This is a genomic window from Fructobacillus tropaeoli, from assembly GCF_016860625.1.
Classification (GTDB): domain Bacteria; phylum Bacillota; class Bacilli; order Lactobacillales; family Lactobacillaceae; genus Fructobacillus; species Fructobacillus tropaeoli.
The window spans coordinates 57,672-173,014 of the sequence record NZ_BOJU01000005.1; the positions used below are offsets into that span (position 1 = coordinate 57,672).

Genomic DNA, 115,343 nt, shown 5'->3' on the forward strand with positions numbered 1-115,343 from the left:
TCTGTTAACGGAAGGCCGTCAAGCGGATTCGATTGAAAAGTTCGAACCATTTAACGATCAGGTTCGAGTAGCGAGCCAAAAGGGTCAGTTCTATTCCGGCCTGTTAAACCCCTTGATGCAGGGGTTCTCCTTGCTTAATTTAGCGATTGTGATTTTCTTTGGTTCTTGGTTAGTGTTGCATAATGGCATGGATAAGGCCTCAGGTTTGGCCTTAGTGGTTGTCTTTGTTAACTACTCACAGCAACTTTTTCAACCAATTACTTCACTGACGACCATCTACAACGCCTTGCAACTGGCCGTAACGGGTGCCAACCGGATTACGGAGGTTGAAAAGGAAGACGATGAGGTCAACACAGGGACAAAGATCGCTGGTCCGCTTAAGAACGAGATTGCCTTAAAGCATGTTGATTTTTCTTATAACCCAGACCGACAAATTTTGAAGGACGTTTCCATTACGGTTAAGAAGGGCCAGATGGTTGCTCTGGTGGGACCAACGGGTTCCGGTAAGACGACCGTGATGAACCTGTTAAATCGGTTTTATGACCTGTCGGGTGGCGAAATCACCTATGATGGGACAAAGCTACAAGACTTTGACCTTTATTCCTTGCGTGACCGCGTTGGGATTGTTTTGCAGGAATCAGTTGTCTTTTCAAAGTCAATCATGGATAATATCCGCTATGGTCGCCCGGATGCAAGCTTAGAAGAAGTCCAAGAGGCCGCCAAACAGGCACGCATCCACGACTTTATCATGTCCTTACCAGACCAATACGATACGCAAATTTCCCCTGAAAAAGATCTCTTCTCCAGTGGGCAAAAGCAGCTTCTTTCAATTGCTCGAACAATCTTGACGGATCCTGATTTGCTAATCTTAGATGAAGCAACGTCGAACGTCGATACGGTCACTGAAGCAAAGATTCAAGAAGCCATGGATAACGTCATGGCCAACCGTACTTCCTTTGTGATTGCTCACCGTCTTAAGACAATTTTATCCGCTGATCAAATTGTCGTTTTGAAGGATGGCCAAGTCATTGAACGTGGCTCTCACGAGGAATTGGTCAAAGAAAACGGCTTTTATGCCGAACTGTATACCAACCAAATGGTCTTTGAATAGAGATTTTAGCGGTCTTAAATCAAAACCGTTTTCGGGGGCAGAATTTGGAACGACCCCATCGAGATGGTATACTAAAAGTACTATGCCCAAGGGCAAAGCAACGAGCAATGGAGATTCCTATGAAAATTGGCTTATTTACGGATACTTATTTTCCACAGGTTTCCGGTGTCGCCACCTCAATTCAAACCTTAAAAAATGCTTTGGAGGCCCAGGGTCACCAAGTTTATATTTTTACGACCACTGACCCTAAGGTTGACAAGCATACACCAGAAGAAGGGATTTATCGTTTTTCATCGATGCCCTATTTTGGTTTCAAGGATCGTCGTTTGACTTTTCGTGGTTTGATTCAAGCCGTTGAAATTGCCCGAGACTTAGGTTTAGAAATTGTCCACACGCAAACGGAATTTTCACTGGGCTTAATTGGCAAGTATGTGGCCCGACGGTTAAAAATTCCTGTTATTCATACCTACCACACGCAATATGAAGATTACACACATTATGTTGCCAAAGGGATGTTAATCCGGCCTGGTGCGGTTGGCCATATCGTGAAGGCCTACCTGAAGGGAATGGAGGGCGTGATTGCCCCTTCTGAGAGGGTGAAAGAAAGCCTGCTTAGTTATGGTGTGACGATTCCAATTCCAGTGATTCCAACCGGTGTGGCGATTCCAAAGCGAGAAGCTCACCACGATATTCGTCAGCAGTATGGCTTGGCTGAAAATCAGCCGGTGATTCTGTCTTTGGGACGGTTAGCCTTTGAAAAAAATGTGGCTTTAACGATTTCCGCCTTTTCGGAGCTTTTGCAAACGATTCCGGATGCGAAGCTCATGATTGCCGGTGATGGCCCAGCCAAAAAATCTCTGGAAGAACAGGTTGAGGACATGGGCTTGCAGGATGCCATTATTTTTACGGGCATGATTAACCATGACCAAGTCGGTGATTACTATCGAATGGCCAACGTTTTCGTTTCCTCATCGGATAGTGAGACACAAGGGCTGACCTTTATTGAAGCCTTGGCTGCTGACCGGCCTTTTGTCGCTGTTCGTTCACCTTATTTGGAAGAGGTGGTGACCAACAAGGCGATTGGAACGTTGATTGACGATTACGATGAGTTTTTAGCCGCTACTTTATACTATTTACAACATTCTGATACAGCTGCCGATGATCGAATTCGGGCAGCAGCAGTAAAAAATGTTGATGCAACGACTTTTGCGGATCGAGTCTTAAACTTTTACGACCAGGTTTTGCAAGATTACCACCATGATGACGATGATGACGATTCAGACCAGTTAACGGATGAAGAAGTCGGTTATATCAAACGTCTCTTACGCAACCCCTTTAGGAGAAGCTAACTTGAAGGTTCTGTTATATTTTGAAAACCAAAAATTAATTGCCAAATCAGGCATTGGTCGGGCCATGCGCTTGCAACAAGAGGCACTGGCACCGATTGATGATGTCGAGGTGACGACTGACCCCAAGTGTACGGACTACGATATTTTGCATATCAACACTTATGGCGTGAAATCGATGTATATGGTCAAAAAGGCCCACAAAATGGGGAAAAAGGTGGTTTACCACGCCCATTCGACCTACGAAGACTTTCGTAATTCATTCTTTGCTTCAAACTTGATTGCTCCCTTGTATAAGAAGTACTTGGTGGCGCTTTATGGCCAAGCCGATGCTTTGATTACGCCAACGCCATATTCAAAATCGCTTTTGGAAAATTATGGCCTGACGCAACCAATTTACCCTGTTTCAAATGGGATTCGTTTGAGTAAATATGCAAATGACCCCAAAAAAATTCAGGCTTACAAGGATTACTTTAATATCCAGCCAGGCCAGAAAGTTGTGATGTCTGTCGGCCTGTTCTTTGAGCGCAAGGGGATTTTCGATTTTGTTGAATTAGCCAAGCGTCACCCAGAAATTACCTTTATTTGGTTTGGTCATACCAACCCCACCATCTTGCCACGTAAGATTCGCCGGGTTGTCTTTGGTGGTGAGCATCCAAACAACCTGATTTTCCCAGGTTACTTATCAGGGGACGTAATTTTAGGGGCCTTTGCTGGGGCTGATTTGTTCTTGTATCCATCCTACGAAGAAACAGAAGGAATCGTCGTCTTAGAAGCCCTGGCCTCTAAGCAACGTCTCTTGGTTCGTGATATTCCGGTTTATGATTCTTGGCTGAAAGACGGTGTTAATAGCTATAAGGCAGAAGACTTAGAAGACTTTGACCGCCAAATGGTTGCCATTTTAGCTGGTGAAAAATCAGATTTGACCCAGGCTGGCTTCCAAGTTGCACAAGAAAGAGATTTAAACCGAGTTGGAGAAATTCTTGCTGAGGTTTATCAAGCGGTTTTAGAGAATCGCGCCTTGTCATTTAACGCTGACCAGGACGGGGCGCTTGTGCCAGCTTGGTCGACGAATCGGTCCTAGGAGATTCTTGATGGACGTTTTAAAATCCAAAAAAAACCAATTATCGGCCTTACTAGTCCTTGTGTTAACAGGTCTAACCATCTATTACTTGACGCGGGAATTAAGTGGTCGCGAAAAGCAATTAGAGGCAGCTCTGAAAGTCTTGGACTGGCATTTTCTTGTTCTTGCATTGCTGACGATGATTCTTTCGTTGGTGCTTGAGGCATTGGCTACTAGATCTCTGCTTAGTTCTGTTGATCGAAAGAATACGAGTTGGGGCACTTTGATTCGTGTTCCGCTGCTTAATCAACTGGGGACAGGTCTAACGCCTTTTGCCTCCGGGGGACAGCCAGCGCAATTATATGCGTTAACGCGAGGAAAAATCGAAGGTAGTCGGGCTTTGTCCGTAACCTTAATGAAGTTTTTGGTTTATCAAATTGTAGTCGTTTTGTTCTTTATTGTCGGCTATGTAGCCGCCGATTCTTTTATCTACAAAAATGTTGATCCAACCTTTGCCACCTTCATTCCTTTTGCCATCGCCATCCATGCCGTTGTGATTATTGGCCTGCTCTTGGTGATGTTTTGGCCAAAGCTGTCTTTGAAGGTTGTTGAATGGTCTGGCCGTGCTGCACAAAAGTTTATGAGTGCTAGTCGGGTTAAAAAATTAGTTGACACGGCGGAAGATAAGGTCAATAATTTCCATCAGGAGTCAAAACGTGTTGCCCGCTCAGCTAAGTCGCTCCTTGTGGCAACGCTCTGGACAGCCCTGCAATTAATTGCCTTTTACCTGGTGCCATATTTTGTTATCCGGGCCTTTGGTTATGGCTCCGTTAACCCCTGGCTGATTTTAACAATGAACATTATGATTGTGATGGTCATTTCGTTGTTTCCAATTCCAGGCGGTGTTGGGGGAGCAGAGTTGTCCTTTCAACTTCTCTTTACGCCTTTCGTTAAGAACCCAGCAACTTTAGTCTTGGTTATCTTAATTTGGCGAATCATTACCTATTACTTCTGTCTCTTTGCTGGTATTTTAGCCTACGTAATTCCGAATAAGGAACAACGGTTGGCAAAGCAACAAAAGGGGTGACAAAGAATGGATGATTTAGCCAGTAAAAGTGTTTTAACAACGATATTAAACCGGCTCTTTGCCATGGAAAAATCAACGGACCAACGTTTTCAAGTTCGACGTTTTGACTCCTATGGCTTAGAGGTTTTAAAGGTAACCCTTGATCAAGAAGACAAGGTTTGGACAATCGAAGAACACCGGCGCAATAAGCAATATAAATTTGATGATGTTGATTTGGTCGCCATCGAGATTTATGACCTCCTCTTCGATATTCAACATACCTTTTAAGTTTTGTGAGGAAAACCGATATGTTAGCTCGTCTTAAAAATGCATTCAAGCCAAAAAAACTCTGGCAAAAGATGAAGAATACTCAGGACTTTTGGACTAGTATTAGTGGTTTTTTTGTTTTGAACCTTTTTTTTGTGTGGTTAAAGACCTATATTAATTACCACATCAATTTCTCTTTGGGCGTCCAAGGACCAATTCAAGATTTCTTACTTTTCTTGAATCCAATTCCAACGGCAATTATCTTGCTCGGGATTGCACTCTATTTCCGCGGGAAAGTGGCTTATATTTTAGCCTGGGTGATGAACTTAGTTCAGACCATTTGGCTCTTTGCCAATATTCTTTATTACCGTGAATTTTCTGATTTCCTATCCTTTGGGATTATGGGATCGGGCTCATCAACTGGCAATAACCTGGGAAAGTCGATTGCGGCCATTATTCGCCCAACTGATTTCTTAGTCTATGTCGACTTGATTGTGATGGCCGTTGTCTTACTCTTTAAGTTCTGGCCCATTGATAAGCAAGCAATTCAAAAGCGTTATGCGATTTTGACAACCATTTTAGGAATTGTCTTGATGTTGGTTGATTTTGGAGTCGCTTCGGTTGACCGCTCGGGCTTGTTGACGCGCTCATTTGATAACAACTATATTGTTAAGTACTTAGGCTTAAATGAATACGCTGCCTTTAATGCCTGGCAGACCAACAATCAAACGAAATCTCGTAAAGAAGCCAGTGCTGCTGATTTACAAAAGGTTCAAGATTTCTTGAAGCAAAACTCAGTGCCGGCTAATATTTCATATACCGGAACGGAAAAGGGTAAAAACGTCTTCGTTATTCACCTTGAGTCATTCCAGCAATTTTTGATTGATTACAAGGTTGATGGTCGCGAAGTTACGCCAAACTTAAACGCCTTCTACCACGATCAAAATACGCTTTCGTTTGATAATTTCTATAACCAGGTTGGTCAGGGAAAGACATCCGATGCTGAAATGATGCAGGAAAATTCCTTGTACGGACTTTCGACCGGATCAGCGATGACCAAGTATGGTTCAAGTAATACCTTTGAAGCGACACCTGCCATCCTAGGCCAGCAGGGTTATACTTCTGCCGCCTTCCACGGTGACGTGCCAACCTTCTGGAACCGAAACAATACTTATAAGTCCTTTGGTTATAATTACTTCTTCTCAAAGAACTTCTATAAGGATAGCGATAAGCCAAGTTATAACGTTGGCTATGGCATGAAGGATAAGATTTTCTTGAAGGATACTGCTCAGTATATCGAGCAGTTGCCACAGCCATTCTATGCCAAGTTAATTACGGTGACAAACCACTACCCATATGAACTTGACAAGGAAGATACTGATTTCCCAGCTACAAAGACTGGTGATACGACAGTTGATGGTTATGTTCAAACTGCTCATTACCTTGATCAGGCCTTCGGCGAATTGATGGCTTACCTCAAGCAGGCTGGGTTGTACGATAACTCTGTCTTTGTTTTGTACGGTGATCATTATGGTATTTCTGAAAACCACAAGCCTGCCATTGCGAAATTGCTTGGTAAGACTTCCGTGAGTGATTATGACTTGGCCCAATTCCAAAAGGTGCCATTCATGATGCATGCAACTGGTTTGCAGGGTGGTATCAACGATACCTACGGTGGCGAAATTGATATGATGCCAACCTTGATGAACCTTTTGGGGGTTTCTACGGAAGGGATGACCATGTTCGGTCACGATTTGTTGTCAACTCAGAATCCGCAAATTGTTGCTTTCCGTGATGGTGATTGGACGACGCCAACTTATACAAAGTATAAGAACCAATACTTCGATAGTAAGACTGGTCAGAAATTGTCGATTGATAATAATCCAGCGTTAAAGGCGACGGCCCAGCGGGTGCAGTCATACGTTGATGAGTCACTGTCAAATTCGGATAAGGTGATTACAGGTGACTTGCTTCGTTTTGATAAGAACCGTTGGAATTTCCACCAAATTGATAAAAAATCGTACGACTATACAAAGGCCAATACGTTGAAAGCGTTGAAGGCGAGTCAGTCGTCGAGCCCAACTTCGATTTTGGCCTTACGTAACGGACAATCAACCGTATCGGATTACAAAACTGATGCACCGGAGCTGAAATAAAAAACAAAACAAGAAAACGAACACGTTCAAGTAATAGAACATGTGTTCGTTTTTTGTTATATTTGTTATAATGTTCCTGAGTGATTTTTTTACCAGGCGAGGAGGATTTATCTTGATTACACCGCAAAAAGATCAAAGCTTTGAAGTTGTTTCAAAGTACCAACCGACTGGTGATCAGCCGAAAGCGATTGATAAACTCGTGAAGGGTTTAAAAGATGGCGTCAAGGAGCAGATTTTGCTCGGGGCAACCGGAACAGGGAAAACATTCACAATTTCCAATGTGATTGCCCAAAACAATAAGCCAACCTTGGTCTTGTCACACAACAAGACCCTGGCTGGTCAGCTTTATTCAGAATTAAAGGAATTCTTCCCACATAATGCGGTTGAATACTTTGTTTCTTATTATGATTATTATCAACCTGAGGCTTATGTGCCTTCTTCGGATACCTTTATTGAGAAGGATTCCGCGATTAATGATGAAATTGACCAGTTGCGGAATTCGGCAACGGCTTCGTTGTTTGAGCGCAATGATACGATTGTCGTTGCCTCAGTTTCATCAATCTTTGGTTTGGGTGATCCGCACCAATACCAAAACCATGTGATTTCTTTGCGGGTTGGTAACGAATATGGTCGTAATCAATTGATGCGCGATCTGATTGACATCCAATTTACCCGTAACGATATTGATTTTCAGCGTGGAACTTTCCGGGTGCGAGGCGATGTAATTGAAATTTTCCCGGCTTCTCAAGATGAATTGGCCATGCGGGTTGAATTTTTCGGTGACGAAATTGACCGCATTCGACAAATTTCAGCTTTGACGGGTCAGGTCGTTTCGGAACGTGACCATGTCGCCATTTTCCCAGCGAAGCACTTTATGACCGATGATGAGCGGATGAAGGAAGCTTTAGTTGGTATTCGCCAAGAAATGGAAGACCAGGTCAAAGAATTTGAAAAAGAGGGCAAGCTTCTTGAAGCTCAACGAATTAAGCAGCGAACCGAATATGACCTGGCTATGTTGAATGAAATGGGCTTTACATCTGGAATCGAGAATTATTCACGCTGGATGGACGGTCGCAAAGAGGGCGAACCACCATTTACCCTCTTAGATTTCTTCCCCGATGATTTTTTGATTGTTGTGGATGAAAGTCACGTGACGATGCCACAAGTTCGCGGGATGTACAATGGTGACCGCGCCCGGAAGCAGACGTTGGTTGATTATGGTTTCCGTTTGCCTTCAGCACTGGATAACCGCCCTTTGCAACTGCCAGAGTTTGAGAAGCACGTCAACCAAATTATTTATATGTCGGCTACACCAGGGGATTATGAGCTTTCTCGGGTACCAAAACGTGATATTGTTGAGCAAATCATTCGACCAACCGGCCTGTTGGATCCGGAAATTGAAGTTCGGCCAGTGATGGGGCAAATTGATGATTTAGTGGGTGAAATTAATCTGCGGGTTGAACGAAATGAGCGTGTCTTTATCACAACGCTGACGAAGCGAATGTCAGAGGATTTAACGGACTATTTGAAGGATGTTGGCATCAAAGTTGCCTACCTCCATTCCGATATTAAGACGCTTGAACGAACGGCCATTATCCGTGATTTGCGTTTGGGCAAGTACGATGTACTGGTCGGCATTAACTTGTTGCGTGAAGGAATCGATGTTCCTGAAACCTCTTTGGTGGCCATTTTGGATGCTGATAAGGAAGGTTTCTTGCGTAATCCGCGCTCGTTGATTCAAACAATTGGTCGTGCTGCTCGAAATGCGAACGGCCACGTGATTATGTATGCCGATAAGGTGACAAGGGCCATGCAGGAAGCCATGGATGAAACGGCTCGTCGTCGTGACATTCAGATGGCGTATAACAAGGAACACGGCATCACGCCACAAACAATTAAAAAGGAAATTCGCGACTTAATTAGTGCAAGCAAGGCTGCCGAAGAGGTTGAGGACGTTGACTTGACGCAAGTTGACTTTGCTGATTTGCCAAAATCAGACCAGACCGAAATTTTGGAAAACCTCACTAGCCAAATGAAGGCGGCAGCGAAGGGCTTAGACTTTGAGACGGCTGCTAAAATTCGCGATAACATTATGAAATTAAAGAAACGGGCCGGCCGCTAAAGGTTGGCCTCAGGTCACCGATGTGATAAAACAGGGGTGAACTTGCCAAGCGAGTGAGTGCTCGTTTGACCATGAAAGAGGATTTTATGGCGAAAGATAAAATTGAAATTCGCGGGGCTCGTGCCCATAACTTAAAAAATATTGATGTTGATATTCCAAAGGAATCCCTCACGGTTGTGACTGGCTTATCGGGTTCTGGAAAGTCGTCTTTGGCTTTCGATACTCTTTATGCTGAAGGGCAGCGGCGCTATGTTGAATCATTGTCCGCCTATGCCCGGCAATTTTTGGGGCAGATGGATAAGCCTGACGTCGACTCGATTGACGGTCTTTCACCAGCCATTTCCATTGATCAAAAAACAACTTCGAATAACCCCCGGTCGACTGTGGGAACGGTAACCGAGATTTCAGATTACTTCCGTTTGTTGTTTGCTCGAGTGGGGAAGCCTGATGATCCAAAGGATGGGACGAAAATTCTGCATTCGATTGATCAGATGGTCGAATATGCTCAAAAAGAGTTACCTGAGGGAACCCGTTTGCAGGTCTTTGCACCGATTATCCAGCACAAGAAGGGCACCCACGAAAAGGCCTTTGCTCAGATGCAAAAGCAGGGTTATTTACGGGCTCGCATTGATGGTGAGATTGTTGAACTTGATACGGTTGACGACCTCGCTTTGGAACGTAATCGTTTTCATGATATTGATGTTTTGGTGGATCGGATTGTTTTGCGTGCTGATGCCCGGTCTCGCCTTTTCGATTCGATTGAAGCAGCCACGAACCTAGCTGGCGGTTTAGTGGTTTTGGAGCCAGTTGGCCGTGGTGACGAGGAAGTTCCTGCGCCATTGCGGTTCTCAGACCACTATTTGGGCGACTTGAAAGATTTTAAGGTTGGCCGATTGGAGCCGCGCCTCTTTTCTTTCAATGCACCGATGGGCGCTTGTCCTGTTTGTCAGGGGCTTGGGGCAACCCAGGAGGTTGATTTGGACCTCGTTGTGCCAGATGATACTCTGACGTTGAAACAGGGCGCTCTGGCGCCTTGGAACCCAATTTCTTCTAATTACTATCCAGCACTGCTGGAACAGTTCTGTGAGCAATTTGGAATTGATCAAAATGTGCCCTTTATGGATTTGCCGAAGAAGGACCAGGACCTGATTTTGTATGGATCGGGTGAGAAGGAATTCCATTTCCACTTCCAAAATGATTTTGGTGGCGTTCGTGATGCTGACCAGGTTTTCGAAGGGGTAATGAACAACGTTTCCCGGCGCTATAAGGAAACCAACTCTGACTTTACTCGTGACCAGATGGCCCAATACATGACGCAATTAACCTGTCCAGCATGTCATGGATACCGACTAAATCCAGCTGCCTTGTCCATTAAGGTTGGTGGTCGCAATATCGGCGATGTCACTAATTTGCCGGTTGATGAAGAATTGGCCTATTTTGCCGGCTTGACTTTTGGTCCTCAAGACCAAGAAATTGCTCAGCCTATCTTAAAAGAAATTCAAGATCGGCTTGGCTTCTTGCGGTCAGTTGGGCTTGATTATCTGACGCTATCTCGATCAGCATCAACATTGTCTGGTGGGGAGTCTCAACGAATTCGTTTGGCAACACAAATCGGGTCAAATCTGTCTGGTGTTCTCTACGTTTTGGATGAACCATCGATTGGTTTGCACCAGCGCGATAATGACAAGCTCTTAGCATCGATGCAATCGATGCGTGATTTGGGTAATACGCTGGTTGTCGTTGAACACGATGAAGACACCATGGAAGCTGCCGACTATCTGATTGATGTTGGCCCTGGGGCTGGGTCACTTGGCGGCCAAATTATGGCCGCTGGCACACCGGCTGAAGTCATGAAGAATCCCAAATCTTTGACTGGCCAGTATCTCTCAGGAAAACGTTACATTCCAGTACCGAAATCTCGTCGAAAGGGTAATGGCGAAGAAATTGTTATTCGGGGAGCGAAGGAAAATAACCTGAAAAATATTACGGCGAAGTTCCCTTTGGGAAAGTTTGTGGCCGTAACCGGGGTTTCTGGATCGGGTAAGTCGACACTGGTCAATACCATTTTGAAGCGAGTTTTGAAGCAAAAGCTCAACAAAAATTCAAATAAGCCTGGTGCATACCGCTCGGTTGAGGGAATTGAAAATTTGGAGCAAGTGGTCGACATTGACCAATCACCAATCGGTCGAACACCGCGGTCGAATCCGGCAACCTATACGGGTGTCTTCGATGATATTCGCGAGTTGTTTGCCCAAACAAATGAGGCTAAACTTCGTGGCTACTCCAAGGGACGGTTTTCCTTCAATACGAAGGGTGGCCGTTGTGAAAACTGTCGCGGTGATGGGGTCATCAAGATTGAGATGAACTTCTTACCGGACGTTTACGTGGCCTGTGAGGTCTGTGGTGGGACCCGCTACAACTCAGAAACGTTGGAAGTCACTTACAAAGATAAGACGATTTCTCAGGTCTTGGACATGACCGCCAAGGAAGCCCTCGACTTCTTTGCACCAATTCCAAAGATTGCTCGTCGTTTGCAAACCATTAATGATGTTGGTTTGGGCTATGTAAAATTAGGCCAGTCCGCAACGACCCTATCAGGTGGTGAAGCACAGCGAATGAAGTTGGCTTCTGAATTACATCGCCGGACAAACGGGAAGACGATTTATATCCTCGATGAACCAACAACTGGTTTGCACACTGATGACATTGCTCGTTTGCTAACGGTTTTGAACCGCTTGGTTGATGCCGGCAATACGGTTGTCGTCATCGAACACAACCTGGACGTAATCAAGTCAGCCGACTGGTTGATTGATTTGGGTCCAGAGGGTGGTGCCGGCGGTGGTAAGATTCTGGTCACTGGGACACCGGAAAAGGTGGCGAAAAACACCGAATCTTATACGGCTAAGTATTTGAAAAAAATTATGGACCGGGATATTGCCCGTGAAAAGCGTGATGAAAAATCAGCGCAGTCCTAAAGAACAATAAAAACGGCAGTGACCATTTAGTTTTAGATGGTCACTGCCGTTTTGTTTTTTCATAATAATTGGAAGTGAATAGCCCGGCTTAAACCGCAACCGCACCGCGGATAGCTGGTTCTGATTCATAATTCAAAATTTTAATGTCATCCATGGCGTAATCAAAGATTGATTTGACCTCGGGGTTCAGCCAAAGCTTTGGCAATGGATGCATCGGCCGACTGATTTGTTCTTTGACTTGGTCGACATGGTTCTTATAGATGTGCGTGTCGCCGATAGTATGGACAAAGTCACCAACTTCCAGACCGGTTTGAGCGGCAATCATGTGAATCAACAGCGAGTAAGAAGCGATGTTGAAGGGAACACCTAAGAAGAAGTCGCCCGAACGTTGGTAAAGTTGTGCTGAAAGCTTACCCTCGCTGACATAGTACTGGGACAAAACGTGGCAAGAAGGCAATGGTGCCTGAGGAGTCGTTTCGGCATTCCAAGCAGACAAAATCAAACGTCGAGAGTTCGGATTGTTCTTGATTTGGTCGATTAAGTTGCTGATTTGGTCTGTAGTGCCACCATCGGGCAAAACAGATGCCCATGATCGCCAGAGCTTACCGTAAACCTCACCGATATAACCGTACTTTTCCATAAAGTCATCATCGTTTAAGATTTTGTCGACGAATATGTCCTTTTGCTCCTGGTAGAGGGCGTTGAATTCGGCATCGGTTTGTGAACGCAAGCCAAAATCAGTCATGTCCGGTCCACTATATTCGTTGGACTCAATCCAGTTTTTAAAGGCCCATTCATCCCAGATATGGTTATTGTTTTGCAACAAGAAGCGGATGTTGTTATCACCGCGCAAGAACCAGAGCAATTCTGATTTGATCAGCTTGAAGAAAACTTTTTTAGTGGTTAAAAGAGGGAAGCCTTCCTGGAGGTCAAAGCGCATTTGTGTCCCGAAGATTGAATAGGTTCCGGTCCCGGTCCGGTCGTCCTTGTAATGGCCTTCGTTCAAAATTTTAGCGGCCAGATCGAGGTATGTTTGTTCGTTTTGACTCATGAGTAGTCCCCTTTATTAAAAAATCGTCCTTTTCAGTATAGCAAAAAAGCAAGGAGGACTCCTTGCTTTTTCTTGGGTCTAGTCTTTAATAAATTGAGCGAGGTTGATTTGTTCAGCCGTTTGGGATTCGAAGGGAACTTGGACTAAGGCAACGTTTTTTTCTTTTAAGAGGGACTCAGCGAATTCATCATTGCGATAGTCGCGCATGAAGTTAATTTTGGTAATGCCGGCTTGCAGCAATAGTTTTGTACATTGTACGCAGGGAACGTCGGTTACATAGACCTCTGACCCCTCAACGGCAATCCCCATTGAGGCGGCTTGCATGAGGGCGTTTTGCTCGGCATGAACCGCTCTGATACAGTGGCCATCAACGATATAGTCGCCAACTTCCGTACAGTGAGGGGTTCCAGAAACGGCACCGTTGTAGCCAGAGGCGATAATGCGATGGTCCTTCACGAGGATGGCCCCAACGTGACGTCTAGTACAAGTTGACCGGGTCGAGAGGATGGCGGCTTGTGCGATAAAGTATTGATCCCAAGAAATACGGTTGTCAGACATAAAAAATTACCTTTCTGTAAACAAAAAACGGTTTTATTCTGATAAAATGGTCTTACAAAGATATTTTATAATAAAACGTTCGGAAAATCAGGAACAAGGAGAAACATAATGGCAACTATTTTAGACGGAAAGGCCCTCTCAAAGGACCTCAAAATCGCACTGGCGGACAAGGTCAAGGAATCGGGGTTGAGTCCAAAGCTAGCGGTTGTTTTTGATCCAAAAAATGATGGATCACGTCTCTATGTTGGCATGAAGCAACGCGCAGCAGCCAAGGTTGGCATTGCCACTGAGGATATTGCGGTTGCTGACGATGTAACAACAGAAGCCGTCTTAAAGATTGTAGCAGATTTGAACGCAGATCCAAGCGTGACTGGTATTTTGGTTCAGGCACCATTGCCAGAAGCTGTTAACGACCAGCAGGTCTTTTCAGCTATCGCTCCTGAAAAGGATGTTGATGGATTAGGTGCCTTTAACCAGGGAATGCTCTTTGGTGACCAACCTGGTGAATACGCTGTGGCAGCCACTCCTCAAGGAGTGATGACGATGTTGAAGCATTATGACATTGATCCATATGGTAAGAAGGCTGTTGTCGTTGGTCGTTCTCAACTCTTTGGTCGTCCAATGGCTGCTTTGTTGAATAATGCGAATGCAACGGTGACGTTGGCTCATCGTTACACACCACGCGAAATGCTTTTGGATTCCCTCAAGGATGCGGACATCGTTGTTGTTGGGGTTGGTATTGCCAACTTTATTACTGGCGACCAAATCAAGGATGGCGCCGTTTTGGTTGATGTTGGGATGAACGTTGTGGATGGCAAGACAACGGGTGATATTGAATTTGTCTCAGCTGAAAAGAAGGCTTCTTTCATTACGCCAGTTCCAGGTGGTGTTGGTCCGATGACCATTGCCACGCTGTTGGAAAATACTTTTGCAGCAGCTTTGAACCAAGAAAAAAATCAGTAAAAATTAATTATGCTTATTTAAAAGATCGAATTCATTGAATTCGGTCTTTTTTGTTTTTCAAAATCTTTTTTCGTCAAACCCAATAGTGTTGTATAGAGGGCAATGGAGCAAAAAATTAGTTAACCGAACGCTTTGAAGTTGAGCAATTTTTTGCTGAATTGGTCGTCTTACTCACTAGCAATGAAAGGAGGACACCATGATCAAGAAATTGGCCAATTGGCCCGAACATGAACGAGCAGACCCCGCTGATTGGATTCGAGCAGTCCTATCCTGGGGACAGACGAAAAAGGTAACGGACTTTTATTTTTTACCGGCAGAAGGTGGTAATTACCAGGTACGAGCGCAAATTTTGGGTCAAGTGAGAATCCTGGCAGTGATGGAAGCAGATTTTGGAAAACGAGCCTTAGCTGTTGTGAAGTACCGGGCGGGTTTAAATTTGGCCGAGAGCCGGCGGCCACAACTGGGACGCTTTGATTTTGGCCAGGGCTTTGTCCGCGTTTCAACCGTTGGTGACTTTTTGGGACAAGAAAGCGCGGTTTTACGGCTAATCTATCCTGATTTGTCGCAAAACCGCTGGTTTGAGCCAGCTATCTTTGCAGACTTAGTTGCCGAAAAAATTAGCGCTGGCCTCTATTTGGTAGCTGGCCCCACAGGGTCAGGTAAGACTAGTACACTTTATCGCTTGTTGGATGCCTGGTCACCAGGCAAAGTTGTTTTAACCGTTGAGGATCCGGTTGAAATCTATCAGCCAGCTTTTTTGCAACTGCAGGTCAACGAACAAGCAGGAATTGATTACCAATCCTTAATTAAGGTGGCCCTGCGTCACCGGCCAGATCTATTAGTGATTGGCGAAATTCGTGACGCTAAGACTGCTCAGGCCGCCCTTCAGGCCGCCCTAGCTGGCCATTTGGTGTTGAGCACTTTGCATGCCAATTCTGAACTGGCAGTTTTTGATCGTTTGCTCAACCTCGGCCTTGACCGTCAATTACTGAACCAAGCCTTAGTTAAGACAGTTTATCAGCGCTTGCTTCCAGACTTAGATGGTCAGCTGGCGGTTGTGTGCGGGGTGGCTAACTGGCAGGCGGGTGAAGTAACTCATCATCGTCCCTATGCAGAAAATTTAAAACGCTACCAACAAGGAAATCAGGAGGTTTAATTGATGCGTCCGCAACGAAAAATACGTTTTTCTGAAAGTGACCAGGTTCTTTTTTTGGCTGAGCTTGGTGAGTTAACGGCATCTGGTTATGCCTTATCATTGAGTCTCGATGTTTTAGCGAGTGCCCATCCAGGTTGGCAAGAAAGGCTACAGACAATCCGTGGCCAGTTGGAGCATGGCCAACCATTAGCTACAAGTTTGGGAAAGGTTTTAAGTCCTTCGGTTGGAATTTATCTTGATTTGGGTCAGTCACATGGTAATTTTGACCAAACGCTGACCGCTTTGGCGAGTAACTTTGACCAAGTGTTGCGCTACAAACAAAAGCTCCGCCAGATTCTAACTTATCCGGTGATTTTATTGGTTTTTTTATTATCCCTGGTTGTGGGGATGGAGACGTATCTTTATCCCGTTTTTCACGCTTTGTCGGCCGGACAAAAGGGAGGGCAAGGTCCAGGCAGCAATCCTGCTCTCTTTTATTTGCATGGCTTAGCTTTTCTCTTTGGCCTTGTCTTAGTCATGATTATTATTTCGATTTTCTTACTGAAGCGTTTAGCACCACTACAACGAATTCAAGTTGTCACTCGGGTCCCTTTTTTGGGCACGCTGATGCAGACGCTCTTAACTTATCTGCTAGCAGAACATCTGGGAATTTTGCTGTTAGCAGGCCACACGCTGCCCAATGTGATTGATCGTTTTGCGGCCTTATCCGCTAAGAAAAACGGACTGGTTGTGGCCATTGCTAAGCGAGCACAAGATGCCGTGCAAAGCGGTCAAACTTTGCAAAGTTGGATTGGCAATCAATCTTATTTGAAAAAGCCACTAGCGACTTATTTAGATAGGGGATTTACCGGGCCAGTACTTGGTACCTACTTGACTTACTATGCCAAAAGCGAATTTCAACGGTTTGACCGCCAAGTCAGCCGATTATTAGGCCTCGTTCAACCGCTCTTTTTTGCCCTGATTGGACTGACCATTGTTTTGTTATACCTCGCAATGCTATTACCGCTGTATAAAAATTTAGGAGGAATGTCGATATGACACACACATCTGACTTTGTTAAGCACACACAAAATGGAACGGGGGGACGGTCTCGATTGGCTGGGAGGCCCCGGGATTACTGTCACCATCAGTCCCATCCGATGAACCAGACGATGCAGATTGGTTTATTCAACCAGCGGTCCTTTTTTCAACCCCACAAACGTTTTTGGCTTAAACGTGAACATCGTAAAATTTGTCAATCAAAGGCTTGCTATGCAGTAGTCCGAGCAAAAAATCGGCGGATAGCAGCGAAGAAAAACGGTTTCACATTGATTGAAGCGACGGTAGTACTCTTCATTATTGGTCTTTTGATGTTACTGATTTTGCCGAATTTAACGCAACAACGAGATAAGGCGCAACAAACCCATGCAAAGGCAATGGTTGCCACTGTACAGACACAGGTTGATTTGTATGTTAATGACCACCCAGAAAAGAAACAGGTCACAATGGATGATTTAGCAAAGGAAAACTACTTGACCAAGGAACAGCTTGAAAAAGTTAAGGCACTGAAAATTGTGATTGCAGGTCATGAAGCTAAAATTTAAATCTTTTACCTTGATTGAATCCGTGATTGTCCTGAGTCTGGTGGCACTTTTGCTTGGGCTTGGATTAGCCTTACGGCCGAGGCAAAATCAGCAAAGTTTTGCAGATTTTCAACAGCAATTTGCTGCCCATTTTCAACGAGCCCGTCTATTGGCACAAGCAAAAGAGGTTGAAAGTATTCTCGATTTTCAATCAGACCAGTTGGTGATTGGTCAAGAAGTGCTTTCTTACCCAGTAAGAAGTAAAGTTAATCAGACAGCAAAAGTCGTGATTAAGCCGAGTGGCTATGTGGCCCCCGGTCATATTTCCTGGCACCAGGGCCAAGTAACCTGGCGTCTTATTTTCCAATTTGGAGGTGGTACTTATCGTTTCGAGAAAGTCTAGAAAATCGTCAGGATTTGCCCTCGTTGAGGGGGTGATGGCACTAACGCTGATTACTGGTGTGGTTGTTTTTGAACTAGAAACGTTGCGCAATTATCAGAAAAAGCAGCGAGAACTGATTTTGCAGAATAAGGCGGCCAACCAGGAAAAAAGAAAGGCGTTAGAGAGATGGCAGTCTTTTGTTGACCAAAATCAAAAGCAAAAGGAAGAAGCCAGCCATGACGGCAGTTCAAAGTAAAAGTAGCCGGAACGGCTTTACCATGGTGGAAGCAATCATGGCCCTCGTCGTGGCAGCGATGGTCTTTGAAGCGTTAATGGTCATTTTGCCACAAAGTAAAAAGGGGCAGACGCAAGATGTACAGACTGATTTTCAGGCAGCCTTAACACAGTTGGGTCGGCAAAACTATCAACTAGATCAAGTTCAATTGCATGAAATTCAGCTGAAGAAGACCATTGGCGATCCGGTTACGTTGAAAATTGCTAAGCATGATTTAGTTTTGGATGGGACTCATCATGGTCGTGTGCTCTTGCTACACGGGATTGATGATTTACGGATTGATAATTTTGGAACCTATCAGCTTTTGACTGTTTTTTCTCGGGGGCATGAGAAAGCGAGCGGCACACTTTTTTTGCCTAACATGAAACAGGCCATTGTAGAAGAGGGGTAAAAGATGTTTAATAATCAGCCACGCCAGCAGCGAAACCGTCAGCCAGCCTACTTACTGTTACCGACCATTTTGGCATTGACGCTCATTGGCTTGCTGTTCTTTTTACAGACAAAAATTTTTCACCAAAAGCTGCATAGCCAATTATTATTGTTGGAAACGACGACCATCGATACAAGGCAAATTGAAGCATCACGATTGTTTTACCAAGATAACCAACAATCTGGCCAAATTCAGGGTGATCCTTGGTTAATTGAATCGGGGGAAAAGCAGATTAAAATTACTAATAAACATCAGGATTACTGGCGACCACTTTTAGCCCCTTAGCCTTGTCTAGACTAGCAAAAAGGGCTAAAATAAGACCATGATAAATCGACAAATTCCTGCATATTTTGAAAAAATTGATCAAGCCGTCGTGACGGTGAAAAATCAAGAAAAAACGACCAATCGAGAAGCCCTCGTCATGGCTTTAAAGAGGCTGAATAAAAAAGAGATTCTTAGCTCCGACCATGACCAATTGGCTGATGATTCTAAAAAGGCATTACAGTCGTTAGAAGAAATTGATTGGACAACATTGTCTTTCAGCGACCAACGTAATATCTTACAACTTTTGGTTTTAAAAGCTGATCGAGAGGATAAAGTACCAGCAAACCTTCAGTTAACCCCAGATGGTATTGGTTATCTTTTGGGCGAGCTGATTTACCAGACAGCTAATCCTAGTGAACAAACGAGTATCGCTGACATGGTCATTGGCACTGGCAACCTCCTATGGACAATCGTTGAAAGCTTTAGTCGTCATGAACTTTCAATCCACGATTTAACTGGGATTGATAACGATGAAGGCCAGCTTGATTTGGCCAGTGAATTGGCAGCTGCACTTAAAGAAGACCCAACACTGTTTTTGGGGGATGTTGTTGGCTTGAAAAAAGAGGAAGTCGCGCCTGCTGATGTTGTGATTGGTGACTTACCAATCGGTTACTACCCGCAAGAAGCACCGGAAAACTTTGTCACAGCCTTTTCAGAACAAGATGGCCAATCTTATGCTCATTATTTAATGATTGAAAAATCATTAGATTTAGTGAAGAATGATGGTTGGATTTATCTCATCGTGCCAAATGATTTATTAACAGGGCCACGGCATGAGTCAATCCTGAAATTATTCTCACAAAAGGCTCAATTAAAGGCATTTTTGTCACTGCCAGCAGAGTATTTCCAAAATCAAGAACAGGCGAAAGCTTTCTTGGTTTTGCGGAAGAAAGATGCGCTGCCAAAGCAAGAAGTTTTGATGGGGCAGTATCCTTCCGTTAAGGACCAAAAGGCCTTGCAAGAATTTTTGCAAGATATCCAAGCCTGGGGTAAACTAAAGTAAGTTAGAAATGAATTAAAAAACAAAGATAGGTGGATTTTTTTCATGGCAAAGATTATGGCAGTGAATGCCGGTAGTTCTTCATTGAAGTTTCAGCTCTTAGAGATGCCACAAGAGCAAGTAATCGCCCAAGGGTTAATTGAACGAATCGGAATGGATGATGCCATTGTAACGATCAAGTTTGCGGCCAATGATCAAGCGGCCAAGAATGCTGACGTTGAGGTATCTGGTGACAAGGCTAAGTTTAAGACCGTTACCGCCATCAAGGACCACCAAGTTGCCATTAACTTGATGCTTGAAAAGTTGTCAGAATTGGATATTATCCAAGACTTTAGCGAAATCGTTGGTGTTGGTCATCGCGTTGTTGCTGGTGGTGAATACTTTGACAAGTCTGTTTTGGTGAACGATGATGTCTTAGCTAAGATTGATGAATTGGCTGATTATGCACCATTGCACAACCCAGCCAACGCATTGGGCATCCGTGCCTTCCAAAAGTTATTGCCAAACGCAACTTCTGTCGCCGTCTTTGATACTTCTTTCCATCAGACAATGCCAAAGGTGAACTACCTTTACTCATTGCCTTATGAATACTATGAAAAGTATGGTGCACGTAAGTATGGTGCTCACGGAACTTCACATCGCTATGTAGCCGGCCGTGCTGCTGACATTTTAGGCAAGGATTTGAAGGACTTGAAGTTGATTACCTTGCACCTCGGTGCCGGTGCTTCAATTACGGCTGTTAAGGGCGGTAAGTCATTTGATACATCAATGGGATTCACACCATTAGCAGGTGTGACGATGGCGACTCGTTCAGGGGATGTGGATGCTTCATTGGTAAACTTTATCCAAACCAAGGAAAACTTGTCAAATGAAGACATGTTGACAATCTTGAACAAGAAATCAGGATTGCAGGGAATTTCACAGGTCTCAAGTGATATGCGTGATCTTTTGGCTGCCCGTCAGGACAACGAACAGGCTGATTTGGCCATTAAGATTTTTGTTGACCGTGTTGTTCGTTACATTGGTCAGTACATTGCTGAAATGGGTGGTGCCGATGCTTTGGTCTTTACTGCCGGTATTGGTGAGAATGCTGATTGGGTTCGAGAAGAAGTCGTTGACCGCTTAGGCTACTTTGGCATCAAGATTGACCAGGATAAGAACACTGGTTGCCGCGAAGAGGCTGATGTTTCAGCTGCTGATGCCAAAATTAAAACTTTGGTTGTGCCAACTGATGAAGAATTGATGATTGCTCGTGATGTGCAAGAATTGATGGCTTAATTTTATAATTACTTAATCAAAAGAAAACATAATGAGTACAACGCTGCTTGCACTCGTTATGTTTTTTTAATTATATTTCTTTATAAAGGGTAGTATACTAGGAGTTGCTGGTTAAACTCCCGTACAAATCGAGTTGACCAGGCGAAATAAGATTGAAGATTGGAAACATTACTGATGGAATTTGAAAAACGTCGGCAATCGTCAAAGAAACGCAAAAAACATAGTTGGCGGTTCCGAATTATCATGATCCTATTCGTTTTGCTATTAGCAGCTGGTGGGGCCTTCTGGTTCAATCGCCAGGGATATCAGGCAAAGAATCCAAATGACACCGCGGTCACGATGGTTACAGTCAAGGACAAGGCGAGCGTCAAGGAAATCGGTGCCCAGTTGCAAAAAGAGGGGATTATCCGCAACAGTCGCTACTTTGTTAGTTATGCAAATAAGTATGGGGCTAAAGATATTGCGGGTGGCACTTATCCGTTGTCACAGGTTCAAGATATTGCTGAGATTTACCAAGAATTAACAGAGGGTTCTGGAGATGAACCGGTTTTGTCTTCTGGCTATACCTTTATTTCAAATACGAAGACAGCAGAGCAGACGGCACAAACAATTGCTGATGCTGCTGGTGTATCAAAGTCTGATTTATTGGCTGCCTATAGTGATAGCGATTTAATTGCTCAGGCTAAGAAGGAATACCCACAGTTATTCTTAAATGCCAAAAGTGACCAGACTTTGTATGATTTCGTCTATCCAGGAATCTATCGTTTCAAGAAAGAAAAGTCCGCCAAGGACTTGGTTATGACCATGTTGAAACAGACGAATAAGACCTTAAAGCCATATTATGCTCAATTGAAAGCCAATAAGATTCCGGCATCGACTGCCATTTTGCTGGCGGAAAACGGCGGTAAGAAAGAGTTTGACCGGCGTTTAGCCTTTATTAAGAAGATTGCGCCATATAGCCAGAGTCTTCAATCTCAGTATGGTATTCTGGCGTCAATTTCAATCGCTCAGGCTATCCATGAATCAAACTGGGACGATTCTGCGTTGTCATCAAAGTATAATAACTACTATGGTGTGAAGACGGATGACACAACAGCTGGTAAATCAGTCGTTTTGCAGACTCAAGAAGTTGAAAACGGTCAAACGGTGACGAAGAACGCTCGTTTTGCTGTTTACGACTCTTATCAAGATTCCATGAAGGCTCACGCTAAGACAATCGCCAACGGCAATACTTGGAATGCCAACCAGTTTGCCGACGTTTTGGCCGCTAAAAATTACAAGGATGCTGCTCAAGCATTGTCAACTGACGGCTATGCTACAGATCCTAGCTATCCAAAGCTGATTATCCAGATTATTGAAAACTGGAACTTAGCACAATACGATAAAAATTAACCTTTGAAAGCCTGCCTTGTCAGGCTTTTTATTATTTCGTGAAATTTTTTTGTAAAAAATGTTGTGTAACCGTTTACATTCGTGTAGAATATAGCTTGTAAGATAAGTGAAAGGAACTTAAACATTATGAACTTTGCAATTTTAATTGCCTTGCTCCCAGCTTTATTCTGGGGTTCAGTTGGGCTCGTATCAACAAAGATGGGCGGATCTGCCTCACAACAAACTTTCGGAATGTCAATCGGAGCATTGATTTTCGGAATGCTAACACTCTTTGGTTTCGTATTACCACATGGTTTCTACCTTGGTTCTGAAATCTGGGTTGTTGGTATTTTATCAGGATTGGTTTGGGCAATGGGAATGGTTTTCCAGTTCTTGCTCTTCAAGGAAATGGGTGTTTCATTGGGAATGCCTTTGTCAACAGCCGGCCAGATTATTATGAACGCCTTGTTGGCTGCCACTCTCTTGGGAGAATGGAAGAACGCCGCTATGTGGATTGTTGGGGTTGTCTCAATTGCCTTGGTCGTGACTGGTGCAACTTTCATCTCAAAGCCTGATAAGACGGCAGCAACGCCTTCAAAGATTGATGCTAAGGGAATCTTCTACTTAGTGATGTCAACTGCGGGCTTCATGCTCTACTTCGTTTTGCCTAACTTCTTGTCAAAGATTGGTTATATTTCAGACGACATCAAGTCTGCCGGTCACGGTTTGAACTACATGACGGCTATCGTTGGTCCTCAGGCCATCGGTCAGGTAATCGGTTCATTGATTATCGTGCTCTTCGTCTTCCGCGAAGGAAAGCAAATGTTCTCAAAGCCAACTTGGAAGAACTTGGTAACTGGGTTGGTTTGGGCCGTTGGAAACATCTTCATGTTCGTTTCATCTGCTAACCCAGCCGTTGGTCAAACGATTGCCACTGCTTTGTCACAGTTGAGTATCGTTGTTGGTACCTTTGGTGGTATCTACATCTTGCATGAAAAGAAGACTTCTACTCAAATGAAGTTTATCATTGCCGGAACGCTCTTAGTTTTGATTGGTGCCATCTTGATTGGTAACATTCACTCCTTCGCATAATTTATTAATTCATCATAATAAGCAACATAATATAATTCAGAAAGGCGGGCCCTTCCAAAAAAGGAAGGACCCGCCTTTTGCTTTGCTGATTTTATCTTAACATCAAAAAAACCACTCAAACTGAATTGAGTGGTTTTCTAACTTAGTCTTGCTTTGTCTTAACAGACAAGATTTCAACTTGAATTTCAACGTTGTTAGGCAATGGCACCTTAACGGTGTCGCCCTTATGCTTGCCAAGCAAGGCAGCAGCCATTGGTGATTCATTTGAAATCTTACCAGCCATTGGATCCGCTTCAACAGAACCAACAATGGTATAGGTTTCGGGATCTTCATCTGGAAGTTCCTTAAAGGTTACTTCCTTACCCAATGTCACTTCATCGCTGTCAGAGTTGTCAGCTGAAATGATTTCAGCGTTTTCAATCATCTTGCGAACGGTCACAATCCGTCCTTCAACAAAGGCTTGTTCGTCCTTTGCTGATTGGTATTCAGAGTTTTCAGACAAATCGCCGTATGAACGTGCGATTTGAATGCGGTTAGTAATTTCTGGACGTTGCTTGGTAATTAAGTCATCAAGCTCCGCTTGCAATTTGTCACGACCTGCGGCCGTCATTGGGAATTTCTTTTCTTCCGCCATGGTTCTCTTCCTTTCAGTGCCATGTAGCACAAAAAATACAGCACGTTGAATATATCACGGTCCTAGCCTCGGCGCAAGGCTTGTCGTCGATTCTTTTTAAAGGATGCATAGGCAGCGATTAAGAGTGCTGTTAGCATTGATAAAAAGAGACCGGGCACTAGCAGCGGTGGTGTATAGGTTAAGGTTACGTGGTGCTTACCAGGGGTTGTCGGAATGGCAATCAGCCCTTGGAGCACCGTCTTTGTTTTGACCACCTTGCCATCAACCTTGGCCTGCCAACCGGAGGCAGCTGGAATACTAGTCATAATTAAGGGTTGGTTGGCTGTTGTGACAATCGTACCACTAATTTTGCGAGAATTGGCATTTTTAATGGTTAGTGAGTGTTGTTTTAGTTTTGCTAGGTCTTGGTTAACGGCCTGTTGATCGAAGTAGTAGATGGCGAAGTCGTCGAGGTAACGTGAGTCAGCGCCGTCATTTAAGGTAATCGTTAAGATTTGAGGCTGGTCCTTCTTGTTGGTGTTGAGGTTTAGGGCCACCGTATGGTCATATGAACTTGACTGGGTCAAAAGTTCACCATTGAGTCGGAGGTCGACTGAATCAAGGTTGATTGCGCCGCCAATATTAAGGTAGTAAGAATCATTAGTTGTTGGTGTGTAAGCTAAGGTTAAGACAGCTTTCTTATGCTTATTGACCTTTTGAATTGTCCCACCAGTCAAATCAGCCGTCGTTGTTAGATTTTCAGTTTTGAGAATCTGGAAAGGTTCTCGGTAAAGTAATTGCTGGTCCGACTGACCGGCAAGGCTGGCAAGAAGGTTTGCCTGGTTGACCAGTGGGTAACGCACGGATAGTGGAGTGGTCAATGCCTGATTTGAAGCAGCATAGGCCAGGCTAAGAGCTGTTGGATTCTCTTTTAGTGCCCAATTTTTGCCACTAGCAACGGTCTTTTGCTGATCGTAGTCGGGACGATTGCTTTGCTTCAAATAGGCGGAACTAGTATTTAAGTGGCCGGTTGTTTGGATAAAGTATTTAAAGGCCAGCAGAGAATCGGTGATGGTAGTGCCATTATCATAGGCAATTTTTGAATCGCCTTCGATTTGGCCGATGTTTTGGTAGAACTGGGCGGTGGTAGCGGGGAGTAATGATGAAAAGTGGCTACCAGCCTTAAAGTTAGCCGAAAAGCCATCGTTATAGGTTCGACTGAGGCCCTGACTAATGCGATACCAAGAATTATCGTGCTTAGTAGCTGCTTTGGAAACTGCCGTGAGTCGGGTAACGCCAGCCTCATAGGTGGCCTTTGTTAGATAGGAAAGGTGGTTTAACGTCTTGCCAGCATTAAAAATCAGGTAGCCAGTGGTCACAATCAATAGAAGCAACATCTTCACTTGATTGCCGTCCATCACAATTAAAATCAGGATGGTTAAAAGGTAACCGAAGAGAAAGCCGAGAAGGGCATTTTTATCAAGGTAAGATACCTTTAGCAGTTGGCTAGATCCCCAGATTGTTAGTGCTAAAACAGCCACCAGGTAAAAAGTACGGGCGAACAGGCTGGGCTGCCAATTTGGCTGAAAGCCCTTGGCAGCAAGGACAATTAAAAAGAAGGAAATCAAAAAAGAGAACCGAGCTGGGTACCAAACGGGGTATTGCCCACCATGGAAAAGTAAAATCAATGGTGCAAAAGTCGTTGCTAAAATTAAAATCACTAAGATTAGGGCGGCCATCAATTTTTCACGAAGTAAAAATTTTTTGCTAGCAAAAAAGGCCCAGAGAGCGATTAAAATTAATGGCGCTACTAAAAAATTAGCCTGACCGGTTTGCATTTGATCGAAATCAAAGGAACCAGGCATTAACTTCAGGAATAATAACAATGGGTTATTATCAAATTTGAATAGCCAGGTGGAATTGTGAGTTGTTTTCCCCATCTTCAGTTGGGCGTAGGTCGGCAACCAAAGCCAAGCGGTTAAAAAAATGCTTAAGATTCCTGATTTTACCAATGTGAAAACAATTTTTAGCCGATTTTTGATTTGACCGTCAAGCAGGCGAAAGGGAACATAAAGAAATAAGAAGAGTCCCACCATCCAGGCGATGTAATAATTAGTGATAATTGTCGCCACCAGCATTGCCAAAAAGGCCCCGGAACCCTTGTGGGCCAGGAGTCGTTCTAATGACAGAATCAGCAAAGGGAAGATGGCGGCAGTGTCCAACCATAGCAGGTTTAAATCATTGGCGATAAACCAGGCTGAGAGTGGGTAATTAATGGCGAAAATCAGAATCCAATAGCCTGACAGCCAATTCATCTTCTTAATTAAAAGCGCCATCGAAAAGCCAGCCAAACCGATTTTTAAAACGGTCACGACTAAAATCCAAATGGGCATGGTTTTTGTTGAGGCGAGTAAGAAGAGTAGGTTAAATGGTGACATTAAATAATAAGACCATTCACCAACCATGTCGCCACCAATTCCTGATGAAAAGGAATAAAAAAAGGCAGACGGATCAGATAGAACCGTATGCTTAAACTGAATAAAGTAATCCAGGTATTGCTGGCCCAAATCAACCGTTAAAATGGTCGATGAACCAAAGGGCGTCATCCCACGACCAGCAAAATAGGCGGTCATTAACATAACAGGAATTAGAAAGGAAAGCGTGACTGGTGAAAAAAGGTATTTTTGGGCGATTTGTCTGTAATTATTCATGCCTCTAGAATAACAAAATTCGGTTGAAATTTAGCGATAAATTCGCTTTTTATGGTAAAGTAGAGAGAATCATAATGAACATAGATGGAAAGAATTCAAATGAAGCGCAATCCTTACCTTGAAGACCGTGATAAAAATGACGCCAGAGCAAACTTGCCATCCCGGCTAAAGTTACTTTTAGGCGTCGTCATTGCTTTAACAATGGCATTGATTATTCAATTGGCCTTTCTGACAATCAAACAGGGACCAGCCTTTGAAACAGAGGTTAGCAAGTCCGATGAAACCGTTGAATTAGGTAGCGCCCAGCGTGGCCTGATTTATGATAGTACCGGTAAAGTGATTACCGGTAATAAGCCCGAAGCGGCGGTAACTTATACTAGAGGAAAAACAACGACTTCGGCCCAGATTGCTAAAATTGCCAAGACGCTATCCAAGTATATTTCAATCGATACTAGTCGTTTAAGTGATCGGGCGAAGGCCGATTACTATCTCGTGACAAACTCAACGGAAGCAACAAAGATTCAAACGAAGTTGCAAAAGCAATATGGGAAGACTGCCGATGGTTGGTCGTCTACTCAATTGAGTACTTACCAAGCGCAGTATGTGATGAATCATAATCTGGATAAGGATATCGATGCCAACCAGGCGATGATTTTCCAAAAGATGTCAGGGGCCTATGCGCTATCAACAACCTATATCCAAGAGTCAGGTGTTTCCGATAAGGCACAGGCTGAAATTGGGGAACGGTTGTCTGACATGCCTGGTATCAAGATCGGTGAGTCTTTCTCACGTGATTATCCTGAAGGGAATGATTTCGAACCAATGGTTGGTACGGTCACCAATGAATCAACTGGTTTGCCGGAAGATCGATTGCACACACTGTTGGCACAGGGTTATTCACAAAATGAACCGGTTGGTAGCTTTGCTCTTGAAAAGCAGTATGAATCACTATTGAAGGGATCACCATCACAAACGGTGATTTCGACGATGAATGGTGTCAAGAGTTCTGATATTAAGTATGAGGGACAGGCTGGTGACTCTTTGAAGTTGACCATCAACTCTGCCTTCCAAAAGAAAGTGCAACAAATTTTGGAAGATAATTTGCCTGGTGGTGATGTGCAAGGAGCTTATGCGACTGTTATTAATCCCTATACTGGTGCAATTTATGCCATGGGTGGGGTTAGTCGTGATAGTAAGACTGGAACGAAGACGGCCAATCCGTTAGGAAACATTAATGCTGCCATCGTCATGGGATCTGTTGTTAAGCCAGCTATCCTGGCCACTGGTTTCCAAAAGGGCGTGGTCACCCCAACGAACAATACGATGTATGATCAGGCGATTAAGATTCAAGGAACACCAAACATTACTTCATACTGGAACCAGGGTGGTAGTCCGGTGGCCGTTGATGCCCCAACGGCCTTGGAGCGGTCTTCGAACACTTATTTCGTTCAATTGGGAATGAAAATCGGTGGTCAAACTTATTATTCGGGTGAACAGTTGAAGCTTCGTTCCGATGCTTTCCAAACGTTGCGTAATGGTTTGGCACAGTTTGGCTTAGGAACGAAGACGGGAATCGATATTGATGGCGAAACAGCGGGTTATCGTGGACCGACAGACGGTGCCAATATTGGAAAATATTTGTACGAATCCTTCGGACAGTATGATTCTTATACAACCATGCAGTTGGCTCGCTACGTTTCAGTAATTGCTAACGGTGGTTACCTAGTTCAGCCGCACTTGGTTGGTTCGGTTTTGCAGAGTGATGTTTCTGGTAAGAACCAAAAGACCGTTTGGACGGCACAACCACAACTTCAAGGTCAAGTTTCTTTGACCACGGACCAATGGAATGTCATTAAGAATGGAATGTACCGAGTGGCCAACGGTTCGGATCCACATAACACGGGATCTAGTTTGCATGGCTTGTCGCCACAGGTTTATGCCAAGACTGGTACTGCCGAAACAACAACCAATGGTCATTCGACTTATACTGAGTCAATGGTGGCTTATGTACCAGGTCAACCATTTGCCATGTCTTTGGCTATTCCAGGATTGAACTCCTATTTGGATGGAACAAATGGTCGTATCTCAAAGGAAATTATTAATGCCTTTTGGGATACTGTGATGAATAAGCCAAGTTAAAATCAGTTAAAAAGACAATAAGCATCAAAAAAACCAGTACTGAAATTTTTCAGTACTGGTTTTTTGTGTTGCAATTGTTAATTAGTCGTTCGCGTTTGGTTTGATGCCATACAAATCAATTCGATACTCGGTAATTTGCAAACCGGTTGCAGCCTGGGCAGCCTTAATCAGGGGCGCAGGGTCAAAGTTAGCTGCATCGATAATCTCGTTGGTCTGCGTATTAATGACGTGATAATGGGGATGAGAGGCGGCATCGTAGTGACGCTTACCATCTGAAATTCCCTCAATCACGACGACTAATTTAGCATTAACAAATTTTTCCAAAGTATTATAAACAGTTGCTAGAGAAATATCTGGCAAATCATTATGAATCATTTCCGCCGTAGGGTGGGTGTCATGACTCATCATGTACTCTAGCAAGGTCAACCGTTGATTAGTTGCCTTAAGTTTGTGTTCCTGTAAAACGGATTTCAGCTGATCAAGCATATTTTCCCCTCCTAATGTATCGAATACATTACGATTATAACATGTGATTAGAACAATTCAAAGACTTCTTGACAAATATTTTAGAATTTGTGGCTTTACACTGGGATTATTCTTAATTAATTATCTAAATAAGAATAGAGTGGACATTAATGACTTAGAAAAGATAGTTATCAGAACTACACATTTGCTTGACAAACGTAAAGGAAGCTGATAAACTATATTAGAACTATTCTTAATTGAGGAGGGTTATTGAGAATGAAAAAAAAGTCATTAATGGCCCAAAACAACTTGGTTCGTGCGGGCGTCATGGGCGGCAATGATGGGATTCTATCGGTTGCCGGTATTATTATTGGAGTGGCCGGTGCGGGCCAAAGCCTGACGGCAGTGATGTTGTCAGGCTTTGCAGGAACACTAGCCGGCATGGTCTCGATGGCTATGGGTGAGTATGTCTCGGTTGAATCATCAAGAGATGCTCAAGACCGCGCTCGAAAAGAAGAATCGAAGGTTTTAGAACAAGATTACGACAAAGAATTTAATTTTGTCAAAGACAAGTATCAAGCTGATGGTATTTCAGCTCAGATGGCTTTGCAGGCGACAAAAGAAATGATGGCAAAGGATCCTTTAGAGACAATGGTGCGCGAACGCTTTGGCTTTTCGTTAAATTCCAAGGTTTCTGCTGGTGGTGCCGCTATCGTCTCTTTTTTCGCCTTCCCAACCGGAGCAGCCTTTCCAATGACATTGATGGGCTTAGCAAAACCAGAGTGGCGCATTGCAGCGACTTTTTTAGCAGTCTTAGTGGCATTATTAATTACAGGTTATTTAGCTGCTGTGATTAATGGCGCTAACCGCATTCGAGGTGCTTTAAGGAACCTTGTTGCCGGAATTTTAACAATGGCTGTGACGCTGGCAATCGGTTCACTCTTTCGTTAATGGGGGAGAAAAAAGATGAAAAATGTTTTAAGTACAGTTAGTGACCGCCGTGAGGAAAAAAAGAGCGGTCAAACAATGGAAGAACGGCTAAATGCAATTCGAGCAGGAATCCTAGGTTCAAATGATGGTATCTTAACCGTTGTTGGGGTTGTTTTCTCAGTTGCGGCAGCGACAACGAATCGGCTTGTGATTGTCATTGCGGCGTTGTCAGACTTGTTGGCCTGTGCCTTATCAATGGGATCGGGTGAATTTGCAGCGGTTTCTTCACAGTCGGATAGTGAACGGGTGGCAGTCGATCGCGAGCGAGTGGCATTAAAGGAAAACTTTGATGAACAGCTGGCAACAGTTCAAGCCTATTATGAAGACAGGGGTGTGACCGCTGAAACAGCCAAGGCCATCGCGGTTGAGTTGTTAGCACAAAAGCCATTGGAAACGATTTTGTCCGTCAAATATGATATGACCCTTGGTCATTACGTTTCACCAATTGAGGCCTCATTTGCTTCAACGTTTTCGGCAGCGCTTGGTGGTGCTCTGCCACTTTTGGCACTTCTTTTATCACCGATGAAATACCAATATATTGCAGCGATTTTGGCAACGGTGGTGGCTGTTTCTTTGACTGGTCTCATTTCAGCTTTCTTATCAAAGGGAATGGTGAAACGAGCGGTTATCAGAAATATTTGGATTGGGCTCTTAACGATTGTGATTCACTTTAGCATTGGTAAGCTGTTTTAAGACAAAAAGGTTGAAAAATGGTCTAACTGAAATTTTTTAAAAAAGTCTTGGCTTAATGCTGAAAAAATTTTATAATGTATGTGAAGTTTTGTTATTGCAAATCGAAGTTATTTTAACGGAGGATGAAAATGAAAGTTGTTGTTGTTGGTGCCTCTCATGGTGGTCACGAAGCCGCACATGAAGCTTTAACTCGATACCCAGATGCACAAGTTACTGTTTATGAAGCAGGCGACTTTGTGTCCTTTATGTCTTGTGGAATGGAATTATTCTTAGAAGACAAGGTGACGGACCGCGATGATGTTCGTAACTTTAAGCCAGCCGACTTGGAAAAGTTTGGTGGTAAGGTTTTGACGCAACACGAAGTGACTGGCATTGATACGGATGCCAAGAAGGTGACCGTCAAGAACTGGGCGACCGGTGAAGTTTTGGAGGATTCATACGATAAGTTGATTTTGTCTTCTGGTGTTACGCCAGCGACAATTCCAGTTCCCGGTGCTGATTTGGATAACGTTTATCTGATGCGCGGTCGTGATTGGGCAACCAAGATTTATGACAAGTTGCATGACGATGCCGTTTCTTCCGTTGTCGTCGTTGGAACTGGCTACATTGGAATCGAAGCTGCTGAAGTCTTTGCGAAGGCAGGCAAGAAGGTGACGGTCATTGACTTGATTGACCGTCCATTGGGAAACTACCTTGACGCTGAATTGGCTGAAAAGGTTCGAGTAGAATTGGAAAAGAACGGAGTGAACTTACACCTCGGTCATACGGTTGCTGCCTTTGAAGGTGATGGTAAATTAGCCAAGGTCAAGGACGATGCCGGTCAAGTATTTGATGCTGATTTGGCCATTGTTGCGGCTGGTGTTAAGCCAAATACGAAGTACTTGCAGGGAACAATCGACTTAGACCAACGTGGTTGGATTAAGACGGACCCATACTTGCGAACTTCTGCCAAGGATGTTTACGCAATTGGGGATGCCATCTTGCCACTCTTTGCGCCAGCTGGTCAGCCAGCGCCAATTGCTTTGGCTTCAACTGCCCGTCGTGAAGCACGCTACGTGATTGAAACGATGACGATGGACAAGCCTGCTCGTTCATTTGCTGGTGTCAATGGTTCATCTGCTTTGCCAGTCTTCGATTACAACCTTGCCACAACTGGTGTGAACGCCAACAATGCTGCTAAGATGAACTTAGAAATTGCTTCTTCTCTGTATGAAGCAACAATCCGACCTGAATTCGTCAAGGAAGGAAACCCGGAAATCAGTGTGAAGTTGATTTTCAACCCCAAGACGCATGCAATTTTGGGTGGCCAGGTCTTGTCAAAGGGTGACGTCACTGCCCATGCCAATACGATTGCCTTGGCAATTAAGGGCAAGATGACCTTGGAAGATTTGGCCGAAGCTGATTTCTTCTTCCAACCTGGTTATGACCGTCAATGGTCTGTCTTGAACTTGGCAGCCCAGACTGCCTTGGGTCAAATTCCATCCGTTTAATTTTTAAAATTATTTTTTTTAACTTAAAAAGACCTCAAACTGTGAGGTCTTTTTGCTTGTAATTATGGCATAATAGGATTTATGAAAAAACGTTTAAAAAAAATCTGGGCTTATCTAGACCGCCGTTTCCGGGTCGATGCCCTGGTGACCTATTTTGCCCGTGCACAGCTAACGTTAGTTGGACCAACCTTTGCCTACTATGTGGTTCTGACACTAATTCCGCTGTTGATTATGTTTGTGTTGACAATTGCGGCGTTAAATTTAAAAACGGAACACGTGGTGACCGTTTTGGCACAGATGTTGCCTTCTTCGATTGCTAATTTTTTAACACCAATTGTCAATTCGGTTGCCCATACCAATACAAAATCATATCTTTCTTTTTCACTGATTTTTATTGTCTGGTCGCTATCACAGGTTTTGGCCGTTCTGCGCAGTACTTTTAATAAAATTGCCGATAAGGAAGAAGTTGGTTTGCCGATTCTTTCAAGATTATGGGCTTTTCTATGGCTAATAGTCATGCTGGTAACTGTTGCAGCCATCATTTTGATTGGAAATATTACGGCGTTGCTGATTAATCATTGGACTGGGATTGTGATTGCCTCACCAACTCGCTGGCTGGTCATTATCGGCTTGTGGATTTTTCTGATTTGGGTTAACTACCGCTTACCGGTGAAGGCTGCCCGGCCATCATTCTTAGCAGCAATAGTGGGAACTTTGATTGACCTATCATTATTAATGCTTTTAAATCGGGTGTTTGTTTGGTTTGCTAATATCCAGTTCCATCGATCCGGTGTTTATCAGTCTTTGGCGTCGATTGCTGTTTTCTTGATTTGGTTGGATCTTTTGGCAACGATTTTAGTCGTGGGCTTTGTCTTGATGACCTGGCTAACGGAATTCCCGTTCTTTAGCAAGGACGATAAGGAGAAGGAGGAAGAAAATGTTTAATCAACAGGATTTTCTTGTTTTTGATGATCCGACTTTGGATGGACGGATGGACAAAATTCGAGCAATCATTGATCCGAAGTTTGAGGCCTTTGCTGATTTGGCATTGCCGATTTTAAAAGAAGATGGTCAAGATTGGTATGCACACGTCGCCAAGCATAAGATGCGTAAGACTAATGCGCCAGATAATACTTGGGTGGCCTTTGCGCCGAATAAGCGAGGCTATAAGATGATGCCCCACTTCGAGTTGGGCTTGTGGGCGGATAACTTGTATTTTTACTTGGCTGTTGAGGAAAATATGAAACCCAAGGATTTGGCTGAGATTATGCCAAAGCTGCAGGCGGTGGCTGACCAGGTGGCTCAGTTGCCAAGCGAATATTGCCTGTCATTAAATCATATGGTCAATGAAAATCAGGAGTTGGCCAGTTATGCTAATGCGGTGGAGCGGTATGAAAAGGTTAAAGCCGCTGAAGTTTTGGTTGGCTTGAAGGTACCGGCTGAATCGTCCTTAATGGGCCATGAGAAGCTAACAGAGACGTTAATTCAAGCTTTGCAAACACTTCTACCAATTTATGAAAAGTTGCGCTAAGGGCTAACTAGGGCTGTTAAAAGATTAAAAAAACCAGGTACTTTGTTTTGTAGCAAAGTACCTGGTTTTTTATGTGAAATACTTAGTCCGAAGTAGCAGTCAGGTCCATCAATTGGAGGGTCTGTGCTTGGTTGATTTCATGGTAGAGTTGGTCACCCAGAGCAGGTGAAATGGCCTTTTTCTCTAATTCAGTGGTAACAAAACGGTACTCATGACCGAATGCCTGAATGTAGGCTTCGGCAGGAACCGTTACGTCAACGTGCTGGTAATCGTGGGATACTAAATCAAAGAAGCGATCTAAGATTCTTCTGACCTGGTCAATATTGGCAGTTTCTTGGCCAGCAATCATCTGCTTTGCCAAGTGCTTGGCTAGCAGTTGGTTGGCGTAACTTTGAGTGTCAGCGTTTAAGGCCCAAACAGCGTGGCGGTTATCGCGGAAGTTGGCGATAATTTGCTGCTGTTCTGGGTGCGTTTTGAGGTACTCTTGCTGGTAACGAGCACGTTGCTTATGGGTAAAGGTACGAGTCTTGGTGTGAAACTTGATTTCGCTTTGCAATCGCCGCAGTTTACGGAGCAGGTTCATTACTGGATGACGCTTGGTAGCCGGATTAATCAGGCCACGCTGGATAATCTTAGAATAGATGGCAATCGTGTTTTCATCGAAGTTTTGTTGGATATGGTCGGAATCCATATACTCGTTCAATTCATCGAAGACTTCATTAACCAATGGCAAGACGGCTGTTGTAAAATCAGCCTGAGCCAGCCGGCGACCATTGGTAAACTTTTGCGTTTGCAAGGTTTGGCTGAGAGCTTTTTTAACGGCATGCTTTGCTGATGACTGTTCGACGGCAATAATGGCCGTATCAATCATTTGCTTACGGACGCGATCAAGGTCTTCTGGACTAAAGTCCGCCGTTTCTTTCTTCAACAAGAGCGGTAGGGCCACGCTGGCAACGGCAAGAGAAATCAGGATCACGAGGGTGGCGACGATTTGAATTTCATCTAAGAAGGGCAAGGGACGACCATTAATCTTGGCTGGCAATGACATTGCCAAGGCTAAGGTGACGGCTCCGTGGACGCCTGAAAGTCCGAAGAGACGGGCGCGAACTCGGCGGTTCTTTGTACGTTTTTTACCGAAGAATTCAGTGAGGTTTTGATCGCTTTGGAGCGTCACCCAAAGAAAGCGGCCTAAAAACATGGCTAGGTAGATGGCGGCAGCCAGTGCAATTAAAATCAATGAGCCAATCCAGCCAAAGTGGGTCATCGTTTTAAAAATCGCTGGCAGTGCTAGACCTAAAATGACAAAGACAATCCCGTTCAAAACGGTGGTGGTGGTTTGCCAAATGGTAGCGGTCACGATTTGACTTTCGGTGGCAATTAACTGCAATTTAGAGTGTTCCCAGTTATGCACTAAGCCCGCTGCAACCACGGCCAAAATACCGGATGTGCCAAGGTGTTCGGCGACAATATAGATCACAAAGGGGGTTAAGAGGTTTAGGGGGATAGTTGTTGCTTTAGCAGAGGTTGCGTGGAAGTTTAAATACATCCGTAATGCCACGACTAAAAGAGAAAGTAATGCACCAACAACGAGTCCACCTAAGGATACGAATAAGAAATAAAAAATGCCGGAAACGGGTGACAGGGATCCCTTTTCGAAAAATGAAAGGGCCAAGTCTAGTAAAACAATTCCGGTTGCATCATTAAAAAGGGACTCTAGTTCCAGTGACTGATTTAACCCCTTGGGCATGGTTAGACCATTGGTCATCGACTTCACAGCCACGGCATCCGTTGGGACCACGATGGCTGCCAGGGCGATTGTTAAGGCCAGCGGCCACTTGGTAGGGAAGTTGGCGTTGACTAAGGCAACTAAGACCATGGTAAAAAGCGCCAATACGACTGACAGCTGGATAATGGTTTTGGCGTGTTTACGAATAGTATTGTAGGGGTGGCTTTGTCCCTCTTGAAACATGATGGGCGCAATAATCAAGAATAAAAAGAACTCGGAGTTGATTTGAAAGCCGTGAAAGATTGGTAGGATGGAAAAAAGGGCACCAATGACAATTAAAATCAGTGCTTCTGGAATACGCTTGACAAAGGGCTGAACAATGTTAGCCGCAACAACGGCACCCACGAGCAAGGCGATAATCAATAAAATCGACATGTACTTCTCTTTCTCATAAATGGATTGACCATAGAAAGGTCTTCTTCCTAATAATTATAGGGCTTTCCAGATTATGAGGCAAGCGTTCGCCTTTTCACATCAGCTTACTATCTTTTATCTCATTTTTTAGTTATAATAGCATTATTGTTAATTCTATATTAATAAATTTTTAATAAAAGGTAGGTGCCTCATGGCTGCAATTCCACGTCTTTATGAAACATTCCAACCCGATCATTACGATTTGTTTTTGGATATCTCACGCGAAAATAAGTTGATTGTTGGAAAAACGACGATTACGGGTCACGTGACGACGACTGATTTAGCATTACACCAACACGACTTAGTGGTGGAAACATTGAAGGTTAACGGCCAAGCGGTCGACTTTACAATGGACAATGACCAAGATCAAGTGACTTTTAAGGCTGATCAGGCTGGTGAAATTGAAGTCGAGGTCACTTACCACGCACCATTGACGGACAACATGAATGGGATTTACCCATCTTATTACAACGTCGATGGTCAAGCTAAGCAATTGGTTTCCACGCAATTTGAAACTTACTTTGCCCGTCAAGCTTTCCCAAGCATCGATGAACCAGAGGCAAAGGCAACGTTCTCTTTGGCCATTAAGTTTGATGAAAAGCCAGAGGAATCAGTCATCTCAAACATGCCAGAGCAAAAGGTCGAAGAGGGTGTGCATTACTTTGACAAGACGGTCAAGATGTCCACTTACCTCTTAGGCTTTGCCTTGGGTGACTTGCAAAGCAAGAAGACTAAGACGAACTCTGGGGTTGAAATTGGGGTTTTTGCTACAAAGGCGCACCCTGCCGATAACTTGGACTTCTCACTTGATATCGCCAAGCGGTCAATCGAATTCTTCGAAGACTTCTATCAAACACCATATCCATTGCCACATTCTTGGCAAGTGGCTTTGCCTGATTTTTCAGCCGGCGCCATGGAAAATTGGGGTGTTGTGACTTATCGTGAAGCTTGCCTGCTTGTTGATCCAAAGAACTCTTCAACGGCAACCAAGCAATACGTGGCTACCATCGTGGCCCACGAATTGGCTCACCAATGGTTTGGTGATTTAGTAACCATGAAGTGGTGGGACGAATTGTGGTTGAACGAATCCTTTGCCAACATGATGGAATACGTGGCTACGGACTTCTTGGAGCCCGACTGGCATATCTGGGAATCCTTCAACGCCGTCGAAGTTCAAAAGGCTTTGCAGCGTGATGCCATCTTAGGCGTTCAACCAGTTCACGTTGAAGTTAAGCACCCAGAAGAAATTGATGCGCTCTTTGATCCTGCCATTGTCTATGCCAAGGGTGGCCACTTGTTGGTCATGGTTCGTGCCTTGATTGGCGACGATGCCTTGCGCAATGGTTTGAAGGAATACTTTGCCAAGAAGAAGTACAGCAATGCAACCGGGGATGATCTTTGGTCTGCTTTGGGTGAAGCTTCAGGCAAGAATATTGGCGAAATCATGCATTCTTGGTTGGAACAACCTGGTTACCCAGTTGTTTCTGTCAAGGTGGAAGACGGCCGCGTTAAGGTTAGCCAAAAGCCATTCTCAATTGGTGGTGACAAATCAGCTGTGCCAAATGCCGACAGCCGGATTTGGCAAGTGCCATTGGCCGCTTCTGCTGCCTCAGCTCCTGATTTGTTGACGACTGAAAGCATGGACTTGGGTGACTACGAAACATTGAAGCGTGAAAGCAATGGCGCCTTTACCTTGAATGTTGGCAATACTGGTCACTACATCGTGCAATACGACGACACACTTTTGGCCGAACAGGTGGCCAACTTGGAAAAGGCAAACGCCATTTCACAAGCTCAATTCTTGCAAAATAACTTGCTGTTGGCCCAAGCTGGTCAAGGATCCTTTGCTGACTTGCTTTGGGTCTTGCCAAAGTTGGCAGACTCAACGTCTGAATTAGTTCAGTCATTGATCTATCAAGTCATTGGCCAAGTCAAGGCCTTTGCAACAGATGGTTCTGATTTGGAAAAGAACTTGAAGACCTTTGTTGGTGACCTTTCAAAGCAGCAGTTGGCCCGTCTCGGTTTCGACAAGCGTGCTGGCGAAAGTGTTGACGACGAAATGGTGCGAGCTGAAGTGTTGTCAGCAGCCCTCTTTGCTAAGAATGCCGACTTGGTTGCCCACGACCATGAAGTCTTTGAACAGGCTGGTGGGGATGTGACGAAGTTGCCTGCCAACGGTCGAGCAGTTGTGTTGAAGAACGAAATCCAAAACTTTAATACCCAAGAAAAGTTCAACCAGTTCTTGACGGACTACCAAAAGACGGCAGAAGCTGCTTTAAAGTCTGATTTGGAAGCTGCTTTGGTAACAAGCCAGGATGAAAATCAGTTGGAGACGCTAGTTGCCAACTACCAGAACGCCGATGTGATTAAGCCACAAGACCTTCGTGGTTGGTTCCAAGGTGTCTTGGGTAATGACAAGGGTCAAGCTTTGGCCTGGGACTGGGCAAAGAAAAACTGGGACTGGTTGGAAGACCGTCTTGGTGGTGACATGTCCTTCTCATCTTACGTGACGGTGATTTCACGCATCTTCAAGACGGCGGAAAACTTGGCCGAATTTAAGGCCTTCTTCACGCCTAAGTTGGACCAGCCAGGTTTGGCTCGCGAAATCGTGATTGACCAAGCGGTGATTGAAAACCGGGTGAAGACGATTGCTGACCAAACGGCTGACGTTGACCGTGCTTTGGCTTTGTTGGCACAAAAGTAAGCCTTTAAGTACAAGTAAAATTTGAATGAAATACAAAACCGCTTTGACTGCTAGTAGTCAAAGCGGTTTTTATCTGTTGGAACAGCGATGATGAGCACTGATTTTTAGTGTTCGCCCGGAATAAACGTATCGTTTTTAATTAGTGACCGGAAATTTTGGTGCACCTGGGAGAAGAGGTCGTCTGGACCGTTGTTCAGCATTTCCTTTGGGAAGAAGAAGCGTTGGTCCAAGGAAGCCCGGCCCTTAATGGAGGCGACGAGCGCCGATAGCTGCGATAACTCACGGTGGCTACCGTCACTCAAGACGAGCTCAATTTGGGTCCGTGGCTTCTTCTCGCTTGGCTTATAATCGTCGTAGGGGAGGTCGTAGGCGTCGTTTTGGGCCGTGTAATATTCTGGGTCAAAGCCAGCATCCTTGACGATTTGCTCGAGCTCAGCCAGATAGGGCGCCGATTGCTCGTTAATTTGGATAGACTTAAATGGGCGCCGGTTTAAGAACCGGGACGAGAGGTCCGCTAAGATTTGGTCAGGATAGTCCTGCCAACCGTTGATGGCCGTCATAAAGAGGTTGTCATCAAGGCGTAGGTACTCATCAATGGTCAAATCGTGGTCGGGTTGAAAGACGGGCGCCAGCAAGGGCCCAACCAAGTCACCGGTATTGTGTCCCTGTGAAAGGAGTTCCTTGACGCGACCCAAGAGGTGCTCCAAGATCACTTCCATCCCACGTGAAACCGGGTGGAAATAGACCTGAAGGTACATCTGATAGCGGGAAACAATGTAGTCTTCAACCGCATGCATACCAGCGATATCGTAGGCAATCCCGGTTTTGCAAGGTTTCATCGTTCGCATAATTCGATCGATATCGAATTCACCGTAAGTGGCGCCGGTATAAAAGGCATCGCGCAGAAGGTAATCCATCCGATCCACGTCTAATTGGCTGGAAATCAGTTGGACGACTTGATGGTTTTCATAAGTCTTGGCGATGACTGAGGCGACCTTGTTAGGAAAATCAGGACTGTAAGACTGCAAAACTCGGTTGATTTCGGTATCGCCAGTAATAATATCCTGGGTCATTTGTTCATGGTTGGTGTGGAAAAGGTGCTCGAAAGTGTGCGAAAAGGCACCATGGCCAACGTCATGTAATAGGGCAGCGACAACCGTCAACATCTGTTCCTCTGGGTCCCAAAGACCATCGCCAGGTGTTTTGGTGCGATAGTATTCGTTAAAGTAATCGGTAATACGCCGAGCTAACTCGTAGGCACCAACGGAATGGCCGAAGCGGTCATGAACGGCCCCGTGGAAAACAAAGGCGGTTACGCCAAGTTGTTCAACCCGACGGAGTCGTTGAAACTCGGGAGTATTAATCAGATCTAAGACTAATTGATCTTGGATATGAATGAATTTGTGAATTGGATCGCGGAGGACTTTTTCGTGCGCTAATTTTTCCGACATATTTGACCTTTCCCTTCGTGCTTTTTCTTATTATAATAGACTTTAGCTGTTTGTGAAAATATTAGGAGCAATTTTAACTAAATGAGCCAAAAAGAAGTACAAGTGAAAATCAGTCACCAGGTCTTTCAAGATGCCGGTGATGAACATTATGAGGTTGAAACGACCGGTTTATTGACCATCAAGGGTGATAGTGTTTATTTGGCCTACACCGAAAAAATTGATGATGAAGGTGAGACCAAGGTCATCTTTAAGCTCACCGAAAAGCAAATCAGCCTTAGTCGTCATAATGTGACGAAGACGCGAATGGTCTTTCAACTTGGATTGGTGGAACACCAACCCTACCAAACGGTAGCAGGCATGATGCTGCTTTCAACCAATACCAACCAGCTTGACTTTACCTTTGATGAAGGCAAGCAGGCGGGGGCGTTGGATTTGGCTTATGCCTTGTCAGCCAATGACCAGGTGGTTGGCCAATACCAGGTTGCCTTGCAATTTGGGCCAAAATCCAGTATACTCAACTAGTTAGAAGCGCGAAAGGACGAGAGCCATGTCAAATTTAGAAAACGGTCAACTCAAGGAAGAGATGTCCTTGGTGGAAATCGCTACGGCCATCTTAACAGAACAAAAGAAGGCCATGGCCTTTACTGATTTAGTAACGGCCATCCAAAACTTTTTGGAAATCGATGCGGATGCTTTCCAAAGTCGATTGTCACAATTTTATACGGACTTGAACACTGACGGTTCGTTTATTTCCTTGGGAAATAACGAATGGGCTCTGCGTTCATGGTATCCAGTCGATGCAATCGACGAATCAATTCACGAAATTGATGATGAAGAAGAAAAGCCAAAGAAGAAGAAGGCCTCAAAGAAGGTGAACGTCTTTGCCGATTCTGCATCAGCCGATGACGACGTGATTGACTATAACGATGATGATCCAGAAGACGATGACTTTGATGACCTTGAAGGTCACAATGCCGAGACTGGTGACGGCAATGATGCCGAAGATGACGACGATGCTGAAAAGGACGAAGCCATCGAAGATAACCTCACGGAATTAGCCGGCTCAGATGACCTAGATGACTTGTCTGATGGGGATGAAGAGCAATAAAAAAGTAAAAATATTTTTTAAAAAGTATTGCTTTTTTGCTCTTGCTTCGGTAATATATATAAATGTGCTAAGGCACAGGATTGCTTCCGTAACTCAGTTGGTTAGAGTAGGGGATTTTTAATCCCAAGGTCCTCGGTTCGAATCCGAGCGGGAGCACTGAGTTAATCAGGCGACCTTGGGAGATTCCAAAGATAAGCAGAACTTGAAAAAGTTCTGCTTTTTCTTTGTCCAAAAAAAGACAGTTAAAAAGGACTTCAGGTTCTACCGCAAGGTAAATCCTGAAGTCCTTTTTGTGTTCTTAATGATTAATAAAACCAAGTGTCATAAATCGTAATTGGTTCGTGTCTTTTTTGCTGGCTATTTAAGTAGAGTGATTCAATTTTTTCGGCGTCGCTAGTAGAAACCTGCTTGCCTTCCAAATAGTCGTCTATGGTCTTGTAAGAGACTCCTAGGGCCACTTCATCTGGCAGCTGTGGTCGATCATCTTCCAAATCAGCTGTTGGTGTCTTTTCATACAGGTGAGCGGGGGCTGACAAGGCTTCAAGCAACGCCCGTCCTTGGCGCTTGTTTAGTCGCCAGAGGGGGTTGATATCCGTGCCGCCGTCACCGTACTTGGTAAAGAACCCGGCGATGGCTTCGGCCGCATGGTCGGTACCAATCACCACTGCCTGGTGTTCTCTAGCCACCGCATACTGGGCAATCATGCGCATCTTGGGCTTAATCGAGCCTCGGCTTAAGTCATCAACGACCAAACCAGCCTCACGCAAAGAGCTAACCATGGCGTCGGTAGCTGATTTGATATTGGTTGTCACTGTTTGATCAGGGTTGATGAAGTCAAGCGCCGCTTGAGCATCGTCTTCATCTTGCTGTTGACCATAAGGCTGGCGGATGGCGATAAACTGATAGTCTTCTTGCGTTTCTTCTCTGAGCTCATTAATGGCCATCTGACCTAATTTACCGGCCAGTGTTGAATCCTGACCACCAGAAACGGCGATGACCAATCCCTGGTAGGCGCTATGGGTCAAGTACTGCTTTAAGAAGTCAACTGACCGCCGAATTTCGGCTTGGGGGTCAATAACGGGTTGCACGTGTAGTTCGGCGATAATTTTGGCTTGAAGGGCTCTCATGCTTTCATCTCCTTGATTTGTTGACGGATGGTTTGAATTAAGTCGTTTTTGGCATCGTAGAGGTCTTGTGCCAAATCAACGGGGTAGGTTTCTGGATTTAAGATGCGCTTGTATTCATCCCAGAGATTGTCTAGTGAGTTTTTGGCGTAGGCCTTAATTTCTTTGATGTCAGGCAGGTCGTAGACTAATTTTCCATCGACGAAAATGTCATGGAGAATTGGGGTTGCCTGAAAATCAGTAACTTCCTTGGAAAGAAGGGGGTGGTTCGGGTCAAACATGTGGAGAGTTTCCACTTGATTTGGATCCTGGCCAAAGAAGGTCAAATAGTCACCTTCTGATTTGCCATCCTTCTTATCGGTAATCCGCCAAATTTGCTTTTTGCCGGGCGTGGAAATTTTTTCGACGTTATTGGACAACTTAATGGTGTTTTGCCCATCGATGCTGACCATTTTGTAGACGGCGCCGAGGGCTGGCTGGTCGTAGGCGGTAATCAGCTTGGTACCAATGCCCCAAACGTCAATCTTAGCTCCCTGGCTTTTCAAATTCAAAATGGTATTTTCGTCCAGGTCATTGGAGGCGTAAATTTTTGCATTTGGGAAACCGGCTTCATCGAGCATTACCCGAACCTTCTTTGATAGGTAAGCCATATCGCCTGAATCAATCCGGACCCCTTGGAAGTTAATTTTGTCGCCGAACTCCTTGGCCACTTTGATGGCGTTGGGGACACCTGATTTTAAGGTGTCAAAGGTATCAACTAAGAAAACGACATCATGGTGGGTTTTGGCATAGGCCCGAAAACCTTCATAGTCGCTTTGGTAAGCCTGAATCAAGGCGTGGGCATGCGTTCCTGAGATTGGAATATGGAAAAGCTTGCCCGCTCGAACGTTTGAACTGGCATCAAAACCACCGATGTAGGCGGCTCGAGTTCCCCAAAGGGCGGCATCCAGTTCCTGGGCCCGTCTGGTTCCAAATTCAAGCAACGGCTGGCCATCGGTAACTGAAGCAATCCGAGCTGCCTTTGTTGAAATCAGTGTCTGGAAGTTGATGATGTTCAATAAGAGAGTCTCCAACAGTTGGGCATCAACCAAAGGACCATCGACTTGAATCAATGGTTCGTGGTTGAACATCACTTCGCCCTCTAAAGCGGACCGGATGGTCGCCGTTAACCGCCAGTTCTTCAAATAGAGCAGAAAGTCTTCTTCATAGAGGTCTAATGACCGTAAGTAGTCGATGTCGTCATCGCTAAAGTGAAGATTTGTTAGGGCCTTAACGAGTCGTTCCAGCCCTGTGAAAACAACGTAGCCGTTGTCAAAGGGCATCTTGCGGAAATAGGCTTCAAAGACCACTGGCTTTTGATCAATTTTGTCTTTCCAATAGGTATAAATCATATTGATTTGGTATGCATCAGTATGCAATACCAGTGAATCGTCTGTGTACATAGTTCCGTCCTTTTTTCTCCTATTATACGCAGAATTGGTTCATTGTTAAAAAGGTTTTGTGAAGAATTTCAATAACAAATAGTTATTTTTTTGTTGCTAATTTTTTCTGATTGTAAACAAATGGTAATTATCATTCTAAACTCCTTGTGCCCTAAGACTAAGAGCACTTAAAGGCGCTTTTTTCACAAACGAACATCTGTTCTAAAAAACAAAATCGTTGTAGTATTTGAGTTACCCCAAAAAAACAAAAAACAGGAGGAAGTAATTTAGAATGGTACAGGCAATCGAAAATAACCAATTGAAACAGCTAACCGTGATCAAGCAAAGTGGCGAAGCAATGGCCTTTTATGCTTATAAGATCGACTTTATCCTGGAACACCTGAATTTATCAACAGAAACCGCTCAAGCCATAATGGCAGAATTGACCGAAACTTTGGCGAAAGCCAAGAAGGTCACGACTTCAGAAATTCGGACGCTCTTGAATGCTTGTTTAGAAAAACATGGCGAAGAAGAAGCCATCAACCAGTACCAAACGTATTGGGAAAAAGACAAACAAAAGTTCGCCGATGCTTCCAATGTTCAGAAGCGAATTGAAAAACTATTCGATAAGGACGCATCCGTCGTCCATGAAAATGCGAATAAGGATAGTCGGGTCTTTAATACCCAACGCGATTTGGAGGCTGGTGCTGCTAGCCGCGCACTCGGGATGCAAATGCTACCAAAGATGGTGGCCAAGGGACACATGCGTGGCGACATTCACTGGCACGACTTGGATTATTCACCGGTGACACCCGCTACGAATTGTTGCTTGATTGATTTTGACAACCTTTTGAACAACGGTTACAAGATTGGTAATGCCTGGGTTGATTCACCAAATTCAATTCAAACGGCAACGGCTCAGATGTCACAAATCATTGCCAATGTTGCTTCCTCCCAATATGGTGGGTGTTCGGCCAACCGAATCGACCAATTGTTGGCTCCTTTCGCCAAGAAGAATTATGACAAGCACTTAGTCGATGCCAAGAACTGGGTCACAGAAGAAAAGCAAGAAGAATATGCCAAGGCCAAGACTAAAAAGGACATCTATGATGCCATGCAAGCCTTGGAATACGAAATTAATACTTTGTATTCTTCCCAAGGACAAACACCTTTTACAACGATTAACTTTGGTTTAGGAACCAACTGGATTGAACGCGAAATCCAAAAGGCTATCCTTCAAATCCGAATCAAGGGTCTTGGTAAGGAACGACGAACAGCCATCTTCCCCAAGCTGACCTTTACGGTTAAGCGTGGCTTGAACCTCAACCCAAACGATCCCAACTATGATATCAAGCAATTGGCACTCGAATGCTCAACGAAGCGGATGTATCCTGATTTGCTGATGTATGACAAGATTATCGACATCACTGGTTCCTTTAAGACGCCAATGGGCTGCCGGTCCTTCTTACAAGGTTGGGAAGACGAAAATGGTCAAGAAGTGAATTCTGGTCGGATGAACCTCGGGGTTGTCACGGTGAACCTTCCTCGAATTTCACTCTTTGCGAAGCAAAACAAGGAACTCTTCTGGCAAATCTTTGATGAAAAGATTGCCTTGACTCATCAGGCCTTGGCTTATCGAATTGAACGAACGAAGGAAGCCGTACCAGAAAATGCGCCACTCCTGTATATGTATGGTGCCTTTGGTAAGCGTTTGAAGAAGACGGATAGCGTTGATGAAGTCTTCAAGAATGGTCGGGCCACGGTTTCGTTAGGTTACATCGGTTTGTATGAAACAGTTGCTGCCTTCTATGGTTCAAACTGGGAAGGAAACCAAGAAGCGCACGACTTTGCCGAGGAAATCGTCAAGCGGATGCATGATTACTGTGTTGAATGGGAAAAGGAAAGTGGTTATCACTACAGCCTTTATTCCACTCCAGCTGAATCGTTGACGGATACTTTCTGCGAGGCCGATATTGAAAAATTTGGCAAGATTGAAGATATTACGGAAAAGGAATACTACACAAATAGTTTCCACTATGATGTCCGTAAGCATCCAACGCCCTTTGACAAAATCAGCTTCGAAGAAGCCTTTCCAAAGTACGCTGCCGGTGGCTTTATCCACTACTGTGAGTACCCAAACTTGCGTCAAAATCCACAAGCCCTAGAGGCTGTTTGGGATTGGGCCTACGACCACGTTGGCTACTTAGGAACTAATACGTCAATTGATAAGTGCTTCAAGTGTGGTTTCTCCGGCGACTTTAAGGCAACGGCCAAGGGCTTTGAATGTCCACAATGTGGTAACCACGACCCACAGATGTGTGATGTGGTTAAGCGGACTTGTGGTTACCTTGGGAACCCACAACAGCGTCCAATGGTCCATGGCCGTCACGTTGAAATTGCAGCACGAGCAAAGCATTTAACACAGGAGATGATTACAGATGTCGCAAGCTACCAGAAAACCAAACAATCCGATGCCCAAAGAATGGACCGCAGAAGAGCTTAGTCAAGGCTTTATTGCGGACTACAAAGCCTTTAACTTTGTTGATGGTGAGGGTGTCCGGTGTTCCTTATATGTTTCTGGCTGCAAGTTTATGTGTCCAGGCTGTTATAACGTGGTTGCGCAAAACTTCCATTATGGCCAGCCCTATTCAATGGAACTTGAAGACCAAATTATTGAAGACTTATCCAAGGATTATGTTCAGGGCTTGACGCTATTAGGCGGGGAACCCTTCTTGAATACTCAAGTCTGCATCCAATTGGCCAAGCGAATCCGCCAGGAATTTGGTCACACGAAGGATATCTGGTCTTGGACCGGTTATACCTGGGATGAGTTAATGAAAGAAACGGATGACAAGCTGGAATTATTGTCTTTGATCGATATCTTAGTGGATGGTCGGTTCTTGGAGGAAGAAAAGGACCTCACACTCCAATTCCGTGGTAGTGCCAACCAGCGGATTATCGATGTGCCAAAATCACTTGACTCGGGTGAAGTGGTTATCTGGGATAAATTAGTACACTGATTTTTTGGTCGGTAAATTTTTAGTCGACGGATAGAGAGTATTAGCGGCCCACTATCTTTGAAAAATAAGTGGCTCAAAAGTTTCTAACTTTTTGGAACAAAATACTGACAATTAGGGGCTGCAAGGCCCTGCCGATGGAAAACACCGACAGGGATTTGTGGCTCTTGTCATCTCTTCTTGAATTTTAATCCAAATAAGTTGATAATGATTAGAAAATAATGATATTTATGAGAATAGGATGATAAATGAAGACGTTAAAAATTGAAGACCTCCATGTTCAAATCGATGGCAAGGAAATTTTAAAGGGTGTCAACCTGACGGTTAATACGGGTGAAATTCACGCCATTATGGGACCCAATGGAACCGGAAAATCGACCTTATCGCAAACAATTATGGGCCACCCGGCCTATCAAATTACCCAGGGGACCATCAAGCTGGACGGTCAGGACTTAAGTGAAATGAGTGTCGATGAGCGCGCTCGAGCTGGCTTGTTTTTGGCCATGCAATATCCGGCCGAAATTCAAGGCATTACGAATTTTGAGTTTATGCGTTCAGCCGTGAATGCCAGGCGCGCTGACGATGACCAGGTTGATGTCATGACTTTCATGAAGGAACTGGAAGAAAAGCGGAACTTTTTGTCGATGAATGCCGAGATGGCCAGTCGGTATTTGAACGAAGGCTTTTCCGGTGGTGAAAAGAAGCGCAATGAAATTCTGCAGATGCTAATGATTAAGCCAGCAATTGCCATTCTAGATGAAATTGATTCCGGTTTGGATATTGATGCCTTAAAAGTCGTTTCAAAGGGTGTTAATAGCATGCGTTCGGCTGATTTTGCTACCTTGATGATTACCCACTATCAACGCTTGCTCGACTATATCGTGCCAGATTATGTGCACGTGATGATGGGCGGTAAAATCGTGAAGACTGGTGGTCCTGATTTGGCCGAGCGCTTGGAGGGTGAAGGTTATGCAGCCCTGCGCGACGAACTAGGACTCGATATTACGCTGACAGACGAAGATGTACCGGTGGTGTGAGATGGAAGAGGTCAAAAGACAAATAATTGAAGAATTGCCCCTACCAGATTTTCCTAAGGTCCGTTTCCAACATTGGGGTTTGACGGACTTAGTGCCTGGTCAAGGACAGGCAGACCAGCCGTTGATGGCGCAAGCCGGAGAGACCGGGATTGAGTTAGCGGGTCTGAGCCAAACGTATTATGATTTGCCGGAGGACTTGGTTGAGGCCGGCGTCTTACTATTGCCATTGAAGCAGGCCAAACAGGACTATCCGGACTTGGTTGAACAAGTTTATGACCGAGTGGCCGAAACAAAGGACCGCTTGACGGCAGAAAACTTGCAAAGTGCTAACACGGGTCTCTTTGTTTACTTACCAGCCGGGGTAACGGTTACCGAGAATTTGAACCTCTTTTTGGCTCACTTGGGTGCAGACGGTGACTTGGTTGGCCGGGTAGTAATTTATGCCGATCAGAATAGTCAGGCACGAATCGTCAGTCAATTAGAGACGGCAACTGCTGGCATCAGTAATGTTTCCTTGGTGGTTGAGGTGTTGGCGGCTACTGGTGCCAAACTGACGATGGTTAACTTCGACCACTTAGACCAAGAGACGATCGGCTTTATTAATCGTCAGGCCGTTGTTGGCAACCAGGCGGAAGTGAATTGGGTCAATGCTGCCTTTAACGACGGCAACGTGATTAGCCAATTGACGACCAAGCTGGTTGGGGAAGGTGCCAAATCAGAAACCGGAGTGGCTGCGTTTACTTCGGGCAAGCAGGTCCAAGGTTTTAACACCGAAATCCAAAATATTGGTCGACACACGGTTGGGCATATTTTCCAACGTGGGGTGATTTTGAATAGTTCAAGCCTGATTTTTAATGGGATGGGGCGGATTATCAAGGGTGCCAAGGGATCCGATGCCCAGCAAGAATCACGGGTCTTGATGCTATCCAAGCGCGCTCGTGGTGAGGCGAACCCGTTGCTCTTAATTGACGAAAGTGATGTTACGGCCGGGCATGCGGCTTCGGTTGGCCAGGTGGATGACCAGCAACTCTACTATTTGATGAGTCGCGGTTTGACGGAACAAGTCGCCAGAAGGCTGGTTGTTCGTGGCTTTGTGGGTGAAATCCTCGCGAAAATCCATGATCAGAAGGTCGAAAATCAGGTCGTTGCGGCCATTGAAAGAAAGTTAAACAATGAAAACGGTACGAGATGACTTTACAATTTTAAATCGGCAGGTCAACGGCCATCCGCTAACTTACCTCGATGGGGCGGCGACAAGCCAAAAACCAGCCCAGGTCTTAGACCGGATTCGGGCCTATTATGACCGAGAAAACGCTAATGTTCATCGTGGCGTTTATACGTTGTCGCAAGAAGCAACGACCAGCTATGAAGGGGCGCGGGCGAAGGTAGCGGCGATGATTGGTGCGGCTTCCGCCAAAAATGTCGTCTTTACCAGGTCGACGACCGAAAGTCTGAATTGGCTGGCTCAGGGCTATGGATTCAACCAGCTGGAGGCTGGGGATGAAATCTTGTTAACCCAGCTGGAACACCACTCCAACATTGTTCCTTGGCAAGTGCTGGCCAAGGCGACGGGGGCTCGGTTGCGGTACGTTTCCCTGACGGACGAAGGCGAAATTGATTTGGCTGATTTTAAGGATAAGCTCAGTCAGAAGACGAAAATCGTCTCCTTTGCCCACGTTTCCAACGTTCTTGGTAGCCTGGCACCCGTCAAGGAAATGACGGCACTGGTCCATGAGGTGGGGGCGACGGTCATTGTTGATGGGGCCCAGGCAGTCGGCCATTTTGCCATTGATGTTTCGGATTTAGATGTTGATTTCTATGCCTTTTCTGGTCACAAAATGCTCGGGCCGACCGGAATTGGGGTGCTGTATGGGAAAACTGATTTCTTAGAAGCCATGACACCGGTGCAATACGGTGGGGAAATGATTGAGCGGGTAACACTAGAGGAAGCGACCTTTCAAGAGGTGCCCTGGCGCTTTGAAGCCGGAACGCCCAATATTGCCGGCGCTATCGGTCTCGGGGCAGCTGTCGATTACTTGAACGAGGTAGGTTTAGAGACAATCGCAGACAAAGAGGAAGAGTTGATGGCAGCTGCTCTGTCCGCCTTGGCAGAAATCCCTGATTTAACCGTGTATGGGCCACAGGACGCCAAAAATCATCATGGTGTTTTGTCCTTTAACCTAGCGGGTGTTCATCCGCATGACGTCGCCACCGTTTTGGATATGGCTGGCGTTGAGGTTCGCGCGGGGCACCATTGCGCCCAGCCGTTAATGGATTATTTGGGCATTCAATCGGCCGTCCGTGCCACTTTTGCCTTTTACAATAACCAAGAAGACCTTGACCGCTTTGTTTCGGCTCTGCGGCAGGCCCGGGAGTACTTTGTATGAATCAAGCAGACTTAGGAATTTTATATCGGCAGGTCATCTTAGACCATGCTAAAAATCCGCATCATTTTCGGACGTTGCCAGCCTCGGTTGGCCAACAGGTTGAAAAGTTTAATCCAAGCTGTGGGGATGTTTTACAAGTGCGAATGGTTGTTTTGGAAAATCAGATTCAAGACATGTCCTTTGATGGCGCGGGTTGTGCCATTTCGATGGCTGCAGCTTCGATGCTGACGGAACAGTTGATTGGGCAGAGTTTACCAGCGGCTCGGGAAAAATTAGCGGCATTTTCTGAATTATTAATGGCTGATCAGGGCCAGGGTCAGAACCAGGATGGCCTGTTCACCGGTGAAGGCCAATCAGCTGAGGCAAAAGGTGGGCAAGGTGAGGATGTTGACCTTGGCGAATTGTCGGCTTTAGCCGGGGTTCGCCAGTTTCCAACCCGACTAAAGTGCGCCACTCTCGCCAGCCATGCGGCGACTGATTTAATAGCCAAGATTGAGGGGGAGTAAGAATGGAAATCGATCGACAAGAAGACCTGCAGCGAACGCGGGCAGCCATCGGGGCCGATGAAGAGTATGCTCATGGATTTCATGATGACTACCAGGCAGTCTATTCGACCGGGCAGGGACTAAATGAAGAGATTATTCGTAAAATTTCGGCTAAGAAAAATGAGCCCGATTGGATGCTTGATTTTCGCCTTCAGTCTTACCAGGCCTATTTGACGATGCCAATGCAGGACTGGGGTCCAGACCTCTCCGAGCTGAATTTTGACGAAATCTATTACTATAACAAGCCAACCAACGGGAAATATCGGGATTGGGACGATGTCCCCCAAGAATTAAAGGATACGTTTGAGCGGTTGGGTGTTCCAGAGGCCGAACGGAAATGGCTGGCCGGCTCGTCTGCCCAGTATGAGTCCGAAGTGGTTTACCACCGGATGAAAGAGGAGTTCGAGAAGACGGGGATTGTTTTCACGGACACTGACACGGCTGTGCAGGAATATCCGGAATTAGTTCGAGAATATTTGGGTTCATTAGTGAAGCCCACCAATAATAAATTAGCTGCTTTGAACTCAGCTGTGTGGTCCGGGGGAACCTTTATCTATGTACCGAAGGGCGTTCATGTCACGACACCCATCCAGTCTTATTTCCGAATTAACACGGAAAAGGAAGGACAGTTTGAACGCACGTTGATTATTGTCGATGAAGGTGCTCATGTTGACTATGTCGAGGGTTGCTCCGCACCAACTTATTCGGAAGATTCCCTGCATGCGGCTGTGGTGGAAGTGATTGTAAAAAAGGACGGCTATTGCCGCTACACAACCATTCAAAACTGGTCGAATAACGTTTATTCACTGGAAACGAAGCGGTCAGCGGCTGAGGAAAACGCCACAATGGAATGGGTCGATGGGAACTTTGGCTCAAAGACAACGATGAAATATCCTTCGGTTTATTTGAATGGCCAGGGGGCCAGAGGCACCATGCTCTCGATTGCTGTTGCCGGTGAGGGTGTGAACTTAGATTCTGGTGCCAAGATGATTCATAATGCACCCAATACGTCCTCTTCGATTGTGTCCAAATCCATTGCCCATGATGGTGGATCAACTGATTACCGGGGAACAGTGAAGTTCGGTCGCGATTCGGCCGGCTCTTTTGCTCACGTTGAATGTGACACCATCTTGGTTGATGACCAATCATCAGCGGATACCATTCCTTATAATACTGTTTTGAACGGGAATGTCTCGATGGAACATGAGGCAAAGGTTTCCAAGGTTTCTGAAGACCAACTTTATTATCTGATGAGCCGGGGAATTTCGGCCGAAAAGGCAACCGAAATGATTGTCATGGGCTTTGTGGAACCATTTACGAAAGAACTGCCGATGGAATATGCGGTTGAATTGAACCGCTTGATGAAATTTGAAATGAGTGGATCGGTAGGTTAAAAAATGGATGCAGGAAAAAAAGAAGAAATCATGTTGGCCTTGAGTCAGGTGATTGACCCGGACTTTCGTGTGGATGTCGTTAATTTGGGCTTTATTAATGAAATTGATTTAAATGACCAGGGGTTGTGCTTAGTCAATATGACCTTAACCGTGATTGGATGTCCAATTATGGGCACTCTAGAAGAAATGGTCGCCGATGCCTTGAAAATTATTGATGGTGTCGAGGAAGTTAAGATTGAATATCGTTGGGAACCGGCTTGGTCGGTTGAAAGGATGTCACCATATGCCAAGGCCATGTTAGGCCTAAGTTAGAAAATAATGATAAAAACTTAATATTTTAATTGACATCTCATGAGCAAGGTATTATCATGATTATAACGAATCTAAGGGAGGAGAAAAATCATGAAGAACCAAGGCGTAATGATTGTTAAGACCATGCACAGCGCAAACTTGCTTGGCTTGTTGGGCAACCCCTAACGAGCCAAGGTTTTTAGCTGGCTGTTAGGGGGAACATCCTAATGGCTAGCCAAGGCAATTCATCTTTTTCTCTTTGCGGACTAGTCATTTTGATTAGCCCGTTTTTTTATTCACAAAGTGAGGGAAGAGTATGAAAAACCAGATTAGATTCTATGACACAACATTACGTGATGGCGAACAAACAATTGGTGTTAATTTCTCCATCGACGAAAAGGTCGCTTTAGCTAAAAGCCTTGAAAATTTTGGCGTTGATGCGATTGAAGCCGGTTTTCCGGCAGCTTCCGCGGAAGATTTCGAAGCAGTTGAGGCCGTTAGTGAGGCGGTTCAAGAGGCAGAAGTGGTAGGCCTAGCTCGGATGGTGAAAAAGGATATTGACGCTGCGATTGCAGCCACCAACAAGGCCAAGCACCAAGTCATTCATGTCTTTATTGCGACTTCGCCAATTCATCGCGAAACCAAGTTGAAGATGACCAAGGCAGAAATTATTGAAAAGATCCAAGAGGACGTTGCCTACACCAAGAGTCGCGTCGACAAGGTTATCTTTTCACCAGAAGATGCCACTCGGACGGAACCGGATTATTTGGTTGCAAGCATTGACGCCGCCATTGCCGCTGGGGCCACGACCATCAATATCCCCGATACCGTTGGTTATGATTTGCCCGAAGAATATGGTGAATTATTTGACTACCTTCATGACCATATCCAAGCCTTTGACCAGGTGACTTGGTCAACCCATACGCACAACGATTTGGGCTTGGCCAATGCCAATGCCTTGGCAGGAGTCGCCCATGGCGCAACAGAAATTCAAGGAACCATCAATGGGATTGGTGAACGAGCCGGCAACGTTGACTTGATTGAAGCGGCCGTCACATTGCAGGTTCGCCGTGACCACTGCCAGCAAACTATTGCCTTGAACTTGCAGCAAGCCACTAAAATCGCCCACCAAGTTGAAAACTATTCGAAGGTCAAGATTGCGGCGAACAAGGCGATTGTTGGTCGAAATGCCTTTGCCCATGAATCGGGCATTCACCAGGATGGGTACTTGAAAAACCCAGCGACCTACGAAATCTTGTCACCAGCCATGGTTGGTGCCAGTGCTTCCATGCCATTGGGCAAGTTATCAGGATCGCATGCTGTTTCAGCCAAGTTGAAAGAGTTGGGTTATGAGATGCCGATTGAAAACATTGCCCATCTTTTCCCAGCTTTTAAGACGCTAGCGGAAAAAGTTAGCATTGTTTCCGATGACCAGTTGATTGCCTTAGCTGAACAGGAGTTAGCAGAAGGGGTGGTGGCAAAATGATGGATCGTCAAAAGATTGTTGTCTTCGAAGGCGATGGTATTGGGCCAGAAATTATGGCGGCCGGCTTGGATGTCTTGGCCGCTGTGACACAGGGAACTGATTTTACTTATGAAACAGAATTTTTGCCCTTTGGTGGTCAGGCAATTGATCAGGTCGGCGAACCATTGCCGAATAACACGATTAACCAAGCCAAGCGCGCCGATGCCATTTTGTTGAGTGCCATTGGTGGGCCAAGGTGGAACGCCTGTCCAAAAAGGCCGGAAGATGGCTTGTTGGCACTGCGGTCTGAATTAGGACTCTTTGCCAACGTCCGGCCAACGGTTGTTGCCGATTCACAAATTGACCAATCACCTTTGAAGGGTGAGATTGTGCGCGGAACAGATTTCGTGATTGTGCGCGAGTTAACCTCTGGTGCTTACTTTGGTGAACCACGGTCAAAAACATTTGATCAGGCAATTGACACGATGTACTATAGCCGTTCCGAAATTGAGCGCGTCATGGTTTACGGTTTTGACTTAGCGCAAAGCCGTCGTCAGCACGTGACGATTGTTGATAAGTCCAATGTGCTGGCCACCTCGAAGCTTTGGCGGGAAGTTGGCCAAGCGGTGGCGCAACGCTACCCCGAAGTGACGGTCGATTACCGCTATGTTGATGCCACTGCGATGGCCATTGTCGCGGATCCGACTCAGTTTGATGTATTGATTATCCCGAATTTGTTCGGTGATATTTTAAGTGATGAGGCTGCTCAAATTACTGGCACGATTGGTCAAATTCCATCGCTTTCTGCTGGTGCAACCGGTCCGAAAATGTACGAACCAATTCATGGTTCGGCTCCCGATATTGCTGGTCAGGGGATCGCCAACCCCATTTCGATGATTAAAACGGTTTCGTTGATGTTGTCCCAAAGTTTCCACCAGGACAAATTAGCCAAGCAAATCGATGAAGCGGTTGAGCTAACCATCCGACGGGGACAGGTAACACCTGATATGGGTGGGACACTGACTACCAAAGAGGTGACGGAACAGGTCATGAATGCGATGCAAGAGGGGGTCTTCTCATGAGTCAAACACTTTTTGATCAGATTTGGAACCAACACGTTATCGCTGGTGAACCAGGGCAGCCACAGTTGCTCTACGTCGATTTGCACCTCGTGCATGAGGTGACGTCACCGCAACCCTTTGACGGGCTTCGGACCAGTAACCGGCGCTTGCGTCGTCCTGATTTAACCTTTGCAACGATGGACCACAATGTGCCCACCAAGAACCTTGAGAGCGTACAAGACGAAATGTCACGGTTGCAGATGGCCACCCTGGAAAAGAACTGTCAGGACTTTGGGGTGGAGTTGGCTTCCGTTGGGGATGAAAATCAGGGGATTGTCCACGTTGTTGGCCCAGAATTGGGATTGACTCAACCTGGCAAGGTCATTGTTTGTGGTGATTCTCATACCGCGACCCATGGCGCTTTTGGTGCCATTGCCTTTGGCATTGGTACCTCGGAAGTCGAACATGTGATGGCTACTCAGACAATTTGGCAAGTCAAACCAAAAACAATGGGCATTAAGGTTACCGGGCACTTACCCGCCAATACCTATGCCAAGGATTTGATTATGGCTTTGATTGCCAAGTACGGGGTTTCCTTTGGGACTGGGTATGCAATCGAATTCTTTGGTGAAACAATTGAAAATTTGTCCATGCCAGAACGGATGACGATTTGTAATATGTGTATTGAGGCTGGTTCGAAGACCGGGATGGTCCAACCAGACCAAACCACCTTTGATTATGTGGCAGGCCGTAAGCGGGCGCCAAAGGACATGGAAAAGGCCAAGGAAGTTTGGTCACAACTGAAAACGGATGATGAAGCAGCCTTTGACCGTTTGATTGAATTTGACGTTAGTGATTTGAAACCAATGGTGACCTGGGGAACTAATCCAGGAATGGCCATGGCCGTTGACGAAAAGACGCCGGCTATTTCGAATTCAGATGACCAGGCGGCCTATGACTATATCGGCTTACATCCGGGGATGGCTGCCGAGGAAATTCCACTCGATTATATTTTCATTGGTTCTTGCACAAATTCGCGGTATGAAGATTTGGTGGAGGCTGCCAAGATCATGAAAGGCAAGCATCTGGCAGCAAACATCACGGCCTGGATTGTGCCAGGCAGCCGGGCAATTCGCAATCGGGCAATGAAAGATGGTCTGGCGCAAATCTTTTTGGATGCTGGCTGCCAGTGGCGCGAACCTGGCTGTTCAGCTTGCCTGGCAATGAATGAGGATAAAATTCCAGCCGGCAAGCATGCTGCTTCAACTTCGAATCGGAACTTTGTTGGTCGACAAGGGAAGGGTTCCAAGACGCACCTTGCTTCACCAGCAATGGTGGCAGCCGCAGGTATTGCCGGTCACTTTGTGGACATTACCAAGATTCATGATACAGCCGAAGCGGCAATGGGGGTCTAAGATGCAGTCATTCGTGAAAGAAGTGGGACGGGCAGCCGTTATTGATGCCAATAGTGTCAATACTGATTTGATTTTACCCAAGCAATTTTTGAAAAATATTTTAAAGACGGGCTTTGGCAAGTACCTTTTCTGGGATTGGCGGTACCTTGCTGATGGCCAAAAGAATCCGGACTTTGTTTTAAACCAAAAAGACCATCAGGGCGTTTCGATTTTAATTACCGGCGATAACTTTGGCAGTGGTTCCTCGCGAGAACACGCTGTCTGGGCCTTGACTGATTTTGGCTTCCGGGCCGTGATTGCTGGTAGTTTTTCCGATATTTTTTATATGAACGCAACGAAAAATGGCCTCTTGCCGATTGTGTTGCCAAAGGCAGACCGTGATATCTTGATGACGGTTGCTGCGGATGAAGCCATCACCATCGACCTTGTCAACCAAGATGTTGCCATGGCCGACCGTCACTTCCATTTTGATATCAATCCCCAGTGGAAGGAAAAGTTCTTGAAGGGTGAAGATGATATCGATTTGACCATGAAGTATGCCGACCAAATCCAGGCATACGAAGACCAGCGTCAGGCGCTGGTGTGAGGGGGCAGACATGGATCAAGTAAGCGTTAGTCAATTAGAAAGTCGAATGAACACTAGTAGCGCTAGCCCGTTGTTTTATAAGGTGTTTACTTTAGTCGCTGCTGGGATGATCTTGGATGCGGCTGATGTCTACCTAGTGAGTGCCGTTAACTCCGTTTTGTTGAAAAATCACTTTGCAACCCTGGCACAGGGTTCGATGTTTCTCTCCGCTGGTTTTATGGGCCTCTTCTTTGGTTCCCTGTTAGCTGGCTACATCGGTGACCACTTTGGACGCCGAATTGCTTATCAAAGTAACTTGCTACTCTTTGGGTCAATGACCCTCTTGGGTGCCTTGGCACCAAATATTTGGACCTTGATTGTCTTGCGTTTTCTGGCCGCCATTGGTTTGGGTGCTGAAATCGTAACGGGCTTTTCACTGGTCAACGAATTTGCACCGATTGCTAGTCGAGGAAAATGGTCCGGTTTGGTATCAGTGATTGCCAATTCAGCCGCTCCACTGACCCTGTTGTTGTCAGCTTACGTGATTCCACATTACAGCTGGCGGATGATGTTTGTCATCGTTGGTGGGTTATCTCTATTACTCTGGATTGTCCGTCGTGGTTTTCCAGAATCACCACGGTGGTTAATCTCTAAGCACCGCTATCAGGAAGCGGCGGTCATTATTGATCGGTTAAATCAGGACCGTGATGGCCTGACAGACCGCAGCGAACAAAGCACGGTAGAAGAACCGGCAAAGCAAGCAACCAGTATTAAGCGAGGTTTGTTGGTAGCGATTGTTGCGGTCAGTGCCATTAATTTGGTCCAGTACACCTTTACTTCCTGGATGCCAACCCTGTTGGTTAAGCAGGGAGTTGCAGTAGCCCACTCGTTGGTTTTCTCGGCCGTGATGATGGTTGGCGCCCCATTTGGTGCTTTGCTCGGTGCTAGCTTGGTCGATTGGCTGGGTCGGAAAAAAGTCATCATCACGACCTTTATTTTTACAGCGGTTTGGGGACTGATTTATGCCAACCAACGTCAGGCAGAAGCTGTGATGGTTGTCGGCTTTATCTTAGTGCTGGCCATTTATGTCTTGATGTCTTCGATTGTCAGTGTTTACGTTGCTGAGCTTTTTCCAACGACTTTTCGTTTTCGGGGTGCCGGAATTGCCAACGCTGTGGCCAAGATTTTAACGGTCTTTACGCCTTATGTGGTAGCTTTTGCCCTGGCTTATTTGAAGGCCAGCGTTATCTTTTGGTTTATCGCAGCGGTTGCATTGATTGCGGCGGTGATCGTGGCCATCTTTGGACCGGAAACGAAAAAAGTGGCCATCGAGTAAGCAACCAAGTAAATGTAGCAATCGAAACGAGGGGGATGCCGGCTGGCATCCAAGGAATTTTTGCAGGTAAAATCAGCAATCGCAAAAAAGTCGACGCCACAATAAGCGTTTGACAGCGAGCGTTAGTTCAAAAAGAGGAGAAGAAAATGACTGAAACGATGACAAAGACGATGACGAAGCAAGTGCACTGGAACGGGCATGTCCAAGAAGAGGCCATGACCATTTTGCAGGCGGGCAAGGGGATGATTGTCAGCCCAACCAAGGTTGGTTACATCATTATGACTACGGATAAGGCAGGCTTGGAACGGAAGTTTTCCGCCAAAAACCGTAAGCGCAATAAGCCCGGCGTTGTTTTGTGTGGTTCCATGGCCGAGTTGGAAGAATTGGCCGAAATGACACCGGAAATCAGAGACCTGTACCAAAAGCATTGGGACCAAGACATCTTGCTAGGCTGCATCTTGCCTTGGAAGAAAACGGGGATGGCCCAATTACCAGATGATGGTTGCCAAGAATTGATGATGGATCAACGCCAGACGAGTTGCTTTGTCATCAAATTTGGCCGACCAAGTGAACAAATTGCCAAGGAATTGTGGGAAAAGAATCACCAATTTGCCTTTGCTAGCTCTGCCAACCCATCAGGACAGGGAAACCGGGGCTTGGTTACTGGTATTGGTGAACGAATCGAAGAAGCCACTGATTTGGTGATTGAGGCCGATGATTACGTGGCTTCAATTCAACCGGATAAGAACATCGACACCCGCTACGAGCAGGGGGTAATGGTTTCGATGGTTGACGAAAATGGACATTTGATTCCAGAACAAAACAATCAGGTGGGCATCCAGCCATGCCCAATCGTGATTCGGAAAGGACTTGATATCGACAAAATTATGGCCAACATGGCACAGATTTTTATGAGTTTTGATTATCGCCATGGTTTTTATTACTGAAGTAGCTTTTGGGAAGTAGAAAAGAGGAGCAGTATTTATGGCAGACAGTCACAGTTGGAAGTTCGACATTAGCCGTTATGGAGCCTTTATTTTGGGTATCTTGGCTCTGGGCATCGTGTTTTTGAGCACGGGGATGAGCAAGTATCCCCAGTTACTCGGGATGGCCGGCATTTCGTTTACCTTTGGCCTGCGCCACGCCTTTGATGTTGATCACATTGTCGCTATCGACAATATGACCCGGAAAATGTTAAATGATCACAAGAATACGAGAGGGGTTGGGTTTTCCTTCTCCTTCGGGCATTCTTTGGTCGTGGTGTTGTTGACCCTATTGACGGTACTTTTTGTTGAATGGGCCGATCATTCCTTGCCAATCTTGGAGTCCGTTGGTGGGATGTTTGGGACCATGATTGCCGCTGTGATGTTGTTAATGTTGGCCTGCTTTAATACCTTTATCCTGCGTGGTATTTGGAAAAATTTCCGACAAATGAAGAAGGCGGCTTTGGATCCCGATAACGAGCAATTAGCCGCTGAATCACGGATTTACCGCTTGTTCATGAAGATGTTGAACCTAGTGAACCACAACTGGCAAGTGGCCATTGTTGGTTTCTTGTTTGGTTTGGGCTTTGATACGGCAACGCAGGTGGCGGTCTTGGCCACATCGGCGACGGCAACGACTGCCGGTGTCCCTTGGTACGCCATCTTATCTGTACCGCTGTTCTTTACCGCGGGAATGTGCTTGATGGATACGCTGGACGGCTTCTTCATGTCAACAACCTACAATTGGATTATTTCAACTTCTTACCGAAAGGTCTACTTTAACCTGATTTTGACAAGTATCTCGATTATTGCTGCCGGCTTTATCGGTGTCGTCGACTTGATTCAATCAATGTCAGCCATGTTCCGCTGGGACAACTTCTTGACCAAGTGGGCGGGTGCCCTAGATTTCAACGAATTAGGCATTATTTTGGTGGTGATTTTCGTTGTTGCCTGGGCAGTTGCTTTGCTGATTTGGAAGCTCATGAACCTGTCGAAATATGATCAGGTCGAATCATAATCTTTTGAAAAATCAGCGCACCAATGGCCGTCGCCCGATTGTCTTTGATAAAAGTACTTGCAATTTTTTTCAGATGCGCTTACAATTATCACATTCATGAGGACGAGTAATCGGTACAAGTCTGCTAGAGACGTCACGGTTGGTGAAAGTGACGGGCGAAGCCGGTGAAAACTCCCTCAGTAGTGGCCTTTGAGTAATGCGTGAAATGAAGCCCGGTTGTCAGCCGTTATCTTGGCAAAAGAGTGTTGTCTAGGTCTTTTTACTTAGGCAAAACACGGGTGGTACCACGCAACAAAGCGTCCCTAGAGATTTCTAGGGACGCTTTTTTTGTTTGGCCAGCCGCGTGGAGGAGAAACAGATGGAAAATGGAAAAGAATTAAAGCGGTCATTGTCATCGTTCCAGATGGAAATGATTGCCCTTGGTGGCACAATTGGTGTTGGACTCTTCTTGGGGTCATCATCGACCATCAAGTGGACGGGAACGTCCGTCTTGCTAGCCTACCTATTGGCTGGGTTGGTCTTATATATTGTCATGCGGGCGTTGGGTGAGATGCTCTACGTGAAGCCAATTGTTGGATCATTTGCCAACTATGCAACGAAGTATATTCATCCGGTTGCCGGTTACCTAACCGTGTGGGCGAATGTCTTCCAGTGGTTGACGGTTGGAATTTCGGAAACAATCGCCGTCGGCGATTACATGCACTACTGGTGGCCAGGTGTGCCAACCTGGGTAACGGGCGTGATTGTCTTAATCCTGTTGACGTTAACGAACTTGGTAACGGTGAAAGCCTACGGTCGATTGGAAGCATGGTTCTCAATCATTAAAGTTTTGACGATTGTCTTTATGATTATCTTAGGACTGTTGATGATTGTCTTTGGCTTTGGGAATCATGGCCATGCCATTGGTTTCTCAAACCTTTGGTCACACGGACCATTCTTTGCCCACGGCTTCAAGGGATTCATGTTTGCCTTGTCAATCGTGGTCACTTCTTACCAAGCTATCGAAATCATCGGGATTACGGCCGGTGAAGCGGCCCACCCGCAAGAAGCCATTGTGAAGTCGATTAAGTCGATTGTTGCGCGAATCCTGATTTTCTACGTTGGGGCAATTTTTGTGATTGTGACGATTTATCCTTGGGATAAATTAGACACAGTCGGTTCACCATTCGTTGAAACTTTCGCCAAAGTTGGAATTACGGCTGCTGCCGGAATCATCAACTTCGTGATGTTGACGGCTGCCGCATCGGCCTTGAATTCTGGCCTGTTCTCATCATCACGGATGTTGTACACATTGGCACAGCAAAAGGAATTGCCACCAGTCTTCTTGAAGTTGTCAAAGAACCGCGTGCCAGATGTTTCCGTGATGGCCATGTCGATTGGAATTTTACTGGGAATCGTCTTAAACGCCGTCTTACCACTTTTTTGGAAGGGGTCCGAAAACATCTTCGTCTTGGTTTACTCGGCTTCAACCTTGCCAGGAATGGTGCCATGGTTTGTCATCTTGATTTCTCAAATTAAGTTCCGCAAGGAAAACCCAGACCTGATGAAGGGCCACCCATTCATGTTGGCCTTGTCACCATGGTCGAACTACTTTGCAATTTTCTTCCTATTAATTACTTTGGTCTTCATGGTGATTAACCCAACGACTCGGGTACCATTGGCCATTGGCTTTGGTTTCTTGTTCTTTATGGGGCTCTTGTACTTCTGGACGCACCGTAACCAGCAAGAAGTGAAGTAAAAATCAGCTTCACTGACAAAGTCGTCTTGGTTGCTTAATTGGAAGCGTTTTAACCGAGATGATGGTTGCCAGTAATTGGCTGTCTGCCACCTTTCATACTGAAATTGTTTGGTATAGATAATTATTTTATCTAGTGTTGACATTCAGGGGGGCAGTCTGTAATATATATTAGGGCTCACATTTAATGTGAAAATCTTTTATGGCTCCCAAGCTACTGCTTGGGAGCCTTTCTATTTTATTTAATGAATTTCGGCTAAAACCATAGCAAAATTCAGTGTGTCAGGCAAAACATAGGAGGCATTATGGCAAAAAAGCAAACCAAGTATATTTTCGTCACCGGTGGGGTCGTTTCCTCCCTTGGAAAGGGAATCGTAGCAGCTTCTTTGGGTCGTTTGTTGAAAAACCGCGGCTTGAAGATGGCAATTCAGAAGTTGGATCCTTACATCAACGTTGACCCAGGTACCATGTCTCCATACCAACACGGGGAAACGTATGTAACGGGCGATGGTCTTGAAACTGATTTGGACATGGGCCACTACGAGCGTTTCATGGACATCAACACGAACATGTACTCAAACGTGACGACTGGTCGGATTTATTCAGAAGTTTTGGCCAAGGAACGTAAGGGTGACTACCATGGTGCAACTGTCCAGGTTATCCCACATATCACAAATGCCATCAAGGACAAGATTGTGAAGGCTGGTGAATCAACTGATGCCGATGTTGTTATCGTCGAAGTTGGTGGAACGGTTGGTGATATCGAATCATTGCCATTTATCGAAGCCTTGCGTCAGATGAAATCAGACTTTGGTAACGAAAACGTCTTCTACTTGCACACATCATTGATTGTTTACTTACAAGCAGCCGGTGAGGCAAAGACAAAGCCAACACAACACTCTGTTTCACAGTTGCGTTCATTGGGTATCCAACCAGACATGTTGGTTTTGCGGACACAACACCCATTGACAGATGAAATGAAGACAAAGTTGGCAACCTTTACGGATGTTAACCCACAAGCCGTTATTGAATCACGCGATGTGGACACTTTGTACGAAATCCCTTTGAACTTGCAAGCACAAAAGATGGACCAAGTGGTTGTGGATAAGTTGAAGTTGGATGTGCCAGAAGCCGACATGACGGAATGGAAGGCCATGGTTGATGCCATCGAGCATCCAAAGAAGACGATCCATGTTGCCGTTGTTGGTAAGTATACTGATTTGCAGGATGCTTATATCTCAGTGAACGAGGCGTTGAAGCACGGTGGTTACTCACAAGACACTGATGTTGAAATTGCCCACATTAACTCTGAAACAGTGACGGAAGAAAACGTTGCTTCCTTGTTGAAGGATATGGATGGCATCATGGTTCCTGGTGGCTTCGGTCCTCGTGGAACAGAAGGTAAGATTCAGGCAATTCGTTATGCCCGTGAAAACAACATTCCATTCTTGGGTGTCTGCTTGGGGATGCAATTGGCCTCTGTTGAATTTGCCCGTGATGTCTTGGGTTATGAGGATGCCAACTCAATTGAGTTGAACCCTGAAACAACGCACCCAATCATCGCCTTGATGGATGACCAGAACCAAGTGACTGACTTGGGTGGGACACAACGTCTTGGCTTCTACCCAACTTGCCTGTTGGAAGGCACAAAGACTGCTGCTGCTTATGGTAACAAGTCCGAAGTTGACGAACGTCACCGTCACCGCTACGAATTTAACATCAAGTACCGGGACGAATTTGAAAAGGCTGGTATGGTCTTCTCAGCAACATCACCTGATAACAAGTTGATGGAAGTCATCGAATATCCAAAGAACGACTTCTTTATTGCTGCTCAATACCACCCAGAATTTATTTCACGGCCAAACAAGCCAGAAGGTTTGTACAACAGCTTTATCACTGCAGCTGTGGCCTATAATGAAAAGTAAGCACCAAGCTGATTTTTTAATGAATGCTTTGTTTTGAAGACAAAAAGGTCGCCATATTATTTGGCGGCCTTTTCGTACATAGAAGTCGTGGGGGTATAATAAAGTTATGTTAGCCAATATCTCAAAACACCTTGAACAAAAACTGCTCCTCTTACCAGATGAACCAGGTTCTTATCAAATGAAGGACCGTTTGGGCAAAATTATTTATGTTGGTAAGGCCAAAAACTTGAAGAACCGGGTGCGGTCATATTTTAAGCAGGACCATACTGGCAAGACGGCCGAACTGGTTGCCAACATTGTTGACTTTGACTTTATCGTGACCAATTCCGATAAAGAAGCCTTCTTGTTGGAAAATGAGTTAATTAAGAAGTATAAGCCCTATTACAACATTCGCTTGAAGTATGGAACGGGCTATCCATACATCAAGATTACCCGCGAAACTGATCCACGAATGGCCTTGGTTTCAGAGGTTAAGAAGGATGGTGCCTTTTACTTTGGTCCTTATCCTAACGTGTATGCTGCCCAGGAAACGCTCCATTTCTTGGAAAAGAATTACCCACTAAGGCGGTGCAAGGGTCGCCAAGGTCGTCCTTGCCTCTATTATTCGATGGGCCAGTGTTTGGGTGCTTGTTTTCGGGATGTTCCCAAGGCGGAATATACGGCTCAGGTTGACCGAATTAAGCGCTTTTTGTCCGGTGATACCAAAGTCGTGAAACGCCAAATTGAAAAGCAAATGGGTCAGGCTGCTGAAAATTTGGAGTTTGAGCGAGCAGCTGATTTACGTGACCAACTGAAGTATATTGATGAAACAGTTGAAAGCCAGCGAATATTGTCGAATGATTCAACGCCACGCGATATCTTTAACTTTTACCTAGATAAGGGATGGATTACGGTTTCCGTGATGTTTGTTCGGCAGGCCCGCTTGATTCGCCAGAGTAAGCAGACCTTTGCCGTTGTTGGTGATGGGATTGATGAATTTACGACCTTTATCCAGCAATTCTACCTACAAAAGAACATCCAAAAGCCCAAGGAAATTTTGGTGCCAAAGGGTGTTGACCATGATTTGCTAGCTGCTGCTTTGGATATTCCGGTGCGCACGCCTGTCCGCGGTGAAAAGAAGGACCTGCTCGACTTGGCGGAAAAGAACGCCAAGATTGCCCTGGATGAAAAGTTCCGCCTGATGGAACTGAATGAGCAAAAGACTTCGGGGGCCATGAAGGAAATTACCGATGCCCTTGGGATTTCAATGGGCCACCGAATTGAAGCCTTTGATCATTCTCATACCCAAGGGGAAGAGATTGTGTCGGCGATGGTGGTCTTTGAAGACGGTCGGCCAAACAAGGATATGTACCGGAAGTATAAGATTAAGTCGACTGATCATGCCGATGAGTGGCTAGAAACGCAAGAAGTTATTCGGCGACGTTATTCCCGCCTTCTGAAAGAAGGGGCTGAGATGCCGGACCTGATTTTAATGGATGGGGGCATCATTCAGCTTCATGCGGCCAAGGAAGTTTTGGAAGATGAGCTGGGCCTTGATGTACCGATTGCGGCCATGGTTAAAAACGATAAGCACAAGACAGCTGATTTGATTAACGGTAAGACCGAAGAGGTCGTGCGCTTAGACCACCAGTCGCAGGGCTTCTTCTTGGTTCAACGAATTCAAGATGAGGTTCACCGCTTTGCCATTACTTTCCACCGCCAGTCACGGTCGAAAAAATCTTTGTCTTCGCGTCTGGATGCGATTGCGGGTGTTGGTCCAAAAACCAGGCAAAAGCTGTTGACCAACTTTGGTTCCATCACCAAGATTGAAGCGGCCAGCATCGAAGAGCTTGAAGCTTTGGGATTGTCGTCCAAGGTTGCTCAGCTAGTCCATTGGTCACTGTCGGAGCAAAAGTCTTAAGGAAAATCAGTTTAATTAGCTAGTCATATTAGAATGGTTTTATATGATGCAGGCAACCATTGGCGTTTTACCCCCGGTTTGCAGTATATTGGTAGTGTTGACACAATTGATGGGTGACGTCAAAATTTTTGCTATGGTGAAGAATCAGGTCATTTTTGTCCTGATTTGACGTCTTCTGGGCAGAAGTGTAGGCAAAGAGAACTTTCTGTGATACACTTAACTGTCTAGATTCATTGGATTAAAAAAGGAGTAGCGCATTGCGCGCGAATACAAATGGCATTTGTTGATCAAGCACAAGTTGAGCTAAAAGCAGGTAAGGGTGGCGATGGAATCGTTTCCTTCCGTCATGAAAAGTTTGTGGCCATGGGTGGTCCCTTCGGTGGGGACGGTGGCCATGGTGGTTCCATCATCTTGAAGGTGGATGAAGGACTACGAACTTTGATGGATTTCCGTTATAATCGTCACTTTAAGGCCCAGTCTGGAGGCAATGGTGGGACCAAGGGGATGACCGGTGCGTCTGCAGACGACCGCGTGATTAAAGTTCCCCAAGGGACTATCGTGACCGATGCTGATACCGGTGAGGTATTGGGTGATTTAGTGCGCCCTGATCAGACATTATTGGTTGCTCGTGGTGGTCGTGGTGGTCGTGGTAATATTCGTTTTGCTACACCAGCTAACCCAGCTCCTGAATTATCTGAAAACGGTGAGCCAGGTCAAACTCGACAAATTAAGTTGGAACTGCGAGTTTTGGCTGATGTTGGTTTGGTTGGTTTCCCATCTGCTGGAAAGTCAACTTTGTTGTCAGTGGTTTCAAATGCGAAGCCAAAGATTGCGGCTTACCACTTTACAACGATTGACCCGAACATCGGGATGGTCCGCTTGGGCGATAACCGTGACTTTGTCATGGCTGATTTGCCAGGGTTGATTGAAGGGGCTTCACAAGGTGTTGGATTGGGATTCCAGTTCTTGCGTCACGTTGAACGGACTCGCGTCATCTTGCACTTGGTTGATATGTCTGGCATTGAAGGACAGGATCCCTATGTTCAGTACAAGAAGATTTTGACTGAATTGAAGGAATATGATCCAACGATTTTGGAGCGACCACAAATCGTGGTTGCTACTAAGATGGACATGCCTGACTCAAAGGAATTGTTTGCGAAGTTCCAAGAACAGGTTCAAGCAGATTCTGGTTTGGCCAAAATGCCTGAAATTGTTTCGATTTCAGCTGTCACTCACGATGGCGTTGATTCGCTTTTGCGCAAGACGGCCGACTTGTTGGATCAAGCGCCAGTACCAACGGCTTACCAACAGGAAGAAGAAACAACGGAAGAGAAAATTTACCAGTACAAGAAGCAAACGCCTGTCGTTTCCGTTGATTGGGATGATGAACTTTCTTGCTGGTTGATTTCTGGACCGGAAGTCGAAAAACTTGCCGCCATGACGAATATGCAACGTGAAGCAACGATTATGCGTTTTGCCCGTCAACTCCGCCATATGGGTGTTGATGATAAGTTACGCGAAGCTGGCGCCGAAGACGGCGACGATGTTCGAATTAATAATACAAACTTTGTCTTTGAATATTCTGAATAAGCCAAAAACCATTGGCTACCTTTCAGTCGAAAAAGCCCACCTACAAAAATCGTAAGGCGGGCTTTTGTTATAATAGAGGTGAATTTTAACGACGGGTGGATTGCCGCCGAAAAAATCGTCACCAAGAATAGGAAAATAAAGAATGATTTTACCGGAACTTGCCAATTTATTTCATGAACAATTTCAAGAAGAAACGCCGATTCAGAAGGCCCTTTTTGACCGAATGACTGCCGGTGAATCGGTCTTCGGCCTGGCACCGACTGGTTCTGGGAAGACGCTAGCCTTTGCTTTGCCGGTGTTGTCACGGATTGATTTGACGGCCAAGCAGAGTCAGGTTCTGATTTTAGCACCTTCACAGGAATTAGGGGCACAATTGGCCCAGGTTATTCGCCCATATGCGAGCGAGGTTGGTGTCAAGGTCGCCGCCTTAATTGGTGGGGCCAACGGTAAGCGCCAGGCTGATAAGTTAAAGAAGGAGAAGCCGGCCATCGTGGTCGGGACTCTTGGCCGAATCTTAACGATGATTGATGGTGGGGCGCTGAAAACCAAGCACCTGAAAACGTTAATTGTCGATGAGGCCGATGCCACCTTGAACGAGGAACATCAGGAAGACTTAAACGCTTTAGCGGATGCACTTCCTCAATTGGACCAAGTCGCGCTTTTTTCAGCTACCTCGGGTGTCGACTTGGCCTGGGTCAAGGAACTTTTTGGCCACTCTGTGAAGCCGGTTTCCGTGGAAAATCAGGCACCAAAAACGATTGACCATACCTACTTGCACGTTGATGCCAAGGCAAACCACAAGGTTTTGATTGAATTAGCTCGTCGACACCAGCAAGCCTTGGTCTTCTTTAACACCATTGGGGCCTTGGTTGCCGCACAAGCAGCCTTGCGCCACGAACATGCTTCCGTCATGTCCGTTGGGAACAACGAAAAGTCGCACTTAAAGCGGGCCGATGCCCTCCAATCGTTTAAGAAGGGCAAGCTCGACTTGTTGCTGGCAACCGATGTAGCTGCCCGTGGTCTTGATATCCAGGGCTTGCCATTAGTGGTCAACGCGCAAATTCCGAATAACTTGACGACCTACCTTCACCGAACTGGTCGAACAGGACGAGCGGGTCTTTCCGGCCAAGTGCTGAACCTTGGTAACGACCACGATATTCGCAAGTTGAAGCAGTACTTGCCAGAGGAAATCAGCCTGGAAAAGTTTGACTGGGCCGCAGCCGATGAAAAGCAACAGGAAGCTAAGAAGTTGCAAAAGGCGATGGCGACAGTGACAGATGATGGTGCTGATTTGGCCGAAGAAAAGCAGCCACGTGCTGAAAAGAAGCGGCCTACCAACCCTCAGGATGGCAAAAACCGCAAAGCCGATAAGAAGAACCGCCAAAAGCAGTCCGAAGAGAAACGCGAACTGACTTCCAAGGAAGCCGCTAAGGCGAAGAAAAAGCACCAAGCACGGAAGAAGAAGGATAAAGGTAAGCCAAAGTGGGCTAGCCGACCTCAGGATTCGAAGTAATCTAATTGGGATGCCGTTTTTTCAAGTGCGGCCAACTGGTAGTTGTCTGATGACAGCAAGCCGAATCGGTGGCCATTATCGCTGTGCTATAATGAAAACAATATGAACTTATTGACAGATTATCCAAAAGATAGTCGGGCAATCGTGCCTGGCTATTTTTTGTTATAATATTTCTTGAAAATATTAATGAAATTTGTTGATTTAACCAGTAATCGTCAAGGTTAGGCCAAAAGTTAACCAAAAAGTTAGCCAAAAACTAAGCCACAAATATTGAAAACGTTGATATGAAGGGGGTTATTGACCCAAATGCCAGAATTACCTGAAGTTGAAACTGTCCGCCGCGGGCTGACCGCCCTGGTACAGGGGGCAAAAATTAACAGTGTGGCTGTTCCTTATCCAAAAGCAATCGTTTCTGATTTAACCGATTTTCAGACGAACTTAGCCGGGGCAACTATCGATAAAATTGACCGGCGGGGCAAGTTTTTGCTTTTTCGGCTTTCAAATCAGAAAACATTGGTTTCCCACCTACGGATGGAGGGCCAGTACTCGGTTGAGCCTGTGGGAGCGACCCCGCATAAGCACACGGAGGTTATCTTTACTTTAGATGACGACCGCGACCTAATGTACAATGACACCCGCCGCTTCGGTCGGATGCAGCTGGTGCCAACTGGTAAAGAATACCAAGAGGTTTCTGGTTTAGCGAAAATGGGGCCGGAACCCACCGAAGCTGATTTAGATATCACCTATTTGACATCAATTTTAGCCAAGTCCCACCGAAAGATTAAGCCGTTTTTGCTTGACCAGTCGAATGTGGCTGGCCTTGGTAATATCTATACGGATGAGGTGCTTTGGCAGACCAAGGTCCACCCGGAGACCTTAACGGACCATTTATCGGCGGAAGAGGTCGCCAACCTGCGCCAAAACATTATTCAAGAGATTAACCGGGCGACGGTCCATCATGGGACGACCGTCCACTCCTTTTCCAATGTTTTTGGTGAGGTTGGTCAATTCCAAAACGAACTCGATGTCTATGGTCGGGCAGGGGAGCCTTGCCGGCGCTGTGGCACGACCCTCGTCAAAATCAAAGTCGCCCAGCGTGGCACCACTTACTGTCCAAAATGCCAGGTACAAAAGTAAGTGAGACCTCGGCTTGTCTGGTGGCTGTAATTAGACCATGAAAAATCAGTGCTATTAACCGCTATTTCATTTTATTTATCTTTAAAAACCCAGCAGAAGGTAATTGTGCCTTTTCGCGAAAGGAACTCATGACAGAAATCACACCAATCTCGCGCAATCGTGTTAAGCTGACCGCGAGAAAACACATACAGAAGAACTTTGTTGCTGCCATCAAGGCTAACTGGATTGTCATTTTATTTAATCTTTTTCAAACCGCTTTGGTACTGACAACGACCTATCTAGTGTTATTGAACTATCACCAAACGGGTCAGCTGGTATACTTCAACCAACGAAGTGCTTACTTTAGCCAAACGGTTGCCAGTACGATTGCTCTGGTCTTCTCTTGGTCTGCCAAGTGGGCCATTGTGGATCAATTTCAGGAACCAAAGGCTAAGGTCACATGGCGCCAAAGCATTCAGGCTTTTCGCTTTGGGCGGTTCTTTGCGACCTTTATGCTGGCTTTTGTACAAAACATCCTGCTCTTCTTATGGTCGGCACTGGTGATTCCAGGCTTCGTTAAGGCCTTTTCCTACTCACAGACTTACTATGCCTTTAAGATGGATAGCCTGTTTGGTCGCCAGCAGAAATCCTTGACCGACTATATTTCGATTTCTCGGCGGGTAATGTCTGGACGAAAAATGGAACTTTTCCAACTTGAACTTTCCTTTTTGGGCTGGCACTTACTCGGATTTTTGACCTTTGGCTTAGCCTATATCTACGTGACGCCATACTTGAATACGGCGCGAGTTGTCTACTCAAGCCAAGTCTTTGCACAAGCTTTGCAGAAGGGGGCAGCATGAAAATCATCGGTTTGACAGGGAGTATTGCTACTGGAAAATCAGCGGTCACCAAGATTGTGGCAGCTGCCGGTTACCGGGTAATTGATGCCGACCTGGTTGCCCGCGAGGTAGTGGAACCGGGGACCTTTACTCTTGAAAAAATTAAGGATGTTTTTGGTTTAGATATTGTTGAAAACGGAGTTTTGAACCGGAAAAAGCTTGGGCAAATGGTCTTTAAAGACCCAGCTAAATTAAAGGAACTCACAGCGATTACGAGTCCAGCCATCTATTCGGCGATTGAGGACAAGCTCAACTTTTTTAAAAACCGTGGTGAAAAGGTGATTTTTATTGCCATTCCACTCCTTTTTGAACAAAAGTACGATGAATCCGGCTGGCTCGACCAAATTTTGGTGGTCGCTACGAACCCACGGATCGAACTTGACCGATTAATGGTCCGTGATCACTTAGACGAATATGCGGCTCAAAGCCGAATTAAGGCCCAAATTTCAATCGAAAAGAAGGCCGAGATGGCAGACGTCGTCTTTGATAACAATGGCAGTGAAGAAGAACTAAAGCAGCAAGTGGAAAAGTATTTAGCTGATTTAAAGAAGGAAGAATAATGGCTGTTTCCAAGCAGACAATTGAATTTCAGGCGAAAGAGCCGGCCTATTTGAGCTTGCAGGCGCCGATTAGCCTTGCTGATTTGGACCGGGTTTTTAGCTTGTACTTGCCTTTTTTGGGTGCCAAAGCTTATGCCCTCTACCATTTCATGGTTCAAGAGAGCCAGGCCGGTACGAAGAAATGGGCCGATCACTATTTGCTGCTTGATACATTAACCCTGTCATTGCCCGACCTTGTCCATGCTCGTAAGGCGCTGGAGGCGGTGGGGTTGTTGAAAACCTTTTACCAGGAAGCTGGTGGCTTCGTTGGCTATACATATCAAATTCAGCCCCCAATGACGGCACAAGACTTCTTTAACGAAGACCTGCTGTCTGGCTTACTCTTTTACTTTGCCGGTGAGGACCGCTTTCAGGTTTTGGCTGATCGCTTTGCGGGTCAACCGGCCGGTCAAGTCACTGGTGCCAACGTCGTCAACCTCTCGGCTAGCTTCTTGGAATTCTTTGATAATCCGGTTGCCGGCCGCCAGCCAAGCGTTGAACTGGCAGGGCCAGGGTCGCTGGACGATTTGGACTTTAGCGCGCAGACCTTTGACTACGATGCGATGGTCGCCCTTATCCATGGCACAACAGCCACTAATTTAGCGCCCGACCGGCAATTGATTATGACCCAACAGATCCTTTATGGGCTGAACGAGGCCGAGTTAGCAACGGCCATTACACGCAGCATTAACCTTGATGACCATCGGTTAAACCGCCCCGCCTTTATGGCCTACTTGCAAAATCAGTGGGGAAACAATGCTGAAAAGACCAAGTTAGCCAACCGGGGTAATCAAGGCGAAACGGCTTCAGTTGGTCGAGAGCAGGGCAATCAAGCAGTTGGTTCAGTTGGCCAGCAGATGAATGGCGGCCAAGGTCAGCCAACAGCTCAGGCGTCAAACAGTCAGAGTCAGCCTAAACAAGGAACGTCAAAACAATCAAGGGCTCTGCAATCCCTCTATCAGGCCGCTGACCTCTTGAGCCCAATTGACTTTCTACGGCAAATTAAAGAAAATAATCATGGTTACGTGACAAAGTCCGAGAGCCAGTTACTAACCAATTTGGTGCAACAAAATATTTTGCCGGTGCCAGTGATTAATATCCTGATTTACCAGGTTTTGGTGAATATGGATAATTCTGATTTGAAGCGGAACTTGGTCGATTCGATTGCCAATGATTGGGCGAAAAATCAGGTTGATACCGCACCGAAAGCAGTCGCTGCGATTAAGAACCATCAAAACCAGCAGAAGGCCCGCACGAGCACGAATCAAAGTCGCTACCAGGGCCGTTATAACCGATCCGGTCAAAAGGTTGAACCGAAGATGGCTCAAAATGACCAGTTGACCAACCAGGCCAGTCAGGGTGATGATGCAGCCGCCATGATGGCGCTGTTAAAGGACCGCAAAACTAAGAATTGAGGTTTGTAATGAAAGATTTAGGGTCAGCCTTAAAAGATTTTCAAAAAAAATACCCCCAAGTTTCCAATGCCCGTTTGGCGCAAACCCTAGAAGTAATCAAGAACGATCAAGACGTTCAAGATTTCTGGCAGGCACATCAAAAAGAGCTAAAACCCGATGCCTTCGCGGTGTCGATGATGGACTTGTTCGAGTATGTTAATCAAAAACATCAGAGTAAAAATCCGGACAGTGGGCTTTTCCCCGGCTACCATCCCGTTCTAACGATTGAAAAGGGTTACCCACATGTGACCTATCAGGCCAGCCAGAAAACCCAGGAATCTTTGATGCAAAAGAAGATGCTGAAGATGTTTTCGGTACCAAAGGATGTGCGCCAGGCTGATTTGAAGCAATTAGTAGCGGAGGTCGGCCAACACCCTGGTCGCCAGGCTGCTGTTTCTGCGGCCGTGCGACTTTTTGACGCTTTGGTTTCAAAAGATGAAGGCCACCAGGACGACTTTGTTCAGGGCCTTTACCTGTATGGTGACTTTGGTGTCGGCAAGACCTACCTAATGGGGGCTTTGGCCAATGCCTTGTCTGCTAACGGGATTTCGGTCATGATGGTCCACTGGACATCGATGATTGAGGACTTGAAGGCCGGCTTTAACAAAAATGGCGCTGATCAAAAAACAGACGATATTATTTTGCAGGCCAAGCAGGCCGAAGTCCTGATTTTAGACGATATGGGGACGGATAACTTGACTGCTTGGGCGAGAGATTCTATTTTGTCGGTTATCTTGGAATACCGAATGCAAAATCAGTTGACCACTTGCTTTACTTCTAATTTTGATTTAACCTCATTAGAGGAGTATTTGAGTCAAACGAGAGAGGCAAAAGAGCCGGGCAAGGCTGCCCGGTTGATGCAGCGAATCCTTTTCTTGGCTCAACCAGTAGCGGTGGCCGGCGAAAATCTGCGCTTGCGTCGTTAAAAAATTTCTGTTGGGGGCTGGACAGTTACTGTGACAGCCCTTTTCTTTTGTAAGTTTTCACTTTGCCCTTTTTCAGGAGGGCAAGAGGGGATGTTGATCATGAAAAAACAGCTTGGCCGCTTGGCCATTATTGCCGTTGTGACCATCCTGGCCTTTTTCTTGGCTCGCTTTGATAGCTTTTTGTACCCCGCCCCTGTTGGCCAGGTAACGGCCGTCAAGCAAACTAGTCAAGAATCCACGACGGACGAATTTGGCAACCAGGACGGTCAGTATACTCAAAACCTGACGGTCAAATTACTCAACCGGTCTGGCCAAACGGTTAAGATTCAAAATCAGGTGATGACCTCACAGACGATGACGACTAATTACGAAGTCGGAGACCAAATCCTCCTGAAGGAATATTCTGGCTCTTATCAGATTGATACCATCAAGCGCGATTCGACGCTCTTGGCGTTGGTGGCCTTATTAGTAACGGCGACAATCATTTATGTTCGCTTTAAAAAGACCAGTTTCTTATTGCTATCGGTTCTGTTAAACGCCGCAGTCTTTGTAGTAGCACTGGTTGTTGATGTCCACGTTAAGAGTTTGCCCGTTGTTTTCTGGTTCTCTTTGGTGGCAGTGGCTTTGGCAGCTCTTTCGCTCTACCTTGTCTTGGGACGCAGTCGGCAGGCTCATATTACGCTAGCGGCCACGACCATCACAACTGCCTTGGCGGTTTTCGTCATGTGGTTCGTGTTACTGGTCACGGGTGGTATTGGTGTCCACTTTGAAACCATGTCCTTTGTGACCCAGGTTCCAGCCCCAATTTTCTATGCGCAAACCATTATTGGGGTTTTGGGAGCGGTAATGGATGAGTCGGCTGATATTGTTGCTGGCCTCTTTGGCCTTCACCGGGAATCACCGCATCGACCCTTTAAAGATTATTGGCAGGCGGGATTGTCGGTTGGCCGTGAGATTTTGGGCACTTTGACCAACGTCTTGTTTATGATTTTTATTGCCGAGACGATTCCAATGGTGATTTTGATGCTGCGCAATGGTAATAACTGGTCCTATATTTTGGACCAGGTTATGAACCTTGGAATTTTGCAGACGGTTGTTTCTGCTCTTGGAATTGTTTGGGCAGTGCCGGTCACAGCTGGCTTGACCGCTTGGAAGTTACGTCATCAAGAAGAGGAGGCGGCAAAATGAATTCGATTTGTGTGCTGATTATTATCCTTCTTCTTTCGTTAATGATTGTTGGTGGTCAGCAAGGGTTGAAGACTTTTTTTGGACTGGTCTTGAACTTTTTCCTGATTTTTACGTTGATTATCCTGGTTAATTGGGGCTTTAATCCTTATATCGTGACGGCCATTATTTCTTTGATGATCCTCTCGGTCGCTATCTACCTTTCGGCCGGTCGGGCGAAGGTCATGGCAATTGCTTGGCAAAGCTCTTTGGTGGTCACCACCGTTGTTGGCTGCTTGTCTTTTTTGACCCAACACTTTGCCCAGGTTCAAGGGTATACCTTGGAAAATTCGGATGAATTAGAGGGCTTGTCGCTCAATATCGGCATCAATTTTAGTCACTTGGTCGTGATTGTGATGGTGATTTCGGCTTTGGGAGCGATTGCCGAAGCTTCGATGGCGATTACTGCTGATTTATTCGAGGTAATTGACCGTTCGCCTGATATTACCAAGGAATCGTTAAGCGAGCATGCGGAAACCATTGGAAGTCAAATTCTAGGGACGGCGGTTAACACGCTCTTCTTCGGGATGTTAGGGGCTAATATTCCGCTTCTGATTTGGTACTTGCGTCTGCACTACACGTTGGCGGAATTTATCAATGCCAAGCTCTTGGTGATGGAAGTGGCCACGATGCTGTTGGGCATGATTGGTATTTTGCTATCGATTTGGCTGTCGACTTACATGGTCGAGCGCCGTTACCAAAAGGAAGGACGGAATTTGTTAGATGAATCAGACATTTAATTTGATTGAAGAAATCACCCGCAATGATGGCACAATTTACTACGAGCTGGGCAACATTTCCGAAAATTCTCGAGCAGAGTATGCTGCTGAGCATGGGATGATTAAAGAGGTGCGGATTCTGAAGATGAATATTCCGCGGTCTTCTCACGTGGAAAAGGTAGAGGACTTTATTAACCATCACTATGATTTTTTGCCATTGGAAGCTGACCACTTTGACGAGTGGGTCAAGCCAGATGACATCCAGGCTGAAATGAAACAGATTCTCTTAGACAATAAGTTAGGTTAAATCAGCTTGTGCAATAACTTTCATAAAGGTATTGTAATTTAGACCAATTTTCTTTATAATTATAAGCGTTGTTCAAACGCTTTTTGGTGGCATAGCCAAGTGGTAAGGCATGGGTCTGCAACACCCTGATCGCCGGTTCGACTCCGGTTGCCACCTTGAAAGTAAAGTCCCTGACGGGTTATCCTGTCGGGGACTTTTTTTATTTATTTTGAACTGCGTTATTTTATCTTGATTTCGTATGATTACTTGTGGTCGATTGGCGTTCACAAGTAATTACTTTTCTGATTTTAAAATAGATAGTTGGCAGTAACACGTATATTTATACGTGTTATAATGTTATTTGAAGAAACGAGGAAGCATGGTAGAGTACAACTTCAAAAAGTTGTCCAAAATGGCTAATAATAAGGGATTTAAAGTTGTCCGTATTAAAGGTAGTCACTATCAGTTCTTGAAGGACGAAACAGGAGAATTGGTTACGATACCTAATCACGGTAAACAGGCAATTGCTAAAGGCACAGCCCAGCGAATACTGAAAGTATTGGGCTATTAGGTTGATTTTGCACGTTAAAATTGAAAAGGTGAGCGATATGAAATATATTTATTATGCAACTCTATATCAAGACGGTGACAGCATTGGTGTTAAGTTCTACGATTTGCCAAATGTGAATACTTTTGGCGATGGTGAAATTGAAGCGTCCGAAATGGCCAAGGATGCATTAGAAGGGTATCTGCTTGCTGCTGAAGACAACCAGATTGAATTGCCTGAAAGAACGAACGCTGCTGATATTCAAACAAAAAAAGGTGAGTCCTTGCTTGCTGTTGTGGTTGATACCTCCCTTGTAAGGGAGCGAGAAGACAATAAATTGGTCAAGAAAACGCTGACCATTCCGTCTTACTTAGATAGGGCTGCTCGGGAGAATGGCCTTAACTTTTCGCAAGAGCTGTCTGATAGGTTAAAGAAAAAGTTGAAACTGAATTGAGTAGGAGATAATTGCTAGTGAGTCAAAGTATCCGTTGAAAGTTGTTTTCTGAGTGTACATTAAAATTTGGTAGATGAATTTTTTTAAGTTTTTCTGATTTTTCAGGCGTTAAGTTGTGTTAGCAAACAAAAAAGAAGGCTGTTAAGCCTTCAAATTGCTGCCTCTCATAGGCACAAAATATATTTTTTCCGTTAATTGGATTGCAGTCAAATTTTGTTTAATAGGCGGTCAAACCACAGCCATCAATACAACGGCAAATTTCTCACAGTATCGCCCAGTTTAATGGTCTGACGACTGACATCCTCAAACGGGAGAATATTGTCGTCATCTACGTTTAAAATCAGTGCTTCTTTGCTAGTTAACGGGTAGTTAACATGTGCAGTTGATGGCACGGCGAAATGACGCTTATATAGAATTGAGTAGTTTTCGTCGATTTTTAATGGTGTCAGTGTTTCAATTAGTGATTCACAGCGGCCTAAGAATTTGTCATCATTATAGGGATCGGTGACCTCGCCTAACAGCTTATAGACGCCTAGCTTTTGTCCGTAGTAGATGCCGTCTTTTTTACCAACGTTCACGATGACTTCATACTCATTTAAAATTCTGATAACCTTACCGCTATTTGAATGATTTGACTCTAATAACATGGGCCTTCTCCTAATACCTAAGTTAATCAGCTTTTAGCGTGGTTCCGGCTCTGCACGTAATGCTTCCATTCAATTATTCAAACTACACATTTGTTTTTACTTCAACTAAAATACCAAAGCATGTGTTGATGTATTGACAAATTCTTCGCTACATTTGTAAGATACAAAATCTGCAATTAGCCTTTTATACGGTTGTACAAAAGGCTATTAATTGTATAGAATGTCATCTTCGATGAGCGATATACTTTATTCTATCAAAAATGAGATAAAAACTAACAAAAAGTAATAAAATTTCATTTAAAAATTGATGAAGCAAGTCTTAGTTTGTTTATAGTTCTGGAATATTGATTAAATTCCAATGATTTGTTTTTGATTTTTCGGCCATTGAGTGATAAAACTGATTTCGATAGGATTGACGAATGATGGCGCTTTTTAATCAAAAATATTTATTTTTGATTATCCAACACTTCGCTTCGATTGTCCTTGCATTTTTTCTGATTGTGTTATAATTGACACAATCATTCGAGCGAATGATGGAATAGGAGATACAAAATCATGGGCATGCGTGTTGATAATTATGTTTCACCAGAAGAAAAAAAACAGGTAGATGAGAAGCGGATTAAGATGCTGAAGATCTTTTCTAAGGTCGCAACCGTGATGAACATCTTGATGTACGTTTCATACTTTCCACAGATTATTTCTAACTTTAGTGGGGAGCCGGTTAACTGGCTCCAACCAGCCGTTGCGATGATCAACGCTACGCTATGGACTGGGTATGGTTGGTTGAAGACTTATAAGGATTGGCCAATCATCATTTCCAACGTTCCTGGAATTTTCTTTGGAGCGATTACTTTCATCACAGTATTTATTCATTAAAGAACAAAAGTCGCCATTGGCGTCTTTTTTTATGGTTAAAAAATGAGAAATCAGTGCTTCGATGACTGGCATGGATGAAAAATCCATGTCAAAAGAATGTTGGCTGGTTGACTTCTGATTTTGGTGGCGAACGTGACAAAATTGTTGCAAAGGCGATGATGACAGGCATGCTAGCGCGGGTGATATTTCATTTCGTTCTTGAAAATGGTAAAATATTGCTTATCAAAAAGAGGGGATACACTCATGTCATTGGCTTTAGAAGACCCGGTTTCAGCACTGTCCGGTGTCGGGGAAAAGAGACAAGCTGCGCTACGCGACTTGGGTATTTTTACAATTGAAGACTTGTTGACTTATTATCCCTTCCGCTACGAGGACTTGGGCGCAAGGCGGCCATCGGAAACGCTTGATGGGGAAAAGGTAACGTTTAAAGGGATTGTTTCCACACCCGCCGTGGTTCGGCGCTTTGGCAAGCGGTCACAGACGGTTTTAGGATTGTTGATTGATCGTGAAAATATCCGGGTAACCTTCTTTAACCAGCCCTGGGTTGCTAAAAACATCGAGGTCGGCCAGGAGGTCGCCGTCTATGGAACTTATAACGCAGCCAAGGCGGCCCTATCCGCTATTAAATTAGTCCCAGCCACGACCGATGCCCTCGATCCAATTTATCCGGCTTCCAAGGGAGTCAAAGCCAAAACGATTGCTGATTTGGTTGAGCAAGCCTGGGGGCAACTGCGTGGCCAGATGCCAAACTTGGTGCCACAACACTTGCGTGATAAGTACCGACTCCTTGATAAAAATCAGCAAATCGAGTGGGCCCATTTTCCCAAGGACTCAGCGGAAGCCAAGGCCGGTCGGCGGTCGGCGGCCTTCGAAGAGTTCTTTATCTTTCAAATGCGCCTGCAATTAATTAAACAGGCTGACCAGTCCTTTGGTGGTCAGCCGCTTCACTATGACAAAGAGGCAGTTGCCACACTGATTGACCGCCTTCCTTATGACTTAACCGCTGCCCAAAAGCGAGTGGTCGGCGAAATTTTGGCCGACCAACACGATGCACGGCACATGAACCGCCTTCTACAAGGTGATGTTGGTTCCGGAAAAACGGTGGTGGCAGCCATCGCCATGTATGCAGCGGTGACCGCCGGCTGTCAGGCGGCCTTAATGGCGCCAACCGAAATCCTCGCGCAACAGCACGCCAAGAGCCTGGCAAAGCTCTTTGATCAGGCGGGGATTGACCTGCGGGTGGAACTGTTGACTTCCGGACTGAAGGCTGCGCAGCGCCGCCAAATCTTAACTGATTTAACCAATGGTGACATTGACATTGTTATCGGCACCCATGCCCTGGTGCAAGACGACGTTTACTTCCATCATCTCGGTTTAGCAGTGATTGATGAACAGCACCGTTTTGGTGTGAAGCAGCGGTCAAAACTACGCGAAGGGGGGATGAACCCCGATATCCTCGCGATGACGGCAACGCCAATTCCAAGAACCTTGTCCATCACAGCCTATGGCGAAATGGAAGTTTCCGTGATTGACGAGTTACCGGCTGGACGGAAGCAGATTATTACAAGTCAGCTCTCTCAAAGGCAATTTGATCAAGCGCTTGCTTTAATGAAAGCAGAATTGGCCAAGGGAGCGCAGGCGTATGTGGTGACACCCTTGATTGAGGAATCCGAGACACTGGACGTCCGGAATGTCACCGAAGTCTACCAAAGCTTGCAGGCAGCCTTGCCGGATTACACGGTTGGCCTCCTACACGGGCGCTTGAAAAAGGACGATAAGGATACCTTGATGCAAGGCTTCAAGGACAACCAGGTCCAAGTTTTGGTTGCGACGACCGTCGTTGAAGTTGGGGTCGATGTGCCGAATGCTTCCATTATGTTAATATTAGATGCCGACCGTTTTGGCCTGGCTCAGCTCCATCAATTGCGGGGCCGGGTTGGCCGAGGCGACCGCCAGTCTTACACGGTTTTGGTGGCCGACCCTAAGACCGACTATGGTAAGGAACGACTCAAGGCCTTGGTTGATACGACCGATGGCTTTGAATTAGCCCAACGCGACTTGGAATTACGGGGTGCAGGTGATATCTTAGGAACGAAGCAGTCGGGAATGCCTGAATTTCAGGTGGGTGATCCGGTTAAGGATTTGACGATGCTGACCATTGCCCAGCAGGAGGCCTTGAGTCTCGTGCGTGAGTCAGATTGGGACAACCAGGTGGAAAATCAGCCCCTAGTAACTTACTTATCCAAAACCATGGCGCAATTCCGCCATTTTGATTAATGAATTTAAAACGAAAACGATAATTTTAGGAGAAAAATTGTGATTAAGATTGCCATTGATGCGATGGGTGGGGATTTTGCCCCAGATGAAATTGTCAAGGGAGTTGAAATGGCCCGTGACCGTTACGCAGGCTTGGAATTCCAATTGTTTGGAACTGAAGCTAAGGTCCGCCCATTGATTCAAAATAATGACCGAATTACATTGATTCCAACGACAGAAGAAATCGAGATGGGTGAAGAACCTGTCAAGGCAATGAAAAATAAGCCAGACTCTTCTTTGGTGCGCGCTGCAACAGCCGTGAAGGAAGGGACAGCGGATGCTTTGTTCTCTGCCGGCAATACTGGTGCCATCCTTTCTTCTGCCATCTTTATTGTTGGCCGGATTAAGGGTGTCGACCGTCCAGCCTTGGCTTCTGCGATTCCATCATTTGGTGGCCCTAACGATTCATTTGTTTTCATGGACTTGGGAGCAAATGCCGAAAATAAGCCAGCGCACCTTTACCAATATGGGATTTTGGGTAGCTTCTATGCTCAATCTGTTATGGGCATTCAAAACCCCCGTGTTCGTCTATTAAATAATGGGGGCGAAGAAGACAAGGGGGATGAAACCCACAAGGCAGCCCACCAGTTGATGAAGCAGGCAACCGCCTTTAATTTCCTAGGCAATGTTGAGGCCCGTGAAATCTTGGAAGGCACTGCCGACGTTGTCGTTGCCGATGGTTTCTCTGGTAATGCCGCATTGAAGGCTATGGAAGGAACGGCTTTGACGATGATGGATCAGTTGAAGGATTCGATCAAATCAGCTGGATTCCGTGGCATGTTAGGTGCCCTCTTGATGAAGCCAGCATTGCGCTCTTTGAAGCATAAGATGGACTTTAACGAACAGGGTGGTGCTGTGGTCTTGGGTGTGAAGGCACCTGTCGTTAAGACGCACGGTTCTGCCAAAGCCAATGCTGTTGCCAACACGATGGGCCAGATTCAAACGATGGTTCAGGAAAACTTGGTCGAGAAGACAACGGCCTTTATTAAAGAAAATGCCGACGCTTTGAAGGCAAAGAAAATTGAAAAATAAAAATCAGCCTGACGGTCGTGAATGATATTGCTCACGAGCCGTTAATCGCTGAAGGAGTAACACATGGCGTTTACAAAAGAACAGATTTATGACCGGTTAGCAAAGGAAGCCGCACAACGGTTTTCATTAAAGGCTGAGAAGGTTAGCCCCGATCTGAACTTTGCTAAGGATACATCGGCTGATTCAATTGATGTGGTTGAATTGGTTTTAGAAGTTGAAGATGAGTATAATATGGAAATTCCAGACGAAGAGTTGGATTCCTTAACGACGCTGCAAAAGGTCGTTGATTACGTCTATGTTCACCAGGCATAATCGTCGGCGAGTTAGCCCAGGGGTGAAAACGCCACGGACGACATCCACGCATAAAAAATCAGCGTCACCCACTCGTGGTGAAGTTGGACGTGGCTTTGAATCGGCTGAACTCAGGCAAGCCGATTTACAGGCCTTTGTTGAAAAAGTTTCTTTAGATTTCTTTGGGCGGCCTTTTACGCATCAAGCAATCTATAATAACCGCTTGCAAACAACGGGTGGTCGCTACCACCTAGCTGACCATCATATTGATTTCAATCCGAAGATGGCCCATCGGGCTGATTTTATCGGTATTGTCAAGCACGAACTAACCCATTATCACCTCCATCTGGCGCACCGAGGCTATCAGCATAAAGATGCCGATTTTAAGAAACTCTTGCAGCAAGTCGGTGGATCGCGCTATGCACCGGCTCTAGAGCCAAGAAAGCAGCAGAGCGTGAAATGGCATTATCGTTGCCAAAACGGCCATGACTTTTATCGAAAACGACGAGTGGACACGAAAAAATATCGCTGTGGTCAGTGTCGAACACAATTGACCTTGGTTGAGGAAATGCGGTAGTTCTTGAAAAATTTCTTGGCCAAGCAAACCATTATTTTTTATGAATTAAAGGAAAGGAATCATGACTTTATTTAAAGTTGGCTGGAGTTTTCTAATTTTACTAGCCTACCCAATTGTATTTTTATGGGCAGCCAACCATGGCTGGCCAACCTGGTTAACCCTTGTTGCCGCTTTCTTCCTAATGCTTGTCGGTAGCTTTGGTTTCATGGGCATTGCTTATTGGCGTTATCGTCAACAAGAATTGCTTGACACGCACCAAGATGAAAATGTCTTGTAATTTAAATGAAAATGAAAAGGCCGTGTAAGCGTTTGCACAAACGGCCTTTTTTTGCTATGATTGAACTTTAGAAGAGGCTTTATATAAGGAGTTATGGCGATGGCAGAGCAAAAGAAAAACGCAACAATTTATGATGTCGCCGAAAAGGTCGGAGTTTCACTGGCCACTGTTTCCCGAGTTGTTAATGGCAATGATAATGTGCGCCAGTCAACCAGAGACAAAGTATTGAAGGCAATTGACGAGCTAGGCTACCAGCCCAATGCGGTAGCCCGGGGCTTAGCCTCCAAGAAGACTACCACCATTGGCGTGGTCATGCCTGATGTGACGAATATTTTCTATTCTGAATTGACTCGCGGCGTTGATGACATCGCCCAAATGTATCAATACGATGCTTTGCTAACCAATACCGATGATGAACAGGATCGGGCAGTGACAGCTATCAAAAATCTGATGACGAAGCAGGTGGACGGTATCATTTATATGGGGACTAAGCTCTCGGAGCCAGTGATGGCCATGATTCAATCTGCCGGCGTTCCGATTGTTTTGGCCGGATCGGTGGCCGAGAATGAAGCTTTGCCATCTGTTAACATCGATTATGTGACTGCTTTTGAAACGGTCACTACTAAGTTGCTCGCCCGCGGTCACCAACGAATCGCTTTGGTTCTTGGTTCAAGAGACCGAGCAATTGATCAGGATTTTCGTTTAGTTGGTTACCAACGTGCCTTGCAAGAAGCGGGCATCGATTACGATGACCAGCTAGTCTTTGCAAAAGCACGGACCTATGAGGCTGGCCAACTACAGGCTGCTGATTTAATGGCCCAGGATGTGACGGCCGTTGTTGCTTACGATGATGAAATTGCTGTTTCCATCCTGAACTATTATCAGGACCATGGGTACAAGGTACCGGAAGACTTGGAAATTGTGACATCAAACAACACGAATTTTTCGATTGTTTCCCGACCAGAGCTTTCATCAATAAACCAGCCTAAGTACGATATTGGGGCCGTTGCCATGCGGATGTTGACGAAGCTGATGAATGGTGAAAAATTGACGGAAACACAAATTAAGTTGCCATACACTTTGATTAGTCGCGGATCGACAAGAACTAAATAATTAAACCAGGAAATCCATTCTAGGGTTTCCTTTTAATTTAGAATCATTATAAATAACTTGCCATTTTTGAATTTTTTCTATAGAATAAAGGGATAATCAACAAAGGGGGAGATTTCCTTGAAAAATATGAAGCGCTTATCGCCATTTTCGTTGGTATTGTTATTTACGTCCTTTACGATGTCAATCTCTCAGTCCACGATGACGACAGCCTATCCAATTTTAATGAAGCAGTTTGGGATTAACGCTGCTAATGTGCAGTGGGTAACCTCTGGCTTTATGGTTGCTATGACCTTAGTGATGCCTTTGTCACCCTGGTTACTAGACAACATTCCATTGAAAAAGTTATTGAATTTGATTGTCGGTGTCTTTCTTATTGGAACATTGTATGCGATGGTTACGCCAAATTTTCTTGGTGTTGTGATTGGTCGTTTACTTGAGGGAGTTGCCGTTGGAGCACTTTTTCCAACTTACCAGGCGGTAATTCTAGAAAATACACCAAAGGATGACCGTGGTGTGGCAATGGGGACCGTCGGTCTGGTCATGGGTTCGGCACTGGCTGTTGGCCCAATCGTTTCCGGGATTGTTCTGCAATGGGGATCATGGCGGATTTTGTTCGGCCTATTCTTTATCATCTTGCTAGTTTTGATTACGACAATGCAATCCAAGATTGAAAATACGCACAAATTAGAGCCACGTAACTTTGACTTTTTGTCTGCTTTTCTTCTGATTGGCTTTGCCGGTATTCTTTATACGATTTCAGTCTTACCAGCTACTGGTTGGAATTGGCCACTGGGACTGATTTTGCTGCTTTCCGTCATTTTTTTGTTGACCTTTGTCGTTCGCCAGCTGAAGGAAGAAACGCCATTCTTGGACTTACGAGTTTTCAAGTATCAGGGTTACTTGCCCGCCATGCTGTTGACGGGAATGTCTTATTCCGGCTTAATTACCGCAACGGTCTTGATGCCGTTGTACTTCCAAAAGGTTTATCATCTGGTGCCAGTTCTTTCAGGTCTGTTGATGATTCCGGCAGCCGTCTTCTTGTCTTCCATGAACCCACGTGCCGGTCGGCTGCTGGAAAAAATTGGTCTGCGTCCCTTAGTCTTGCTTGGCTCAACCATGATGGTTTTGGGTTACTTAGACTTAGCTGTCTTTGGAACAAAGTACCTGTTACTGGCCATCATTGGTGCCATGCTTCTGGAAGGTGGGAATGCCTTCATCATGATGCCAGCAGTTACGGCTGCCAACAATGCTTTGCCTAAGCACTTAGTTTCCCACGGTACAGCCATCATTACGACTATGCGCCAGGTGATTGGGGCGACATCGATTTTGGTTGCTAGTATCTTGATTGGTGTGTTTATCAAGTCGACCTCCTATGGGGCTGCTTTGAACCACACGGCTGCTTGGTTTATCTTGATTCCGTTATCTGGTTACTTATTGGCCAGTCGAATTCGCGTCCAAAAGCAGGATTAAAAATCAGAAAAGAAATTGCTTTGATTGGAAGTTCGGAATTTGATAGACAAATTCCGGGCTTTTTATTTCGCTGATTTCCCTTTTTGAAACAAAATGATACTAGCTTTTAGGGCCGTTATCACGTAAAATAGGTTGGATAATAAAAAATGATTGAGTGGGCTTTTTGGCCCCTTGGAGGCAATTTTGGCAAAGAAACCGTTACTAATTGGTATTACAGGTGGGTCTGGTTCTGGTAAGACCACCGTTTCCAAGGCGTTAATCACTCGTTTAAGTGCAAACCAGCCAGTCTTGTTGCAGCAAGACGTTTACTACAAGGACCAGTCTGACAAGCCAATGTCTGAACGGGTTAAGACGAACTATGATCATCCGGATTCGATTGAAACGGATCGATTCGTCGCTGATTTGGAAAAGTTGATTGACTACCAGGCAATTGATATTCCGGTTTATGATTATGCACAACATACACGATCAAGCGAAACGGTTCATATTGAGCCGGCCGATGTGATCATTGTTGATGGGGTTTTGCTTTTCAACGACGCTCGTGTTCGTCACTTGCTTGACTTGAAGGTTTTCGTTGATACGGATGATGATATTCGCTTTATCCGCCGTCTTCAACGTGACACGCACGAGCGTGGCCGGACGGTTGAAGGCGTGATTGAGCAATACTTGGCAACCGTTAAGCCAATGCACAATCAATTCGTTGAACCCACAAAGCGTTATGCAGACATTATCGTGCCAGAAGGTGGTGAAAACTTTGTGGCCATCGATATGTTAATGAACCAGGCGATTGCCATGGTTGAAAAAGAAGAACAAGAATAGCACACAAAAACGCACTGTTTCAACAACAGTGCGTTTTTTGCTGTTTAATACTGATTTTTAAGCAAAGGTCCGAAACGGTGATTAATGAAGGCGAGTACTTTCGATGACATCACGCATGGTATCGACGACATGTTGCGTTTGAGTTGGCAGCTTTGAGCCAGCAAGGGTGAAAAGCGTGTCGATGATGGTTAACTGGGCAACCAGAGAGGACATTGATTCTGATCGGAAGTTAATTTCTTCAGCTAATGACAAGAAGACTAAATCAGCCATCTTGGCTAAAGGAGAATCAGCGAAGGAAGTAATGGCGATAAAGGGAACTTGGTTGTCCTTTAGCTTTTGGGCAACAAAGAGGGTATCTTCATTGCGGCCGGAGTGGGAAATCACGACGGCAGTGTCCTGTGGCGTTAACTTGACGGCTTGCATCAATTGAATATCGTAATCGGGATGAGAAATGACATCGATTGGGGTACGTAGGAATTTGTGGTAGGCATCAAAGGCGGCGATCGAAGAACCACCAATGCCAAAGAACCCAACTCGCTTTGCTGAGGTCAGCCATTTCACCGCTTGGTCTAATTTTTCGGCGGTTAAGTTATCGCTGGTCATTGAAAGCGCATTTTGGGCACCGGCAAAAACTTTCTTTGTAATGGCGGCGGTGTCGTCGGCATCCTCAATTTCACCAAATAAGTCGACAGGCGGCTTTCGCTGATTATAAGAAGCTAAAGCCACCGAAAAGTCACGGTAGGATGCAAAACCAATTTTTTTAACAAAACGTGAAATCGAAGCGGTTGATACGCCAGTTTCTTCAGCCATTTCACGGATGGTGCCGGTTGCAGCTTCGGCTGGTTTGGCCTTAATATAAGTAATCAGTTTACTTTCGGTCTGATTATAACCGGCCGGATTTTGTCCGAGTTTAGCAAAAATTGAATTTGGCATAATTGTCTCTCTTTATTATTGAAGAACCTAAGAATATAAATACTATACCTAAATTGAAATTTATTTTCAATTATCACTTGCATCATGTAAATAATTTTCATATAATGGGAATTGTAGTTTAATAGAAGAATTCAAAAAAGAGGTAATACACATGAAGTTTGCCATGATCGGCCTTGGTAAGATGGGTCTTAACTTGGTTAAGAACGCCGTTGACAATGGTCACGAAGTTGTTGCATTCGACTTGAACAAGGATTTTGTTGCAGAAGCAGATGCTTATTCAGACAAGGTTGAAGGCGCAAGCTCAATCGATGACATGTTGGCTAAGTTGCCATCACCAAAGGTTGTTTGGGTAATGGTACCAGCCGGTGTTCCAACAAACTCAACAATCGATACTTTGATTGAAAAGATGGATAAGGGCGACATCATCATTGATGGTGGAAACTCAAACTACAAGGACAACTTGGAACAAAACAAGCGCACCACTGCAGCTGGTTTGAAGTTCTTCGATGCTGGTACTTCTGGTGGAATGTCAGGTGCTCGTAACGGTGGAAACTTCATGATTGGTGGCGATGACGCCGAAGCATGGAAGACAATCGAACCATTGTTTGCTTCAATCGCTTTGGAAGATGGTTACTTGTACACTGGTCGTTTGGGATCAGGTCACTACTTGAAGATGGTTCACAACGGAATCGAATACGGTATGATGCAAGCCATCGCCGAAGGTTTCGAAGTATTGGAAGCTTCGCAATTCGATTACGACTACGAAGCAGTCGCAAAGTTGTGGAACCACGGTTCAGTTGTTCGTTCATGGTTGATGGAATTGGCCGAAGAACAATTTGCTAAGGATCCAAAGTTGTCAAAGATTTCTGGACGGATGCATTCATCTGGTGAAGGAAAGTGGACAGTTGAAGAATCACTTGACTTGGAAGTTCCAGCACCAGTTATCTACTTGTCACTTGCAATGCGTTACCGTTCATTGCAAGAAGACACGTTCACTGGAAAGGTTGTTTCAGCATTGCGTAACGGCTTTGGTGGACACGCAATGGACGCTGCTAAGTAATTTAAGATTTGTTTTGAAACTTGCTCCCGTTACTTGGGGGCTTTTTCTTTGAAAAGCTTATTCTATCAAGCACCTTGCTATTCTAGATTAAGCTGATTTATCAGAAAGAAGGCCGAGTGGCCTTTTTTCTGGAATTGTGATGGAGAAATAATCATGGATTATATGATTGGTATCGATTTAGGAACGACCTCGACCAAGGCCGTTTTGTTCGATGATCAAAACCAAGTGGTGGCCCAATCGAACGTTGGTTATCCCTTATACCGGGACCAAACGGATATGGCGGAAGAAGACTTAGAAGAAATCTTTGTCGCCTTCACCAATGCCCTCGCTGCTGTTGTTCGTAAGGCAAAGTTGAGCGAAGAGAATAAGATTGCAGCTGTTTCATTCTCATCAGCAATGCACTCATTGATTGCTTTTGATAAGGATTGGAAGCCACTGACACGTGTTATTACTTGGGCAGATACTCGTGCCGTTAAGTATGCTGATGAATTGAAGGAATCTGGTCAGGGGATGGAAATTTACCAAAAGACCGGAACGCCAATTCATCCAATGGCACCTTTGTCAAAGTTGCTTTGGTTGAAGAATGACCAGCCAGATATTTACAACAACGCTGCTCATTACTTGGGCATTAAGGAATATTTGTTCTTCCGTTTGTTCGGTGCAAACAAGATGGATATTTCAATTGCCTCAGGAACTGGTTTGTTCAACATCTTTAACTTGGATTGGGATGAGCAAGCTTTGTCAGTCACTGGTTTGTCAAAGGACCAATTGCCTGAACCAGTTTCACCATATGAATACGAAACCAAGATGAAGAGCGACTACGCAACGGTGCTTGGCTTGCCCGCTGATACACCATTCGTTTATGGTGCCGGTGATGGCCCATTGTCAAACCTTGGTGTTGACGCCGTTCAACCTGGTGTTGCAGCGATTACGATTGGAACTTCTGGTGCCATTCGTGTCGTTTCTGATAAGCCTGTTATCGATCCAAAGGGCCGGACATTCACTTATGCCTTGGACAAGGATCACTGGGTTGTTGGTGGACCAGTTAACAACGGTGGCGATGTCTTCCGTTGGGCCCGCGATAACCTCTTTGATGCCGAGAAGTCAACGGCTGCATTGCTTGGGCAAGACGCTTATGACTTGATGACTGAAGTGGCATCAAAGATTCCTGCTGGATCAGATGGTTTGCTCTTCCATCCATATTTGGGTGGTGAACGAGCACCAATTTGGGATGCAAACGCTCGTGGCTCATTCTTTGGTTTGAACCATTCACATACTCGTGCAAACATGATTCGTGCCGTTCTGGAAGGAATTACCTTTAACGTCTACATGGTCTCATTGGCCTTGGAAGAAGTTGTTGGTTCATTGAAGTCCATCCAAGCAACTGGTGGTTTTGCTCGCTCACCTTTGTGGCGACAAATGTTTGCTGACATCTTTGAGCAACCTGTGACAGTGCCACAAGCCTTTGAATCAGGGGCGTTGGCTGCTGTTGTTGTTGCTCAAAAGGCCTTGGGTCAAATTGATGATTTGTATGAAATCTCAAAGTATGTTGGTAAGTCAAACACTTACCAACCAGACCCAGAAAACTTCGAAGCTTACCGGGAATTGGCACCAATCTTTATTCGCTTGTCACGCCAATTGCAAACTGAATATGATAACATTGCCGACTTCCAGCGTAAGCACATGAAGTAAGGCGCAGAGATAATAGGAGAGAAAGCCAAGTGGCTTTCGTATGGATAAATGGAATTTGTTATGTTATTCGTGTCCATCTTACTCTTGCTGGTTTTAATCACCAAGTTTAAGTTGAACACCTTCGTATCGTTGGTCATTACGGCCTTCGTTTTGGCCCTCTTGTTGGGCATGAACCCATCAAAGATCCCGGATGCCGTTTTGGGCGCCCAGGGAATGGGAAACATCTTGGGATCAAACGCTGTTATCTTCATCTTTGGTGGAATGATTGGTCGTTTGGTTGCTGATGCTGGTGGTTCTTATCGAATCGCTAAGACCTTGATTGCTTGGTTCGGTTTGAAGCGTTTGCAATGGGCCGTTTTGTTAGCTTCCTTTATCATTGGAATTTCAATGATTTTCGGAGTCGGCATGGTTTTGTTGATTCCAATCGTCTTTGCCGTTGCCATTGAAGCGGGTGTCCCATTGCTTTACTTGGGAATCTCAATGACGGCTGCCTTGTCATCTGCACAAGGTTTCTTGCCACCACAACCAGCTCCAACTGCTGTTGCCTCACAATTGGGCGCAAACGTTGGTTTGATGTTGATTGTTGGTTTGATTGTTTCAATCATCACGGCCGTTGTTGCCGGTCCTGTTTATACAAAGTTGGCACAGAAGTTTGCTCCTGATGCCTTCCAATTCAAGGAACATATCGAAGCGGTTGGTGAAGTGAAGGAATATGACTTAGATAAGTCACCAAGCTTTGGTTTGTCAGTCTTGACTTCTGTCTTTCCATTGATCTTTATGATCATCGCCACTATTTATAAGTTGGTGGTTTCAGGCGGAAAGGCTCCAGCTAATCCCGACATGGTTTACCGAGTAATCGATTTCTTGGCCAACCCAGCCGTTGCGATGACCATTTCTTTGATCTTTGCTATCTTTGCAATGGGACCTGGTCAAAAGCGCTCAATGAAGGATGTTGAAGCTTCATTGACTGAAGGCTTGAACTCAGTTGCCGGCATCTTGTTGATTGTTGGTGGTGGTGGTGCCTTGCGTGGTGTTTTGGTGACATCAGGTATGTCAAACCAAATCGCCCACTTGTTCCAATCATCAGGTTCAATGTCTCCTATCACGATTGTTTTGTTTGCTTGGGCAGTGGCCTCATTGCTTCGAATTGCCGTTGGTTCAGCCACGGTTGCTGGTATCACGGCTGTTGGTGTCGTGAACGGTATCTTAGCTGCTAACCCACACGGTGACTTGTTGCTCGTCTTGGTTGCCTTGGCCATTGGTGCAGGTTCATTGATTGCTTCTCACGTTAACGATGCTGGATTCTGGATCTTTAAGGAATACTTCGACTTGACGGTTAAGCAAACTTTCCAAATCTGGACGGTTTTGGAAACAGTTATTTCTGTAACTGGTTTGATTGTTATCTTAATTATTACGGCACTTTTTGTTTAAATCAGTGCAAAAAAGAACTGTTGGTATTAACAACCAACAGTTTTTTTGTATAATAGAGTTGCAATTTGTAATCGTTCTGGTACAATAGTGACCATTGGTGATTCACATGTAAGTGGTCACTTCGATAAATGTGATGGAAGGATATTATGAAATCTCATAAAATTGGTTTACTACAACTTGTTCTTTTGGGACTAGGATCATTGATTGGTTCTGGTTGGCTGTTTGGTTCTTGGGAGGCAACTCGTGTTGCTGGGCCGGCCGCCATTATCTCATGGGTGATTGGAGCGGTCGTGATTGGCGTGATTGCCTACACCTATATTGAATTGGGAACGATGTTTCCGCAGTCGGGTGGAATGTCAAAGTTTGCCCAGTATACCCACGGTTCACTCTTAGGTTTTATTGCTTCATGGGCGAACTGGGTGTCACTGATTACTTTGATTCCAATCGAAGCGGTGGCGGCCGTTCAATATATGTCAACTTGGCCTTGGAAATGGGCAAACTGGACGCATCATTTCTTAAGTAATGGTCAAATCACGACACCAGGTCTGCTCGTTGTCTTTGGCTTCATTGCCATTTTCACGCTGCTGAACTACTGGTCGGTGACTTTGCTGACTCGCTTTACATCGGCAATCTCATTCTTAAAAATTGGGGTACCGTTGTTAACGATTTTGATGTTGACCATTTCAAGCTTCCACCCAGGAAACTATGGCTCAACTGTTCATCAGTTCATGCCTTATGGAACAGCACCAATCTTTGCTGCAACGACTGTTTCTGGTATTATCTTCTCTTTTAATGCCTTTCAAACAATCATTAACTTCGGTTCAGAAGTTAAGGACCCTACAAAGGATATTTCTCGGGGAATCGTGATTTCCTTAGGAATCGCAGCAGTTTTGTACATCTTGATTCAATCAACCTTTATTACGGCGATTGAACCATCTGAAATTGCTAAATTTGGTTGGCACGGAATCGATTTCCAGTCACCATTTGCTGATTTGGCCATCTTACTTGGCTTGAACTGGTTGTCAATCTTGCTGTATACGGATGCCTTTGTTTCACCATTTGGAACAGGTGTTTCCTTTGCGGCCTCAACTGGTCGTGTCTTGGCAGCGATGGCTTCTGATAAGCACATCCCACAATACTTGGGTAAGATTAACGAAAAGTACGGTATTCCACGAATGGCCATGGTCACGGATGCCATCCTATCAATGATCATGGTCACGGTTTTCCGGTCATGGGGAACCTTGGCGGCCGTTATTTCAACTGCTACCTTGATTGCCTATTTGACGGGACCAGTTACGGTCATGTCATTGCGAAAGATGGCACCTGATTTCAATCGGCCATTTAAGTCGAAGAGCATGAAATACATGGCACCTTTGGCCTTTGTGTTGGCTTCATTAGCCACTTATTGGGCAATGTGGCCAACGACAATCGAGGTTATCTTGATTATCGTCTTGGGACTGCCATTCTACTTCTTCTATGAGTGGAAGCAGGGCTGGTCAATGGACCGTGCTAAGCAGCAAATCAAGGGATCTTCCTGGTTGCTTTGGTACTTGGTTGCCTTGTCAATTGAATCATATATTGGTTCACACGAATTTAATGGAATCGGCCTCGTGAAGTACCCATTGGATTTCGTGATGATTATTGTCGTTGCTTTGGCCTTCTACTTCTGGGGAACTGGCTCACGCTTGGTTACCAAGCATTTCCGCCGCGCTAAGAAGATTAATGATACGGTTGAAGTTGAAGAACCTGAACTTTAATATTGATTTAAACAAAAAGAATCGGTTAATCCGGTTCTTTTTTTAATTCAGCAAGGAATCCTTCAGATTACAAGGCGATAAATGAGAAACTATAAAATTAACAAAGCTAGTATTAATAAAGTATTTGACATTTAAATTAGAAAATGCTAATATTTTTGATAGTTTATAAATTAAGAAAGTAGGAGATGCTTATGGCAGATAAAAGCGGGATGGGCTCTTGGTTTAGGAGAGCTGATCCATCAGCGTTCGAACAAAGTGATGCCCATCTGAAAAAGACACTGGGTGTGAAGGAAATGTTGGCCTTGGGAGTTGGAACAATTGTTTCCACGGCCATCTTTACCTTGCCAGGAATCGTGGCTGCGAACCACGCGGGTGCAGCCGTTACGTTGTCCTTCGTGGTTGCTGCGGTCGTTTCTGGTTTGACAGCCTTTGCTTATGCGGAGTTTGCTTCTGTTTTGCCATTTGCCGGTTCCGTTTATTCTTGGGCCAACGTTGTCTTTGGTGAAGTTTTCGGTTGGATTGCCGGTTGGGCCTTGTTGGCTGAGTACTTTATCGCCGTTGCTTTCGTTGCTTCTGGTTGGTCAGCCAACTTCCATCAATTCCTAGCTAATTTTGGCTTGTCATTGCCAAAGGCCTTAAACGGCTCTTTTGCTGCCGGAAACGGTGGAGTGATTGACCTCTTCTCACTTTTGGCCGTTTTGATTGTGGCCACTTTGCTTTGGAAGGGAACGAACACGACTGCCAAGGTTGAAAATACCTTGGTTGTCTTGAAGGTCTTGGTTATCTTGCTCTTTATCGTTGTGGGTGCCACTGCTATCCATCCTTCAAACTATGCCAACTTTATTCCAGCTCATAAGCCAGGGACGACTTTTGGTGGTTGGCAAGGAATTTCAGCGGGTGCTTCACAAATCTTCTTGGCCTATATTGGCTTTGACTCAATTGCTGCCAACTCTGCTGAAGCCAAGAATCCACAGAAGACGATGCCTCGTGGTATCATTGGTTCTTTGATTATCGCCACGGTCTTGTTCGTGACGGTTGCCTTGGTCATGGTTGGAATGTTCCACTATACCCAGTATGCTAACAACGCTGCGCCAGCTGCTTGGGCCTTGGAAAAGGCTGGACACCCACTTGTGTCAAACATTTTGTCTGTTGTTGCCTTGGCTGGTATGTTTACGGCCATTATCGGAATGATGTTGGCTGGTTCTCGTTTGCTCTATGCCTTTGGTCGTGATGGCTTGTTGCCAAAGTTCTTGGGTGACGTTAACGGCAAAGGTTTGCCAAACAACGCTTTGTTGGTCTTGACCGTCATTGCCGTTTTGGTTGGTTCTGTTTTCTCATTCAACGAATTGGCTGGTCTGATTTCAGCCGGAACGTTGATTGCCTTTATCATGGTTTCGGTTGGGGTTTACGCCTTGCGTCCACGTGAAGGAAAGGATTTGCCAGTACCTGGCTTCAAGATGCCACTTTACCCAGTTTTGCCTGCTTTGGGCGCCTTGGGTGCTTTCTATATCTTCTGGTCATTGGACATCCAGGCTCGTATTTATGCTGGCTTCTGGTTCGTCTTAGGATTGCTGGTTTATATGTTCTATGGTTCACGCCATTCACGTTTACACAAGTAAATTAGAATAACTTAACTCAATATTTTTTCTTGAAAGCCCGGAAATTTCCGGGCTTTTATTGTATAATGACTAAAAATAAATGAGAAAATGAGGTTTGGTATGAGCAAAAACTTAGATATTTTAGCCGAAGAGGATCAAAACCGAAATGAGGCAGCCCGGATTAAGTATTTTGACTTAGTGGTGCAGTCTGGGTCTGGGGCGACAGTGACGGATGCTGATGGGAAGACCTATATTGATTTGTTGGCCTCTGCTTCTGCCATTAACTTTGGGCATTGTCATCCAAAGGTGGTTCAGGCCATTAAGGATCAGGCTGAACAGCTGATTTTGTATACGCCAGCTTACTTCGCGAATACGACTACGGCGAAGCTTTTGGACCGGCTGTCTCAGTTAACGCCGGGCGACTTTGCCAAGAAGGTTGCCTTAGGAAATTCGGGTTCAGATGCCAACGAGGCGATGATTAAGTTTGCTAGAGCTTATACAGGCCGGCCAAATGTGGTGACTTTTACCGGCGCGATGCACGGGTCGACCTATGCAGCCTCGATTGCTTCAGCCATTTCATTAAATCAGGTTCGCAAAATTGGTCCGTTGATGCCTGGCTTTTATAAGGCACCGTTCCCGGACAGCCATGACCGACTACCAGGAGAAAATGAGCATGACTTCTCCTTGCGTAAATTTGCTGAATTTAAGCAGCTTTTTGAGAGTTACGTGCCGGCGGACGAAACGGCGCTGGTCTTAATTGAGCCAATCCAGGGGGACGGCGGCATCGTCAAGGCGCCGCAAGAATACATGGATTTGGTTTATCAATTTACCAGGGAAAACGGCATTGTCTTTGCGGTTGATGAAGTCAACCAGGGCTTAGGCCGGTCCAGCACGATGTGGTCGATTGATCATTTCGGGATTGTGCCTGATTTGCTAGCCATTGGAAAATCAATTGCTTCTGGTTTGCCATTGTCAGCCGTCGTTGGGAAGGCTGAGATCATGGATGCCTTGCCCGCACCGGGCCATCTCTTTACGACTGGGGGTAACCCAGTGGCGGCCGCAGCTGCCTTGGCTGGTTTGGACGTCTTAGAGGAAGAGGACTTGGTTGGTCGGTCAAAGAGCTTGGGCAAGCGAGTGCAAGAATACTTTGATCAGGCTAAACTCCGTTATCCCTGCCTCGGTGATGTACGCATTTACGGTCTTGATGGTGGCATTGATATCGTTGACAAGGATGGCCAGCCTGATGCCCAATTAGCGAGCCAAATCATTTTCAGGCTCTTTGATTTAGGGGCCGTTATGATTACGCTTCGGGGCTTTATTTTGCGTTTCCAGCCACCTTTGGTGATTACAGAGGAACAGCTTGACCAGGTCTTTGCAATGTTTGACCAAGTCTTTACGGAGGCTGACGATGGCACTCTGAAGCCATTGCCAAAAGACCGCGCAATTGGCTGGTAAAGAGACTTTCGCCAAGAAAAAATTGTGCTATAATTATCCATAGTAACTGGATATGCGGTCTTATAGCTTCCTTTTAGCAAGGTGTTGGTTGATGGAAAACACTAGGAACATAAGCTCGTGCTCCCAGGATAAATGCCGAAATCGGCCGCATCCTAGCGTTATCAGGACTTAAAGGTAAAGATTTGAAAGATCATTACAAACAGCGGTGGTACCACGGTCACGCGTCCGCTCTTTGTTTTGGTCTTTTTTATTTAACCGAAAACCAAAGGAGAACTCATGAAAGAATTATCATCAGCCGAAATTCGGCAAATGTTCTTAGATTTTTTTGCCAGTAAGGACCACTTGGTGGTACCGGCCAAGTCATTGATTCCAGAAAACGATCCATCACTATTGTGGATTAACTCTGGGGTGGCCACTTTAAAGAAGTATTTTGATGGCTCTGTTGTCCCACCAAAGCCTCGATTGACCAACGCGCAAAAGGCCATTCGAACAAACGATATTGAAAATGTTGGTAAGACTGCCCGGCACCATACGCTTTTTGAAATGATGGGAAACTTCTCAATTGGGGATTACTTCAAGGAAGAAGTAATTCCTTGGGCTTGGGAACTCTTGACTTCACCAGAATGGTACGGCTTGGACAAGGAAAAGCTGTACGTCACGGTTTATCCAAAGGACCAAGAGTCACGTAAAATCTGGGAAGAAAAGACTGATTTGCCAGCAGGTCACGTTTATGAAGTCGAAGATAACTTTTGGGATATCGGTGAAGGCCCTTCAGGTCCCGATTCTGAAATTTTCTATGACCGTGGTGAAGCCTTTGCTGATTTGCCAGCGGATGATCCCGAAATGTATCCAGGGGGTGAAAACGAACGCTACTTGGAAATCTGGAACATCGTCTTCTCACAGTTTAACCACTTGCCTGGCTTAACGGACAACAGTACGTACCCAGAATTGCCACATAAAAACATTGATACGGGAATGGGACTCGAACGATTGGTTTCCGTTTTCCAAAATGGTCGGACAAACTTTGATACGGACTTGTTCTTGCCAATTATTCATGAAACTGAAAAATTAGCTAACGGTGCCAAGTACGATGAAACCAAGGATACGGCCGAAAACGTTTCCTTTAAGGTAATTGCGGACCACATTCGGGCAATTTCCTTTGCCATCGCTGACGGTGCTAAGCCAAGTAACGAAGGTCGTGGCTACGTTATCCGCCGCTTGCTTCGTCGAGCTGTTTTGCACGGCCAAAAGTTGGGCATTCAGGGTGAATTCCTGACGAAATTAGTACCAGCCGTGATTAGCACATTGGATTCTTATTATCCAGAGTTGAAGGCCAACCAAGCTGAGATTGAAAAGACAATCTTGGCTGAGGAGAAGCGCTTTAACAAGACTTTGAAGGCCGGTTTGTCACTCTTGGATGAAGTGATTGCTGAGGCCAAGAAGAATGGCCAAAAGGAAATCTCGGGTGCAGATGCCTTTAAGTTGTCTGATACCTATGGCTTCCCAGTTGAATTAACGGAAGAACAGGCTGAGGACGCTGGTTTGTCAGTTGACATGGCTGGCTATCAGGAAGCATTGCAAGAGCAGCGTGACCGTGCGCGTGCCGCTCGCTCAACCGACAATGCCATGGGCGTTCAAAACGCTGCCTTAACAGACTTGAAGGTACCATCAACTTATGTTGGTTGGACTGATAAGGCTGTTCTTGGTGCCAAGGTTGTCGCTGTTTTGGTTCACGATGAAAACGGCGTGGCCCAAGTGGCAACAGAAGCTCATGCTGGCCAAACGGCTTGGTTGGTCTTTGATAAGACACCATTCTATGCTGAAATGGGTGGCCAAGTTGCTGATTTTGGAACGGTTAAGGATGAAAATGATAATATCTTGGCCGAAGTAACGGATGTTCAAAACGGACCAAATGGCCAACACATCCATACGGCGCAAATTATGGCCGATGTGAAGGTCGACCAGGTGGTTGACTTGGCCATCGATTTGGACCGCAACCGTGCTGTGTCGTTGAACCACACGGCTACTCACATGTTGGATCAGGCATTGCGGAATGTCATTGGTGGGGATGTCCACCAGGCTGGTTCTTTGGTGGAACCTGAGTACTTGCGTTTTGACTTTAACCACGAAGGTCCGGTTGACCAAGCAACGTTAAATCAGATTCAAGACCAAGTTAACGAGCAAATCGCCAAAAACTTGCCGGTTACTTGGGAAGAAATGTCTCTTGAGGATGCCAAGAAGGTTGGCGCTGTTGCGGTCTTTGATGACAAGTACGGTGACACGGTTCGAGTGGTTTCCATTGGCGACTATAACCAGGAATTTGATGGTGGAACTCACGCCCAGTCAACGGCTGAGTTGGGACTCTTTACGATTGTTTCTGAATCCGGTATCGGGGCGGGTGTTCGTCGAATTGAAGCATTGACTTCAATTCCGGCCTTAACTCGCTTTGAAGCAGAGGAACAGACACTTGCTGCCATTGCCAAGAGCTTGAAGGTGCCAAACCTTTTGGCCGTGAAGGACAAGGTTGAAGAGGTTCAAGCTGATTTGAAGGCCGCTAACCAGCAGATCGAAGCGATGCAGGCACAATTAGCTGCCTTGCAGGCTGGCGAACTCTTCAATAGTCCAAAGCAAATTGGTCAATTAACGGCCGTGATTGCTCAGGTCAAGGTCGATAACGCCGGTGGCTTGCGCCAAATGGCAGATGTTTGGCGCGACAAGGGTGCGTCAAATATCTTGGTTTTGGCCGCTGCCATTGGTGACAAGGTTAATTTGTTGGTTGGTGCTGATAAGACGGCCAACGCTGCTGGCATTAAGGCGGGGGATGTGGTCAAGGCCATTGCCCCAACTGTCGGTGGTGGTGGCGGTGGCCGGCCTGATTTGGCCCAAGCCGGTGGAAAGGACCAAAGCAAGATTGCTGAAGCCCTCGACCAAGCCGAAAAAATCATTGGTCAAGCTTAATACATTCTTTGATAGAAGGTCGACTGAAGACAACTGGCAAATTGGTCAGCTTGGAATTTAGTCGGCTTTTTGCTTGGAAACGTGTTAAACTAAAGACACGTAAAAGTGAAAATTATGAAGAAAGGAGTGTGTACGATGAGTGTGAACGATAAGACTGCGATTTTTGACTTCGGTAACCAGGCACCAAAGGATATCCATGAAACGATGGTATTGGTTTATGCCGCTTTGGAAGAAAAGGGTTACAATCCAATCAATCAGATCGTTGGGTATTTAATGTCTGGCGACCCAGCTTATATTCCCCGACTCCATGACGCGCGTAATTTAATTAAGCGTCACGAGCGCGATGAAATCATCGAGGAGCTCGTACACGCCTATTTAAATAAGTAATGCGGATACTGGGACTTGATGTAGGCTCAAAAACAGTTGGTGTAGCCGTTTCCGACCCAATGGGGTGGACGGCACAAGGGGTGGAAATCATCCGCATCAACGAGGACGAAAAAGTCTTTGGCTTAGACCGCTTGGGTGAAATTATCCAAGAAACAGGCGCAAAAGGCGTCGTTTTAGGTCTGCCTAAGAACATGAACAATACCGAAGGCCCTCGTGCCGAAGCGGCGCGAGCATACGCTAAAATGGTGGAAGACCGTTTTAGCTTGCCCACTGATTTTCAAGATGAACGGCTAACAACGGTTCAGGCTGAACGGATGCTGATTGAAGAGGCGGACGTTTCCCGTAAGAAGCGTAAAAAGGTCATCGACAAGATTGCCGCAGAATTCATTTTGCAAAATTATTTGGATGCCAACGGTAAGTTGACTAAGTAAATTTTTTTACTTTGGTTCAATCGTAACAAGAACAAAGGATTTTTTTATGGCTAAGCAAAACCCAGAAATTGACAAGATTACCCTGATTGATGACAACGGCGACGAAACTTTATACGAAGTTTTGTTCACTTTCCATTCAGAGGAATTTGACCGTTCATATATCTTGCTCGTCCCAGACGGTGTCGAAGAAGATGAAGAGGTTGATGTACAAGCATATATCTTTAACCCAGCCGAAGATGGCGATGCAACGGAAGAAGATTTGTTGCCAATTGAAGATGATGCAGAATGGAACATGGTCGAAGAAGTGTTGAACACTTTCTTGGATGATGATTCAAACTTTAACTAAGCATGATGATTAGTCACCACACTATTGTGGTGACTTTTTTTGACTCAAATTGGTGATGAAAAAGGGATTGTTTGGAGCAAAAATCAGCAGTGATCAGTGTTAGTTTTTCTAACAAGAGACAATAGTTGACCATCACACTTTTTTATGTCAGAAAAGCTTGCCAAAGGCATTTACAGGTGCTAAAATACTAACAAGCAAACAAAAGTTGCAATCCTTTAAAGCCGACCGGAGAGTCGCTAAGGTGGACAAGCAGCAAGGTAATGGTTGGAAGAAATTCCTGACCCCTGGGCGAGACCCTGGCTAACCTTGACAAAAAGGCTGACAAGAACGGACCGAGTGTAGGCTAAACGGGTCCAGTCAACCGCCACTGACGCTCTGATCTTAGGATTAGGGCGTTTTTTATTGGAAAAATTGCAGCGGGAAAATCAAGGGGCATTGAGATGACGAATTGGAACAACTGCCTAGACCTAGCAGATTTATCAACAACGCAATTACAAGAAGTTTTGGACTTAGCCCAAGACTACCAAGCCGGGAAACAAGCACCAGCTTTGAAACGCCCGGTTTATGGCGTGAACCTCTTCTTTGAGAATTCAACGCGAACCAAGTCATCCTTTCAGATGGCGGAGAAGAAATTAGGGATTGACCTAATCGATGTTAATCCAGCGACTTCTTCCGTTCAAAAGGGCGAAACACTGTCGGACACGCTGCGAACATTGGAAGCAATCGGTGTTGACTTTGCCGTTATTCGCCACGGTCAAACTGGTTGGTACCAAGAACTGGTTGAGAATCCTTACGTAACAATGGGCTTGTTCAACGCAGGCGATGGCGCTGGTGTTCACCCATCACAAACGCTTTTAGATTTATTAACAATTGAAAATGAATTTGGTCGAATTGACGGCCTTAAGGTTGGTATTATCGGTGATTTGGCTCACTCACGAGTGGCAAAATCAGATGCCAAAATTTTAAAGTCATTAGGTGCAACGCTTTACTTTGGCGGGCCTGATTCCTGGTACAGTCATGACTTTGATGATTTGGGGACGTTTGGCACGCTGGAAGAAATTTTACCGGAATTAGATGTTGTCATGATGCTCCGGGTGCAATTGGAGCGCTTCGATGAAGCCAATCGCGACGCCTTCACGGCCGTTGATTATTATCAACAGTTTGGTTTAACACAAGAGAGAGCCAAGCTGTTACCAGAACATAGCATTATCATGCATCCAGCCCCAGTTAACCGCAATGTTGAAATTGCAAGTGAATTGGTGGATGGCGAAAAATCACGGATCTTCACCCAGATGGGCAACGGGGTTTTCGCCCGGATGGCGATGATTACCAAGGTCCTACAGGCACGCGGCTTAATGGAGGCTGACAAATGAGAGTATTGATTAAGCATGCAGCAATTAACAAGCGCTGCCAGGATATCTTAATTGTGGATGGTAAGATTGAAAAAATTGCCCGTGGGATTGAAGTCCCAGCCGATGAAGAAATCAATGCCCATGGTGCAGCAGCTATTCCCGGTTTGATTGATGTCCACGTGCATTTCCGTGAGCCAGGCCTAACTTATAAGGAAACCATCGAGACAGGCTCTCACGCAGCTGCTCATGGAGGCTTCACAACAGTGATGACCATGCCAAACGTCAAGCCAGTTGTTGATACTGCCGAGAAGGTTCGTCAACAGGTTTTGTTAAATCAGGAAAATAGCCTGGTGAAGATTGCCCAATTTGGCGCTTTATCCGCTGACCTGGTTGGCGTGGGCGCAGCTGATTTACAAGCAATGGCTGATGCCGGTGCCATGGCTTTCTCAAACGATGGCCACGGTGTCCAAGACGCGCAGACGATGTTGGAAGCCATGAAGGCGGCTAAGCAGGTCGACCGCGTGATTTCAGCTCACTTGGAAGATGATTCCTTAATCCAAGGTGGGGTAATGAATGCCGGACCGGAGGCTGAACGCTTGGGCTTGCCCGGGATGACTGGGTTGTCTGAATCAACCCAGTTAGCTCGCGACCTGGTGATGGCGCAGGCAACCGGCGTCAAGTACCACATCGCCCATATCTCAACCAAGGAATCTGTTGCCCAGGTTCGCTTGGCCAAGCAAATGGGCCTGTCAGTGACAGCGGAAGTTTCACCACACCACTTGTTCTTGGATGACAGCATGATTGAAACCGATGACCCAATGTTCAAAATGAACCCACCATTGCGGTCAAGAGAAGATCGACTAGCCCTAATCGCTGGGCTTTTGGATGGGACGATTGACATGATTGCCACCGACCATGCGCCACACAGCGAAGCAGAAAAATCAGGTTCTATGCACGATTGCTCATTTGGCATTGTGGGAGTGGAAACAGCTTTGCCGCTGGTTTATACCCACTTTGTTAAAAGCGGCTTGGTCGACTTGGATACTGTCCTTGATTGGATGGTTCGCCGACCAAAGCAGGTCTTTAACCTCGCATCTGCAGGTGAACTACGAGTTGGCGACGCAGCCGATATCGCCCTGGTGGATTTCATCCATCCATACAAGATTAACCCAGAAGAATTTGAATCAAAGGGGAAGAATACCCCATTTACCGGTCAAGAGGTTTACGGCAAGGTCTTAAAGACCTTGGTCGACGGCCACTTGGTCTATCAAGCAAAGAAGGAGTAAGGCAATGCAAGGATACTTAGTATTGAAAAATGGATCAGTTTACGCCGGTGAGCGTTTTGGATCCGAAAAAGATTTGTTAACAGAAGTTGTCTTTTCAACCGGGATGACTGGTTACCAAGAGACGATGACTGATCCCTCATATTTTGGCCAAACAATGGTCTTCACTTACCCTTTGATTGGTAATTACGGCATTAACTTGGATGATAACGAAGGGGCTGGCAGCAAGCCTGCCGTTGATGCCATTATCGTTAAGGACCTGGCCCGCCGTCCTGCTAACTTCCGTTCTGTGATGACCCTTGCTGATTTTGCTAAGGAAGAAGACTTGCCAGGATTGGCTGGCGTTGACACACGGAAATTAGCCAAGGAAATTCGCGACCATGGTTCAATGCCTGCCGTTTTGGTCTCTGAATTAAATCAGGAAAAGATTGATGCCCTCTTTGCTCAGGACTACCCATCATTGTTGTTGGCCCGGGCAAAGAAGGAAGAAGAAATCGAAACTTTCGTTGGTGAAGCTGACGGTCCAAAGATTGCTTTGTTGGACTTTGGTTTGAAGGGCTCAATCGTCAAGGCCTTGCAAAAGCGTGGCGCAACCGTGACGGTTTTCCCTGGTACGACGCCAGCTTCCGTAATTGAAGCAAGCAACCCCGATGGTGTCTTGCTATCAAACGGCCCTGGCGATCCAACTCAGTACGGTTATGCAACGAAGACCATCCTTGAATTGCAAAATAAGTACCCAATTATGGGGATTTGCTTGGGACACCAGCTCTTCGCTATTGCTAACGGTGCCAAGACTTACAAGATGAAGTTTGGCTACCGTGGCTTTAACCACGCCGTGACGGATGTGGACCACAAGCGTAAGTACTTCACCTCACAAAACCATGGTTATGCCGTTGACCGGGCTTCATTGGCCGGTACGAATTTGGAAGTAACCCACGAAGAAATTAATGCTGAAACTGTTGAAGGCGTTCGATTGAAGGATAAGGAAGCATTTTCAGTCCAATTCCATCCGGATGCTTCGCCAGGACCACACGACGCCGAATATATCTTTGACAACTTTATTAACAAGTTGACGGAAAAGAAGGGAGCCTAAGATGCCCAAGCGAAATGACATTCATAAAATTTTGGTAATTGGTTCAGGACCAATTATTATCGGTCAAGCGGCCGAATTTGACTATTCCGGTTCACAGGCCTGCCTCTCACTAAAAGAAGAGGGCTACCAGGTGGTGTTGATTAACTCCAACCCCGCTACCATCATGACGGACCAAGAAATTGCCGACAAGGTGTACTTGGAACCAATTACCTTGGATTTCGTCAAGGAGGTCTTGTACCGAGAAAAGCCGGATGCCATTTTGCCAACCTTAGGAGGCCAAACTGGCCTAAACATGGCGAAAGATTTAGCCGATTCTGGTATCTTGCAGGAATTAAACATTGAATTGCTTGGGACAAAGTTGCCAGCCATCGAACAGGCTGAAGACCGTGAATTGTTCAAGGATTTGATGGAAGAATTGAACGAACCAGTACCGGAATCACAAATTGCCACAACAGTCGAAGAAGCAGCTGATTTTGCCAAGCAAATTGGCTACCCAGTAGTTGTCCGTCCTGCCTATACGCTTGGTGGAACCGGCGGTGGTTTTGCCAACAATTTGGCTGAATTAGAAGAAATCACGGCTCACGGTTTGGAATTGTCACCAGTGACCCAAGTTTTGATTGAAAAGTCGATTGCCGGCTACAAGGAAATCGAGTTTGAAGTCATGCGTGATGCTGCTGATAACGCTTTGATTGTGGCGGGGATGGAAAACATCGATCCAGTTGGGGTGCACACAGGTGACTCCATCGTTGTTTCGCCAACGCAGACCCTCTCGGACCGTGACTATCAAATGATGCGGGATTCCGCTTTGAAGATTATCCGGGCCTTGAAAATTGAGGGTGGTGTCAACATCCAAATGGCTTTGGATCCAGAGTCCTTCCAGTACTACATCATCGAAGTGAACCCCCGTGTTTCTCGTTCATCAGCTTTGGCCTCAAAGGCAACTGGTTATCCAATTGCTAAGATGGCGGCCAAGATTGCCGTTGGTTTGCATTTGAACGAAATTAAGAATCCCGTGACTCAGACGACTTGGGCTGCCTTTGAACCAGCCCTTGATTATGTGGTGACCAAGATTCCACGTTTCCCATTTGATAAGTTTGAACATGCTAACCGCACGTTGGGGACACAAATGAAGGCAACTGGTGAAGTCATGGCCATCGGGCGGACATTGGAAGAATCATTGTTAAAGGCAGTTCGTTCGCTTGAAGTCGATGAAAAGGACCTGAGTGCTGGTTACTTTGACGGTGTTTCAACAGAAGACTTGAAGGCCCAATTGATGCCGGCCAAAGATGACCGCCTCTTCGCCATCGCTGAATTGATTCACCGCGGGGTGACGATTGAAGAAATTCATGATATTACCCAGATGGACTTGTTCTTCTTAGACAAGATTCTGCACATTATTGAAATCGAAAGAACGGTTCAGGCTGAACCTGACAACTTCGAGGAAATTAAGACAGCCAAGGAATACGGGTTCTCCGATGCTTGGTTGGCGAAGTTGACTGGCAAGACGGAAGCTGATTTCCGTGCTTGGCGCAAGGCACAGGGCTTGTTACCAACCTTCAAGATGGTTGATACGGTTGCCGGTGAATTTGAGTCCAAGACGCCTTACTACTATGGCACTTATGAAGACGAAAATGAGTCCATTGTCACGGACCGACCTTCCGTTTTGGTTCTTGGCTCTGGCCCAATCCGGATTGGACAGGGAGTTGAATTTGACTACGCCACTGTTCACGCCGTGAAGGCCATCCAACAGGCCGGTTATGAAGCTATTATTCAAAACTCAAACCCCGAAACGGTTTCCACTGATTTTGCCATTTCCGACAAGCTTTATTTTGAACCATTAACCCTAGAAGATGTCTTGAACGTGATTGACCTCGAGCAGCCTTTAGGTGTGGTGGTGCAGTTCGGTGGCCAAACGGCTATTAACCTGGCTGCCGGCTTGGAACAAGCTGGTGTGAAGGTCTTGGGAACAACGGTGGCTGATTTGGACCGCGGAGAAGACCGAGACGAATTTGCCAAGGTGATTGATAAGCTTGGTTTGCCAAAGCCAAAGGGTGAAACGGCTACGACCAAAGAGGGTGCCTTGAAGGCAGCCAATGACCTTGGTTATCCCGTTTTGATTCGACCATCTTATGTGATTGGTGGCCGGTCAATGGCCATTATCGATTCCGATGACGACCTGAAGACCTATATGGAACAGGCGGTGAAGGTTTCAAACGATCACCCAGTTTTGATTGATGACTACCTCACTGGTCAAGAAGCTGAGGTTGACCTGATTTCAGACGGCACAGACGTGTTGATTCCAGGAGTGATGGAGCACATTGAACGCTCTGGAATTCACTCAGGTGATTCCTTTGCGGTTTATCCAACGCAGCGGATGTCTGCTAACGTGAAAGCTCAAATCGTTGAGTCTGCTCAAAAGTTGGCCAAGGAATTGAACGTAATTGGCTTGATGAACATTCAGTACGTGATTCATGATGAAATTGCCTACGTGATTGAAGTTAACCCACGTGCCTCGCGGACGTTGCCATTCTTGTCAAAGGTAACAGAGATTCCAATGGCTCAGGTCGCTACACAAATCATGTTGGGCAAGTCTTTGAAGGACTTGGGTTACCAATCTGGTTTGGTTCCTGAACCAGCAGAAGTTCACGTGAAGGCACCGGTCTTCTCGTTTGCCAAATTAGCTGGCTTGAATTCAACGGTTGGACCAGAAATGAAGTCAACTGGTGAAGTCATGGGAACCGCTGACAACTATGATCAAGCACTCGCTAAGGCGATGGTTGGTGCTGGCTTGCCAATTTTGCACCAGGGTCGGATTCTTTGGGATTTGGCCGAAGCAGACCAGCAAGAGGGCTTGGCCCTGGCTAAGCGTTTTGCAGCCCTTGGCTTTGAATTGGCTGCTACTGACAGCAATTTGGCCTTCTTGCAGGAAAACGGTGTTGCAGCTAAAGCAGCGCCAGCTGATTTGCCAATGGCGATGGCTAAGCAAGAATTCCAAATCATGGTCAACACACTCGACCAGGCTGATCAGGCTTTGGCGGGAGAGAGCTCTGTTCGAGCGGCAGCCATTGTCAACGAGGTGGCCTTGTTTACGGCCTTGGATACCGTCGCTGCTTACTTGACGGTTTTGGAATTACCAGAAGAAACACACTTTGTAAAAGCATTGGGAGAATGATTCATGACGGAAATTGATTTAAGCGCTGACCTCTTTGGCCAAACTTTAACGAGCCCATTGCTCAACGCTTCTGGGGTCCACTGCCAGACCAAAGAAGAACTGAATGACTTGGCAAACACGAGTAACTTGGGCGCGATGGTGACAAAATCAGCAACGCTGCAAGCTCGTGAAGGAAACCCAAACCCACGCTACTATGACCTCGAAAATGGTTCGATTAACTCGATGGGGCTGCCAAACTTGGGTTATGATTTTTACCTTGATTACGTTTTGCAAGAGCAGACAAAGCCCACAATCTTGTCTGTTGCCGCTTTGTCAGCGGCTGATGCGATTACTCTTTTAAAGGACTTGCAGGCTTCTGACTATCAGGGACCAACTGAATTGAACTTGTCTTGCCCAAACATTGTTGGGGAACCTCAATTGGCTTACGACTTCGAGGCAACCGACCGGGTCTTAAGCGAAGTCTTCAGCTTTTACACGAAGCCTTTGGGTGTGAAGCTGCCACCATACTTTGATTTAGTGCACTTCGATAAGATTGCCGCAGTCTTGAACAAGTACCCATTGACTCACGTGAACACGATTAATTCGATTGGTAACGGCCTTTGGGTTGATATTGATCAGGAACAGGTTGTTACCAAGGCCAAGGGCGGCTTTGGTGGCCTTGGGGGAACAATGGTCTTGCCAACTGCTTTGGCCAATGTTCGGGCCCTCCGTCAACGCTTGAATGACAGCATTAAGGTCTTGGGAACCGGTGGTGTGACTTCCGGGGCAGATGTCTTTACACATATTCTCTGTGGAGCTGATTTGGTATCCGTCGGTACTCAAGTGATGAAGGAAGGCTTGGGCGTTTACGACCGTCTAGCCGAAGAATTGAAGGATATTATGGCTGAAAAGGGTTACCAAACGCTGTCCGACTTCCGCGGGAAGTTAAAGGAACTGTAAGACAGTTTTGACTGGTAAAAAGAAAAAACCAACAGTGATGTTGGTTTTTTCTTTTTTTGGCAAATAAATTAGAAAGGCGTATACTGGCTATATTCAATTTCAGACAACAATGATTCTAATAAAATGGAGGTGTCCTGGTGGCTAAAAAGCGGAAAAAGAAAAAATGGTTTTTCCTGCCAAAGGCGAAAAAAAAGCGGCGAATTTACTTTATGCTCTTGCTCGTTTTTCTAACTTTGATTGCTTTGACCGTAGCGATGAACCAATCGATGACAACCAAAAAGGATCAAATTATCTATCAAGACGAAGCCAAGCAAAAACAGCTCCAAATTTGGGCGCCATTTGCACAAAAGATGCAATATAAGTATCGAATTTTTGCTTCCATCTCACTGGCACAGGCGATTTTGGAATCTGATTGGAATCACTCTAGTTTGTCAAAGGACTATAACAACTTGTATGGCATTAAAGCATCGGCTAGCCAGGCTGGTGTGGTCGTTCCTACCAAGGAGTATGAGGACGGTCATTGGATTACAGTCGATCAAAAGTTTGCTTCCTACAAGACCTGGCAGGAATCAATGGAGGCGCATGCCCAGCTGATTTCAAAGGGGACCCACTGGAATCCCAAACAATATGAGCATGTGCTGGCAGCCAAAAATTACCAGACAGCAGCGCAAGCCCTTGTCCAAGATGGGTATGCGACCGATCCGACTTATGCAGCCAAATTAGTAGCGGTTATTGAAACTTGGAATTTAAAGCGCTTTGATTTGGCGGTGAAGATGGGGGATGCTACTTCCTAAATGGATTGATCAAGGAAATTTATTAGAATCGTTTCAATTAAAAAGAGAACCGAATTCGTCGCGTTAATGACGTAAGTACGGTTCTCTTTTTGTTTGATTTATTGGTTGGTCTTCGATGCGAAAATCGTGACAGTTCGACCCGGTTTCTGGCCTATTTTGACGATTGCTTGGCCGGTTTGTAGCTGACCTAACTTCTTGCCAGTTTTAGCCGAGTTGGTTAAGAGGGGGGGCAGGGCCTGCCATTCGTTTTGGTTCGTGAGTCGATGGGCGATTGTGGCTGAAAATTGCCCTAGTAGAGCGGTCGGCAAGTCGAGCGGCGACTGCGAAGCAAAGGCCACCAGGAGGCCCTCCTTGCGCCCTTCACGAAGAATTTGTGCTAAGCCACTGCCCTTGTCTTGATCAGCTTGGTTGTTTTTCATGAGGAAACGGTGACCCTCGTCGATTAAGAGGTAAACCGTCGCCTTATGAGTGCTCTGAGCCTGGAAGCTGAGAAGTTGGCGCCAAACGGTGGACATGATGGTAGCTTGGAGGGCACCGAGGTCTTTCAGTTGGGCGAGATTGATGCTGATTTTAGCACCGAAGTCGGCCTTGGCCGTTGCTAATTTTAGTAGGTAAAGCAAGTCGTACTTGGTCGTTTTCACCTGGGTGTTTGGAGCAATTGCCTTTAGGCGCGGATCTGCCAGGCGTTCGGCTAGTTGGTCGATGGCTGTCGTTAAATCAGGATCGGTGTCGTCAAGGCTTTCTTCATGATCTGCAAATCCTTGACGAGCTAGCAACCGCAATTGGGGCGCGAGGAGGCTTAATGAAAAGGTCCATTGGTTTTTATATAGCTGACTTTTTTGCTCATAAAAGGCATCGGTGGTTAAAGACTGAGTATTTAAAATGTCCTTTTGTTGATGGTTAAGGTAGTAGTTGATGCGCAGGGCTGCTTGAGCTTGCCCCAGTAGAAGTTGCCATTTGGTTGGCCAGGTCAAATCAAGGGCAGTTAGCAAGTCTTCTGTTGCTAGCTGGCTGAGATCAAAGTAGACGTTTTTGCCAACAACATAAGACACCTGCTGGTTGTTTGCCCGGCTAAATTCACCGGTTGGGTCGAAAATAATTTGTCCAAGTCGATTTTCCTGTAGTTGCCGGCTAATTTGTTTGAGGGTTGTTGATTTGCCGGACCCAGTTTGCCCAACCAAAAGCAGGTGTGGGGCGAAAAGCGTCGTGGCCGCTGGTTGGTACTTGGTCTTGAACCAGCCAGTCTGGCCTAAAGTGAGTAAGTGTTTGCTAGTTTGCATGATTTTTCCACCTTTAATTATAGCTACCTTACCAAAAAATCAGACAGGCTGTAAATGGTTAATTACTGGTGGCTGAGGCTAGGTTGCTGGGTATTTTTCAAGCGAGCAGGCGAAACAGGACTGTTTTTTGTCTTGGCCTGATTCTCCTTGAATTATGATAAAATAAGAGCAGTAAACAAAAACGATTTAGGATGGCAAAATGACTGTTGAAGAACTAACCAAGGGTATGAATAGCAAGCAAGCAGAGGCGGTCAGAACGACAGAGGGACCGCTTTTAATTATGGCTGGTGCCGGCTCTGGGAAGACCAGGGTTTTGACGCACCGCGTTGCGCATTTGATTGAAGACTTAGATGTGGCACCCTGGCGGATTTTGGCCATCACCTTTACGAATAAGGCAGCCCGTGAAATGCGGGAACGAATTGGTAAATTAGTGGATGAACAGCTGGCCCAATCCGTTTGGGTTTCAACATTCCACGCCCTGGCTGTCCGGATTTTACGTCGAGACGGTGAACGCATTGGCTTGGGTAAGAACTTTACGATTTTGGATAGTTCTGCCCAAAAGACGTTGGTGAAGCGGGTGATTAACGATTTGAACCTGGATTCAAACCAGTATGATCCGCGAACCATTTTGGGCACTATTTCCAATGCCAAGAATGATTTATTAACGGCTAAGGATTACCAAGAACAGGCCGCTAATTTTTATGAAGAGCGGGTGGCAGAAGTTTATTCTTCTTACCAGAAGGCTTTGCGTCAAGCGCAGTCGGTTGACTTTGATGACTTAATTATGTTAACGATTGAGCTCTTTGAACAGGCACCCGATGTATTGCAACGTTACCAGGACCAGTTCAGGTACCTCCACGTCGATGAGTACCAGGACACCAACGATGCTCAGTACAAGATTGTCAACATGATGGCGCAGGGTTCGAAGAACTTGGCCGTTGTTGGGGATGCCGATCAGTCAATTTATGGTTGGCGTGGTGCCAACATGCAAAATATTTTGAACTTTGAAAAGGATTGGCCCGAGGCAAAATCAGTCTTCTTGGAACAAAATTATCGGTCAACTCAGTCGATTTTGGACGCTGCCAATGATGTGATTAATCACAACAACGAGCGAGTGCCAAAGAAGCTCTGGACCGAAAACGGTGTTGGAGACAAGATTACCTATTACCGGGCCCAGTCTGCTCAAGATGAGGCCTATTATGTGTTGGGCCAAATTCAAAAGGGTCAACGCGAAGACCATAAGTCCTTGTCCGACTTTGCCATTCTTTACCGGACCAATGCCCAGTCCCGTGCTATGGAAGAGTCCTTGGTCAAGGCCAATATTCCTTACACGATTGTCGGTGGGCATAAGTTCTACGACCGTAAGGAAATTTTGGACATTATGGCCTATCTCTCGTTGGTTGCTAACCCAGCTGACAATGCGGCCCTAGAACGAATTATCAATGTTCCCAAGCGTGCCATCGGCCAGTCAACAGTTGACCGGCTCTTTACCTTTGCCAACCAGGTGAACTTGCCAATGTTGGCGGCTATTGACCAAGTCGAAATGGCCCAAGACATCCGTCCAGCCGCAGTGACAAAGTTGCTTTCCTTTGCTGAAATGGTGCATAACTTCCGCCAACAGGCTGAGTTCTTAACCGTTTCTGAGCTAACGGACTTGATTTTGGAACAGTCCGGCTATCGCCAGGAATTACAGGCAAAATCAGACCCCGAGTCGCAATCACGATTAGAAAACCTAGATGAATTTTTGTCTGTAACGAAGGAATTTGACGACAAGTACGATGCCCAGGCGGAAGATGCGGTCAACCCGTTGACTGATTTCTTAGGGTCAACGGCCTTAATGGCTGACTTAGACAATGTCGAGGAAGATAGCGGGGTGGTCACGTTAATGACCCTGCACGCCGCCAAGGGACTGGAATTCCCAATGGTCTTCTTGATTGGCCTTGAAGAGGGCTTGTTCCCATTGGGACGGGCCGCACAAGACGAGGATCAACTAGAGGAAGAACGGCGCCTGGCCTATGTCGGGATTACGCGAGCTGAGCAAAAGCTCTATTTGACCAATGCCTTCTCCCGCCTACTATACGGTCGGACACAGGCGAACCAACCTTCCCGCTTTATTGATGAGATTTCTCCTGAATTGATTGAGCAGGCTTATCCAGCAGGTGGATCTGGCGTTTCTGCTGATTTGTCTTCGAAGTTACTCCGAGCAACGAGCACCACTTATCAAGGGGCCGCTAAGGCTAGTCCGGTTCAAAAGAAATCAGCCGGAACCACTGGTGCTGAAGGCGTGACATGGCAAGCCGGTGATAAGGTTTCTCACAAGAAGTGGGGCATTGGAACGGTTGTTTCAGTTACTGGTGATCAGGCTGATCAAGAACTCAAAGTCGCCTTCCCAGAAGATGGGATCAAGCAACTCTTGGCTGCCTTTGCACCAATCACACGGGTTGATTAAGCGGGCAGGAAGGCACGGAGGCTTTCCCCTTGGTGCAATCACAGCCATGGCGGTCGCTGACTAAATGGCCGTGTAGAAAGGATTTTTTATGGCAAGTAATCCACAACCAACAAATATGTCGACAAAGGATGCGCAAGTCGAAATCAGTCAACTGCAAGATGAGCTGACCGATTATGGGATTGCCTATTATGAGCAAGATGCGCCCAAGGTGGAAGATCATGTTTATGATGAAAAGTATGCCCGGTTGGTGGCCTTGGAACAGGCCTTTCCACAATTTGTGACACCAGATTCGCCAACGCAAAATGTTGGTGGTGCCCAGACCAAGTCTGGCTTGGAAAAGGTCCAACATCCGGTGCCAATGCTTTCTTTGGGGGATGTCTTTTCTTTAGAAGAACTGCAAGAATGGGAAAACCGGACGGCGAAGGCATTGGGCCAACAACCATCTTACAACTTGGAATTAAAAATTGATGGCTTAGCCGTTTCTTTAAAGTATGACAATGGCCGCTTAATTCAGGCTTCTACTCGGGGTAATGGCTTAATTGGTGAAGACGTGACGGCTAACGTCAAAACCATCGCCGATGTACCTCAAACGTTAAAAGAGCCTCTAACCATCGAGGTTCGTGGTGAAATTTATATGCCCAAGGCCTCTTTTGCGCATTTGAATGAAGAACGGGAAAATCAGGGTCAAGAACCTTTTGCTAATCCACGGAATGCAGCGGCGGGTTCGCTGCGCCAACTAGACGCCCGCGAAACCAAGAAGCGCAAGCTGTCTGCCTTTATTTACTATACGGCTGAGGCCGATACTTTAGGTGTGACCAAGCAATCAGAAGTTTTGCGCCGCTTTGCCGAACTTGGTTTGCCAACCAACAAGGACAACCGCGTGATTGGCCAAATGAAAGATATTGCACCCTACATTGCCGAATATACTGAAAAACGTGACGGCTTGCCTTACGGGATTGATGGCGTTGTTGTCAAAGTTGATGATATCGATTCCGAAATTGACCTGGGGAACACGGTTAAGGTGCCACGCTGGTCCATCGCCTATAAGTTTCCACCGGAAGAGGAACAAACGATTGTCCGTGATATCGAGTGGACGGTCGGTCGAACGGGTGCAGTAACACCAACGGCGGCCATGGATCCGGTTTTCTTGGCTGGAACAACGGTACAACGGGCTTCTCTGCATAATCCAGACTACCTTGAGGAAAAGGATGTCCGCGTCGGTGACACGGTGACCCTGCACAAGGCCGGCGATATTATCCCAGAAATTGGCCAGGTAATCCTGGATAAACGCCCAGCCGATGCCAAAAAGTATCAAATTCCAACGACTTGTCCTTCCTGTGGTGCTGATTTAGTTCACGTTGAGGGTGAAGTCGTCTTGCGCTGCATTAACCCAGCCTGTCCGGCACAGTTGCAGGAGGGGCTGACCCACTTTGCTTCCCGGAATGCGATGAATATTGATGGCCTTGGCCCACAGATTGTTAGCCAACTGTTGGATAAGAAATTGGTGACCGATGTGGCTTCCATTTATTCTCTCACGGTTGAGCAATTGCTATCCTTGGATAAGTTCCAGGAAAAATCAGCCAATAACTTGGTGGCGGCCATCCAGTCTTCCAAAGCAAATTCTGCCGACCGCTTGCTCTTTGGTTTGGGTATCCGTTTGGTCGGGGCGAAAGCGGCGAAGACCATCATGGCGAATTTCCAAGACTTACCAAGCTTAGGACAGGCCAGTGCCGATCAGATTGTGGCCATCGATGGCATTGGCCAAGCGATTGCGGATTCCGTTGTGAAATACTTCGATGAACCTCAATCCCAAGCCCTTTTGGCCGAATTGGCTAATGCTGGCGTTAATCTAGAATACTTGTCCGAAACGGGCCCAATTGATGAAAATTCATTTTTCTATGGTAAA

98 protein-coding genes, 2 tRNA genes and 1 other annotated feature (2 of these 101 cut by a window edge) are annotated in these 115,343 nt (G+C 45.7%); of the genes, 88 read left to right on the forward strand and 12 right to left on the reverse strand.

What is annotated here, in order from left to right; all coding sequences use genetic code 11:
* The 8 genes from FT12353_RS07285 to uvrA form a co-directional block, all read left to right on the forward strand.
* A protein-coding gene (locus FT12353_RS07285; RefSeq protein ID WP_168778048.1) for an ABC transporter ATP-binding protein crosses the window boundary here: on the forward strand, window positions 1-1,111 show its 3' portion. Its footprint begins 662 nt before the window's first position; the window shows 1,111 of its 1,773 coding nt (coding positions 663-1,773); the start codon falls outside the window, past its left edge; it ends in the stop codon at window positions 1,109-1,111.
* A 119-nt stretch (window positions 1,112-1,230) separates the two neighbouring features.
* The gene (locus FT12353_RS07290) at window positions 1,231-2,460 is read left to right on the forward strand and encodes a glycosyltransferase family 4 protein (protein WP_168778049.1); all 1,230 of its coding nucleotides are present in this window, start codon (window positions 1,231-1,233) and stop codon (window positions 2,458-2,460) included.
* A gap of 1 nt (window position 2,461) precedes the next feature.
* Complete coding sequence (locus FT12353_RS07295; RefSeq protein WP_203619273.1) at window positions 2,462-3,541, forward strand: LTA glycolipid anchor biosynthesis glycosyltransferase, IagA/BgsA family; 1,080 nt, start codon at window positions 2,462-2,464, stop codon at window positions 3,539-3,541.
* Window positions 3,542-3,551: 10 nt separating this feature from the next.
* Window positions 3,552-4,607, forward strand: a complete 1,056-nt coding sequence (locus FT12353_RS07300) for a lysylphosphatidylglycerol synthase transmembrane domain-containing protein (protein ID WP_059393656.1) — start codon at window positions 3,552-3,554, stop codon at window positions 4,605-4,607.
* A gap of 6 nt (window positions 4,608-4,613) precedes the next feature.
* The gene (locus tag FT12353_RS07305) at window positions 4,614-4,874 is read left to right on the forward strand and encodes a DUF1797 family protein (protein WP_047975370.1); all 261 of its coding nucleotides are present in this window, start codon (window positions 4,614-4,616) and stop codon (window positions 4,872-4,874) included.
* A 20-nt stretch (window positions 4,875-4,894) separates the two neighbouring features.
* Window positions 4,895-7,009 carry an LTA synthase family protein gene (locus FT12353_RS07310; RefSeq protein ID WP_203619274.1) on the forward strand — a complete coding sequence of 705 codons (2,115 nt, stop codon included), beginning with the start codon at window positions 4,895-4,897 and terminating at the stop codon, window positions 7,007-7,009.
* Window positions 7,010-7,079: 70 nt separating this feature from the next.
* Window positions 7,080-9,131, forward strand: a complete 2,052-nt coding sequence (gene uvrB, locus FT12353_RS07315) for an excinuclease ABC subunit UvrB (protein WP_168778052.1) — start codon at window positions 7,080-7,082, stop codon at window positions 9,129-9,131.
* 86 nt (window positions 9,132-9,217) lie between these two features.
* Window positions 9,218-12,106 carry an excinuclease ABC subunit UvrA gene (gene uvrA / locus FT12353_RS07320; RefSeq protein ID WP_203619275.1) on the forward strand — a complete coding sequence of 963 codons (2,889 nt, stop codon included), beginning with the start codon at window positions 9,218-9,220 and terminating at the stop codon, window positions 12,104-12,106.
* 88 nt (window positions 12,107-12,194) lie between these two features.
* Here the strand turns inward: uvrA and FT12353_RS07325 are convergent, their stop codons facing one another.
* Both FT12353_RS07325 and FT12353_RS07330 read right to left on the reverse strand, forming a co-directional pair.
* Window positions 12,195-13,157, reverse strand: a complete 963-nt coding sequence (locus tag FT12353_RS07325) for a thymidylate synthase (RefSeq protein WP_203619276.1) — start codon at window positions 13,155-13,157, stop codon at window positions 12,195-12,197.
* 78 nt (window positions 13,158-13,235) lie between these two features.
* Complete coding sequence (locus FT12353_RS07330; protein WP_203619277.1) at window positions 13,236-13,715, reverse strand: deoxycytidylate deaminase; 480 nt, start codon at window positions 13,713-13,715, stop codon at window positions 13,236-13,238.
* A 108-nt stretch (window positions 13,716-13,823) separates the two neighbouring features.
* Here FT12353_RS07330 and FT12353_RS07335 point away from each other — a divergent pair, with 108 nt between their 5' ends.
* From FT12353_RS07335 to FT12353_RS07390, 12 genes are all read left to right on the forward strand, one after another.
* Window positions 13,824-14,678, forward strand: a complete 855-nt coding sequence (locus FT12353_RS07335; RefSeq protein ID WP_203619278.1) for a bifunctional 5,10-methylenetetrahydrofolate dehydrogenase/5,10-methenyltetrahydrofolate cyclohydrolase — start codon at window positions 13,824-13,826, stop codon at window positions 14,676-14,678.
* 196 nt (window positions 14,679-14,874) lie between these two features.
* Window positions 14,875-15,834, forward strand: a complete 960-nt coding sequence (locus tag FT12353_RS07340; protein ID WP_203619279.1) for an ATPase, T2SS/T4P/T4SS family — start codon at window positions 14,875-14,877, stop codon at window positions 15,832-15,834.
* A gap of 3 nt (window positions 15,835-15,837) precedes the next feature.
* Complete coding sequence (locus FT12353_RS07345; protein WP_203619280.1) at window positions 15,838-16,872, forward strand: type II secretion system F family protein; 1,035 nt, start codon at window positions 15,838-15,840, stop codon at window positions 16,870-16,872.
* A 242-nt stretch (window positions 16,873-17,114) separates the two neighbouring features.
* Complete coding sequence (gene comGC, locus FT12353_RS07350; protein ID WP_059393698.1) at window positions 17,115-17,417, forward strand: competence type IV pilus major pilin ComGC; 303 nt, start codon at window positions 17,115-17,117, stop codon at window positions 17,415-17,417.
* Entirely contained in the window at window positions 17,401-17,799 is a 399-nt protein-coding gene (locus FT12353_RS07355) for a hypothetical protein (protein ID WP_203619281.1), read from the forward strand. The genes comGC and FT12353_RS07355 overlap by 17 nt, the downstream gene beginning before the upstream one ends.
* A 34-nt stretch (window positions 17,800-17,833) precedes the next feature.
* Complete coding sequence (locus tag FT12353_RS07360) at window positions 17,834-18,034, forward strand: hypothetical protein (RefSeq protein ID WP_203619282.1); 201 nt, start codon at window positions 17,834-17,836, stop codon at window positions 18,032-18,034.
* Entirely contained in the window at window positions 18,015-18,464 is a 450-nt protein-coding gene (locus FT12353_RS07365; RefSeq protein ID WP_203619283.1) for a type IV pilus modification PilV family protein, read from the forward strand. Before FT12353_RS07360 ends, FT12353_RS07365 begins: the two co-directional genes overlap by 20 nt.
* 3 nt (window positions 18,465-18,467) lie before the next feature.
* Complete coding sequence (locus FT12353_RS07370; RefSeq protein WP_059393644.1) at window positions 18,468-18,788, forward strand: hypothetical protein; 321 nt, start codon at window positions 18,468-18,470, stop codon at window positions 18,786-18,788.
* 37 nt (window positions 18,789-18,825) lie between these two features.
* On the forward strand, window positions 18,826-19,830 hold the full coding sequence (locus tag FT12353_RS07375; protein ID WP_203619284.1) for a class I SAM-dependent methyltransferase: 1,005 nt from the start codon (window positions 18,826-18,828) through the stop codon (window positions 19,828-19,830).
* A 42-nt stretch (window positions 19,831-19,872) separates the two neighbouring features.
* Window positions 19,873-21,105, forward strand: a complete 1,233-nt coding sequence (locus FT12353_RS07380) for an acetate/propionate family kinase (protein ID WP_059393642.1) — start codon at window positions 19,873-19,875, stop codon at window positions 21,103-21,105.
* A gap of 174 nt (window positions 21,106-21,279) precedes the next feature.
* Window positions 21,280-22,497 (forward strand): glycoside hydrolase family 73 protein, encoded by a 1,218-nt coding sequence (locus FT12353_RS07385; protein WP_203619285.1) that lies wholly within the window; start codon window positions 21,280-21,282, stop codon window positions 22,495-22,497.
* Between the two features lie 126 nt (window positions 22,498-22,623).
* Entirely contained in the window at window positions 22,624-23,568 is a 945-nt protein-coding gene (locus FT12353_RS07390; RefSeq protein WP_059393640.1) for a GRP family sugar transporter, read from the forward strand.
* A 142-nt stretch (window positions 23,569-23,710) separates the two neighbouring features.
* Here the strand turns inward: FT12353_RS07390 and greA are convergent, their stop codons facing one another.
* Window positions 23,711-24,202: a transcription elongation factor GreA gene (greA, locus tag FT12353_RS07395; protein WP_059393639.1), complete on the reverse strand. Its 492-nt coding sequence runs from the start codon at window positions 24,200-24,202 to the stop codon at window positions 23,711-23,713.
* Between the two features lie 62 nt (window positions 24,203-24,264).
* A complete protein-coding gene (locus tag FT12353_RS07400; protein WP_203619286.1) occupies window positions 24,265-26,892 on the reverse strand; it encodes a YfhO family protein in 2,628 nt (875 codons plus the stop codon).
* 99 nt (window positions 26,893-26,991) lie between these two features.
* On the opposite strand from FT12353_RS07400, the gene FT12353_RS07405 reads away from it, so the two are divergent.
* Window positions 26,992-29,031, forward strand: a complete 2,040-nt coding sequence (locus FT12353_RS07405; protein ID WP_203619357.1) for a peptidoglycan D,D-transpeptidase FtsI family protein — start codon at window positions 26,992-26,994, stop codon at window positions 29,029-29,031.
* A gap of 81 nt (window positions 29,032-29,112) precedes the next feature.
* Here the strand turns inward: FT12353_RS07405 and FT12353_RS07410 are convergent, their stop codons facing one another.
* Window positions 29,113-29,517: a Fur family transcriptional regulator gene (locus FT12353_RS07410; RefSeq protein ID WP_047975351.1), complete on the reverse strand. Its 405-nt coding sequence runs from the start codon at window positions 29,515-29,517 to the stop codon at window positions 29,113-29,115.
* Window positions 29,518-29,772: 255 nt separating this feature from the next.
* Here FT12353_RS07410 and FT12353_RS07415 point away from each other — a divergent pair, with 255 nt between their 5' ends.
* The 5 genes from FT12353_RS07415 to FT12353_RS07435 all read left to right on the forward strand — a co-directional run bounded on the left by FT12353_RS07415 (window position 29,773) and on the right by FT12353_RS07435 (window position 34,200).
* Window positions 29,773-30,447: a VIT1/CCC1 transporter family protein gene (locus tag FT12353_RS07415; protein WP_059393636.1), complete on the forward strand. Its 675-nt coding sequence runs from the start codon at window positions 29,773-29,775 to the stop codon at window positions 30,445-30,447.
* 15 nt (window positions 30,448-30,462) lie between these two features.
* Window positions 30,463-31,179, forward strand: a complete 717-nt coding sequence (locus FT12353_RS07420; RefSeq protein WP_239061197.1) for a VIT1/CCC1 transporter family protein — start codon at window positions 30,463-30,465, stop codon at window positions 31,177-31,179.
* 122 nt (window positions 31,180-31,301) lie between these two features.
* A complete protein-coding gene (locus FT12353_RS07425; protein WP_373299354.1) occupies window positions 31,302-32,669 on the forward strand; it encodes an FAD-dependent oxidoreductase in 1,368 nt (455 codons plus the stop codon).
* Between the two features lie 81 nt (window positions 32,670-32,750).
* On the forward strand, window positions 32,751-33,614 hold the full coding sequence (locus FT12353_RS07430; protein ID WP_203619288.1) for a YihY/virulence factor BrkB family protein: 864 nt from the start codon (window positions 32,751-32,753) through the stop codon (window positions 33,612-33,614).
* The gene (locus FT12353_RS07435) at window positions 33,607-34,200 is read left to right on the forward strand and encodes a DUF1054 family protein (RefSeq protein WP_203619289.1); all 594 of its coding nucleotides are present in this window, start codon (window positions 33,607-33,609) and stop codon (window positions 34,198-34,200) included. Before FT12353_RS07430 ends, FT12353_RS07435 begins: the two co-directional genes overlap by 8 nt.
* Window positions 34,201-34,282: 82 nt before the next feature.
* Here FT12353_RS07435 and FT12353_RS07440 read toward each other — a convergent pair whose 3' ends face one another.
* Window positions 34,283-36,361 carry a cation:proton antiporter gene (locus FT12353_RS07440; protein ID WP_203619290.1) on the reverse strand — a complete coding sequence of 693 codons (2,079 nt, stop codon included), beginning with the start codon at window positions 36,359-36,361 and terminating at the stop codon, window positions 34,283-34,285.
* A gap of 190 nt (window positions 36,362-36,551) precedes the next feature.
* Between FT12353_RS07440 and FT12353_RS07445 the strand changes: the two genes are divergently transcribed.
* On the forward strand, window positions 36,552-39,104 hold the full coding sequence (locus FT12353_RS07445) for a M1 family metallopeptidase (protein ID WP_203619291.1): 2,553 nt from the start codon (window positions 36,552-36,554) through the stop codon (window positions 39,102-39,104).
* 104 nt (window positions 39,105-39,208) lie between these two features.
* Here the strand turns inward: FT12353_RS07445 and FT12353_RS07450 are convergent, their stop codons facing one another.
* Entirely contained in the window at window positions 39,209-40,555 is a 1,347-nt protein-coding gene (locus FT12353_RS07450) for an HD domain-containing protein (RefSeq protein WP_203619292.1), read from the reverse strand.
* An 81-nt stretch (window positions 40,556-40,636) separates the two neighbouring features.
* Here FT12353_RS07450 and FT12353_RS07455 point away from each other — a divergent pair, with 81 nt between their 5' ends.
* From FT12353_RS07455 to FT12353_RS07465, 3 genes are all read left to right on the forward strand, one after another.
* Window positions 40,637-41,077 (forward strand): YwiB family protein, encoded by a 441-nt coding sequence (locus FT12353_RS07455; RefSeq protein WP_203619293.1) that lies wholly within the window; start codon window positions 40,637-40,639, stop codon window positions 41,075-41,077.
* A 25-nt stretch (window positions 41,078-41,102) separates the two neighbouring features.
* Window positions 41,103-41,663, forward strand: coding sequence for a DNA-directed RNA polymerase subunit delta (rpoE, locus tag FT12353_RS07460; protein WP_059393627.1), 561 nt, complete (start codon window positions 41,103-41,105; stop codon window positions 41,661-41,663).
* Window positions 41,664-41,745: 82 nt separating this feature from the next.
* Window positions 41,746-41,819 (forward strand) — tRNA-Lys (locus tag FT12353_RS07465).
* 149 nt (window positions 41,820-41,968) lie between these two features.
* Here the strand turns inward: FT12353_RS07465 and nadE are convergent.
* Both nadE and FT12353_RS07475 read right to left on the reverse strand, forming a co-directional pair.
* Complete coding sequence (gene nadE, locus FT12353_RS07470; protein WP_203619294.1) at window positions 41,969-42,790, reverse strand: NAD(+) synthase; 822 nt, start codon at window positions 42,788-42,790, stop codon at window positions 41,969-41,971.
* On the reverse strand, window positions 42,787-44,229 hold the full coding sequence (locus tag FT12353_RS07475; protein ID WP_203619295.1) for a nicotinate phosphoribosyltransferase: 1,443 nt from the start codon (window positions 44,227-44,229) through the stop codon (window positions 42,787-42,789). The genes nadE and FT12353_RS07475 overlap by 4 nt, the downstream gene beginning before the upstream one ends.
* Window positions 44,230-44,500: 271 nt before the next feature.
* On the opposite strand from FT12353_RS07475, the gene nrdD reads away from it, so the two are divergent.
* From nrdD to FT12353_RS07630, 31 genes are all read left to right on the forward strand, one after another.
* Window positions 44,501-46,711 (forward strand): anaerobic ribonucleoside-triphosphate reductase, encoded by a 2,211-nt coding sequence (gene nrdD / locus FT12353_RS07480; RefSeq protein ID WP_203619296.1) that lies wholly within the window; start codon window positions 44,501-44,503, stop codon window positions 46,709-46,711.
* Window positions 46,647-47,228 (forward strand): anaerobic ribonucleoside-triphosphate reductase activating protein, encoded by a 582-nt coding sequence (gene nrdG, locus FT12353_RS07485; RefSeq protein WP_203619297.1) that lies wholly within the window; start codon window positions 46,647-46,649, stop codon window positions 47,226-47,228. The genes nrdD and nrdG overlap by 65 nt, the downstream gene beginning before the upstream one ends.
* Window positions 47,229-47,473: 245 nt before the next feature.
* Entirely contained in the window at window positions 47,474-48,262 is a 789-nt protein-coding gene (gene sufC / locus FT12353_RS07490) for a Fe-S cluster assembly ATPase SufC (protein ID WP_203619298.1), read from the forward strand.
* A gap of 1 nt (window position 48,263) precedes the next feature.
* Entirely contained in the window at window positions 48,264-49,454 is a 1,191-nt protein-coding gene (gene sufD, locus FT12353_RS07495; protein WP_203619299.1) for a Fe-S cluster assembly protein SufD, read from the forward strand.
* Window positions 49,435-50,649 (forward strand): cysteine desulfurase, encoded by a 1,215-nt coding sequence (locus FT12353_RS07500; protein WP_203619300.1) that lies wholly within the window; start codon window positions 49,435-49,437, stop codon window positions 50,647-50,649. Before sufD ends, FT12353_RS07500 begins: the two co-directional genes overlap by 20 nt.
* The gene (gene sufU, locus FT12353_RS07505; RefSeq protein ID WP_203619301.1) at window positions 50,646-51,155 is read left to right on the forward strand and encodes a Fe-S cluster assembly sulfur transfer protein SufU; all 510 of its coding nucleotides are present in this window, start codon (window positions 50,646-50,648) and stop codon (window positions 51,153-51,155) included. Before FT12353_RS07500 ends, sufU begins: the two co-directional genes overlap by 4 nt.
* Before the next feature lie 2 nt (window positions 51,156-51,157).
* Window positions 51,158-52,588 carry a Fe-S cluster assembly protein SufB gene (gene sufB, locus FT12353_RS07510; protein ID WP_203619302.1) on the forward strand — a complete coding sequence of 477 codons (1,431 nt, stop codon included), beginning with the start codon at window positions 51,158-51,160 and terminating at the stop codon, window positions 52,586-52,588.
* 3 nt (window positions 52,589-52,591) lie between these two features.
* Window positions 52,592-52,900 (forward strand): metal-sulfur cluster assembly factor, encoded by a 309-nt coding sequence (locus FT12353_RS07515; RefSeq protein ID WP_203619303.1) that lies wholly within the window; start codon window positions 52,592-52,594, stop codon window positions 52,898-52,900.
* Window positions 52,901-53,195: 295 nt separating this feature from the next.
* Window positions 53,196-54,365 (forward strand): 2-isopropylmalate synthase, encoded by a 1,170-nt coding sequence (locus tag FT12353_RS07520; RefSeq protein ID WP_203619304.1) that lies wholly within the window; start codon window positions 53,196-53,198, stop codon window positions 54,363-54,365.
* Entirely contained in the window at window positions 54,362-55,426 is a 1,065-nt protein-coding gene (gene leuB / locus FT12353_RS07525) for a 3-isopropylmalate dehydrogenase (protein ID WP_203619305.1), read from the forward strand. Before FT12353_RS07520 ends, leuB begins: the two co-directional genes overlap by 4 nt.
* Complete coding sequence (gene leuC, locus FT12353_RS07530; protein WP_203619306.1) at window positions 55,423-56,820, forward strand: 3-isopropylmalate dehydratase large subunit; 1,398 nt, start codon at window positions 55,423-55,425, stop codon at window positions 56,818-56,820. The genes leuB and leuC overlap by 4 nt, the downstream gene beginning before the upstream one ends.
* A gap of 1 nt (window position 56,821) precedes the next feature.
* Window positions 56,822-57,406, forward strand: a complete 585-nt coding sequence (gene leuD / locus FT12353_RS07535; RefSeq protein ID WP_203619307.1) for a 3-isopropylmalate dehydratase small subunit — start codon at window positions 56,822-56,824, stop codon at window positions 57,404-57,406.
* 10 nt (window positions 57,407-57,416) lie between these two features.
* Window positions 57,417-58,721: an MFS transporter gene (locus tag FT12353_RS07540; RefSeq protein WP_203619308.1), complete on the forward strand. Its 1,305-nt coding sequence runs from the start codon at window positions 57,417-57,419 to the stop codon at window positions 58,719-58,721.
* Window positions 58,722-58,891: 170 nt separating this feature from the next.
* A complete protein-coding gene (locus FT12353_RS07545; protein ID WP_203619359.1) occupies window positions 58,892-59,668 on the forward strand; it encodes an L-threonylcarbamoyladenylate synthase in 777 nt (258 codons plus the stop codon).
* Between the two features lie 37 nt (window positions 59,669-59,705).
* Window positions 59,706-60,722 carry a HoxN/HupN/NixA family nickel/cobalt transporter gene (locus FT12353_RS07550; RefSeq protein ID WP_203619309.1) on the forward strand — a complete coding sequence of 339 codons (1,017 nt, stop codon included), beginning with the start codon at window positions 59,706-59,708 and terminating at the stop codon, window positions 60,720-60,722.
* A gap of 84 nt (window positions 60,723-60,806) precedes the next feature.
* Window positions 60,807-61,029, forward strand: a binding site (T-box leader).
* A gap of 51 nt (window positions 61,030-61,080) precedes the next feature.
* Window positions 61,081-62,460, forward strand: a complete 1,380-nt coding sequence (locus FT12353_RS07555; protein ID WP_203619310.1) for an amino acid permease — start codon at window positions 61,081-61,083, stop codon at window positions 62,458-62,460.
* Between the two features lie 302 nt (window positions 62,461-62,762).
* Window positions 62,763-64,382, forward strand: coding sequence for a CTP synthase (gene pyrG, locus FT12353_RS07560; protein ID WP_059393611.1), 1,620 nt, complete (start codon window positions 62,763-62,765; stop codon window positions 64,380-64,382).
* A gap of 106 nt (window positions 64,383-64,488) precedes the next feature.
* Window positions 64,489-66,282 (forward strand): excinuclease ABC subunit UvrC, encoded by a 1,794-nt coding sequence (gene uvrC, locus FT12353_RS07565; protein WP_203619311.1) that lies wholly within the window; start codon window positions 64,489-64,491, stop codon window positions 66,280-66,282.
* Between the two features lie 273 nt (window positions 66,283-66,555).
* Window positions 66,556-67,872: a GTPase ObgE gene (obgE, locus tag FT12353_RS07570; protein ID WP_203619312.1), complete on the forward strand. Its 1,317-nt coding sequence runs from the start codon at window positions 66,556-66,558 to the stop codon at window positions 67,870-67,872.
* A gap of 142 nt (window positions 67,873-68,014) precedes the next feature.
* Window positions 68,015-69,385: a DEAD/DEAH box helicase gene (locus FT12353_RS07575; RefSeq protein WP_203619313.1), complete on the forward strand. Its 1,371-nt coding sequence runs from the start codon at window positions 68,015-68,017 to the stop codon at window positions 69,383-69,385.
* 306 nt (window positions 69,386-69,691) lie between these two features.
* Complete coding sequence (gene mutM / locus FT12353_RS07580) at window positions 69,692-70,522, forward strand: DNA-formamidopyrimidine glycosylase (protein ID WP_203619314.1); 831 nt, start codon at window positions 69,692-69,694, stop codon at window positions 70,520-70,522.
* Between the two features lie 128 nt (window positions 70,523-70,650).
* Window positions 70,651-71,361, forward strand: a complete 711-nt coding sequence (locus tag FT12353_RS07585) for a DUF975 family protein (RefSeq protein ID WP_203619315.1) — start codon at window positions 70,651-70,653, stop codon at window positions 71,359-71,361.
* Window positions 71,358-71,960, forward strand: coding sequence for a dephospho-CoA kinase (gene coaE / locus FT12353_RS07590; RefSeq protein WP_203619316.1), 603 nt, complete (start codon window positions 71,358-71,360; stop codon window positions 71,958-71,960). Before FT12353_RS07585 ends, coaE begins: the two co-directional genes overlap by 4 nt.
* Window positions 71,960-73,414 (forward strand): DnaD domain protein, encoded by a 1,455-nt coding sequence (locus FT12353_RS07595; RefSeq protein ID WP_203619317.1) that lies wholly within the window; start codon window positions 71,960-71,962, stop codon window positions 73,412-73,414. The genes coaE and FT12353_RS07595 overlap by 1 nt, the downstream gene beginning before the upstream one ends.
* Before the next feature lie 8 nt (window positions 73,415-73,422).
* The gene (gene dnaI, locus FT12353_RS07600; RefSeq protein WP_203619318.1) at window positions 73,423-74,379 is read left to right on the forward strand and encodes a primosomal protein DnaI; all 957 of its coding nucleotides are present in this window, start codon (window positions 73,423-73,425) and stop codon (window positions 74,377-74,379) included.
* Between the two features lie 90 nt (window positions 74,380-74,469).
* Window positions 74,470-75,567: a YibE/F family protein gene (locus FT12353_RS07605; RefSeq protein ID WP_308438134.1), complete on the forward strand. Its 1,098-nt coding sequence runs from the start codon at window positions 74,470-74,472 to the stop codon at window positions 75,565-75,567.
* Entirely contained in the window at window positions 75,564-76,343 is a 780-nt protein-coding gene (locus tag FT12353_RS07610) for a YibE/F family protein (RefSeq protein WP_203619319.1), read from the forward strand. Before FT12353_RS07605 ends, FT12353_RS07610 begins: the two co-directional genes overlap by 4 nt.
* Window positions 76,327-76,629, forward strand: a complete 303-nt coding sequence (locus FT12353_RS07615; protein ID WP_047975318.1) for a hypothetical protein — start codon at window positions 76,327-76,329, stop codon at window positions 76,627-76,629. Before FT12353_RS07610 ends, FT12353_RS07615 begins: the two co-directional genes overlap by 17 nt.
* An 85-nt stretch (window positions 76,630-76,714) precedes the next feature.
* Window positions 76,715-76,785 (forward strand) — tRNA-Cys (locus FT12353_RS07620).
* A gap of 202 nt (window positions 76,786-76,987) precedes the next feature.
* Window positions 76,988-77,179, forward strand: coding sequence for a type II toxin-antitoxin system HicA family toxin (locus FT12353_RS07625; protein WP_203619320.1), 192 nt, complete (start codon window positions 76,988-76,990; stop codon window positions 77,177-77,179).
* Window positions 77,180-77,216: 37 nt separating this feature from the next.
* A complete protein-coding gene (locus FT12353_RS07630) occupies window positions 77,217-77,609 on the forward strand; it encodes a type II toxin-antitoxin system HicB family antitoxin (protein WP_203619321.1) in 393 nt (130 codons plus the stop codon).
* Between the two features lie 242 nt (window positions 77,610-77,851).
* Here FT12353_RS07630 and FT12353_RS07635 read toward each other — a convergent pair whose 3' ends face one another.
* A complete protein-coding gene (locus FT12353_RS07635; RefSeq protein WP_168778098.1) occupies window positions 77,852-78,256 on the reverse strand; it encodes a hypothetical protein in 405 nt (134 codons plus the stop codon).
* 561 nt (window positions 78,257-78,817) lie between these two features.
* Between FT12353_RS07635 and FT12353_RS07640 the strand changes: the two genes are divergently transcribed.
* The 9 genes from FT12353_RS07640 (at window position 78,818) to udk (ending at window position 87,027) form a co-directional block, all read left to right on the forward strand.
* The gene (locus tag FT12353_RS07640; protein WP_047975386.1) at window positions 78,818-79,132 is read left to right on the forward strand and encodes a SemiSWEET family transporter; all 315 of its coding nucleotides are present in this window, start codon (window positions 78,818-78,820) and stop codon (window positions 79,130-79,132) included.
* Window positions 79,133-79,375: 243 nt separating this feature from the next.
* Window positions 79,376-81,409 carry an ATP-dependent DNA helicase RecG gene (gene recG / locus FT12353_RS07645; RefSeq protein WP_239061198.1) on the forward strand — a complete coding sequence of 678 codons (2,034 nt, stop codon included), beginning with the start codon at window positions 79,376-79,378 and terminating at the stop codon, window positions 81,407-81,409.
* Window positions 81,410-81,451: 42 nt separating this feature from the next.
* Window positions 81,452-82,480 (forward strand): phosphate acyltransferase PlsX, encoded by a 1,029-nt coding sequence (gene plsX / locus FT12353_RS07650; protein WP_059393694.1) that lies wholly within the window; start codon window positions 81,452-81,454, stop codon window positions 82,478-82,480.
* 63 nt (window positions 82,481-82,543) lie between these two features.
* Entirely contained in the window at window positions 82,544-82,792 is a 249-nt protein-coding gene (gene acpP / locus FT12353_RS07655) for an acyl carrier protein (RefSeq protein ID WP_047975315.1), read from the forward strand.
* A gap of 22 nt (window positions 82,793-82,814) precedes the next feature.
* Window positions 82,815-83,348 (forward strand): SprT family protein, encoded by a 534-nt coding sequence (locus FT12353_RS07660; RefSeq protein ID WP_239061199.1) that lies wholly within the window; start codon window positions 82,815-82,817, stop codon window positions 83,346-83,348.
* 61 nt (window positions 83,349-83,409) lie between these two features.
* The gene (locus FT12353_RS07665) at window positions 83,410-83,625 is read left to right on the forward strand and encodes a hypothetical protein (RefSeq protein WP_047975314.1); all 216 of its coding nucleotides are present in this window, start codon (window positions 83,410-83,412) and stop codon (window positions 83,623-83,625) included.
* A 99-nt stretch (window positions 83,626-83,724) separates the two neighbouring features.
* Window positions 83,725-84,738 (forward strand): substrate-binding domain-containing protein, encoded by a 1,014-nt coding sequence (locus tag FT12353_RS07670; RefSeq protein WP_203619324.1) that lies wholly within the window; start codon window positions 83,725-83,727, stop codon window positions 84,736-84,738.
* A 126-nt stretch (window positions 84,739-84,864) separates the two neighbouring features.
* A complete protein-coding gene (locus FT12353_RS07675) occupies window positions 84,865-86,208 on the forward strand; it encodes an MFS transporter (RefSeq protein WP_203619325.1) in 1,344 nt (447 codons plus the stop codon).
* A gap of 183 nt (window positions 86,209-86,391) precedes the next feature.
* Window positions 86,392-87,027 (forward strand): uridine kinase, encoded by a 636-nt coding sequence (gene udk / locus FT12353_RS07680; RefSeq protein WP_168778103.1) that lies wholly within the window; start codon window positions 86,392-86,394, stop codon window positions 87,025-87,027.
* Window positions 87,028-87,108: 81 nt separating this feature from the next.
* Here udk and FT12353_RS07685 read toward each other — a convergent pair whose 3' ends face one another.
* Complete coding sequence (locus FT12353_RS07685; RefSeq protein WP_203619326.1) at window positions 87,109-87,960, reverse strand: MurR/RpiR family transcriptional regulator; 852 nt, start codon at window positions 87,958-87,960, stop codon at window positions 87,109-87,111.
* Window positions 87,961-88,111: 151 nt separating this feature from the next.
* Here FT12353_RS07685 and gnd point away from each other — a divergent pair, with 151 nt between their 5' ends.
* From gnd to FT12353_RS07765, 16 genes are all read left to right on the forward strand, one after another.
* Window positions 88,112-89,020, forward strand: a complete 909-nt coding sequence (gene gnd / locus FT12353_RS07690; RefSeq protein ID WP_059393594.1) for a phosphogluconate dehydrogenase (NAD(+)-dependent, decarboxylating) — start codon at window positions 88,112-88,114, stop codon at window positions 89,018-89,020.
* Window positions 89,021-89,173: 153 nt separating this feature from the next.
* Complete coding sequence (gene gntK, locus FT12353_RS07695) at window positions 89,174-90,712, forward strand: gluconokinase (RefSeq protein WP_203619327.1); 1,539 nt, start codon at window positions 89,174-89,176, stop codon at window positions 90,710-90,712.
* A 48-nt stretch (window positions 90,713-90,760) separates the two neighbouring features.
* Window positions 90,761-92,143: a gluconate:H+ symporter gene (locus FT12353_RS07700; protein ID WP_059393592.1), complete on the forward strand. Its 1,383-nt coding sequence runs from the start codon at window positions 90,761-90,763 to the stop codon at window positions 92,141-92,143.
* 146 nt (window positions 92,144-92,289) lie between these two features.
* Entirely contained in the window at window positions 92,290-93,900 is a 1,611-nt protein-coding gene (locus FT12353_RS07705; protein WP_059393591.1) for an APC family permease, read from the forward strand.
* Between the two features lie 191 nt (window positions 93,901-94,091).
* A complete protein-coding gene (locus FT12353_RS07710) occupies window positions 94,092-95,519 on the forward strand; it encodes an APC family permease (protein WP_239061200.1) in 1,428 nt (475 codons plus the stop codon).
* 99 nt (window positions 95,520-95,618) lie between these two features.
* On the forward strand, window positions 95,619-96,953 hold the full coding sequence (locus FT12353_RS07715) for an aspartate aminotransferase family protein (RefSeq protein ID WP_203619328.1): 1,335 nt from the start codon (window positions 95,619-95,621) through the stop codon (window positions 96,951-96,953).
* Between the two features lie 276 nt (window positions 96,954-97,229).
* Window positions 97,230-99,911, forward strand: coding sequence for an alanine--tRNA ligase (gene alaS / locus FT12353_RS07720; RefSeq protein WP_203619329.1), 2,682 nt, complete (start codon window positions 97,230-97,232; stop codon window positions 99,909-99,911).
* Between the two features lie 135 nt (window positions 99,912-100,046).
* Window positions 100,047-100,298, forward strand: coding sequence for an IreB family regulatory phosphoprotein (locus FT12353_RS07725; protein ID WP_059393587.1), 252 nt, complete (start codon window positions 100,047-100,049; stop codon window positions 100,296-100,298).
* Window positions 100,298-100,729: a Holliday junction resolvase RuvX gene (ruvX, locus tag FT12353_RS07730; protein ID WP_047975301.1), complete on the forward strand. Its 432-nt coding sequence runs from the start codon at window positions 100,298-100,300 to the stop codon at window positions 100,727-100,729. The genes FT12353_RS07725 and ruvX overlap by 1 nt, the downstream gene beginning before the upstream one ends.
* Before the next feature lie 46 nt (window positions 100,730-100,775).
* Window positions 100,776-101,075: a DUF1292 domain-containing protein gene (locus FT12353_RS07735; protein ID WP_168778110.1), complete on the forward strand. Its 300-nt coding sequence runs from the start codon at window positions 100,776-100,778 to the stop codon at window positions 101,073-101,075.
* 440 nt (window positions 101,076-101,515) lie between these two features.
* On the forward strand, window positions 101,516-102,448 hold the full coding sequence (locus FT12353_RS07740) for an aspartate carbamoyltransferase catalytic subunit (RefSeq protein WP_203619330.1): 933 nt from the start codon (window positions 101,516-101,518) through the stop codon (window positions 102,446-102,448).
* A complete protein-coding gene (locus FT12353_RS07745; RefSeq protein ID WP_203619331.1) occupies window positions 102,445-103,713 on the forward strand; it encodes a dihydroorotase in 1,269 nt (422 codons plus the stop codon). Before FT12353_RS07740 ends, FT12353_RS07745 begins: the two co-directional genes overlap by 4 nt.
* A gap of 4 nt (window positions 103,714-103,717) precedes the next feature.
* Window positions 103,718-104,803: a carbamoyl phosphate synthase small subunit gene (locus tag FT12353_RS07750; RefSeq protein ID WP_203619332.1), complete on the forward strand. Its 1,086-nt coding sequence runs from the start codon at window positions 103,718-103,720 to the stop codon at window positions 104,801-104,803.
* 1 nt (window position 104,804) lies between these two features.
* On the forward strand, window positions 104,805-107,975 hold the full coding sequence (carB, locus tag FT12353_RS07755) for a carbamoyl-phosphate synthase large subunit (RefSeq protein WP_203619333.1): 3,171 nt from the start codon (window positions 104,805-104,807) through the stop codon (window positions 107,973-107,975).
* A 3-nt stretch (window positions 107,976-107,978) separates the two neighbouring features.
* Entirely contained in the window at window positions 107,979-108,914 is a 936-nt protein-coding gene (locus FT12353_RS07760) for a dihydroorotate oxidase (RefSeq protein WP_203619334.1), read from the forward strand.
* A 137-nt stretch (window positions 108,915-109,051) separates the two neighbouring features.
* Complete coding sequence (locus tag FT12353_RS07765; protein WP_373299355.1) at window positions 109,052-109,708, forward strand: glycoside hydrolase family 73 protein; 657 nt, start codon at window positions 109,052-109,054, stop codon at window positions 109,706-109,708.
* Between the two features lie 98 nt (window positions 109,709-109,806).
* On the opposite strand, the gene FT12353_RS07770 is transcribed toward FT12353_RS07765, so the two are convergent.
* Window positions 109,807-110,988, reverse strand: a complete 1,182-nt coding sequence (locus FT12353_RS07770) for an ATP-binding protein (protein WP_203619335.1) — start codon at window positions 110,986-110,988, stop codon at window positions 109,807-109,809.
* Between the two features lie 199 nt (window positions 110,989-111,187).
* Between FT12353_RS07770 and pcrA the strand changes: the two genes are divergently transcribed.
* Both pcrA and ligA read left to right on the forward strand, forming a co-directional pair.
* Entirely contained in the window at window positions 111,188-113,437 is a 2,250-nt protein-coding gene (gene pcrA, locus FT12353_RS07775; protein WP_203619336.1) for a DNA helicase PcrA, read from the forward strand.
* Window positions 113,438-113,525: 88 nt separating this feature from the next.
* Window positions 113,526-115,343, forward strand: the 5' portion of a protein-coding gene (gene ligA, locus FT12353_RS07780; RefSeq protein WP_203619337.1) for an NAD-dependent DNA ligase LigA. Its footprint extends 222 nt past the window's final position; 1,818 of the gene's 2,040 nt are visible here — the first part of the coding sequence; its start codon is at window positions 113,526-113,528; its stop codon lies beyond the right edge, outside the window.

What these genes read in the sequence shown, in the direction of transcription:
- FT12353_RS07290 (WP_168778049.1), top strand. Translation starts at nt 1,231, where the DNA reads ATGAAAATTGGCTTATTTACGGATACTTATTTTCCACAGGTTTCCGGT.
- FT12353_RS07300 (WP_059393656.1), top strand. Translation starts at nt 3,552, where the DNA reads ATGGACGTTTTAAAATCCAAAAAAAACCAATTATCGGCCTTACTAGTC.
- FT12353_RS07305 (WP_047975370.1), top strand. Translation starts at nt 4,614, where the DNA reads ATGGATGATTTAGCCAGTAAAAGTGTTTTAACAACGATATTAAACCGG.
- FT12353_RS07310 (WP_203619274.1), top strand. Translation starts at nt 4,895, where the DNA reads ATGTTAGCTCGTCTTAAAAATGCATTCAAGCCAAAAAAACTCTGGCAA.
- uvrB (WP_168778052.1), top strand. Translation starts at nt 7,080, where the DNA reads ATGTTCCTGAGTGATTTTTTTACCAGGCGAGGAGGATTTATCTTGATT.
- uvrA (WP_203619275.1), top strand. Translation starts at nt 9,218, where the DNA reads ATGGCGAAAGATAAAATTGAAATTCGCGGGGCTCGTGCCCATAACTTA.
- FT12353_RS07325 (WP_203619276.1), bottom strand. Translation starts at nt 13,157, where the DNA reads ATGAGTCAAAACGAACAAACATACCTCGATCTGGCCGCTAAAATTTTG.
- FT12353_RS07330 (WP_203619277.1), bottom strand. Translation starts at nt 13,715, where the DNA reads ATGTCTGACAACCGTATTTCTTGGGATCAATACTTTATCGCACAAGCC.
- FT12353_RS07335 (WP_203619278.1), top strand. Translation starts at nt 13,824, where the DNA reads ATGGCAACTATTTTAGACGGAAAGGCCCTCTCAAAGGACCTCAAAATC.
- FT12353_RS07340 (WP_203619279.1), top strand. Translation starts at nt 14,875, where the DNA reads ATGATCAAGAAATTGGCCAATTGGCCCGAACATGAACGAGCAGACCCC.
- FT12353_RS07345 (WP_203619280.1), top strand. Translation starts at nt 15,838, where the DNA reads ATGCGTCCGCAACGAAAAATACGTTTTTCTGAAAGTGACCAGGTTCTT.
- FT12353_RS07355 (WP_203619281.1), top strand. Translation starts at nt 17,401, where the DNA reads ATGAAGCTAAAATTTAAATCTTTTACCTTGATTGAATCCGTGATTGTC.
- FT12353_RS07360 (WP_203619282.1), top strand. Translation starts at nt 17,834, where the DNA reads ATGGCACTAACGCTGATTACTGGTGTGGTTGTTTTTGAACTAGAAACG.
- FT12353_RS07365 (WP_203619283.1), top strand. Translation starts at nt 18,015, where the DNA reads ATGACGGCAGTTCAAAGTAAAAGTAGCCGGAACGGCTTTACCATGGTG.
- FT12353_RS07370 (WP_059393644.1), top strand. Translation starts at nt 18,468, where the DNA reads ATGTTTAATAATCAGCCACGCCAGCAGCGAAACCGTCAGCCAGCCTAC.
- FT12353_RS07375 (WP_203619284.1), top strand. Translation starts at nt 18,826, where the DNA reads ATGATAAATCGACAAATTCCTGCATATTTTGAAAAAATTGATCAAGCC.
- FT12353_RS07380 (WP_059393642.1), top strand. Translation starts at nt 19,873, where the DNA reads ATGGCAAAGATTATGGCAGTGAATGCCGGTAGTTCTTCATTGAAGTTT.
- FT12353_RS07385 (WP_203619285.1), top strand. Translation starts at nt 21,280, where the DNA reads ATGGAATTTGAAAAACGTCGGCAATCGTCAAAGAAACGCAAAAAACAT.
- FT12353_RS07390 (WP_059393640.1), top strand. Translation starts at nt 22,624, where the DNA reads ATGAACTTTGCAATTTTAATTGCCTTGCTCCCAGCTTTATTCTGGGGT.
- greA (WP_059393639.1), bottom strand. Translation starts at nt 24,202, where the DNA reads ATGGCGGAAGAAAAGAAATTCCCAATGACGGCCGCAGGTCGTGACAAA.
- FT12353_RS07400 (WP_203619286.1), bottom strand. Translation starts at nt 26,892, where the DNA reads ATGAATAATTACAGACAAATCGCCCAAAAATACCTTTTTTCACCAGTC.
- FT12353_RS07405 (WP_203619357.1), top strand. Translation starts at nt 26,992, where the DNA reads ATGAAGCGCAATCCTTACCTTGAAGACCGTGATAAAAATGACGCCAGA.
- FT12353_RS07410 (WP_047975351.1), bottom strand. Translation starts at nt 29,517, where the DNA reads ATGCTTGATCAGCTGAAATCCGTTTTACAGGAACACAAACTTAAGGCA.
- FT12353_RS07415 (WP_059393636.1), top strand. Translation starts at nt 29,773, where the DNA reads ATGAAAAAAAAGTCATTAATGGCCCAAAACAACTTGGTTCGTGCGGGC.
- FT12353_RS07420 (WP_239061197.1), top strand. Translation starts at nt 30,463, where the DNA reads ATGAAAAATGTTTTAAGTACAGTTAGTGACCGCCGTGAGGAAAAAAAG.
- FT12353_RS07425 (WP_373299354.1), top strand. Translation starts at nt 31,302, where the DNA reads ATGAAAATGAAAGTTGTTGTTGTTGGTGCCTCTCATGGTGGTCACGAA.
- FT12353_RS07430 (WP_203619288.1), top strand. Translation starts at nt 32,751, where the DNA reads ATGAAAAAACGTTTAAAAAAAATCTGGGCTTATCTAGACCGCCGTTTC.
- FT12353_RS07435 (WP_203619289.1), top strand. Translation starts at nt 33,607, where the DNA reads ATGTTTAATCAACAGGATTTTCTTGTTTTTGATGATCCGACTTTGGAT.
- FT12353_RS07440 (WP_203619290.1), bottom strand. Translation starts at nt 36,361, where the DNA reads ATGTCGATTTTATTGATTATCGCCTTGCTCGTGGGTGCCGTTGTTGCG.
- FT12353_RS07445 (WP_203619291.1), top strand. Translation starts at nt 36,552, where the DNA reads ATGGCTGCAATTCCACGTCTTTATGAAACATTCCAACCCGATCATTAC.
- FT12353_RS07450 (WP_203619292.1), bottom strand. Translation starts at nt 40,555, where the DNA reads ATGTCGGAAAAATTAGCGCACGAAAAAGTCCTCCGCGATCCAATTCAC.
- FT12353_RS07455 (WP_203619293.1), top strand. Translation starts at nt 40,637, where the DNA reads ATGAGCCAAAAAGAAGTACAAGTGAAAATCAGTCACCAGGTCTTTCAA.
- rpoE (WP_059393627.1), top strand. Translation starts at nt 41,103, where the DNA reads ATGTCAAATTTAGAAAACGGTCAACTCAAGGAAGAGATGTCCTTGGTG.
- nadE (WP_203619294.1), bottom strand. Translation starts at nt 42,790, where the DNA reads ATGAGAGCCCTTCAAGCCAAAATTATCGCCGAACTACACGTGCAACCC.
- FT12353_RS07475 (WP_203619295.1), bottom strand. Translation starts at nt 44,229, where the DNA reads ATGTACACAGACGATTCACTGGTATTGCATACTGATGCATACCAAATC.
- nrdD (WP_203619296.1), top strand. Translation starts at nt 44,501, where the DNA reads ATGGTACAGGCAATCGAAAATAACCAATTGAAACAGCTAACCGTGATC.
- nrdG (WP_203619297.1), top strand. Translation starts at nt 46,647, where the DNA reads ATGTCGCAAGCTACCAGAAAACCAAACAATCCGATGCCCAAAGAATGG.
- sufC (WP_203619298.1), top strand. Translation starts at nt 47,474, where the DNA reads ATGAAGACGTTAAAAATTGAAGACCTCCATGTTCAAATCGATGGCAAG.
- sufD (WP_203619299.1), top strand. Translation starts at nt 48,264, where the DNA reads ATGGAAGAGGTCAAAAGACAAATAATTGAAGAATTGCCCCTACCAGAT.
- FT12353_RS07500 (WP_203619300.1), top strand. Translation starts at nt 49,435, where the DNA reads ATGAAAACGGTACGAGATGACTTTACAATTTTAAATCGGCAGGTCAAC.
- sufU (WP_203619301.1), top strand. Translation starts at nt 50,646, where the DNA reads ATGAATCAAGCAGACTTAGGAATTTTATATCGGCAGGTCATCTTAGAC.
- sufB (WP_203619302.1), top strand. Translation starts at nt 51,158, where the DNA reads ATGGAAATCGATCGACAAGAAGACCTGCAGCGAACGCGGGCAGCCATC.
- FT12353_RS07515 (WP_203619303.1), top strand. Translation starts at nt 52,592, where the DNA reads ATGGATGCAGGAAAAAAAGAAGAAATCATGTTGGCCTTGAGTCAGGTG.
- FT12353_RS07520 (WP_203619304.1), top strand. Translation starts at nt 53,196, where the DNA reads ATGAAAAACCAGATTAGATTCTATGACACAACATTACGTGATGGCGAA.
- leuB (WP_203619305.1), top strand. Translation starts at nt 54,362, where the DNA reads ATGATGGATCGTCAAAAGATTGTTGTCTTCGAAGGCGATGGTATTGGG.
- leuC (WP_203619306.1), top strand. Translation starts at nt 55,423, where the DNA reads ATGAGTCAAACACTTTTTGATCAGATTTGGAACCAACACGTTATCGCT.
- leuD (WP_203619307.1), top strand. Translation starts at nt 56,822, where the DNA reads ATGCAGTCATTCGTGAAAGAAGTGGGACGGGCAGCCGTTATTGATGCC.
- FT12353_RS07540 (WP_203619308.1), top strand. Translation starts at nt 57,417, where the DNA reads ATGGATCAAGTAAGCGTTAGTCAATTAGAAAGTCGAATGAACACTAGT.
- FT12353_RS07545 (WP_203619359.1), top strand. Translation starts at nt 58,892, where the DNA reads ATGACGAAGCAAGTGCACTGGAACGGGCATGTCCAAGAAGAGGCCATG.
- FT12353_RS07550 (WP_203619309.1), top strand. Translation starts at nt 59,706, where the DNA reads ATGGCAGACAGTCACAGTTGGAAGTTCGACATTAGCCGTTATGGAGCC.
- FT12353_RS07555 (WP_203619310.1), top strand. Translation starts at nt 61,081, where the DNA reads ATGGAAAATGGAAAAGAATTAAAGCGGTCATTGTCATCGTTCCAGATG.
- pyrG (WP_059393611.1), top strand. Translation starts at nt 62,763, where the DNA reads ATGGCAAAAAAGCAAACCAAGTATATTTTCGTCACCGGTGGGGTCGTT.
- uvrC (WP_203619311.1), top strand. Translation starts at nt 64,489, where the DNA reads ATGTTAGCCAATATCTCAAAACACCTTGAACAAAAACTGCTCCTCTTA.
- obgE (WP_203619312.1), top strand. Translation starts at nt 66,556, where the DNA reads ATGGCATTTGTTGATCAAGCACAAGTTGAGCTAAAAGCAGGTAAGGGT.
- FT12353_RS07575 (WP_203619313.1), top strand. Translation starts at nt 68,015, where the DNA reads ATGATTTTACCGGAACTTGCCAATTTATTTCATGAACAATTTCAAGAA.
- mutM (WP_203619314.1), top strand. Translation starts at nt 69,692, where the DNA reads ATGCCAGAATTACCTGAAGTTGAAACTGTCCGCCGCGGGCTGACCGCC.
- FT12353_RS07585 (WP_203619315.1), top strand. Translation starts at nt 70,651, where the DNA reads ATGACAGAAATCACACCAATCTCGCGCAATCGTGTTAAGCTGACCGCG.
- coaE (WP_203619316.1), top strand. Translation starts at nt 71,358, where the DNA reads ATGAAAATCATCGGTTTGACAGGGAGTATTGCTACTGGAAAATCAGCG.
- FT12353_RS07595 (WP_203619317.1), top strand. Translation starts at nt 71,960, where the DNA reads ATGGCTGTTTCCAAGCAGACAATTGAATTTCAGGCGAAAGAGCCGGCC.
- dnaI (WP_203619318.1), top strand. Translation starts at nt 73,423, where the DNA reads ATGAAAGATTTAGGGTCAGCCTTAAAAGATTTTCAAAAAAAATACCCC.
- FT12353_RS07605 (WP_308438134.1), top strand. Translation starts at nt 74,470, where the DNA reads ATGTTGATCATGAAAAAACAGCTTGGCCGCTTGGCCATTATTGCCGTT.
- FT12353_RS07610 (WP_203619319.1), top strand. Translation starts at nt 75,564, where the DNA reads ATGAATTCGATTTGTGTGCTGATTATTATCCTTCTTCTTTCGTTAATG.
- FT12353_RS07615 (WP_047975318.1), top strand. Translation starts at nt 76,327, where the DNA reads ATGAATCAGACATTTAATTTGATTGAAGAAATCACCCGCAATGATGGC.
- FT12353_RS07625 (WP_203619320.1), top strand. Translation starts at nt 76,988, where the DNA reads ATGGTAGAGTACAACTTCAAAAAGTTGTCCAAAATGGCTAATAATAAG.
- FT12353_RS07630 (WP_203619321.1), top strand. Translation starts at nt 77,217, where the DNA reads ATGAAATATATTTATTATGCAACTCTATATCAAGACGGTGACAGCATT.
- FT12353_RS07635 (WP_168778098.1), bottom strand. Translation starts at nt 78,256, where the DNA reads ATGTTATTAGAGTCAAATCATTCAAATAGCGGTAAGGTTATCAGAATT.
- FT12353_RS07640 (WP_047975386.1), top strand. Translation starts at nt 78,818, where the DNA reads ATGCGTGTTGATAATTATGTTTCACCAGAAGAAAAAAAACAGGTAGAT.
- recG (WP_239061198.1), top strand. Translation starts at nt 79,376, where the DNA reads ATGTCATTGGCTTTAGAAGACCCGGTTTCAGCACTGTCCGGTGTCGGG.
- acpP (WP_047975315.1), top strand. Translation starts at nt 82,544, where the DNA reads ATGGCGTTTACAAAAGAACAGATTTATGACCGGTTAGCAAAGGAAGCC.
- FT12353_RS07665 (WP_047975314.1), top strand. Translation starts at nt 83,410, where the DNA reads ATGACTTTATTTAAAGTTGGCTGGAGTTTTCTAATTTTACTAGCCTAC.
- FT12353_RS07670 (WP_203619324.1), top strand. Translation starts at nt 83,725, where the DNA reads ATGGCAGAGCAAAAGAAAAACGCAACAATTTATGATGTCGCCGAAAAG.
- FT12353_RS07675 (WP_203619325.1), top strand. Translation starts at nt 84,865, where the DNA reads ATGAAGCGCTTATCGCCATTTTCGTTGGTATTGTTATTTACGTCCTTT.
- FT12353_RS07685 (WP_203619326.1), bottom strand. Translation starts at nt 87,960, where the DNA reads ATGCCAAATTCAATTTTTGCTAAACTCGGACAAAATCCGGCCGGTTAT.
- gnd (WP_059393594.1), top strand. Translation starts at nt 88,112, where the DNA reads ATGAAGTTTGCCATGATCGGCCTTGGTAAGATGGGTCTTAACTTGGTT.
- gntK (WP_203619327.1), top strand. Translation starts at nt 89,174, where the DNA reads ATGGATTATATGATTGGTATCGATTTAGGAACGACCTCGACCAAGGCC.
- FT12353_RS07700 (WP_059393592.1), top strand. Translation starts at nt 90,761, where the DNA reads ATGGAATTTGTTATGTTATTCGTGTCCATCTTACTCTTGCTGGTTTTA.
- FT12353_RS07705 (WP_059393591.1), top strand. Translation starts at nt 92,290, where the DNA reads ATGAAATCTCATAAAATTGGTTTACTACAACTTGTTCTTTTGGGACTA.
- FT12353_RS07710 (WP_239061200.1), top strand. Translation starts at nt 94,092, where the DNA reads ATGGCAGATAAAAGCGGGATGGGCTCTTGGTTTAGGAGAGCTGATCCA.
- FT12353_RS07715 (WP_203619328.1), top strand. Translation starts at nt 95,619, where the DNA reads ATGAGCAAAAACTTAGATATTTTAGCCGAAGAGGATCAAAACCGAAAT.
- alaS (WP_203619329.1), top strand. Translation starts at nt 97,230, where the DNA reads ATGAAAGAATTATCATCAGCCGAAATTCGGCAAATGTTCTTAGATTTT.
- FT12353_RS07725 (WP_059393587.1), top strand. Translation starts at nt 100,047, where the DNA reads ATGAGTGTGAACGATAAGACTGCGATTTTTGACTTCGGTAACCAGGCA.
- ruvX (WP_047975301.1), top strand. Translation starts at nt 100,298, where the DNA reads ATGCGGATACTGGGACTTGATGTAGGCTCAAAAACAGTTGGTGTAGCC.
- FT12353_RS07735 (WP_168778110.1), top strand. Translation starts at nt 100,776, where the DNA reads ATGGCTAAGCAAAACCCAGAAATTGACAAGATTACCCTGATTGATGAC.
- FT12353_RS07740 (WP_203619330.1), top strand. Translation starts at nt 101,516, where the DNA reads ATGACGAATTGGAACAACTGCCTAGACCTAGCAGATTTATCAACAACG.
- FT12353_RS07745 (WP_203619331.1), top strand. Translation starts at nt 102,445, where the DNA reads ATGAGAGTATTGATTAAGCATGCAGCAATTAACAAGCGCTGCCAGGAT.
- FT12353_RS07750 (WP_203619332.1), top strand. Translation starts at nt 103,718, where the DNA reads ATGCAAGGATACTTAGTATTGAAAAATGGATCAGTTTACGCCGGTGAG.
- carB (WP_203619333.1), top strand. Translation starts at nt 104,805, where the DNA reads ATGCCCAAGCGAAATGACATTCATAAAATTTTGGTAATTGGTTCAGGA.
- FT12353_RS07760 (WP_203619334.1), top strand. Translation starts at nt 107,979, where the DNA reads ATGACGGAAATTGATTTAAGCGCTGACCTCTTTGGCCAAACTTTAACG.
- FT12353_RS07770 (WP_203619335.1), bottom strand. Translation starts at nt 110,988, where the DNA reads ATGCAAACTAGCAAACACTTACTCACTTTAGGCCAGACTGGCTGGTTC.
- pcrA (WP_203619336.1), top strand. Translation starts at nt 111,188, where the DNA reads ATGACTGTTGAAGAACTAACCAAGGGTATGAATAGCAAGCAAGCAGAG.